The organism is Tahibacter amnicola, from assembly GCF_025398735.1.
Classification (GTDB): Bacteria; Pseudomonadota; Gammaproteobacteria; order Xanthomonadales; family Rhodanobacteraceae; genus Tahibacter; species Tahibacter amnicola.
Map to the genome: position 1 here is coordinate 1,607,368 of NZ_CP104694.1, position 115,343 is coordinate 1,722,710.

At 65.9% G+C, this 115,343-nt stretch carries 89 protein-coding genes and 1 pseudogene (2 of these 90 only partly in view); 52 read left to right on the plus strand and 38 right to left on the minus strand.

The features are described 5' to 3' along the window. Positions 1-84 carry the start of a shikimate kinase AroK gene (gene aroK, locus N4264_RS06710; protein ID WP_261696290.1) on the minus strand. Its footprint begins 462 nt before the window's first position, so only the first 84 of its 546 coding nucleotides appear in the window; it begins with the start codon at positions 82-84; its stop codon lies beyond the left edge, outside the window. A 121-nt stretch (positions 85-205) separates the two neighbouring features. Between aroK and xrtH the strand changes: the two genes are divergently transcribed. The 8 genes from xrtH (at position 206) to N4264_RS06750 (ending at position 6,902) form a co-directional block, all read left to right on the plus strand. Next, positions 206-724, plus strand: a complete 519-nt coding sequence (gene xrtH / locus N4264_RS06715) for an exosortase H (protein ID WP_261696291.1) — start codon at positions 206-208, stop codon at positions 722-724. Then, positions 721-1,575: an SDR family oxidoreductase gene (locus N4264_RS06720; protein WP_261696292.1), complete on the plus strand. Its 855-nt coding sequence runs from the start codon at positions 721-723 to the stop codon at positions 1,573-1,575. Before xrtH ends, N4264_RS06720 begins: the two co-directional genes overlap by 4 nt. Before the next feature lie 322 nt (positions 1,576-1,897). Continuing rightward, positions 1,898-2,596, plus strand: a complete 699-nt coding sequence (locus N4264_RS06725; protein WP_261696293.1) for a response regulator transcription factor — start codon at positions 1,898-1,900, stop codon at positions 2,594-2,596. A 170-nt stretch (positions 2,597-2,766) separates the two neighbouring features. Then, on the plus strand, positions 2,767-3,357 hold the full coding sequence (gene pdxH, locus N4264_RS06730; protein WP_261696294.1) for a pyridoxamine 5'-phosphate oxidase: 591 nt from the start codon (positions 2,767-2,769) through the stop codon (positions 3,355-3,357). A 35-nt stretch (positions 3,358-3,392) separates the two neighbouring features. Next, the gene (locus N4264_RS06735; RefSeq protein WP_261697584.1) at positions 3,393-3,791 is read left to right on the plus strand and encodes a secondary thiamine-phosphate synthase enzyme YjbQ; all 399 of its coding nucleotides are present in this window, start codon (positions 3,393-3,395) and stop codon (positions 3,789-3,791) included. 22 nt (positions 3,792-3,813) lie between these two features. Further along, positions 3,814-4,608 (plus strand): cobalamin-binding protein, encoded by a 795-nt coding sequence (locus N4264_RS06740; RefSeq protein ID WP_261696295.1) that lies wholly within the window; start codon positions 3,814-3,816, stop codon positions 4,606-4,608. Between the two features lie 372 nt (positions 4,609-4,980). Further along, positions 4,981-5,913 carry an esterase/lipase family protein gene (locus N4264_RS06745; protein ID WP_261696296.1) on the plus strand — a complete coding sequence of 311 codons (933 nt, stop codon included), beginning with the start codon at positions 4,981-4,983 and terminating at the stop codon, positions 5,911-5,913. Beyond that, the gene (locus N4264_RS06750) at positions 5,910-6,902 is read left to right on the plus strand and encodes a lipase secretion chaperone (RefSeq protein WP_261696297.1); all 993 of its coding nucleotides are present in this window, start codon (positions 5,910-5,912) and stop codon (positions 6,900-6,902) included. The genes N4264_RS06745 and N4264_RS06750 overlap by 4 nt, the downstream gene beginning before the upstream one ends. Positions 6,903-6,939: 37 nt before the next feature. Here the strand turns inward: N4264_RS06750 and N4264_RS06755 are convergent, their stop codons facing one another. The 8 genes from N4264_RS06755 to N4264_RS06790 form a co-directional block, all read right to left on the minus strand. Continuing rightward, positions 6,940-7,956, minus strand: a complete 1,017-nt coding sequence (locus tag N4264_RS06755) for a phosphotransferase family protein (protein ID WP_261696298.1) — start codon at positions 7,954-7,956, stop codon at positions 6,940-6,942. Next, positions 7,953-9,176 (minus strand): acyl-CoA dehydrogenase family protein, encoded by a 1,224-nt coding sequence (locus N4264_RS06760; protein ID WP_261696299.1) that lies wholly within the window; start codon positions 9,174-9,176, stop codon positions 7,953-7,955. The genes N4264_RS06755 and N4264_RS06760 overlap by 4 nt, the downstream gene beginning before the upstream one ends. Continuing rightward, positions 9,176-9,523 carry a histidine phosphatase family protein gene (locus N4264_RS06765; protein ID WP_261696300.1) on the minus strand — a complete coding sequence of 116 codons (348 nt, stop codon included), beginning with the start codon at positions 9,521-9,523 and terminating at the stop codon, positions 9,176-9,178. Before N4264_RS06765 ends, N4264_RS06760 begins: the two co-directional genes overlap by 1 nt. Before the next feature lie 2 nt (positions 9,524-9,525). Further along, positions 9,526-9,879 carry a histidine phosphatase family protein gene (locus N4264_RS06770; protein ID WP_261696301.1) on the minus strand — a complete coding sequence of 118 codons (354 nt, stop codon included), beginning with the start codon at positions 9,877-9,879 and terminating at the stop codon, positions 9,526-9,528. Positions 9,880-9,928: 49 nt separating this feature from the next. After that, positions 9,929-10,375, minus strand: a complete 447-nt coding sequence (locus N4264_RS06775) for a DUF4426 domain-containing protein (protein WP_261696302.1) — start codon at positions 10,373-10,375, stop codon at positions 9,929-9,931. Between the two features lie 43 nt (positions 10,376-10,418). Continuing rightward, positions 10,419-10,991 carry a YggT family protein gene (locus N4264_RS06780; RefSeq protein ID WP_261696303.1) on the minus strand — a complete coding sequence of 191 codons (573 nt, stop codon included), beginning with the start codon at positions 10,989-10,991 and terminating at the stop codon, positions 10,419-10,421. Between the two features lie 3 nt (positions 10,992-10,994). After that, entirely contained in the window at positions 10,995-11,828 is an 834-nt protein-coding gene (gene proC / locus N4264_RS06785; RefSeq protein ID WP_261696304.1) for a pyrroline-5-carboxylate reductase, read from the minus strand. A gap of 90 nt (positions 11,829-11,918) precedes the next feature. Then, positions 11,919-12,599 carry a YggS family pyridoxal phosphate-dependent enzyme gene (locus N4264_RS06790; protein WP_261696305.1) on the minus strand — a complete coding sequence of 227 codons (681 nt, stop codon included), beginning with the start codon at positions 12,597-12,599 and terminating at the stop codon, positions 11,919-11,921. A 214-nt stretch (positions 12,600-12,813) separates the two neighbouring features. Between N4264_RS06790 and N4264_RS06795 the strand changes: the two genes are divergently transcribed. The 3 genes from N4264_RS06795 to N4264_RS06805 all read left to right on the plus strand — a co-directional run bounded on the left by N4264_RS06795 (position 12,814) and on the right by N4264_RS06805 (position 15,414). Next, the gene (locus tag N4264_RS06795; protein WP_261696306.1) at positions 12,814-13,851 is read left to right on the plus strand and encodes a type IV pilus twitching motility protein PilT; all 1,038 of its coding nucleotides are present in this window, start codon (positions 12,814-12,816) and stop codon (positions 13,849-13,851) included. A gap of 157 nt (positions 13,852-14,008) precedes the next feature. Further along, positions 14,009-15,136, plus strand: a complete 1,128-nt coding sequence (locus N4264_RS06800; protein ID WP_261696307.1) for a PilT/PilU family type 4a pilus ATPase — start codon at positions 14,009-14,011, stop codon at positions 15,134-15,136. A gap of 32 nt (positions 15,137-15,168) precedes the next feature. Then, the gene (locus N4264_RS06805) at positions 15,169-15,414 is read left to right on the plus strand and encodes a hypothetical protein (protein ID WP_261696308.1); all 246 of its coding nucleotides are present in this window, start codon (positions 15,169-15,171) and stop codon (positions 15,412-15,414) included. A 33-nt stretch (positions 15,415-15,447) separates the two neighbouring features. Here N4264_RS06805 and N4264_RS06810 read toward each other — a convergent pair whose 3' ends face one another. The 6 genes from N4264_RS06810 to gshB all read right to left on the minus strand — a co-directional run bounded on the left by N4264_RS06810 (position 15,448) and on the right by gshB (position 21,187). Beyond that, complete coding sequence (locus N4264_RS06810) at positions 15,448-17,118, minus strand: hypothetical protein (RefSeq protein ID WP_261696309.1); 1,671 nt, start codon at positions 17,116-17,118, stop codon at positions 15,448-15,450. Between the two features lie 182 nt (positions 17,119-17,300). Further along, a complete protein-coding gene (locus N4264_RS06815; protein ID WP_261696310.1) occupies positions 17,301-18,251 on the minus strand; it encodes an aspartate carbamoyltransferase catalytic subunit in 951 nt (316 codons plus the stop codon). Beyond that, positions 18,248-18,682, minus strand: coding sequence for a Holliday junction resolvase RuvX (gene ruvX / locus N4264_RS06820; RefSeq protein ID WP_261696311.1), 435 nt, complete (start codon positions 18,680-18,682; stop codon positions 18,248-18,250). The genes N4264_RS06815 and ruvX overlap by 4 nt, the downstream gene beginning before the upstream one ends. 15 nt (positions 18,683-18,697) lie before the next feature. After that, positions 18,698-19,264, minus strand: a complete 567-nt coding sequence (locus N4264_RS06825) for a YqgE/AlgH family protein (protein WP_261696312.1) — start codon at positions 19,262-19,264, stop codon at positions 18,698-18,700. Between the two features lie 112 nt (positions 19,265-19,376). Further along, positions 19,377-20,240 (minus strand): energy transducer TonB, encoded by an 864-nt coding sequence (locus tag N4264_RS06830; RefSeq protein WP_261696313.1) that lies wholly within the window; start codon positions 20,238-20,240, stop codon positions 19,377-19,379. Further along, positions 20,237-21,187, minus strand: a complete 951-nt coding sequence (gene gshB / locus N4264_RS06835) for a glutathione synthase (RefSeq protein ID WP_261696314.1) — start codon at positions 21,185-21,187, stop codon at positions 20,237-20,239. Before gshB ends, N4264_RS06830 begins: the two co-directional genes overlap by 4 nt. A 350-nt stretch (positions 21,188-21,537) precedes the next feature. Here gshB and pilG point away from each other — a divergent pair, with 350 nt between their 5' ends. The 8 genes from pilG to N4264_RS06875 all read left to right on the plus strand — a co-directional run bounded on the left by pilG (position 21,538) and on the right by N4264_RS06875 (position 36,159). Next, positions 21,538-21,906: a twitching motility response regulator PilG gene (gene pilG, locus N4264_RS06840; protein ID WP_261697585.1), complete on the plus strand. Its 369-nt coding sequence runs from the start codon at positions 21,538-21,540 to the stop codon at positions 21,904-21,906. A gap of 43 nt (positions 21,907-21,949) precedes the next feature. Further along, on the plus strand, positions 21,950-22,315 hold the full coding sequence (locus tag N4264_RS06845) for a response regulator (protein ID WP_261696315.1): 366 nt from the start codon (positions 21,950-21,952) through the stop codon (positions 22,313-22,315). A gap of 20 nt (positions 22,316-22,335) precedes the next feature. Next, complete coding sequence (locus N4264_RS06850; protein ID WP_261696316.1) at positions 22,336-22,881, plus strand: chemotaxis protein CheW; 546 nt, start codon at positions 22,336-22,338, stop codon at positions 22,879-22,881. A 61-nt stretch (positions 22,882-22,942) separates the two neighbouring features. Continuing rightward, the gene (locus N4264_RS06855; RefSeq protein ID WP_261696317.1) at positions 22,943-24,976 is read left to right on the plus strand and encodes a methyl-accepting chemotaxis protein; all 2,034 of its coding nucleotides are present in this window, start codon (positions 22,943-22,945) and stop codon (positions 24,974-24,976) included. Positions 24,977-25,154: 178 nt separating this feature from the next. Continuing rightward, a complete protein-coding gene (locus tag N4264_RS06860; RefSeq protein ID WP_261696318.1) occupies positions 25,155-26,027 on the plus strand; it encodes a CheR family methyltransferase in 873 nt (290 codons plus the stop codon). A gap of 11 nt (positions 26,028-26,038) precedes the next feature. Beyond that, positions 26,039-33,340, plus strand: coding sequence for a FimL-related protein (locus N4264_RS06865; protein ID WP_261696319.1), 7,302 nt, complete (start codon positions 26,039-26,041; stop codon positions 33,338-33,340). After that, on the plus strand, positions 33,327-35,687 hold the full coding sequence (locus tag N4264_RS06870) for a chemotaxis protein CheB (protein ID WP_261696320.1): 2,361 nt from the start codon (positions 33,327-33,329) through the stop codon (positions 35,685-35,687). Before N4264_RS06865 ends, N4264_RS06870 begins: the two co-directional genes overlap by 14 nt. 10 nt (positions 35,688-35,697) lie before the next feature. Further along, complete coding sequence (locus tag N4264_RS06875; protein ID WP_261696321.1) at positions 35,698-36,159, plus strand: chemotaxis protein CheW; 462 nt, start codon at positions 35,698-35,700, stop codon at positions 36,157-36,159. A 310-nt stretch (positions 36,160-36,469) separates the two neighbouring features. Here N4264_RS06875 and N4264_RS06880 read toward each other — a convergent pair whose 3' ends face one another. Next, positions 36,470-37,210, minus strand: a complete 741-nt coding sequence (locus tag N4264_RS06880; RefSeq protein ID WP_261696322.1) for a 16S rRNA (uracil(1498)-N(3))-methyltransferase — start codon at positions 37,208-37,210, stop codon at positions 36,470-36,472. A 152-nt stretch (positions 37,211-37,362) separates the two neighbouring features. Between N4264_RS06880 and N4264_RS06885 the strand changes: the two genes are divergently transcribed. The 4 genes from N4264_RS06885 (at position 37,363) to N4264_RS06900 (ending at position 45,791) form a co-directional block, all read left to right on the plus strand. Continuing rightward, positions 37,363-38,712, plus strand: coding sequence for a sensor histidine kinase (locus N4264_RS06885; protein ID WP_261696323.1), 1,350 nt, complete (start codon positions 37,363-37,365; stop codon positions 38,710-38,712). A 154-nt stretch (positions 38,713-38,866) separates the two neighbouring features. Then, positions 38,867-41,935 carry a serine/threonine protein kinase gene (locus N4264_RS06890; RefSeq protein ID WP_261696324.1) on the plus strand — a complete coding sequence of 1,023 codons (3,069 nt, stop codon included), beginning with the start codon at positions 38,867-38,869 and terminating at the stop codon, positions 41,933-41,935. Between the two features lie 19 nt (positions 41,936-41,954). After that, positions 41,955-42,800, plus strand: a complete 846-nt coding sequence (locus tag N4264_RS06895) for a hypothetical protein (RefSeq protein ID WP_261696325.1) — start codon at positions 41,955-41,957, stop codon at positions 42,798-42,800. A 120-nt stretch (positions 42,801-42,920) separates the two neighbouring features. Beyond that, positions 42,921-45,791: a hypothetical protein gene (locus N4264_RS06900; protein WP_261696326.1), complete on the plus strand. Its 2,871-nt coding sequence runs from the start codon at positions 42,921-42,923 to the stop codon at positions 45,789-45,791. Positions 45,792-45,871: 80 nt separating this feature from the next. On the opposite strand, the gene N4264_RS06905 is transcribed toward N4264_RS06900, so the two are convergent. Continuing rightward, positions 45,872-47,167, minus strand: a complete 1,296-nt coding sequence (locus N4264_RS06905; protein WP_261696327.1) for an OmpP1/FadL family transporter — start codon at positions 47,165-47,167, stop codon at positions 45,872-45,874. A gap of 235 nt (positions 47,168-47,402) precedes the next feature. On the opposite strand from N4264_RS06905, the gene N4264_RS06910 reads away from it, so the two are divergent. The 4 genes from N4264_RS06910 (at position 47,403) to gcvH (ending at position 50,660) form a co-directional block, all read left to right on the plus strand. Then, the gene (locus tag N4264_RS06910; protein ID WP_261696328.1) at positions 47,403-48,341 is read left to right on the plus strand and encodes an SPFH domain-containing protein; all 939 of its coding nucleotides are present in this window, start codon (positions 47,403-47,405) and stop codon (positions 48,339-48,341) included. A gap of 11 nt (positions 48,342-48,352) precedes the next feature. Further along, positions 48,353-48,790: an NfeD family protein gene (locus N4264_RS06915; protein WP_261696329.1), complete on the plus strand. Its 438-nt coding sequence runs from the start codon at positions 48,353-48,355 to the stop codon at positions 48,788-48,790. Positions 48,791-49,090: 300 nt separating this feature from the next. After that, complete coding sequence (gene gcvT / locus N4264_RS06920; RefSeq protein WP_261696330.1) at positions 49,091-50,176, plus strand: glycine cleavage system aminomethyltransferase GcvT; 1,086 nt, start codon at positions 49,091-49,093, stop codon at positions 50,174-50,176. Between the two features lie 85 nt (positions 50,177-50,261). Further along, entirely contained in the window at positions 50,262-50,660 is a 399-nt protein-coding gene (gcvH, locus tag N4264_RS06925; protein ID WP_261696331.1) for a glycine cleavage system protein GcvH, read from the plus strand. Positions 50,661-50,886: 226 nt separating this feature from the next. On the opposite strand, the gene N4264_RS06930 is transcribed toward gcvH, so the two are convergent. After that, positions 50,887-51,348 carry a hypothetical protein gene (locus N4264_RS06930; RefSeq protein ID WP_261696332.1) on the minus strand — a complete coding sequence of 154 codons (462 nt, stop codon included), beginning with the start codon at positions 51,346-51,348 and terminating at the stop codon, positions 50,887-50,889. 321 nt (positions 51,349-51,669) lie between these two features. On the opposite strand from N4264_RS06930, the gene metJ reads away from it, so the two are divergent. The 4 genes from metJ (at position 51,670) to N4264_RS06950 (ending at position 57,417) form a co-directional block, all read left to right on the plus strand. After that, positions 51,670-52,143: a met regulon transcriptional regulator MetJ gene (gene metJ, locus N4264_RS06935; RefSeq protein ID WP_261696333.1), complete on the plus strand. Its 474-nt coding sequence runs from the start codon at positions 51,670-51,672 to the stop codon at positions 52,141-52,143. A 362-nt stretch (positions 52,144-52,505) separates the two neighbouring features. Beyond that, positions 52,506-53,543: an SRPBCC family protein gene (locus tag N4264_RS06940; RefSeq protein WP_261696334.1), complete on the plus strand. Its 1,038-nt coding sequence runs from the start codon at positions 52,506-52,508 to the stop codon at positions 53,541-53,543. Positions 53,544-53,797: 254 nt separating this feature from the next. Then, the gene (locus tag N4264_RS06945) at positions 53,798-56,068 is read left to right on the plus strand and encodes a glycoside hydrolase family 44 protein (RefSeq protein WP_261696335.1); all 2,271 of its coding nucleotides are present in this window, start codon (positions 53,798-53,800) and stop codon (positions 56,066-56,068) included. Between the two features lie 284 nt (positions 56,069-56,352). After that, the gene (locus tag N4264_RS06950; RefSeq protein WP_261696336.1) at positions 56,353-57,417 is read left to right on the plus strand and encodes a TonB family protein; all 1,065 of its coding nucleotides are present in this window, start codon (positions 56,353-56,355) and stop codon (positions 57,415-57,417) included. Between the two features lie 234 nt (positions 57,418-57,651). On the opposite strand, the gene N4264_RS06955 is transcribed toward N4264_RS06950, so the two are convergent. Beyond that, positions 57,652-58,272 (minus strand): GPP34 family phosphoprotein, encoded by a 621-nt coding sequence (locus N4264_RS06955; RefSeq protein ID WP_261696337.1) that lies wholly within the window; start codon positions 58,270-58,272, stop codon positions 57,652-57,654. A gap of 211 nt (positions 58,273-58,483) precedes the next feature. Continuing rightward, a complete protein-coding gene (locus tag N4264_RS06960) occupies positions 58,484-59,842 on the minus strand; it encodes a serine hydrolase domain-containing protein (protein WP_261696338.1) in 1,359 nt (452 codons plus the stop codon). A gap of 558 nt (positions 59,843-60,400) precedes the next feature. On the opposite strand from N4264_RS06960, the gene N4264_RS06965 reads away from it, so the two are divergent. The 7 genes from N4264_RS06965 to N4264_RS06995 all read left to right on the plus strand — a co-directional run bounded on the left by N4264_RS06965 (position 60,401) and on the right by N4264_RS06995 (position 70,057). Then, a complete protein-coding gene (locus N4264_RS06965) occupies positions 60,401-61,147 on the plus strand; it encodes a winged helix-turn-helix domain-containing protein (protein ID WP_261696339.1) in 747 nt (248 codons plus the stop codon). After that, entirely contained in the window at positions 61,144-62,508 is a 1,365-nt protein-coding gene (locus tag N4264_RS06970) for a TolB family protein (protein ID WP_261696340.1), read from the plus strand. Before N4264_RS06965 ends, N4264_RS06970 begins: the two co-directional genes overlap by 4 nt. Before the next feature lie 147 nt (positions 62,509-62,655). After that, positions 62,656-63,645 carry a helix-turn-helix domain-containing protein gene (locus tag N4264_RS06975; protein WP_261696341.1) on the plus strand — a complete coding sequence of 330 codons (990 nt, stop codon included), beginning with the start codon at positions 62,656-62,658 and terminating at the stop codon, positions 63,643-63,645. Between the two features lie 124 nt (positions 63,646-63,769). Then, positions 63,770-66,673 (plus strand): TonB-dependent receptor, encoded by a 2,904-nt coding sequence (locus N4264_RS06980; protein WP_261696342.1) that lies wholly within the window; start codon positions 63,770-63,772, stop codon positions 66,671-66,673. A gap of 225 nt (positions 66,674-66,898) precedes the next feature. Beyond that, complete coding sequence (locus N4264_RS06985) at positions 66,899-67,732, plus strand: hypothetical protein (RefSeq protein WP_261696343.1); 834 nt, start codon at positions 66,899-66,901, stop codon at positions 67,730-67,732. A gap of 16 nt (positions 67,733-67,748) precedes the next feature. Continuing rightward, complete coding sequence (locus N4264_RS06990) at positions 67,749-68,687, plus strand: hypothetical protein (protein WP_261696344.1); 939 nt, start codon at positions 67,749-67,751, stop codon at positions 68,685-68,687. 512 nt (positions 68,688-69,199) lie between these two features. Beyond that, positions 69,200-70,057 (plus strand): GNAT family N-acetyltransferase, encoded by an 858-nt coding sequence (locus N4264_RS06995; RefSeq protein WP_261696345.1) that lies wholly within the window; start codon positions 69,200-69,202, stop codon positions 70,055-70,057. A gap of 437 nt (positions 70,058-70,494) precedes the next feature. Here the strand turns inward: N4264_RS06995 and N4264_RS07000 are convergent, their stop codons facing one another. Further along, positions 70,495-73,713, minus strand: coding sequence for an Ig-like domain-containing protein (locus N4264_RS07000; RefSeq protein WP_261696346.1), 3,219 nt, complete (start codon positions 73,711-73,713; stop codon positions 70,495-70,497). Positions 73,714-74,285: 572 nt separating this feature from the next. Between N4264_RS07000 and N4264_RS07005 the strand changes: the two genes are divergently transcribed. Then, positions 74,286-75,260 carry a beta-propeller domain-containing protein gene (locus tag N4264_RS07005; protein ID WP_261696347.1) on the plus strand — a complete coding sequence of 325 codons (975 nt, stop codon included), beginning with the start codon at positions 74,286-74,288 and terminating at the stop codon, positions 75,258-75,260. 323 nt (positions 75,261-75,583) lie between these two features. On the opposite strand, the gene N4264_RS07010 is transcribed toward N4264_RS07005, so the two are convergent. The 3 genes from N4264_RS07010 to N4264_RS07020 form a co-directional block, all read right to left on the minus strand. Next, positions 75,584-76,543: a hypothetical protein gene (locus N4264_RS07010; RefSeq protein ID WP_261696348.1), complete on the minus strand. Its 960-nt coding sequence runs from the start codon at positions 76,541-76,543 to the stop codon at positions 75,584-75,586. Between the two features lie 207 nt (positions 76,544-76,750). Further along, positions 76,751-78,352: a GMC family oxidoreductase gene (locus N4264_RS07015; RefSeq protein WP_261696349.1), complete on the minus strand. Its 1,602-nt coding sequence runs from the start codon at positions 78,350-78,352 to the stop codon at positions 76,751-76,753. A gap of 79 nt (positions 78,353-78,431) precedes the next feature. Further along, on the minus strand, positions 78,432-79,232 hold the full coding sequence (locus tag N4264_RS07020) for an MOSC domain-containing protein (RefSeq protein ID WP_261696350.1): 801 nt from the start codon (positions 79,230-79,232) through the stop codon (positions 78,432-78,434). Between the two features lie 75 nt (positions 79,233-79,307). On the opposite strand from N4264_RS07020, the gene N4264_RS07025 reads away from it, so the two are divergent. The 5 genes from N4264_RS07025 to N4264_RS07045 all read left to right on the plus strand — a co-directional run bounded on the left by N4264_RS07025 (position 79,308) and on the right by N4264_RS07045 (position 88,415). Further along, positions 79,308-80,588, plus strand: a complete 1,281-nt coding sequence (locus tag N4264_RS07025; protein ID WP_261696351.1) for an NTP/NDP exchange transporter — start codon at positions 79,308-79,310, stop codon at positions 80,586-80,588. Between the two features lie 59 nt (positions 80,589-80,647). Continuing rightward, the gene (locus tag N4264_RS07030; RefSeq protein ID WP_261696352.1) at positions 80,648-84,919 is read left to right on the plus strand and encodes a hypothetical protein; all 4,272 of its coding nucleotides are present in this window, start codon (positions 80,648-80,650) and stop codon (positions 84,917-84,919) included. A gap of 28 nt (positions 84,920-84,947) precedes the next feature. Further along, positions 84,948-85,793 carry a peptide chain release factor N(5)-glutamine methyltransferase gene (gene prmC, locus N4264_RS07035; RefSeq protein ID WP_425508314.1) on the plus strand — a complete coding sequence of 282 codons (846 nt, stop codon included), beginning with the start codon at positions 84,948-84,950 and terminating at the stop codon, positions 85,791-85,793. Between the two features lie 502 nt (positions 85,794-86,295). Further along, complete coding sequence (locus N4264_RS07040) at positions 86,296-87,660, plus strand: NHL repeat-containing protein (RefSeq protein WP_261696353.1); 1,365 nt, start codon at positions 86,296-86,298, stop codon at positions 87,658-87,660. A 62-nt stretch (positions 87,661-87,722) separates the two neighbouring features. After that, entirely contained in the window at positions 87,723-88,415 is a 693-nt protein-coding gene (locus N4264_RS07045) for a hypothetical protein (protein ID WP_261696354.1), read from the plus strand. Between the two features lie 6 nt (positions 88,416-88,421). On the opposite strand, the gene N4264_RS07050 is transcribed toward N4264_RS07045, so the two are convergent. The 8 genes from N4264_RS07050 to N4264_RS07085 all read right to left on the minus strand — a co-directional run bounded on the left by N4264_RS07050 (position 88,422) and on the right by N4264_RS07085 (position 98,127). Next, positions 88,422-89,414: a hypothetical protein gene (locus N4264_RS07050; protein WP_261696355.1), complete on the minus strand. Its 993-nt coding sequence runs from the start codon at positions 89,412-89,414 to the stop codon at positions 88,422-88,424. Between the two features lie 55 nt (positions 89,415-89,469). Then, complete coding sequence (gene dxs, locus N4264_RS07055) at positions 89,470-91,368, minus strand: 1-deoxy-D-xylulose-5-phosphate synthase (protein WP_261696356.1); 1,899 nt, start codon at positions 91,366-91,368, stop codon at positions 89,470-89,472. Between the two features lie 146 nt (positions 91,369-91,514). Next, on the minus strand, positions 91,515-92,108 hold the full coding sequence (locus N4264_RS07060; protein WP_261696357.1) for an HNH endonuclease: 594 nt from the start codon (positions 92,106-92,108) through the stop codon (positions 91,515-91,517). A gap of 172 nt (positions 92,109-92,280) precedes the next feature. Continuing rightward, the gene (locus tag N4264_RS07065) at positions 92,281-93,207 is read right to left on the minus strand and encodes a right-handed parallel beta-helix repeat-containing protein (RefSeq protein ID WP_261696358.1); all 927 of its coding nucleotides are present in this window, start codon (positions 93,205-93,207) and stop codon (positions 92,281-92,283) included. 224 nt (positions 93,208-93,431) lie between these two features. Next, positions 93,432-93,911: a GNAT family N-acetyltransferase gene (locus N4264_RS07070; protein ID WP_261696359.1), complete on the minus strand. Its 480-nt coding sequence runs from the start codon at positions 93,909-93,911 to the stop codon at positions 93,432-93,434. A gap of 164 nt (positions 93,912-94,075) precedes the next feature. Further along, the gene (locus N4264_RS07075; RefSeq protein ID WP_261696360.1) at positions 94,076-95,860 is read right to left on the minus strand and encodes an acyl-CoA dehydrogenase C-terminal domain-containing protein; all 1,785 of its coding nucleotides are present in this window, start codon (positions 95,858-95,860) and stop codon (positions 94,076-94,078) included. Between the two features lie 16 nt (positions 95,861-95,876). Further along, positions 95,877-96,341 carry an LEA/WHy family protein gene (locus N4264_RS07080; RefSeq protein WP_261696361.1) on the minus strand — a complete coding sequence of 155 codons (465 nt, stop codon included), beginning with the start codon at positions 96,339-96,341 and terminating at the stop codon, positions 95,877-95,879. An 88-nt stretch (positions 96,342-96,429) separates the two neighbouring features. Next, entirely contained in the window at positions 96,430-98,127 is a 1,698-nt protein-coding gene (locus N4264_RS07085) for a M64 family metallopeptidase (RefSeq protein WP_261696362.1), read from the minus strand. 219 nt (positions 98,128-98,346) lie between these two features. Between N4264_RS07085 and recQ the strand changes: the two genes are divergently transcribed. Then, positions 98,347-100,161: a DNA helicase RecQ gene (gene recQ, locus N4264_RS07090; protein WP_261696363.1), complete on the plus strand. Its 1,815-nt coding sequence runs from the start codon at positions 98,347-98,349 to the stop codon at positions 100,159-100,161. 49 nt (positions 100,162-100,210) lie between these two features. Here recQ and N4264_RS07095 read toward each other — a convergent pair whose 3' ends face one another. From N4264_RS07095 to N4264_RS07105, 3 genes are all read right to left on the minus strand, one after another. Continuing rightward, a complete protein-coding gene (locus tag N4264_RS07095) occupies positions 100,211-100,573 on the minus strand; it encodes a DUF1428 domain-containing protein (RefSeq protein ID WP_261696364.1) in 363 nt (120 codons plus the stop codon). Positions 100,574-101,085: 512 nt separating this feature from the next. Next, a complete protein-coding gene (locus N4264_RS07100; protein ID WP_261696365.1) occupies positions 101,086-101,595 on the minus strand; it encodes a flavodoxin family protein in 510 nt (169 codons plus the stop codon). Positions 101,596-101,825: 230 nt separating this feature from the next. Beyond that, the gene (locus N4264_RS07105; RefSeq protein WP_261696366.1) at positions 101,826-102,479 is read right to left on the minus strand and encodes a hypothetical protein; all 654 of its coding nucleotides are present in this window, start codon (positions 102,477-102,479) and stop codon (positions 101,826-101,828) included. Between the two features lie 240 nt (positions 102,480-102,719). Between N4264_RS07105 and N4264_RS07110 the strand changes: the two are divergent. The 7 genes and pseudogenes from N4264_RS07110 to N4264_RS07140 form a co-directional block, all read left to right on the plus strand. Beyond that, positions 102,720-105,053 (plus strand): annotated as a pseudogene (locus N4264_RS07110) (DEAD/DEAH box helicase); the annotation flags it as partial. Further along, a complete protein-coding gene (locus N4264_RS07115) occupies positions 105,050-105,925 on the plus strand; it encodes a ribonuclease H-like domain-containing protein (RefSeq protein ID WP_261696367.1) in 876 nt (291 codons plus the stop codon). The pseudogene N4264_RS07110 and the gene N4264_RS07115, both read left to right, overlap by 4 nt. A gap of 199 nt (positions 105,926-106,124) precedes the next feature. Beyond that, entirely contained in the window at positions 106,125-106,748 is a 624-nt protein-coding gene (locus tag N4264_RS07120) for an NHL repeat-containing protein (RefSeq protein WP_261696368.1), read from the plus strand. Between the two features lie 141 nt (positions 106,749-106,889). Next, entirely contained in the window at positions 106,890-107,654 is a 765-nt protein-coding gene (locus tag N4264_RS07125) for a sterol desaturase family protein (protein ID WP_261696369.1), read from the plus strand. 4 nt (positions 107,655-107,658) lie between these two features. Continuing rightward, the gene (locus N4264_RS07130; protein WP_261696370.1) at positions 107,659-109,350 is read left to right on the plus strand and encodes a GMC family oxidoreductase N-terminal domain-containing protein; all 1,692 of its coding nucleotides are present in this window, start codon (positions 107,659-107,661) and stop codon (positions 109,348-109,350) included. 23 nt (positions 109,351-109,373) lie between these two features. Next, positions 109,374-110,006: a hypothetical protein gene (locus N4264_RS07135; RefSeq protein ID WP_261696371.1), complete on the plus strand. Its 633-nt coding sequence runs from the start codon at positions 109,374-109,376 to the stop codon at positions 110,004-110,006. A gap of 99 nt (positions 110,007-110,105) precedes the next feature. Then, positions 110,106-111,116 (plus strand): AraC family transcriptional regulator, encoded by a 1,011-nt coding sequence (locus N4264_RS07140; protein WP_261696372.1) that lies wholly within the window; start codon positions 110,106-110,108, stop codon positions 111,114-111,116. A 57-nt stretch (positions 111,117-111,173) separates the two neighbouring features. On the opposite strand, the gene N4264_RS07145 is transcribed toward N4264_RS07140, so the two are convergent. The 3 genes from N4264_RS07145 to N4264_RS07155 all read right to left on the minus strand — a co-directional run. Continuing rightward, positions 111,174-112,160, minus strand: coding sequence for a hypothetical protein (locus tag N4264_RS07145; protein WP_261696373.1), 987 nt, complete (start codon positions 112,158-112,160; stop codon positions 111,174-111,176). A gap of 98 nt (positions 112,161-112,258) precedes the next feature. After that, complete coding sequence (locus N4264_RS07150; protein WP_261696374.1) at positions 112,259-113,416, minus strand: PQQ-dependent sugar dehydrogenase; 1,158 nt, start codon at positions 113,414-113,416, stop codon at positions 112,259-112,261. Between the two features lie 35 nt (positions 113,417-113,451). After that, positions 113,452-115,343: the 3' portion of a choice-of-anchor D domain-containing protein gene (locus N4264_RS07155; RefSeq protein WP_261696375.1), read on the minus strand. 1,102 nt of this gene lie beyond the right edge of the window; only the last 1,892 of its 2,994 coding nucleotides appear in the window; its start codon lies beyond the right edge, outside the window; the stop codon is at positions 113,452-113,454.

A 115,343-nucleotide genomic window follows, 5' to 3' on the forward strand; every position in this document is an offset into this window, starting at 1 on the left:
CAGATGCTCGGCCACGCGCCGTCCGATGGTGGTCTTGCCGGCACCCATGGGGCCGACCAGGAAAAGATTGGGTGCGGGATTCATGCGGAGATGCTAGCACGCGCTATTGCGGCGGCTTTTGTGCCAAGTCGCCATATCCGGCCGACGCCGGCGGGGGCGGCCGGAATGGCGCTAAGCTATGCCCCTGCCCTCAGCCGGTCGCGCCATGTACCGATTTCTGCTGATCTTCGTCCTGTCGCTGTTGGTCTTCTTCACGCTCGATGTGCTGGTGCCGGTGGAGAAGGCGGTCATCGATCCGTTCAACGCCGTACTGGCGTGGATTTCCGCCCATGTCATCAGCCTTTTCGGTGGCGATGCGGTTTCCTATGGAAAGCAGATCCTGTCGGCCGGCACGGGCCTGGCGGTGAGCATCGAGCGTGTCTGCAACGGCATCGAGGCGGTGCTGGTGCTGGTGTCGGCCATGATTGCCTTCCCGACATCCTGGAAGCACAAGGTGATCGGTATTCTGATCGGAACGGTGGCGATCCAGTCGCTCAACGTGGTCCGCATCATCAGCCTTTACTACCTGCACCAGTGGGATAAGACCTGGTTTGAATGGTTCCACCTGTATATCTGGCAGGCGCTGATCGTGCTCGATGCCCTGGTGGTGTTCCTGGTGTGGCTGCGCTACCTGCCGCGCCCGGCACCGCCCTCGCCGCCGCGTGAATTGCAGGCGGCCGTGTGACCGGGCCCGGCGCTGTACTGATTGCCGGTTGTGGGGATGTCGGCGGCCGCCTGGGCGCCGTGCTCGCCGCTTCCGGCGTGCCGGTCTATGGCTTGCGTCGCAGCGAAACACCGTTGCCGGAAGGGGTGCGTCCGCTGCGCGCGGACCTTGCCGACCCGGCCACCCTCGCCGGCTTACCCCGCGACATCCGCCGCGTGGTCTTCCTGCCGACGCCGGGTGCCCGCGACGAGGCGGCGTACCGACGAACCTTCGGGGAAGGACTGCGCAATCTGGTGAGCCACCTGGACGGGGCGGGTGGCGTGGACCGGCTGGTCTTCGTGTCCTCGAGTGCGGTGTACGGTGAACACGGCGGGGCCTGGGTCGATGAAACCGCGGTCTGTCTGCCGCTGGCATTCAACGGTGCCGTATTGCTGGAGTCGGAACGGTGGCTGTTGCGGAACCTGCCGCAGGCGGTCGTCGCGCGCTGTTCAGGGATCTACGGGCCGGGGCGTACGCGCCTGGTTGACCAGGTCGCCAACGGTACTGCCACGCTGCCTGCCGGAGAAGCGGAATTTACCAATCGAATACATGTGGACGATGTCGCCGGCGCCCTGGCGCACCTGCTGACTGTGGCGTCCGTGCAGCCCTGCTACAACCTCAGTGACCACGCGCCGGCCACGCTGGCGGAGGTGTATGGGTTCATCGCCGACCAGCTGCACCTGCCACCGCTGCGCGTCGGGACGACAGCGCCCGATCGGGCCGTGGGCAACAAGCGGTTGTCCAACCGCCGCCTGTGCGACTCGGGCTATGTGTTCCGGCATCCCGACTATCGCAGCGGCTACGGTGCGCTGGTATCGGCGATGCGGCGCTAGGCGCCGGCCTGGCTGGTCGCGCGAGGTATTGCCCGGATACGGGACGGGATCTCGCCGTGGGCGTAGGCGAGGATTAGCAGACGGGAAATTGCGGCACTGCGGATGGCCGATTCCGGCGCGATCGCGTCGACTTCGGCGGCAGGGGAGATGGTGCGTTGCGGCAGTCCGGGCGCCGCGGGACCCGTCGCACGAGTTCTGCTTGCTGTTACACTGCGCCCGGATGCCCTGAACCGGGCTACAACGGACGGCGCGTCGTATGGGCGTAGACTTCGTGGAATAAGGGGACGAGGATGAGCCAGGCGCTTATGCAGGGAAGAGTCGCATGAGCAAACACGAGGTAGTCATCGGCTTTCTCGAGGACGATGCCGACCAGGCGGACTTGGTTTCGCTATGGCTCGAACGCGCAGGCTATACGCCCCGTGTATTCCGTAGCGCCAACGAATTCCGTCGTCGCCTGGGCAATGAGGCCGTCGACCTGCTCCTGCTGGACTGGATGCTGCCCGACGCAACCGGTCTTGATGTGCTCGCCTGGATCCGTTCCTCGGCCAACGCCGAGCTTCCCGTCATCTTCCTGACGGCCCGCTCCCTCGACGAAGACGTCGTGAAGGGACTGGAGAGCGGTGGCGACGACTACGTCATCAAGCCGCCCAAGCAGGCCGAGCTGCTGGCACGCGTCGCCGCGGTCCTGCGCCGACGGGGTGTCGACACGGAAGGCAGCGCCGAGCTGGCACTGCCGCCCTACCATGTGGACCTGCAGCGACGCCGCGTCGCCATCGGCGGCCGCGAAATCGAGCTGACCCAGCGCGAATTCGATCTGGCCACTTATCTGTTCCGGCGCCAGGGGCGCATCGTCAGCCGCGATGCCCTGCTTGAGAACGTGTGGAACATGAGCGCCCAGGTGTCAACGCGGACGGTCGATACCCACGTCAGCCGCTTGCGCAAGAAACTGGAACTCGGCGGCGAGCATGGCTGGCGCCTGACGGCCGTCTACCAGCACGGCTACCGGCTGGAACAGGCCTGACGGTCAGCGTGTGCGCCATCGTCGCTGCGTCGACGGGGCCGCCGGTACTTTCCAAAGGATAGCGCGGACGCCGGCAGCTGCCGTGTGCGTACGAAGGCCCATCGTCATGACGGTGGACGTACGGCCCGTGCTAGGATTTTTCCCCCTCCCAGCCTTCCCAAGACATCGCGATGGTCCTGCTCGACGACGTACTCGCGGAGTTCCGCACCCTGATGGCCGAAGCCGAGCGCAGCGGCGACCCGGAGCCGACGGCGATGAACCTGGCCAGCGTGGATGGCGATGGTCGCATCCATTCGCGCATCGTGCTGCTCAAGGGCGCGGGGACCGACGGATTCCGCTTCTTTACCAACTACCAGAGCGCGAAGGGCACCGAACTGGTCGCGCATCCGCAGGTTGCCTTGTGCCTGCACTGGAAGTCGGTGCGCGAAGGTATTCAGGTGCGGATCGAAGGCGCGGCGCAGAAGTTGCCGGCGGCGGATTCGGACGCCTATTTCGCCACGCGTCCCCGTGGCAGCCAGGTCGGCGCCTGGGCGTCGCTGCAGTCGCAAACCCTGCCGGACCGCGCGGAATTCGAAGCCCGCATTGCACAGTACGAACGGCAGTTTGAAGGCGGCGAAGTGCCGCGCCCGCCACACTGGGGCGGTTATCGGGTAGTACCGGAGATGATCGAGATCTGGTACGGCGCACGTTTCCGCCTGCACGAGCGGCATCGCTACGAACGCGGCGAGGGTGGCTGGACCAGGCGGTTGCTCTATCCGTGAGCACCGCCGGCGGCCTCAAACTCGCGCAATCGGGGATGACGGTGCATACCCGCGGGCGCGGCCTGGTCGACATCACCGCGCAGCTGCGCGATGCGCTGGACAGGTCGGGCCTGCAGGCCGGGCTCGCGACGGTCTTCGTCCAGCACACCAGCTGCTCGCTGATCATCGGTGAGAACGCCGATCCCACCGTCCAGTCCGACCTGGAACGCTTTTTCGCGCGCCTGGTCGTGGATGGCGATCCCCTGTTCGAACACGACGCGGAAGGGCCTGATGACATGCCGGCGCATATCCGTTCCGTACTGACCGGCTGCAGCCTCGGTGTGCCGTTCCACGGCGGCCGGTACAGCCTCGGTACGTGGCAGGGCGTCTACCTGTGGGAACACCGGGCCGAGCCGCACCGCCGGCATGTCAACGTGACCCTGATCGGTCACTGATCGTTTATCGAGGACGCCTGCCGTGTATCCCAGCCGCATCGTGTGTCTGACGGAAGAGCCGACGGAGGTGCTGTATGCGATCGGCGAGGAAGATCGCATCGTGGGCATCAGCGGTTTTACCGTGCGCCCGGCCCGGGCGCGCAAGGAGAAGCCGAAGGTGTCGGCTTTTACCAGTGCGCGCATCAGCGAGATCCTGGCGCTCGAGCCGGATCTGGTCATCGGGTTTTCCGATATCCAGGCAGACATCGCTCGCGACCTGATCAAGGCCGGCGTCGAGGTGTGGATCAGCAATCACCGGTCGGTCGAGGGCATCCTTGGCTACATCCGTCGCCTCGGTGCGATGGTGGGGGCCGCTGACGCGGCGGAAGACCTGGCCTGTCGCGCCGAAGCGCATCTGGATCAGATCCGGGATGCCGCGTCGCGCCTGCCGTTTCGTCCAAAAGTGTATTTCGAGGAGTGGGACGACCCGCTCATCACGGGGATCCGCTGGGTGGGCGAACTGGTCCGTATCGCCGGCGGCGACGATGTTTTTCCCGAGCTGACGGAAAAATCCCTCGCGCGAGACCGCATCCTGGCCGACGCTGGCGAAGTGGTGCGCCGGGCACCGGACCTGATCCTCGGATCCTGGTGCGGAAAGCGCTTCCGTCCCGAGCGCGTGGCAGCGCGTCCGGGCTGGGATGCCATCCCCGCCGTGCAGCGCGGCGAGCTGTTCGAGATCAAGTCGCCGCTGATTCTTCAGCCGGGGCCGGCCGCGTTGTTTGACGGCCTGGACGCCTTGCACGCGCGCATCGCCGCCTGCGCGCACCGCGACCACTGACCCATCCCGGGCTCGTCCAGCGCCGCTACGTTGTTGGCAGCGAGTGGCGCGCTTTGTGCGCCTGTGTACGAATTCCAGAACGCTGCTGCCGGCGCCCGGTCGTCGCAAATGGTTGAGTTCGCTTATAAAACAACCGTTTGAATTGAGCGTTTCATCGGTGTACATTGCGGCGCGTCGCGTACGGCTCGCGTGCGCGGCATTCCATCCACCGTTCGTCATGCTGGGAAACTCGGCCTGGGGTCGTGTTCGGCAGAACGTCGTGGCCGCCGGAATGGCGGCCCGTCGCGAGGTATTGCCTCGTGGCAGGAGCAGGATTTCGAGGATCGAACCGCAGCGCGCGCTGTGCCGTGGCTTCCCTGAGGAGAGGGAAGTATGAAACGCTCCGTTTTCGGGCGTCTGTTCGGTGTTCTACTGTGTTTCCTGGTCGCGTTCCCTGTCGCGGCCCAGTCCGGCTATACGCAAACCCGCCACCCCATCGTGCTCGTGCACGGCATGCTCGGCTTCGACAGCCTGCTGGGCGTCTACGAATACTGGTACGGCATTACGCCGGAGTTGCGCGCTGGTGGGGCGACCGTCTACGTCGCCAGCGTTTCCGGGGTGAATTCGACCGAGGCGCGCGGCGAGCAGTTGATCGACGAACTCGATCACTTGCGTGCGCTGCATGGCCACGCCAAGTTCAACCTGATCGGTCACAGCCACGGTGGGCCTACCATCCGTTACGTGGCGTCGGTGCGGCCCGACCTGGTGGTTTCCGTCACGACCATGGGCGCGCCGAACAAGGGCAGCAAGGTGGCCGACGGTATCGAGGCAACCCTGCCGCCGAATTCGCCCTTGCGTCCCATCGTCGCCGGCTTCATGGACGCGCTCGGCGGTTTCCTCGGCTGGCTCTCGGGCAACGACGACCCGCAGGATGCGCTTGCGGCGCTGGCCTCGCTCAACACGCCGGGCATCACGGCTTTCAACAGCCTGCATGGCCAGGGGCTGCCGTCCTCCAGCTGCGGCAAGGGCGCCCTGGTCGCCGGTGGCATCCGCTACTACTCGTTCAGTGGCACGTCGGTGCTGACCAACCTCTTCGATGCGTCTGACGCCTTCTTTGGTGCCTCCAGCCTGTTCTTCGGCTTTGAAGCCAATGACGGACTGGTTTCGCGCTGCTCCAGCCACCTGGGCGATGTGATCCGGGACGACTACGCGTGGAACCACCTGGATGAGGTCAACCAGATGCTCGGACTGCGTGGCCTGTTCAGTTCCAATCCGGTCAGCGTGTATCGCTCGCACGCCAACCGTCTGAAGAACGCCGGCCTGTGAGTCGGCGGCGAGGCATCCTGGTTGCGCTGGCCATACTGGGCGTGGCGTGGTTGCTGCCGCCGGAAGGATCGCACCGCGTCGCTCTCCGGAGCGACGCGGTTGCCGATCCGCCGCCGCGGGAAGGGGCAGTGCGTCCGCGTGAAGCCGCCCGGATTCCCAGGCCCGCTGAGCCAACGGAAGCAGACGGCATCGTGGCCGATTCGATGCGCGGAACCCAGGTCGATGGCGTGGTGACGCTCGACGCGGCCGGCCGGCTCGTCATTGACCGTGGCCTTCGGCGGCTCTTCGACTATTTCCTGGCGCGTACCGGTGAACGGACGCCCGCGCAGATCCGCGGTGACCTGGTTGCCTGGCTGCAGCAGCAACCGGGTTTGAGCAGCAGCGTTCGCGCCGCCGTGGCGGCACTGTTCGACCGCTATGTCGGCATGCAGCAGGCGGGACTGGCCTTGCCGTCCACCGGCGATGAAGCGGCGAACCTGGCAGCGGTCAAAGCCCTTCGCCGCGCCTGGTTTGACGAACCCACCGTTCGCGCCTGGTTCGGCGAGGAAGAGGCCTACGCCGACGCCACCCTGCTACGTCTGGCGCAGCGACGCCATGGTGTTGCCGGTGACGAACGCACGTTCGCCGGGTGGGATGAAGCGGAGCGCGCCGCGACGGATTTTCACCTGGCGGTTTCGCAAAGCCAGATGCTGAAGTCCCGGAACGTCGATCCCGAGCAGCGTCACAAGGAACGGACCGAGCTGTGGGGGGCGGTGGCAGCCGACCGGCTGGCGGTGCTGGATCGGCAGCAGCTGGCGTGGCAGTCGCGCCTGGCGGCCTACGCGACGGCGCGTGACCATCTGCTGGCGCGTCATGATCTTGCCGACGCGCAGCGGCAGGTCCAGCTGGACAGCCTGCTGGCGAGGTCATTCAGTGAACCGGAACAGCGGCGGGTGCGGTCGCTGGCGGCGGCCGGGATGCTGCCATCGGGCGCGGGCCACGATCGGTAGTTCGTCGCAGGGCGGCACGGCCGCCCTGCCATCGGATTCAGAGGGCGACGTCGGCACCCATCTGCGCGATCAGGCGCGTCATGCGTCCGGCGGCCAGCGCCTGTGGATTGGCCGCGTTGCCCTGCAGTGCGCGCTTCATCACGCCCTGGGCAATGGCAGCGAGACGGAAGAAGTGAAAAGCCAGGTGAAAGCGCCAGCGATTGCCGGGATCATGTCCGGTGGCGCGGGCAAATGCGCTGACCAGGGCCTCTTCCTCGGCAATCCCCAGCTCGCTGCGCGAAAGCCCGGCGAGGCCGGGCAATACGCCGTTGCGCGGAAGGCGCAACGCCATGCAGAAATAGCCCAGGTCCGCCAGCGGGTGTCCGAGTGTCGACAGCTCCCAGTCGACAACGGCCAGCAGCTCGCCCTGCGGGCTCCACAGCAGGTTGTCGAAGCGGAAATCGCCGTGCACCAGTACCGCGCGCGTCGCGTCATCGGGCGCGGCGGTGGGAAGCCACTGGATCAGCGCATCCATGGCCGCAATGGATTCCGTTTCGCTCGCCCGGTACTGCTCGGTCCATCGCGTGATCTGTCGCGCGAAATAGTTGCCGGGCCTGCCGTAGTCCGAAAGACCGCACGCATCCACATCCAGGTTTGCCAGTGCCACCAGGGTCTGCAACGCCTGCGCGTACATACCGTGGCGGACAGTCACGTCGGCATCGGGTACGGCGGGATCCCAGCAGGCCTCGCCCGGCACGTGGGACATCACGTAGAACGCGCTGCCGATGACGGTTTCGTCGTCGCAATAGGCCAGCGGTGTTGCGACCGGAACCGGGCTGCCGACGAGGGCGCCCATGACACGGAACTCGCGATCGATCGCGTGCGCTGACGCCAGCAGGCGGCCGCCTGGCTTGCTTCGCAGAACGTAGCGCCGTTCGCCGGCTTCGAGCAGCCAGGTAGGGTTGGACTGTCCGCCGGCAAGGCGACGCGCCCGATCGATCGCCGGCAGCGTCGGCAGGGCGTGGGCCATCCACGCACGCAGCGCTGGCAGGGGTAGTGATTCGGGCGCGCTCATGCGGGCACCCGTCCGCCGCGCTTGAACAGGGAGCGTGCCAGGGCGGCCACGTGCACCTCGTCCGGACCATCGGCCAGGCGCAGGGCCCGGGCCGCCGCATAGGCATGGGCGAGGAAGGTGTCGTCGGAAAGGCCCGCTGCGCCGTGGACCTGGATCGCACGATCGATCACCTCGCAGGCCATGCGTGGGGCGACGATCTTGATCATGCCGATGGCGTCGCGCGCCGCCTTGTTGCCGAGGCGGTCGAGTGTCTCCGCGGCGGAAAGGGTCAGCAGGCGCGCCTGCTCGATCGCGCAGTGCGACTCGGCCACGGCCTGGGCGACGACGCCCTGGGCGGCCAGCGGCTTGCCAAAGGCGATGCGCGTCTGGGCGCGATCCACCAGCGTTTCCAGTGCGCGCTGGGCAAGGCCGATCAGGCGCATGCAGTGGTGGATGCGGCCGGGACCGAGCCGCCCCTGTGCGATCTCGAAACCGCGGCCTTCGCCGAGAATCAGGTTTGCGGCGGGCACGCGGACGTTGTCGAACAGTACTTCGGCGTGGCCGTGCGGCGCGTCGTCGTAGCCGAAGACCGTCAGGGGGCGCACCAGGGTGACACCCGGCGTGTCGCGTGGCACGAGGATCATGCTGTGCCGCTCGTGCGGTGCCGCCTGCGGCTGCGTCACGCCCATCACGATGAAGAAGGCGCAGCGCGGATCCATCGCCCCGGTGGTCCACCACTTGCGGCCATCCACGCGGTAGTCGTCACCGTCGCGAACGATTCGCGTGGCGATATTGGTGGCGTCGCTCGAGGCCACCGCCGGTTCGGTCATCGCAAAGGCGGAGCGGATACGGCCATCCAGCAGCGGTTCCAGCCAGCGCGCCTGCTGTTCCGCGCTCCCGTACTGCATCAGCACTTCCATGTTGCCGGTGTCGGGCGCGTTGCAGTTGAACACCTCGGGTGCGAGCGGGCTGCGACCCATGCATTCGGCCAGTGGCGCGTAATCCCGGTTGTTCAGGCCGGCGCCATGATCGGGGCCCGGCAGGAAGAGGTTCCACAGCCCATCCGCGCGTGCTTCGGACTTGAGCGATTCAATGACATCGGGGATCGTCCAGCGGCGGGCAGGATCGGCGACGTGCGCGAAATACGCGCCTTCCGCCGGTTGGATGCGGTCACGGACGAAACGCCGGACGCGCTCAAGCAGGTCCTGCGCGTGGGTGGTGCTGGCCAGCGAAAGGGTCATCAGACAAAGCTCCGCAGTTGCGCGAGATCGGAAGGGGCGAAGTGGGGCAGGTCGTTCCAGCGGCGCAGGGTCCACCTGCCGTGCTCGTGCCACAGTTCGACAATGCCAGAATTGGATAATTGCAGGTTCAACTCGACGGTGCGTGGCTCGTCCAGGTCCAGCAGCGCCTGGGCGCAACGGGCGATGGCGCCGCCGGAGCTGACGACCAGTGCCGTGCCGTCGCCGGCCGCGGTACCTGCACGACGCGCGGCGCGTGCGGCACGCTCGCGGAACTGATCCAGGCTTTCGGGCATCACGTCGGCGAGATGTCCGTCGTTCCAGGCGACGAACGCGCGACCGAGCAGCAACTTCAGCCGCGTGCGGTCGGAAGGGGGTGATCGAGGGATTCCAGGTCCGGATCATCCGGCGCGAAGGCGCGGTAGCCGCGCAGCAGGCACTCGTGGTCGAACTCGTTCCAGTCCGCGTCCACCATCATCGCCGGCAGTACGCGCTGCGCGGCGGCCGCAGCCGCGTAGAGCGCTTCCAGCGTCTGCACGTGCCTGCGCTGGTTGCCCGCGTGAATGCTGGTGTAGCGCCACGGTTGCGCGGCCAGCCAGCTGCCAAGCAGGTTTGCCTGGCGATGCCCGTGGTCCGAGAGACGATCGTAGTCATCCGTGCCGAAACTGGCCTGGGCATGCCGCACCAGCAAAAGGTGCGTCATCATCGTGACGGGACGCTGCGCTGGCCCGGCGGACGAGGGCCGGGCCGGCGCGTCAGTCGGCGAAGTTCTGGGTGAAGGTCAGGGTGTGGCGCTTGCTGCTGTCGGCCGGCGCCACGTCGATGGAGAACCGCAGCGTATCGGTGCCGCTGACCGGAAATTCGCCCAGGTAGTAGATCGCACCGTCTTCCTTGATCTCGCGCATCACCAGCACGGTGCGCTGCCCGACGAGGTTGGTGGCGGTGCCGGTGACAGTGGCGGCAACCGGCTCGATTTCGCCGGCGCCTTTTTCCCGCTGCACGGTGATATTCACCAGGCCCTGGCGCCGCGAACGCTGGAATTTGTACGCCGCCGCGACTTCCGCCGCGAGCTGGTCGGCGGTGAACGCGTTGTAGTGCACCACATAGCCATCGAACCGCTGGAGTTGCTCGGCGCGGCTGGTCGCCGGCAGGGCAGCCAGTCCGAGGCCGGCAAGCGCGAACGCCATCAATGCGGATTTCATGCAGCAGCTCCGGAGTGTGAGGGAGGACGACGCCATGATGCTGTTACAGCCGGGCAAACAGGACGACATAGGGGCCGAACAGTTTCGTCAGCAGCAGCATGGCCACGCGAATGGCGAAGCCGGCGTACATGGGGGAAAGATTGAAGCCCACGTTGTGCGGAGGCAGCCGGTCGAAGGGCTTGAGCAGGGGGTCGGTGATGGCATAGAGCACTTCGACGGCGGGGTTGCTGTAGTCCACCGTGAAGAAACTCATGATCGCGCGGATCACGATCGCCCAGAACGCGAAGCCGAGCAGGTAGTACAACAGGCCGCCCAGGCTCAGTGGAATCAACAGCAGGTTCGGCAGTGTGCCGAGCAGCAGCAGGATGACGCAGACCTCGACCAGGATGATGAGCCAGCCGAGGACGACCGCGGCAATGCTCAGTTTCCGGTAGGGCGGAAGGATCTGCGACAGGGGGCCGACCAGCGGGTTTGTCACCTTGTATACGAGCTGGCAGAGCGGATTGCTGAACCGGGCGCGGCTCAGGGGCAGGATGATGCGCAGCCCGGCCACGAAAAGGGCGATGCCGAAGACCAGCTGCACCGCCATGATGGCGACTTCCACGAAGAATGACATGGTCTAGGCTCCCGATGCGGCCGACAGTTCGCGTCCACGCAGCGTCGCGGCGTCGACGGCGGTGGCGACCAGTTCGCGCAGTCCGCCACGTGCAAAGGCGTCCAGTGCAGCCTGGGTCGTCCCGCCGGGCGAGGTGACCCGCTCGCGCAACCGGGACGGTGTCTCGCCATCCTCGCGCAGCATGCGGCCGGCACCCAGGGCCGTCTGCGTTGCCAGCGCGCGGGCCGCGTCGCGCGGCAGCCCCTGGGCCACCGCGGCCTCCTCGAGCGCTTCGACCAGCAGGAAGAAATAAGCGGGGCCGGATCCGGACAGTGCCGTCACCACATCCATCTGGTTTTCGTTGTCGATCCAGACGGTCAGTCCGGTGGCGCCCAGGATAGTGGTGGCAATCGCGCGCTGTTCGGCACTGGTTTCGGCGTTGGCGCACAGGCCGGTAGCGCCGGCGCCGATCAGGGCCGGCGTGTTGGGCATCGAACGGACGACGGCAGCGCCGCCGCCGGCCCATCCGGAGAGTTGATCGATGCGGATGCCCGCTGCGATCGAAAGGAGCAGCGGGCGGTTCTTCTGCACAATGCCGCAAAGCCCCTCGCAGACCGGGCGCATCACCTGTGGCTTGACCGCCAGCACGATCACCTCGGCCTGGGCACAGGCGGCGACGTTGTCGGCAAAGGTGGCGACGCCGAAATCGGCCGCCAGTGCCTGGCGCAAGGCGTCATTGGGCTCGGCAACGGTGATGGTGTCGGTGGGCGCGCCCGTGCGTACCAGGCCGCCGATCAGGCTGCGTGCCATGTTGCCGCCGCCGACAAAGGCGACGCGCGGCGAATTCGATGAACCCATAGGGCCTCCCTGCGTAACGGAACCCGCAGGGTAGCCCGCGGCGCCCGAATGCGAAACCCGGGCGCGGCGAAAAGGCGGATTTGGACCGTATCAGGCGACTGGCCGCGCGCCGAACAGTGCGGAACCGACACGGACCATGGTCGCGCCTTCGGCGATGGCGAGGTCGAAATCCTCGCTCATCCCCATGGACAGGGTATCGATGCCCGGGTGGGCACGGCGCAGCTCCTCGAACAGCCCGGCCATCCGGGCAAAGGCCGCGCGGCGGCGTTCGCGTTCGGGCAAGGGCGCGGGGATCGCCATCAGGCCGCGCAGGCGCAACCGTGGCGCCGCGGCGATCGTTGCGGCCAGGCCGGCGACCGCCGCGGGCGCGCAGCCGGACTTGCTCGTCTCGTCGTCGATATTCACCTGGATCAGGACATTGAGGGGCGGCCTGTCCGCGGGGCGCCAGCGGTCGAGCAGGCCCACGAGCTTTTCCCGGTCCAGGGTCTGCAGCCAGTCGAAATGGGCCGCCACTTCCCGGCACTTGTTTGACTGCAGAGGGCCGATCAGGTGCCACTCCAGGGCAAGGTCCGCCAGCTCCGCCTGCTTGGCCAGGGCTTCCTGGACGTAGTTCTCGCCGAAGGCGCGCTGGCCCAGCGCGGCCAGTGCGCGAACCGCGGCAGCGGGCTGGGTTTTGCTGACCGCCACCAGCCGGACGGCGCCGCCATGGGTGGCCGCTGCAGCTCTGATTCGATCGTTGACAGCAGTAAAGGCTTTTTCCGAGGAGTTCATCGCAATCACGTGCGCCGGCGGAATTTTGCCGAGCTATACTCGGCCGCAACCGCACCGGACGGCTTGGTCGCCACGTTGGGAACCGCGGATTCTGCCCGGTTGAGGAGCCGGATCCTAGCGCCCGGTGCGCCGCGATCCGGCTCCCCATCGGGTAGCGGCCACGGCAGGAAGCACCCCTTCCGGGATTTGCCCACACCTCATCGGGGAGAAGCGCATGGATATCGCCGAGCTGCTGGCGTTTTCGGTCAAGAACAAAGCGTCAGACTTGCACCTGTCGGCGGGCCTGCCGCCGATGATCCGCGTCGACGGCGACGTTCGCCGCATCAATATTCCGGCACTGGATCACAAACAGATCCACTCGCTGATCTACGACATCATGTCGGACAAGCAGCGCCGCGATTATGAAGAATTCCTCGAGTGCGACTTCTCGTTCGAGATCCCGGGGCTGGCGCGCTTCCGTGTCAACGCGTTCAACCAGAACCGGGGCGCGGGCGCGGTGTTCCGTACCATTCCCTCGGAAGTGCTCACCCTGGAAGATCTCGGCTGCCCGAAGATTTTCAAGGAACTGATCCAGCAGCCGCAGGGGCTGATCCTCGTCACCGGTCCGACCGGTTCGGGCAAGTCGACCACCCTCGCGGCGATGGTCGACCACGTCAACAAGAACGAATACGCGCACATCCTCACGGTCGAGGATCCGATCGAATTCGTGCACACCTCGCAGAAGTGCCTGATCAACCAGCGCGAGGTGCACCGCGATACGCATGGCTTCAACGAAGCCCTGCGCGCCGCCTTGCGTGAAGACCCGGACTACATCCTCGTCGGCGAAATGCGCGATATCGAAACCATCCGCCTGGCGCTGACCGCGGCGGAAACCGGACACCTGGTGTTTGCCACGCTGCACACCTCGTCGGCGGCCAAGACCGTGGACCGCATCATCGACGTGTTCCCGGCCGGCGAAAAGCCGATGGTCCGGTCGATGTTGTCCGAGTCGCTGCGCGCGGTGATCTCGCAGTCGCTCATGAAGAAAGTCGGCGGTGGCCGTATTGCGGCGCACGAGATCATGGTCGGCATCCCTGCCATCCGAAACCTGATCCGCGAGGACAAGGTGGCGCAGATGTATTCGTCCATCCAGACCGGTGCCCAGTATGGCATGCAGACCTTGGACCAGTGCCTGCTCGATCTCGTGAAACGCGGACTGGTTACGCGACAGCAGGCCATCGGTTATGCGAAGAACAAGGAAGTCTTCAAGTAACCGGCGGCAGGTTCCGTTCCGGCGGGCCCGGCAGGGCCTGGCCGGCCGGCGTCGGACGGCGGGCTCGGGTATCGCTTAATGGGTCGGCGACGGGAAATCGACGGTACGGGATGTGCATCCCGCTCCACGATGCTCCGCGAAGGCTCGGGAGAAACACATGAGTAGCGTTGATTTCACCTCGTTCCTGAAACTGATGGTCCACAAGAAGGCTTCGGACCTTTTCATCACGGCCGGCGTGCCGCCCTCAATGAAGGTGCACGGCCGGATCAGCCCGATCACGCAGAACCCGCTGACGCCGCAGCAATCGCGCGACATGGTGCTCAACGTCATGACGCCCTCGCAGCGCGAGGAGTTCGAAAAGACGCGCGAGTGCCAGTTCGCGATCAGCGTGACCGGCGTGGGCCGCTTCCGTGTGTCGTGCTTTTACCAGCGCAACTGCGTGGGCATGGTGCTGCGCCGCATCGAGACCAAGATCCCCACGGTCGATGAACTCAGCCTGCCGCCGGTGATCAAGACGCTGGCGATGACCAAGCGCGGCATCATCATCTTCGTCGGCGCGACGGGTACCGGTAAATCGACCTCGCTGGCGGCGATGATCGGCTATCGCAACCAGAACTCGACCGGCCACATCATCACCATCGAAGACCCGATCGAATACGTGCATAAGCACGAGGGCTGCATCATCACGCAGCGCGAGCTGGGCATCGACACCGAAACCTGGGAAAACGCGCTCAAGAACACGCTGCGCCAGGCGCCGGACGTCATCATGATCGGCGAAGTGCGCACGCGTGAAACGATGGAACACGCGATCAACTTCTCGGAAACCGGCCATCTGTGCCTGTGTACCTTGCATGCCAACAATGCCAACCAGGCGCTGGATCGCATCATCCACTTCTTTGCCGAAGACCGCCGCGAACAGCTGTTCATGGACCTGTCCCTGAATCTCAAGGGCATCGTGGCGCAGCAGCTCATCCCGACACCGGACGGCAAGGCTCGCCGCGTCGCGATGGAAGTGCTGCTCGGCACGCCGCTGGTGCAGGACTACGTCCGCAAGGGCGAGGTGCACAAGCTCAAGGACGTCATGAAGGAATCGACGAACCTGGGCATGCGCACGTTCGACCAGAGTCTGTTCGAGCTCTACCAGGCCGGCGAAATCAGTTACGAGGACGCCTTGCGTCACGCCGACTCGGCCAACGAAGTGCGCCTGCGCATCAAGCTCGCCCAGGGTGGCGATGCCCATACCCTGAGCCAGGGTCTGGACGGCGTGGAGCTGATGGAAAGCTGATCGTTGCGAATCAAAGGCAGGGTGCCGGATCCATGGCGACCATTCGATTGTTCGATACGGAGGATGGCCGCGAACTGGGCCGGATCGACGATACGCAGCTTGCCTTCCTGATCGATGCGTTCGAGGAAGAATCCAGTACTGACCAGGATTACTTCCTCGATCGCGATTCGATCGACTATCTTGAAGAACGCGGCGCCGACGCCGGACTCCTGGGCGTGCTGCGTGCGGCGCTGGGGAACCGCGAGGAAATCGATTTCCGCTGGCAGCGCGACGACTGACGTCGCGCTGCCTGTCGTTGCGGTCTGCGGCGATCAGTTCGTGGTGATCGTCTCGACGAACTCGATGCCGTTGGGTCGGGCGGTGAACTGGAAATCCACCGATTTGATCCAGCGGGCATAGAAGTCGAACAGCTTCTTCTGGTCTTCCAGATCCTGCTGCTGCTCGTTGCTCATGACGCCACGCAGCGTATCGAACATCGCGCCGAACTGGCCGTAGAGAGAGCCGTTGAAGCTGCTGCGCAGGAACACCGCGTCGGTACTGGGCGCAGCGCCGAGGTAGGCCGTGAGGTCCGCGTTCTCGCCGGGGCCGACGGAAACGGCGACCGCCTTGTCGTTGGCCACCGCAAATACCGGCTGCAGATTCGGCGGCAGCGTCGCGCCGGGAACTTCGACCGGCTTGCCGTCGGTAGCGAGCTTGACGTCCTTGAGGAAAGGCAGGCTCATCTGCGCCATGGCCAGGGCCGAAGCCGGATTGCTCAGGCTGACCAGGATCTTGCCCGAACCTTCGGGGCTCTTGCCCGGCTCCATCGTGAACTTGCTCATCGTGACACGCGCGCCGAGGAAATCGCTGAGCGGCGGCGGAATCGTCGTGTCGAGCTTCTGCTGCATGTCGGCGAACGAGGTATTGAGCGAGGCCAGGTTTTTGCAGGCGTAGGGCTTGGCGGTGACCGCCTTGGCCTGCTTGAGCCAGAACTCCTTGTGCTTGAGCACCGGCAACGCAATGGACATGTCGAACAGGCCCTGCGACGGTGCAGCGGTGCCCGGCGCCGAGCCGACGGTCTTCACCAGGTCGGCGGCCAGGGTCTGTTCCAGCTCAAGCGTCATGGCCACTGCCATGCGCTTGGGCGCCATTTCCGTGTAGCCGGCGACCAGGCGCGGGAATTTACGGGCGATATCCAGGTATTCCGTGCGGCAGGTGGCATCGATGGCGGCAGTCGGTGCGCCCAGGGCGGTCAGGAACTCCCGGTGTGGACCGGCCGCTTCGCTGGTGGCGAGGTCCACGATGCGCACGACGTCCATGTAGCCCGAGCTGAATGAAGTGTATTTGTTCGCGCTGTTGATTTTTTCCAGTGCGGACGGATCGAGGCTCTTCTCCGGCGGCGTGATGCCGAGCAGGCGCTTGCGCAGATCTTCACTGGCTTCTTTCGGCGCGATGGTGACCACCAGCTGGTTGCCCATGATGGCGGCGATGCCGACCAGCTTGTCGCTGCCGAAGACCCAGTATTCCTGGTCACCGATTTTGGCGGTCGGCAGCTTGGCGCCGGCTTTGCCCTCGACGCGGGCGACCGTGGCGCGCAGGGCCTCGGCGCTGGCCAGTTCGACGCGGGCGACCGGCACCAGACCGACACCGTAGACGGCCGCGCGGACACTGCCCTTGAAGCCCAGCTCATTGAGCGTGCCGGCGGTGGCGTGCGTCTTGATCTCTTCCAGCACGGCCCGGGCGGCCTTGCGTTCGGTTTCCGGCATGGTGTCGGCGCGGTCGAGCATGCGCTCGTACATGCCGAAGGACAGCGGCCAGATCTCTTTCATGGCTTTCTGCCATTCGTCGATCACCGGCTGGGGCATGGGCTCCAGGTTGGCAAAGACGTACGGTGTGTCGGCTGGCACGAAGGCCAGCGGCTGCGACGGATCCGACTTCTTGCCGCAGGCGGAAAGGGCAAGAACCACGGCGAGCGGCAGGATCTTGCGAAACGAAACGGACATGGTGATCCCCGGTTTTGATGGGTGGACGCGCCACGGGCAGAGGGACCCGTCCGCATCCGCATGATTCCGGCCGGTCTGCCCCCAGGCATGCCGGCCGGTCGGAACAAAGATACGTATTCCAGGCGATATTTCATTCACACCAGGCGGCTGGTCGCAAGACGTCCGGCGCCGCTGAGCGGAAGTCAGGTGCCGGACAACAGCTCCGCCAGTACCGCCATACGGATAAACACGCCGTTGCTGACCTGCTGCAGAATGCGCGACTGGGCACCGTCGGCGACGGCGGAAGCGATCTCCACTTCCCGGTTGATCGGGCCCGGATGCATCACGAGGCACTCCGGATGCGCCAGACGCAGGCGCCGGGCGTCCAGCCCATAGCGTGCGAAGTAGGCCTGCTCCGACGGTACATGGGCCGCTGTCATCCGTTCCTTCTGAAGACGTAGCATGATGACCGCGTCCGCACCGGTGACCGCATCGTCGAAGTCGTCCATCAGGCGGCAGCCGGGCAGTTCGTGCGTCGGCGGAAGGAGATTGGCCGGCGCGCAGATGCGTAGCTCCCCGATTCCCAGCGCCCGCAGGACATGAATATCCGAGCGCGCCACGCGGGAATGCAGCACGTCACCGCAGATGGTCACGCACAGATTGGCAAAATCCGGCCGATGCGAACGCAGGGTGTAAGCATCGAGCAGTCCTTGCGTCGGGTGCGCGTTGTTTCCGTCGCCGGCGTTGATCACGACTGCGTGCGTGCGCACGTGCCGGGCCAGGAACTCCGCGGTGCCGTTTTCCTTGTGACGCACCACGAAGCCGTCGCAGTTCATCGCTTCGAGCGTGTGGAGCGTGTCGATGAGGATCTCGCCCTTGACGGTCGACGAGTTGGCGATGTCGAAATTGATGACATCGGCGCCCATTCGCTGGGCCGCCAGGTCGAAGGAGGTGCGGGTGCGCGTCGAGGGCTCGAAAAACAGATTGACGACCGTGTGGCCGTGCAGGGTGTCCCAGCTGCGCTGGCCGGCCCGCCAGCCTTCGCGGAGCGCGTCGGCGCGGGCGAACAGGCGTTGGATGATGTCGACGGGCAACTGGTCGAGCGTGATCAGGTGGCGCAGACGCTGTTGTGCGGTGAGCTGTACGGCGGTCATGGTTGGTTGGCGAGCCAGTTTTCGGTAATCACTTCAGCCGCCACGGCGTCGATCACCGCGGCGTGTTTGCGTTTGGCGGTGCCGCTGGCGCGCCGGTCGGCGAAGCGCCTGGCGGCCTCGACCGAACTCATGCGTTCATCCACCAGATGCAGCGGCAGCCCGTAGCGCTTCTCCAGCTGCTGCGCGAAGGCGCGGGCATTGCGGCTGGCTTTCTGTTCTTCGCCGTCCAGGGTCAGCGGCAGGCCCACGAGCAGTGCATCCGGCTTCCAGTCGGACAGCCAGGCCTCGATTCGCGGCCAGTCCGGACCCTGCGGCCCGTTGTTCACGATGCCCAGGGGGCGGGCGCTGCGGGTTAATCGGTTTCCCAGTGCCACGCCGATCAGGCGTGTCCCGAAATCAAATCCCACCACGTTCACGCCGGCTGCCCCCACGCGCCGACGCCGGACCTATGCATGGCCGGCGTAGTCGGTCATCTGTGCCATGTTGCTCACACCGAGCAGGGCGGCGGCAGCCTCCCAGCGGGAATCGATCGGCGTTTCGAACAGCAGGCGTTCCTGGGCCGGAACGGTCAGCCACGCGTTCTCGCGCAGTTCCTGTTCCAGCTGCCCTGGGCTCCAGCCGGCGTAACCCAGCGCGACGATGGCCTGGTCAGGCCCCTGTCCGGAAGCCATGGCGATGAGGATGTCGCGCGAGGTGGTGACCGAGATGCGGTCGGAAATGCGAAAGGACGATTCCCAGTTGCCGCCCGGCACGTGCAGCACGAAGCCGCGCTCGGGCTGTACCGGACCACCGATCAGGACAGGCGCGTCGTTAATCTCGGCGATGTCCGAGGTCAGGTTCATCTGAGCAAGCACATCGCCGAGGCGGTATTCGGAAAGGCGATTGACCATCAGGCCCATCGCGCCTTCTTCGTTGTGCTGGCAGAGGAAGGTGACGCCGCGCGCGAAATTCGGATCGCGCATCGCCGGCATGGCGATGAGAAGTTGGTTAGAAAGCGTCGCGAGCTGGCGCATGGCGCGATTGTAGCGGGTAAGTGCGCCCGTGAGGGAACTGGCGCGCGCGGAAGGGCCCGTGCGGCCATCCGCCGCCGTCGGTCCGTTGGCGGCGGGGGGTGTGGCGGGTGGCCTAGCGATTGCGCAACACGTCGCCGGGCAGGAACTGCCAGGTGCGCGTGATGTAGAGCTCGTCGATGTCTTCCTTGGTGTTCGGGATCGGCGGAAACGGGGACGCAAGCTGGACGATGCGCTGCACGGCGTCGTCGAGCACCTTGTGGCCGGAGCCCTGGATCACGTCCATCCGATTGACCGTGCCATCCCGGTTGAGCGTGACGGTAAGTACGACATCGCCGTGGAGCTGCTGGCGGCGCGCCTCGTCCGGGTAATTGAGGTTGCCGATGCGCTCGATGCGGGCCACCCAGCCGGCCATGTACGAGGCAAATTCGTACTCTTTGGTATTGGCAGATATGAACTTCTTTTTCGGACGCTTGGCGTACTTCTCCGCCTCGCGCTGGTATTCCCTGGCCAGCTGCGCCGCCTCCATGCTGCGCTCCACCAGTTCGCGTGCAATCGGCTGCGGAACGGCCGGCGTTTCGGGCGATTCCTTTGACGTGGTGACCGCGAACTCGCCTTCCTTCTGGGTCAACAGCTCGCTGGGCGTGGGCGGTGTCGCCTGCGGCGCTCCGGCGTCCAGGGGTTTGGGTGCGACGCCGGGCGTGGGCTTGGGCAGGGCGCTGGAAAGCGGGTCGGCGGGTCTGCGCGCTTCGTCGCGATCGCCGCCGCCGGCATTGTTCTTCTGGGCGAGGAAATCTGCCTTGACGGGTTTCTCGGCATTGGCCGCCTGCAGCAGGATCACATCCAGCGTGGGCAGGCGCGACGCCGGCTCGGCGAAGGAGAAGGTCACCCCCAGGATGATCACCGCATGGGCGATCAGCGAGAACAGGAGCGTGACGCCGAACCGGTCGGCCGAGGAGACATGGCTGGGAGTGCTCACGCGAGTTTGCTTTCGAGACAGTCGAACAGAGACCCGGCGATGTTAAGGCCGAATTGGGCGTCCAGCTCACGCGCACAGGTCGGGGATGTGACGTTGATCTCGGTCAGCCAGTCGCCGATGACGTCCAGCCCGACGAATACCATGCCGCGCCGCTTCAGCTCGGGTCCGACCTGGGCGGCAATCCAGCGGTCGCGATCGGACAGGGGGACGCCTTCGCCGCGCCCGCCCGCGGCCAGGTTGCCGCGGAAATCGTCCCCCTGCGGGATGCGCGCGAGGGCGTAGGGCACGGGTTCGCCGTCCACCATGAGGATGCGCTTGTCGCCGGCGCTGATCTCGGGGATGAACTTCTGCGCCAGCGCGAACTGGCGGCCATTGACCGTGAGGGTTTCCAGGATCGAATTGAGGTTCGGATCACCCCGGTGCGACCGGAAAATGCCCCGGCCGCCCATGCCGTCCAGCGGTTTGAGCACCACTTCGCCGTGCTCGGCGACGAACCGGCGCAGTTCGGCCGAGTCGCGGGCGACCAGGGTCGGCGCGACGCACAGGGGGAATTGCAGGGTGAAGAGCTTCTCGTTGGCGTCGCGCAGGCCGCGCGGGTCGTTGGCGACCAGCACGCCTTCGCGCTGGGCGAGCTCAAGCACCATGGTGTCGTAGAGGAACTGGGCGTCGACCGGCGGATCCTTGCGCGCCAGGACCAGCTGGACGCTTTTCAGATCGAGCCACTCGGCCGGGCCGAGCTCGAACCAGTCGCTGGAGCTGTCCCGGACGACCAGGGGGGCGAGCCGGGCCCAGGCACTGCCGTTGCGGATCGCCAGGTCGCCATGGGTACAGTATCGGAGCTGCCAGCCGCGACGCTGGGCCTCAAGAAGCAAGGCCAAGGTCGTGTCTTTCTTGGGCTTGATCGTGGCGATGGGGTCCATCAACACGGCAAGGGTGCGAGCGGCCATGCCTGGCGTTTCCTGTTGTTCGGTTTGTGGCCGCGTCGCTGCACGGCATGTCTAAAGCCGATCTATACTAGCACCGACCTGCTGCCGGACGGGTACGAAGGGTGTCCCGAATCGAGGGGGTTCCGGAACGTTGGCAGCTACTTACGCCATTAACTTGACAGCTTTGCTGATGACCGGTTAAACAACCATTAAAGCCATGCTCCCGGTGCCTGAAGTGTGCTGCGGCGGGGGCGACAACCGGCGTCGCAGCAGGAAGTGGCAAGACTCGTGCATGGGGATCTCCCCGTGCCACAGACCAGGTGGCTGGAGGGTACGTGGAAGACGCGACGAAACAGGGCAGCCTAAGCGGGATGAAAGTCATGGTCATCGACGATTCGAAGACCATTCGACGCACCGCGGAAACACTGCTGAAGAAAGAAGGCGCCGATGTCGTCACCGCGACCGACGGTTTCGAGGCTTTGGCAAAGATTTCCGACCACCAGCCGCACATCATCTTTGTCGACATCATGATGCCGCGCCTGGACGGTTACCAGACTTGTGCCCTGATCAAGAACAATCAGATGTTCAAGGCGACGCCAGTGATCATGCTGTCGTCGAAAGACGGATTGTTCGACAAGGCGCGTGGGCGCATTGTCGGATCGGAACAGTATTTGACCAAACCATTCACCCGTGAAGAGCTCCTGGGCGCAATCCGGCGACATGTGGATTTGAAAGCGTAGTCCTCGGATAGCTGATGGGGCCATGGCGTGAAAGGGGGAAGCGATGGCACACATTCTGATCATCGATGACTCGCCGACCGACGTACGCGTCTTCACGATGCTGTTGGAAAAGGCGGGGCATCGGGTCACCAGTGCAGTGAATGCCGAGGAAGGAATTGCAGCGGTCCGGCGGGAACGGCCGGACCTGGTCATCATGGATGTCATCATGCCCGGCATGAATGGCTTCCAGGCCACGCGCACGTTGAGCCGCGACGACGCGACGGCGCACATTCCGATACTTATCGTAACGACGAAATCCATGGAAACCGACCGGGTCTGGGGACTGCGCCAGGGGGCCAAGGATTTCGTAACCAAGCCGGTCGGGGAGAAAGAATTGCTCGCCCGCATCCAGAATCTGCTGCCGCGTTGAGCGTTTCCTCTATGTCCGTAATGTCCGATACGCTTCAACTGACTCCGTTCGAAGTGCTGGCCGACTACGAACGGCGCAGTCTCGCGCACATCGCGGGCATGCCCGAGGAAGTCGAGGCGTCCGGCCTGTGGCGCGGCATCGGCTTCCGGATCGGCACCCGCTACCTGGTCAGCAGCATCGCGGAAGTCAACGAAATCCTGACCTTTCCGCAGCTGACCGTGGTACCGGGCACGCGGCCGTGGCTACTGGGCGTGGCCAACGTGCGCGGTAACCTGGTTCCGGTGATTGATCTACGTAATTTCGTGGAAGGCGAACGCAGCCAGCTTGCGGATTCAACACGCGTGCTGATCATTCGCCAGCATGGCGGCAGCGTGGGGCTGCTGGTCGACGAGGTTCTGGGACAGCGCAACTTTTCCGACGAGCAGCGGGCCGAGGCGGAAGAAGAGTCCGATGCGCGTTACGGGCGGTTCGTCCCGGAACGCTATCAATTGGGTGAAGTGCTGTGGGGATTATTCAGCATGGCCGCCCTGGTCCGCACGCCGGAATTCCTTCAGGCAGCGGCATGATCCAGCGCGCTGGCCAGCGGTGGGCGCGGGACGTTCTCAAATTTGCGGGTGAGGTGAAGGCATGAGCACAACATCGGGGGCAGTCAAGGAACGTGCGTCAGGCACGAACACCTTGTTGATTATTCTTCTCCTGCTTGCCATCGGTGTGGCGGCAGTCGACTTCTTCTGGCTCAACAAGAAGAACGAGGACGACCGCCAGGCCGTTGCCCTCACCACCCAGATCCAGGTGTTGTCGCAGTCGATCGCGAAGTACGCGACCGAAGCGGCGGGCGGCAACATCGAGGCCTTCAAGGAGCTGGAGGCCACCCGCAACGTCATCGACCAGTACATCCAGAAGCTCGACAAGGGCGACAAGGATAAGGGGATGCCGGCCTACTCGACGGAACGCAACGTCGAGAAGCAGATCCAGGATCTCTCCAAGGCCTGGGCCCTGCTCAACACCAGTGCGACCAAGATTCTCGGCAACCGCGAACTCGTCCTGAGCTCCGCGGCGACGGCAACCGACTTCTCCGGCCAGATTCCGATCCTCAATTCGCGCATGGACGAGGTGGTCAACATCCTGACCAACCGCGGCGGTTCCACGCAGCAGGTGCTCATTTCGGCCCGCCAGATGCTGCTGGCCGACCGCATGATCCGACGCGTGCAGGAGATCCTCCAGGGTGGCCAGGGCGCGCAGTCTGCCGCCGACGGCTTCTCGCGTGACGCGCGCCTGTACGGCGCGGTGCTCAACGGACTGATCAACGGCAGCCCGGATTTCAACATCAAGGCCCTGGACAACCCCAACGGCAAGGAAATCCTCACCGACGTCTACGCCAAGTGGACCGGCATGGCCGATCCGGTGCAGAAGATCCTCGACGCCGCCTCCGGCCTGCAGGAAGTGAAGGAAGCGTCGGAAAACATCTTCCGCGAGTCGCAGACGCTGCTGCTGCGCGCCAACGACGTGGCCACCAAGATCGGCGAACTGGGCGGCCGCCGCCTGTTCCCGAATGTCTGGTGGGGCATTGGCGCGGCACTCATCGCCGGTATCCTCGCCCTGCTGCTCGTCGTCGCCCAGGTCCGCGACCAGCGCCGCCGCTACCAGATCACCGCCGAACTGAACCAGCGTAACCAGGAAGCCATTCTGCGACTCCTGGACGAAATGGGATCGCTGGCCGAAGGCGACCTCACCGTGAAGGCCACCGTGACCGAGGACATCACCGGCGCTATCGCCGACTCGGTGAACTTCGCGGTCGAAGCGCTGCGCTCCCTGGTGACCACCATTAACGAAACGGCCGTGCAGGTATCGGCCGCTGCCCAGGAAACCCAGGCGACCGCCATGCACCTGGCCGAAGCTGCGGAACACCAGGCGCAACAGATCACCTCCGCCTCGGCGGCCATCAACGAAATCGCCGTCTCGATCGACGAGGTGTCCAAGAACTCCGCCGAATCGGCCGACGTGGCCCAGCGCTCGGTGCAAATCGCGTCCAAGGGCGCGGCCATCGTGCGCCAGACGATTCAGGGCATGGACTCCATTCGCGACCAGATCCAGGAAACCTCGAAGCGAATCAAGCGACTGGGTGAGTCCTCGCAGGAAATCGGATCGATCGTCGAACTGATTAACGACATCGCGGAGCAGACGAACATTCTGGCCTTGAACGCCGCAATTCAGGCGGCCTCGGCCGGTGAAGCGGGCCGCGGCTTCGCGGTCGTTGCGGACGAAGTGCAGCGACTGGCCGAACGCGCGTCGAATGCGACGAAGCGAATTGAAACGCTGGTGCAGACGATTCAGTCCGACACGAACGAAGCGGTCAGCTCGATGGAGCAGACGACCGCGGAAGTGGTGGCCGGTGCCCGCCTGGCCGAGGACGCCGGTCTGGCCCTGGGCGAGATCGAAAAGGTGTCGAACGACCTTGCCGACCTGATTCAGAACATCTCCGAAGCGGCCCGCCAGCAGTCCGCTGCCGCCACCAACATCTCCGCCACCATGAACGTGATTCAGGAAATCACGACGCAGACGTCGCTCGGCGCGAGCCAGACGGCCGAGTCGATCGGAAACCTGGCCCAGCTCGCCGCGGACTTGCGCCGCTCGGTGGCGGACTTCAAGCTGCCGACCTGACAGACGCCGCAACCGAACGGTCCGTCATGGCAACTGTCGCCGGCAGCCCCAATTCCAACGCCCTCCGGCTTGTCAGGGGGCGAGCACTTTCCCGCCGATGCGGGGAAGTTCGATCCGCGATGCCGTACGACGATGGTACGTCGTGCGCTTTGCGCCTGAATGAGGTGAATTCGCGCGCATGGCCCTCGCGATTGGCAACTGGTCGGCGCTCAATGCCATGCAGGGCATGGACGACGCCGAATTCGCGCGCTGGGCAGACCTGCTCGAGCGGCGGACGGGCGTGGTTGTCCCGCCGGCGCGGAAAGCCTTTCTCGTTACGGCCGTGCGTGGGCGCATGCGTGAAACCGGGCAGACGCGCTTCGACGACTACTTCCGGGAGATCCACAAGATGCCCGAGGGGGCGATCGAGTGGATCACGCTGGTCGATCGTCTCACCGTGCACGAAACCCACTTCTTCCGTCATCCACCCTCGTTCGACCTGATTGCCAACGAATGGCTTCCGCGAATGGTGTCCAGTGGCAGCCAGACAGCGCTGCACGCCTGGAGCGTGGGTTGTGCGACGGGCGAGGAGGCGTACACGCTGGCCATGGTGCTGGATCGCCACATCAGTGCCGTGCGCGACGCGCGTGTGTACTTCGGCGTGACAGCCACCGATGTCAGCCAGCCGGCACTCGCCGTGGGACGGGCGGGGCTGTATCCGCGTTCCAAGTTCAATGAAATACCCGGCGATTACCGGTCCAGCTATGTCGACGAGATCGACGAGGACACCTTCGCCATCCGGGAGTCGCTGCGAAAGCGTGTCGGATTCGCGCAGTTCAACCTGCTCGATGTCGCGCGTGCACCGCTCAAGCGGCTCGATCTGATTTATTGCCAGAATGTACTGATTTATTTTGCTCGGGAGCGCCGGCGAGATCTGCTCAATTCGCTGGCGGGGCTGCTCAAACCCGGCGGAATGCTGGTTTTGGGGGCCGGCGAAGTCACCAGCTTCGCGCATCCTGCCCTGAGCCGCGTGCCGCACCGGCAGGCGCTCGCCTTCCTGCGCAACCGCTGAGAGAAACGCGCATGAGACTGCAAGACGACATCGACTTCACCACGCTCAACTGGGTCAAACAGGAACTCGACGAGACCCTCAAGCAGGCGCGCCAGGCGCTGGAGGCGTATGTCGACGACCCCGCCGATTCCAGCCTGATGCGCTTCTGCGCCACCTACCTGCACCAGGTGCAGGGCACGTTGCGCATGGTGGAACTCTACGGGGCCTCGATGGTGGTCGAGGAAATGGAGCGCCTGGCACAGGCCCTCCTGGAAGGCGAAATCCGCCAGAAGGAAGAAGCCTATTCCGTGCTGATGCGCGGCATCGTGCAATTGCCTGACTATCTCGAGCGGCTGCAGAGCGGCCACAAGGACATCCCCATCGTCCTGCTGCCGCTTCTGAACGACCTTCGCGCCGTGCGTGGCGAAGAGCTCTTCTCCGAGAGCGTGCTGTTCTCGCCGGATCTCACCCTGCCGCTGCCCGCCTCGGCCGACGGCGCGCCGCGTGCGCTGCCCGAAACCGAGCTCAAGGCCAATCTGGCCAAGTTGCGCACCGTCTACCAGGTCGCATTGTTGAAATTGCTGCGCGCTGCCGATCCGAAGATCGAAACGCAGAAACTGAACGAGGTGCTGGCACGCATCCACAGCCTCACCTTTGCGGTGGAACCGCGTCGGATGTGGTGGATCGCTGCTGCCGTGCTCGACGGCGTCGGGGCGGCGGCGATCGAGGCCAGCCCGGCGGTGAAGCTGCTGTTCGGCAAGGTCGATCGCGAGATCAAGCGCCTGCTCGACGTGGGTGAGCAGACCTATTCCGCGACCCCGGCACGCGAGCTGCTCAAGAACCTTCTGTACTACGTCGCGCATGCCAGCGGCGAGACCCCGCGCCTTTCCGAGGTCAAGCAGGCGTTCAAGCTGCAGTCGCTGATGCCCAGCGCCAAGGAGCTCGAGCACGCGAAGGGCTCGATTTCCGGTCACAACCGGGCTCTGCTGGACACCGTTTCCGCGGCCATCAAGGACGATCTCCTGCGCGTCAAGGAAGCGCTCGACATCTTCCTGCGCGCCCAGGGCAATGACCCGGCCGAGCTGATGGCCCAGGTCGACGTGCTCGACCGCGTCGGCGATACGCTGGGCATGCTGGGGCTGGGGGTGCCGCGTCGCGTCGTGGTGGAACAGCGCGGCATTGTGGAAGAAATCGCAAACAAGACGCGCCCGACCGACGAAAGCACCTTGCTCGATGTCGCCGGTGCGCTGCTTTATGTCGAAGCCTCGCTGGACGATCACATCGATCGCCTGGGCGCCGATACGCCCGAAGACACCGGCGCCAAGGGCATGGAACTGCCCAAGGCCGAAGTGCGCAAGATCCTCGACGCCCTGATGAAGGAAGCGACGACAAATCTGGCGCAGGCCAAGAACGACATCGTCGCATTCATTGAATCGCCCTGGGACCACGCCAAGGTCGAACAGATCCCGCGCCTGCTGGAGGAAGTCTCCGGTGCGCTGCGCATGCTGGACCTGCAGCAGCCGTCCGAGCTGATGCATGGGCTGGTGCGCTTCATCGAAGTGGAACTGCTGCGCTGGCGCCGTGTTCCCACCGCCGAGCAGATGGACAAGCTGGCCGATGCCATCGCCTCGATCGAGTATTACCTCGAAGCCACGCGCGACCAGCGCGCCGGCCGCGAGAAAATTCTCGACGTCACCCGCGAAAGTCTCGAAGCCCTGGGCTACTGGCCGGTTCCCGAGGACGACGGAACCCATCCGGAACCGCCGCCGGCGGCACCACCGCCGAGCAGTCGCGCTACCGAATCGGTGGCGCCGGCCGCACCGCTGCCCACTGCGATTGATACCTCGGCGGTCGCCGCCGCGTTGTCGGCTGCGCCGGTTGTCGAGCGCAGGCCCGAACCACCCGTCGTTGCCGAGCGCAAGCCGGAACCGCTGGCGGTCGAGCGTCGTCCCGAGCCGGAGCCGCCTGTCGTCGAACGCCGTCCGGAGCCCACGCCCTTCCTGGAGCCGGTGATTGAATCGACGCCGGCACCCTTCGATCCGGCAGACACTGACGCCAACGCGCTGTCGATCGGCGAGTTCGTCAGTTTCGTGGAGACCCTGCCGGGCAGTCGCGGTCCGGCCGTCGAGGCTGCTGTCCGCTCGCCCGACGAGGGGACTGACGCCCAGTTCCTGAGCGTGGAAATGACGCCGGATGCGGACATCGACGAGTACGTCGCGCGTGTGGGTATTCCCGACGCCACGACCGAGCCCGAACCGATCGTCATGGCGTCCGAAGAGCCGGCCGATCTGCACCTCTCCGTCGAGATTGCGCCGGGTGAAGGGCTGGAGTCGCTGATGGTCGGCGAACAGCCGGCGATCCCGGAGCCGGCACAGGATCTCACCGGCCTGCGCTTTACCGAGACCGAGCCGATTGCCACGCCCGCTATCGAACCCGTAGCGCCTGTGGCGCCTCCGGCGCCCACGGTGCGCTACGTCGAGGTGGAAGAAGAAATCGAAGAGGAAGTCGAGGATACGGACGCCGTGCCGGCCATGGCGGATGCGAGCTTCCAGGCCGTCGCCTCCGACGATATCGACGAGGAGATCCGCGAGGTCTTCGTCGAGGAAGTCCAGGAAGAGATCGACAACCTCAATCGGCACATGCCGTTGTGGAAGTCGGACGTCCACGACTTCGAAAAGCTCAAGCCGGTGCGCCGTTCCTTCCACACGCTCAAAGGGTCGGGCCGCCTGGTCGGCGCGCTCGCCCTGGGCGAGTTCGCGTGGAAGGTCGAGAACATGCTCAATCGCGTGCTCGACAAGACCATCCAGCCCGGCGCACCCGTGATCACGCTGGTTGACCAGGCGGTTGCGGCGCTGCCCGAACTGCTGGCCGGCCTGCGCGGAGAAGGTGCACCCAAGTCGGACATCGCCGGCATCATGAACGTCGCCGATCGTCTCGGCGCCGGCGAGGAGGCCTGGCTGGCGCCAGCGCGCCCCAAGACCAAGAAGGTCAAACGGATCGTCAAGCGCATGGTCGCTGTTCCGGTTGAGCCCGAAAGTCGTCCCGCCGGGGAGGCGGCGGGAGTCCCCGGCCGATTTCCCGAGGCCGAGCTGACCCAGACGCTCGATATCACCAAAGAATTCAGCGAGCCGGAAGAACCGGCGGCCGAAGTCTCGTTCGACCTGCCGGTCACGGGGCCGCTGCCCAATATCGATCCGGTGCTGTTTGACATCCTGCGCAGTGAAGTGACGCAGCATCTGACCGTGGTCGATGCCTTCGTCTCCGATTCCTCGCGCTACCCGCAACCGGCGACCGATACCCTGCTGCGTGCGGTGCACACGCTGCACGGTGCCATCGCGATGGTCGACATCCCGGTGATCATCCACGTGCTGGCGCCGTTGGAAGGCTACATCAAGCGCCTGCGCGCCCGTGACGGAGCGCCAGGCCCGAGTGGTCTTGCGGTGCTGCATGACGCCAGCAATCTGGTCCGCACCGTCATGGAATCGCTCGAACGCGGCGAGGTGCTCAGCGCCGTGCCGCATGCGCTGATCGACCGCATCATCGCGCTGCGCGACGACCTGCCCGAACCCGAACTGGCGCACACGCTCTACGTTCCGATGGACGAGGACGACGCCGAATTCCCCGCCGCGGCGGCGGCCACGGTCGCGCCTGCAACGCCCGAGCCGGTCGACGCCGGTTCCTTTGCGGCCGTCACGCCGGAGCTGGGCCTGGCGCCGCTGGAAGAACCCACGGCCGCGGAAGTGGCCGAAGCCCAGGCCGCGTTTGCCGACATGGGCCTGTTGTCCGACGCCGAAGCCGATGCCCTGATCCAGACCTCGCCGGTCGACGAACCGTCGGCGTTTGAAGCGCCGCGGGAGATCGAGCGGGCGATCGCCGAGACCCCGGTCGAGGCGGAGGCTGCCTTTGTCGACGAGGAGCTGGCCTTTGAGCTGGATCGCGATTTCGGCACCGACAGCGTCGCGCTCACCGAGCCCACGCCGGCGGCGGAAGCGCCGGCCGAGGAGCTGGCGTTTGAGGACCTGGCATTCCTGGGCGGTGACGAGGCGATCTCGGGTCTTACCGAGCCTGCTGCGGAACCCGTAGCGGAAGACGTAGCGGCATTTGGCGACAGCGATGCGCTGGCCCAGGCACTGGCTTTCACCGAGCCGCCGGCCGGCGAAACGTCGGTTGTGTTGTCGGACGAATCCGCTTTTGGCGATGCAGACGTCGCCGCCACCGACGGGCTCAGCCTGGTCGAGGAGGGCGCGTTCGGTGATGCGGCAGCGGCGCCGTCGGATGACGCGCTGACACTGGCCTCGGATGACGAAAACCTCTTCTCGTCGCGCGAGCAGGCGGAGTTCGAAGCCTTGCTGGCCGCGGGGCTGGGCGAAGACCTGGCGCTTTCGGATTCGCCGGCGAGTCCGGCCCAGGAAGAACCGGCCTTTGCGCTCTCTGACGACGCCCTTGCACTGATTGGCGACGTGCCGACTGCGGAGTCGGAAGGCGTGACGCCGACGGATGTCGAGCTCGACGCACTCCTGGCGTTCGAGGCGCAGGCCGAAGCGGAAGCGGCCGCACGGCTTGCGGCAGAGGCCGAAGCGGCGCGCGCGGAAGCCGAGACACTGGCGCGGCAGGAAGCGGAACGCGGCCTGGCCGAGGCGGCCGAACGCGCTTCGCGTGAAGCCGAGGCGGCGCGGCGCGAGGCGGAAGACGCCGCGCAGCGCCACGCACAGGAGCTGGCTGCACAAGCTGCGGCGCAAGCGGCCGAGGATGCGCGCATCGCGGCGGAAGCCGAGGCTGCGGCGCAGGCAGAAGCCGCGCGTCTGCAGGCCGAAGCCGAAGCAGCGGCCGCCGCCGAGACGACGCAGATGACGGCAGTGGCAAATCCTGCCGACGTCGTGTTGCCGCCAATCGCCGAAGACACCCAGCCGGACGGCAAGCTCGACCTGCCTGACATGGACGAAGACCTGCTTGAGATCTTCGTGCAGGAAGGCACGGATATCCTCGATCACTCGGACGCGCTGGTCGCCCGGCTGCGCGAAGCGCCGCACGATCGCGAGATCGTCACTGGCATGCAGCGTGACCTGCATACGCTAAAGGGCGGCGCGCGCATGGCGGGCCTTGCGCCCATCGGCGACCTCGCCCACTCCATGGAATCGTTGCTCGAGGCCATCAGCGAAGGCCGTCGCTCGATGGACCGCAGCACGGTGGAATCCTTCGAGCGGGGGTACGACCGCCTGCACGCCCTGGTACAGCGCATTGCCAAGCGACAGGCCATCGCGATGCCCGAACACGCGATCGCCCGCTTCGAGGCGCTCGTCTCCGGTGACCTCGCGGCGGAACTGGCTGCGGCTGCGCCGGTGGATCAGGCCGTTGCCGCGGAACCCGAAGCGCCGGTAGCCGACGAACCGGCCGCCGCAGAAGTGCCGGCCGCCAAGCCGCAGAAGCCGGCGCCGCGTGGCCCGGTGTTCGAGGACGACGAACCGCGCGCGCCGCAGGAAATGATCCGCGTCCGGTCTGACCTCCTCGACTCGCTCGTCAACTACGCCGGCGAGGTGTCGATCTACCGCTCGCGTCTGGAGCAGCAGGTCACCACCTTCCGCTTCAACCTGGTCGAATTCGAACAGACCGTCGCCCGTCTGCGTGAACAGCTGCGCAAGCTGGAAATGGAAACCGAAGCGCAGATCATCGCGCGCTACCAGCGCGAGCACCACGAACCGGGCCAGACTGTATTTGATCCGCTCGAACTGGACCGCTTCTCGCAGCTGCAGCAGCTCTCGCGTGCACTGGGTGAATCGGTATCGGACTTGGTGTCGATTCAGAACCTCCTGGACGACCTGACCCGCCAGTCGGAAACGCTGTTGCTACAGCAGTCGCGTGTGAGTTCGGACCTGCAGGAAGGTCTGATGCGCACGCGAATGGTGCCATTCGATTCGCTGGTGCCGTCGCTGCGTCGCACCGTGCGACAGGCGGCTCAGGAAATCGGCAAGCGCGCCCAGCTGAAGGTGGAAGGTGCGCAGGGCGAAATGGACCGCAACCTGCTCGAGCGCATGAAGGCGCCCTTCGAGCACATGCTGCGCAACGCGCTTGCCCACGGCATCGAGGGGCCGGAAGAGCGCCAGCGCAACAACAAGAATCCGGAAGGCACGGTCACGATCCAGGTGAGCCGCGAAGCGACGGAAGTGGTGCTGCGCGTGCTCGACGACGGCCGTGGCATGGATCGCAATGCCATCCGCAAGAAGGCGATCGAGCGCGGCCTGCTCAACGCCGACGCCCAGCTGTCCGACCGCGATCTTTACGCCTTCATCCTGGAAACCGGCTTCTCCACTGCCGAGCAGGTTACCCAGCTCGCGGGCCGTGGTGTCGGCATGGACGTGGTGCACAACGAGATCAAGCAGCTCGGCGGTACGCTGACCATCGATTCCGAGCGTGGCAAGGGTTCGGTCTTCACCATCCGGTTGCCCTTCACCCTCGCGGTGACGCAGGCCATTCTGGTGCGGCTGGGCGAGGCCACCTACGCCATTCCGATGTCGTCGGTGCAGGGCGTGGTGCGTATCGGCCGCGAAGACCTCGACCGTCGCATGGCGACGATCAACCCGATCTACACCTACGCCGGCGAAGAATTCCACATCTACGAACTGGCACAGCTGCTCAATGTGCCGATGCCGCGCAACACCGACGACACGCAGGTGCCGCTCCTGATGACGCGCACCGGCGACCAGCGTGCCGCGGTGCGTATCGATGGCGTGGTGGGTTCGCGCGAAGTCGTGGTGAAGTCGGTCGGACCGCAGATCAGTTCGGTGCCGGGTATCTTCGGCGCCACCATCATGGGCGATGGCTCGGTGGTGATGATTCTCGATCTGGCACCCCTGGTCCGCCGTTTCGTCGCGCTGCGTGCGGCGAGCGTGGAAGCGGGCGTGGACATCGAGACCCTGGTGCCGGTACCGGTGGCGCCGCCGGTCGAGGAACGCCGCCAGCCGCTGGTGATGGTCGTCGACGATTCGATCACGATGCGCAAGGTCACCACGCGCGTGCTCGAACGCAACGATATGGACGTCATCACGGCAAAGGACGGCCTGGACGCGGTAGAAAAGCTGCAGGACAAGGTTCCGGACCTGATGCTGCTCGATATCGAGATGCCGCGCATGGACGGTTACGAGCTGGCGACGTACATGAAGAACGATCCGCGCCTGAAGCTGGTGCCGATCATCATGATCACGTCGCGTACCGGCGAGAAACACCGCCAGCGCGCCATGGAAATCGGCGTCGAGCGGTACCTTGGCAAGCCGTACCAGGAAGTCGACCTGCTGCGTAATGTGCAAGAAACCTTGAGGTTGAGCCGTGCCCACCCATGACGTCATCGATGAACCCGTAAGCGTTGCGCTGCTCTACCAGACCAGCCAGCTTGAAGGGCATCTGAAAGAAGCGCTCAACGAGCTGGGCGCCAGCGTCGTCTACGAGGCGCTGACCGCCGAGATGGACCGCGACGCGCTGGAGGGTTCCGGCGCGCACGTGGTGATCGTCAACCTCGATCCGGAAATCGAAGCGCACCTGGACGAGGTGTACGACCTGCTCGACGACGACCGCTACAACGTTGTCTTCAACGATGCGCAGGTCTCCTCGGGCCTGTCCGGCTGGGAGCAGGCGCGCTGGTCGCGCCACCTTGCCGCGAAAATCATGGGTCGCCCCGAAGTGGCAGATCCGCCGCGTCCCGCCGGTGCGGAGGCGCCGCCGTCGCCCGCGCAGAAGATCGCGAAGAACATTCCGGATGCACCGGCCAAGGCTGCGCCGACCAACGTCTTCCAGACCGACGTGGCCTCGCTGGCGATGTTCCCCCACGACAGTGCCATGCAGGACGCGCTCGGCGCGCTGTTTGGCGACCAGCCGGCGGCGACGCCCGCGAAACCGGCCGCGTCACACTCCACGGCGGATGCGCTGCGCGACAGCACGACGGCACCCGCGTCGGATTTCGGCTTCGACCTGGATTCCCTTCTCGGCGATATCCCGACGTCCGCCGTCAATTCGCGCACGGATACGACCGCGTCCGACGCATCGTCCATGGCCTTCGACATTGATTTCGGCGACGCGGTAACGCCGGCGGAAACGGTCCCCGTCTCGTCGATGGAAAACCTTCCGCCCGCCGAAGACTTTGAGTTCAACCTCGACACCTCCAGCAGGGGCACGGGCACCGCGGCGCCCGGTCTGGCATTTGAGGAAAACTTCGATTTTGATCTTGGCGCCACGCCGGCCGAACCCGCGCGCAAACCGACGGCGCCGGCAGCCACGCCGGACTTCGGCCTGGACACGGATTTCGGAACTGACGCCTTCGGCGGCCTCGACGTGCCCGCCGCGCCGCCGGCGCGACCCGCAGCGGCGCCACCGGCCGACGAGTTCAATTTTGCAGCTGACCTGGACGCGCTTTTCGGAACGCCCGCCACTCCGGCACCGGAGCCCGCAAAGCCGGCGGCGCAGGCCGCCACGGCGGATCTGGGCGACATCGATTTCGATGCGATGTTCGGCCAGACCGCGGCGCCGTCCCGGGCGTCCGACGAGGTGGCGGAGCTTTCCAGCGGCCTTCCCGGGTCGCGTGACCTGCCGTCGTCCGATGACTTCCCGGATTTCACCGGATTCGGCAGCGATTTTCCGCCGGTCGAGGAAAAGCCCGCTGCGGTGGCGCCGCAGGCGCCCAAGCCCGCGGAATCCAAGCCCGCGGAATCCAAGGCCAAGCCCTCCATGAACTGGTCGCTGGAACCCCTCGCCGAGGTGGACGAAACCGCGGCTGAGGCGGCGCCGGCACCGGCTGCGAAGACAGACGAGAAATTTACGGTCGAAAAAGTATCCGCCGAGGATTTCCTGGCGGGCGGAAACTGGTCGTTGGAAGAACTCCACGAGGAATCCGACTCACCGGCAGCGGCACCCGCCCCGGCGAGCAAGGATTTCGGCATCGAGAAGGTCGCGGCCGAGGAATACCTCGCCCCGGAAGGTGGCGACGAGTCCAAGTTTGATTTCAGTTCGTCGCTGAACCTCGACCTGGTGCCGATCGAAGAAGCGGTTGCCCCGCAGCAGCGTGAAGAAGCGGTGGCCGAACACCGCCTTGACGCTCCCGCGACGCCCTTGCGTCCCAAGGGCGCCGGCGTCAAGCGCGTCATCGTACTGGGCGCGTCCATCGGTGGCCCGGAGGCGGTTCGCGAATACCTTTCCGGCTTCCCGGCCCGGTTCCCGGCGCTGTTCATCCTGGCCCAGCACATGGGCGCGGAGTTCCTGGAGCTGATGGCTGCGCAACTGGCCAAGGCGACGCCGCTGACGGTCCGTAGTCCGAGCCACGGCGAGCGCGTCGGTCACGGCGAGGTCGTCGTGGTGCCGACCACACACCGGTTGCTGGTGGATGCCGAGGGCGTCGTCCAGCTGGCGCACCTGCCCGAAGCGTCACCGTACAGCCCGTCGATCGACCTCGTCCTGCGCGATGTCGCCGACCGCTTCGGCAACGCGGCGACCGCGATTGTCTTCTCCGGAATGGCGCATGACGCCATTGACGGCAGCCGCTACCTCGCCTCGAAAGGCGGCAAGGTCTGGGTGCAGGATCCGGATACCTGTGTCATCAGTTCGATGGTCGATGGCGCCAAAGAGGCCGGCGTCGTCAGCTTTGTCGGTGCGCCGGCCGAGTTGACCAAGCAAACCATTGCCGAAGTCTCCAAGGCCTGACGGAGCATTCATGGAAACTCCCCGCGAAATTCGAGGCGTACTGATCCCGATCACCAACGGGCGCGTGCTGCTGCCCAACGCCACGGTCGCCGAGGTCATCACCTTTGCCAACCTCGAGAAGATTCCGAATGCCCCGGAATGGCTGCTGGGACGCCTGTCCTGGCGTGGCTGGCGCCTGCCGCTGTTCTCGTTCGCCATCCTTTCCGGCATGACCCATGAAGAGGGCTCCACCGGCGCCCGCGTTGCGGTGCTCAAGGCCCTGGGCGGTCACGCGAAGATGCCCTTCATCGCCATGCTGACACAGGGCTTCCCGCGCCTGACCACGGTCAGCCCGGAGCTTCTCATTCCAACGGGCGATGAGCATCACCACCCGACGGGGGTGAGGGCGCAGGTGCTGGTGCGCGATGACCAGGCGGTCATTCCTGACCTCAACCAGATCGAGGCGATGATGGCGCAGGCGCTGGCGGCCTGACGGCGTGCTTTGGCGGTCGCCGTCGATGCCCAACATCGCCAGGCGCACAGGCGCATTGGTGTATCTGAAGCGTCAAAATGCCAAAGCGTTACGACATACCCCCACAACCCCGCCAAACACAGGCTTCGCCAGCGTTTGACCGCCCCCTTGACTCAAGGGGGCTCCAAAGAAGCTGATCGCTACGCTCCCTGTAGCCCGGGTTAACCCGCAGGGTTCACCCGGGGTGAACGCGCGTCGATGCCGGAGATGCGCGGCGTGGCCCGGGCGATGCGCAATTCGCGCTCATCTATCTACTCGATAGATAGCGATATCACCCACCAAGATCGCCTGCAATCGCCTGCAGCGCCGCAAGGGCCGCAATACCTGCCGTCTCCGTGCGCAGGATGCGTGGGCCCAGTCGCAGACCCTTGAATCCAGCATTGCGCAGGATAGCTTCGTCCTGGTCGGAGAAGCCGCCTTCTGGGCCAACGGTGAGGATCGCGCCGTGGGGGAGGGAGGTGATTGATGCGAGGGACTGGTCGCCTTCCGGCAGCAGCGCGTAGCGTGCGGCGGGGTCGGCGCCGAGCTGTCCGGCCCAGGCAGCGAGCTTGATCGGCGGCGTCACCTGGGGCAGGCGGTTGCGGCCGCATTGCTCGCAGGCCGAGGCAATGACCTGGTGCCAGTGTGACAGACGCCGCTCGGCGCGCTCCTCGTCCAGGCGGACCTCGGTTCGCTCCGTGACGACGGGAATGATCCGGCTGACGCCGAGCTCAGTGGCCTTCTGCAGGATCCAGTCCATCTTTTCGCCGCGCGCGACGCCCTGGGCCAGGGTCAACTGCAGCGGGGACTCGCGGTCGGCGGCGCGTGCTTCCAGCACCTGCGCGGTGACCGACCGCTTGGCCAGCGACGCCAGGCGCGCCGTGAACTCGCCACCATCGCCGTTGAACAGGACCAGCGGATGGCCGGCCTCGAGCCGAAGCACACGTGCCAAGTGTTCGCCCGCCTGCTCCGGCAGGTGGACGATGTCGCCGTCCGACAATGGCTGCGGCACGTAGATTCGAGGAATGCGCATAGTGCAGTCGTAGCAGGTTGGCAGGCCATTGTCGTCAATGGAATGCACCGCCCGCAACGCGCCGGACAGTTCCTGCCGGGCCCGGTTTCGCGTTTGCGCCGGCGTTCGTGACAGACTCAGGCTTCCGACTCTCCGGCGGTACCTCGAACGCAATGCGCTTCTTCTCCCTGGAAGGCAAGCTCACCCTCGCACTGTTCGTCGCCATTGGTGTCGCGGCAGCCCTGGCGCTGGTGATCGACAGCCTGATCGGCCGGCCATGGCTGAGTTTCGCGGTGACGCTCGTGGTTGGCACATTGCTCGCGCCGCTGTACGCGCGCGGCCTCACCAGTACGGTCGCCAGCTTGTTCCGCACGCTCGCCGGTAGTGTCACCAGCTTCAAGGACGGCGATTTCAACTTCTCGATTGCGGCGGAACGGCGCGACGAACTGGGTGATCTCGTCCGGGCGCACAACGACCTCGGTCGCGTACTGCGCGAGGAGCGGCAGGGGCTGTTCCAGCGCGAACTGCTGCTCGATACCGTCGTTCAGAACACGCCGACGGCGATCGTGCTGACCGAGCCGCATGGCCATGTCGTCTACGCCAATGTCGCGGCGCGGCAGCTGCTCAACAGCGGGCGCCGCCTGCAGGGGCTGGATTTTGCCAAGGTCGTATCCGAATGCCCGGCGGCGTTCGGGCAGGCCGTCAGGGACGGCGGCGACACCCTGTTTACCGTGCCGATCGATGGCGAGGAAGAAACCTTCCATTTTTCCCAGCGCAGCTTCAACTTGCAGGGGCGCCAGCACTGCATGTACCTGATCAAGCGCATGACGCGCGAGATCAGTCGGCAGGAAGTGGCGACGTGGAAAAAAGTAATTCGTGTAATAAGCCACGAATTGAATAATTCATTGGCGCCGATGTCGTCACTGGCCCATTCCGGCCGTCTGCTGGCGCAGAAGGGCGATCTGGCGCGCCTGGCGCCGGTCTTCGACACGATCGAGGATCGCACCCGTCACCTTCACCTTTTCATCCGCGGCTATGCCGAGTTCGCCAAGCTGCCGCAGCCACGCGCCGCGCGCGTGCCCTGGGCGCCGCTGCTGGAAGCCATCGCCAGCCAGTTTCCCGGCGTGGCGATCGGCGACCCGCCAGCGATCGCGGCCTGGTTTGATCGCGCCCAGGTCGAGCAGGTGCTGATCAACCTGATCAAGAATGCGCACGAATCCGGCAGTGCGGTCGAGGACATCCGACTGGATGTGTCCCAGTCGGAAACCGAGACCCGCATCGACGTGCGGGACCGCGGTACCGGCATGAGCGAGGCGGTCCTGGCCAGCGCCCTGTTGCCGTTCTACTCGACCAAGCGCAGCGGGACCGGCCTTGGATTGGCGCTGGCGCGCGAGATCGCCGAGGCGCATGGCGGTCGGATCATCCTGGCCAATCGCGACCATGGCGGGCTCAAGGTCACTCTGGTGTTGCCGCGCCCCCTCGGTGCCGACGCGACCGTGACACCGGCCACGCCAGGAGCGTGACGTCGCCGACGGCAGGGCAGCGCCGGCCCGTGCAGGATGCGCCCAGCCACGCCGGACGTGGGCCGACTGTCCGGAACTGCCGGGCCGCAGCCCCCCGCGGTGTGTTCGGACGTTCCCTTGCTATGATCGGGCTCGTCGGAGGAAGCGGTTCACCATGCCACAGACGCCGGTGAAGATTCCTGGATATGAATTCCTGCGCCAGCTCGGCGCGGGCGGCATGTCCACGGTCTGGCTCGCCATGCAGGTGTCGTTGCAGCGCAAGATCGCCATCAAGGTGATGCGCCGCGCCCACGAAGCCTCTTCCACCGACGTGCGGCAATTCGAAAAACGCTTCCTCCTGGAAGGCCGTACGATGGCGAAATTGCCGCATCGGAACATCGTTGCGGTCTACGACATCGTCTCCAACGAGGACGTTTCCTACATCGCGATGGAGTTTCTCGAGGGCGGCACGCTCTCGGAGAAGATGCAGAGCGGCCTGTCGCTGTCTGATGCGATCAGCGTGGTCGTGCAGATCGCCGGCGCGCTGGACTTCGCCCATAACCAGGGCATCGTCCATCGTGATCTCAAGCCCGCGAACATCATGTTTCGCGACGCGGCGACGCCGGTGCTCACCGATTTCGGTATCGCCCGCCAGCAGGACCAGTCCGCCACGCGCCTGACCCAGACCGGCATGCTGGTCGGCACGCCCAACTACATGAGCCCCGAGCAGATCAGCGGTGGCGACATTGACGGACGTTCCGACCTGTACAGCCTGGGCGTGATGTTCTTCGAACTCCTTTCCGGCCGGACGCCCTTCACCGGAGACACGCCGATCGCGGTGATGATGGCGCACCTGACCCAGGCGCCGCCGCCCCTGGCCCCGGAGTTTGCGCATTTCCAGCCGATCCTCGACCGCATGCTGGCCAAGAACCGCGACGACCGGTTCGCTTCCATGCACGACTTCGTGGCCGCGCTCAAGCAGCAGGTCATCAATAGCGATACGCTGCTGATGAAACTGCAGCTGGACCCCAACCTCACCTCATCTGAACAACTGCGCCAGCTGGGGTTCTCGCACAGCGACCCCTCGGGCGGATCCTGGCGCAGCCTCGGCGCCATCCCCGGCAGCGGGCAGCTGCCGCGGCCATCCTCCACCTCGCGCGAGGCACCCAGTCCGCTGCCGCGGCCCGGGCAGGCATCGCAGCGCGTGTCGGCGCCGTCCAGGCCGACCGCGCCGCCACCGTCGCGGCAACCCAGGGCCGCGCCTGCGCCACCGGCGGCACCGCCGCGCTGGCCGTGGGTTGCGGTGATTGCCATGGCAGTGGCCATTGCGATCGGCGTGGGCCTCTGGCAGTGGCAATCCGGTGGCAGCCGGCTCAGCGCGGACGAGCAGGAGCTGGTGCGCCTGTGGATGAAAGACGCCGAGCGCCTGGCCGCCGAGCGCAAGTACGTGACGCCGCCCGGAGACAACGCCTACGAGATCATGCAGAAGGTGCTGCAGAAGGATCCACAGAACGAGATGGCGCAGAAGCTCCAGGAGACCATGGTCGTGGGCATGCGCACCGACGCGCTGGCGGCGTTTGCAAAGGGCGAGCTGGCCGCAGCGCAGGAGCGGATCGACCAGGCCCTGCTGGTGCGCAAGGACGACGAAGAATCCGTCGCGTTCAAGGCGAAGGTGGACGCGGCAATCGCCGAGGGCGAGAAGCGCAAACAGCAGGCCCAGCTCTTCGCCGGCGTGGCCGCTGCGGAAAAGGCGGGCCGGTTGTTTGGCCCGGATGGCGCCTACGCGCTGCTGTTGCGTGCGCGTGACCTGATTCCCGGCGATGCGGTGGCCGCCAAGCGTCTGGAGGATTTCATCAGCGCCCAGCTCGTGCCGGCGCGGCAGGCCTTGGCAAACAAGGAAGTGGCACGGGCAAAGCAGCTCCTGGATGCGCTTCGGGAGCACCTGGGCGAGGACATCGCGTTCACGCGTCTGGCCGCTGAAGTGGAAAACCAGGAGAAAGCCGCCGAACGGGAACGCCAGCTGGTCGGGCTGCTCGATCGTGCCGAAACCCAGCTGGCCGGTGAGCATCTGGCCGAGCCGGCGGGAGCCAACGCCTATGAAACGCTGGGTCTTGCGCGCGAGGTCGCTGCCACCGATGCGCGTGTCCTGGCGTTTGCGAAGAAGCTCGCCGCGGCGCTGGTCGCCGACGGGCGCAAGGTGGCCGCCGGCGCGCCGCAGCGCGCGCTCGAACGCGCCGACCTGGCGCTGCGAGTGGAACCGGGCCGCACTGACGCCGCGGCGCTGAAGCAGGAAATCGAACAGCGGCTCGGACAGCGGCTGGCCGATATCGGCAAGGCCCTCTCATCGGCCAAGCAAGCCCTGGTCGAGCAGCGCTATATCGCCCCTGCCGACAACAACGCCCGGCAGTTCCTCGACAAGGTGTTGACGCTGGACCCCGGCAATGCCGAGGCTCATCAGCTGCTGGTGGAATTGCCGCGCCGGCTGGCCGAATCCATCGACGCTAAGGCGGCGGCGCGGGATACCACGGCGGCAATGGCAATGGCACGGGAGGCGCACCTGGCGTTCCCCGACGATGTGGCACTGAAAGCGCTGGTTGCCAAAGTCGAAAAGCAGGCCATGGCCGAACGCGCGGAAGCGGAAGTGGCCGCGGCGCGTGAACGGATCGCCGCCGCGATCCGCGCGACGCCGGTGACCGGCGAAGCGCTGACGCAGGCGGCGCGCAATCTCAGCGCGTTGCTGGCGGCCAACCCGGCGGACCGGGCCGCGCTGGAACTGCGCGCGCAGGTCGCGCAGGTCCTGGCGGCAACGCTGCGATCTGCCAGGACGCTCTCCGCGTTCGACGAATTCGCGGCGGTGGCGAAGAACAACGACAAACTCCTGGCTTCCGAACCGGCCTACCAGGCGCTGATCCAGGAAGCCGCGGCGCTGCGCCAGGGCGTTGCCGACGCCGAGCAGGCACGACTGGCATCGCTGCAGGGTGAACTTGTGCTCAACGCGCAGCCGTGGGCAAAAGTGGAATCAGTGCTGGATGTGGAGCGCAAGCCGGTCACCCTGCCCGAGGATCCGAGTACCCCCTTCATGCTCAAGCTGCCGGCGGGAAACTATGTCATCACCTTCCGCCATCCGCAGTCGGCCAAACCCGTGACCGTCATCGCCAAGGTCGAGGCGCAGCGACGCGCCACCGCCAACGCGGCCTTCCCCACCATTTCGGCAGAGGATTACTTCACGCGTGCGGGCTGGTGACCGACTACTCCTTGGGCTGATGGTCGGGCTGTACGCGACCGTGGCTGGCGCCGACTACAAGGACAGCTATAGCCGGGGGCTCGAGGCCGTCAAGGATGGCGATTGGGCGGAGGTGCGCAACCGCATGCAGGAGGCCCTGGCCGACAATGCCGAACCCGCGCCACGCATCCGCCTGTACGGCCAGCGCTGGGAACCCTACGTACCGCAGTACTTCCTGGGATTGGCAGCGTTCAAGCTGGGCGACTGCAAGACGGCCGTCGCGCAGTGGCGATCGGCCGCAAACCAGGGCGTGATCGGAAAAGTGGCCGCACTCAAGGCAGCCCAGGATCGTGACCTGTCCATCTGCGAAACGCGTCTGGCGGGCACCGACAAGCCGGCACCGGACAAGCCGGTGACGCCGGAGCCGGTACAACCGGTACGCCCCGAGCCCAAACCCGAACCGGCCCAGCCTGAACCGGTCGAGCCGTCCCGGCCCGAGCCGGAAAAGCCCAAGCCCGAACCAGTCCGGCCAGAACCCCGGCCGGATCCTCCCAAGCCCGAGCCGCCCAAGCCGGCGCCGACGACCCCGACCGTCGCGCAGCGGGTGCCCGATGCCTTGCTCGGCGCCATGCGCGCCTTTCTGGCGGGCCGCTACGCCGAGGTGGCGCAACTGGCGCCCGACACGTGGAGCGATCCGAAGGCGAAGGCGCATGGCTTCCTGCTGCGTGCCGCCGCGCGCCATATGCAGGCCCAGCTGGAAGGCAAAGACGCCACTGACGCGGTGCGCAACGACATTCGCGCCGCGCTCGCCATCGACGCCCGCCTGGTTCCTGACGCCACGGTGTTTTCGCCACGGTTCCGCCTGCTGTTCGCCGCCACCCGCTGAGGCGGCAACGGCAGAGCGTGAATTGGGTCACGCCCGGCACGCGCACGCGTACAATGTCCGGCAATCGCCGTTGCGATAGCTTGGCTCGCGCACGATCACGGTTGTTGCCGGAGGGGCGCCATGCGTAGTTTCCTTCTCACTGCCTTCCTGTCGTCGGTGTTGCTGATTCCCGGCGGTGCACGGGCTGGTTCCACCACGCCGCCCAATTTCACCAACACGCTGGAAAACGACGCGCCGCGCGACGTCGCTCCCGGCACCTTGGTGACACTGACCTGGTCCGCCTATGCGGCGTATTGTTCGCCGGCCGGCTCGTCGTTTCCGAACAATGTCCACTTCGACGACTGGAATACCACCGGCAGCTGCGCCACCGGCAATTTCAGTACTTGCAGCGAGCTGCACACAGGGCGGTACACCTTGGTGCAGAAAGGAACATATCGCTTTAATGTAAAGTGCGGCATCCCGGGGCATCCGGAAATCCAGACAACCTCGCTCATCAATGTGGTGGACACGCCCAAGATCGACGGCATCAGCCTGTCTCTGTCGGCGAGCACGCCCGGGCCGGTGCGGGTCGGCGACACCTACGGCTACCTGATCGGCGTGCGCAACCTCGGCACCAACCGCATGACCAGCCTGCGCGTTTCGGTGCCGATCCCGAACACCCTGACGGTCACCGCCAATACCTGCAACGCGTCGGTATCCCAGGGCACGCTGGTGTGGTCCGGCCCGGACATTGCCACCGGCAGCGCCGCCAGTTGCACGTTCAGCGTACGCGCCGGCGCGATACCGGCGAACGAAACCATCCAGGTCGGCGCGACGGCGAACTTCAATCTCGTCAGCCAGCCATTCACCCTGACCACGCGCGAGGTGATCAGCAGTACGCACCGGTCGCGTCCGCAGACGGTGACGCGCAGCGGCACGGCAACAACAGCCAATTCCGGCACGCCGCAGCTCACGGCGAACGGCAAGCTCATGGTGTATTCGACCCTGCAGAAGGGCATCGGCGACAACGACTCAAACACCGGCGGCGCGGACATCCTGCTCAAGGACCACCGCTCGGGCCTGACGCGGGTGGTTAGCCTCAATCCGGGCGGCGCACCGTTGCAGGGCAACAGCATCACGCCGGCGATCTCCGGCAACGGCCAGGCGCTGGCATTCATCTATCGCCCGCCCGGCACGACCTCGGTAAAGCGGCGCATGGCGGCGCAGGGTGCCGAGCCCACGGCCGGCGAAAACGAAGGTCAGATCTGTTCGGCGCCGCCGAACGGTCTGTTCCAGTCGACCTGTACCTCGACCAATTCCTCCGGACAGAATCTGGATGGGGCGGCGGAATCCCCGAGCCTGTCCGCCGACGGAAAACTCATGGCCTTCGCCTCGTCGGCGACCAACTGGGTGGCAGGGGATACCAACAACGCCAAAGACGTCTTCGTGAAAAACCTGGAGACGGGGCAGGTCACCCTCGTCAGTACTGACGCGGCGGGCGTGCAGGGGCAGGGGGCCAGCATCGATCCGATGATTTCCGGTAACGGCCGCTTCGTGCTGTTCCGCACGCAGGCGGCGAATCTGGGCGGAACGGCGGACTGGCAGGTGGTGCGCAAGGACCTCGGAACAGGCGCGCTGCTGCGAATGAGCCAGAACAGCGTGGGCACGCCGGCCAACGGCGAGGTGGGCCGGGGCACGATCTCCTGGGACGGCCAGCGCATCGCCTTCGCCAGTCGCGCCACCAATCTCGCCCTGGGCTTCAATGGCGGATTGCGCCAGGTATATGTCTATAACGAGCGTCCGGCCTCGTCGGCGCGACGCGCACCCGGTGGCGCGGCGGCGCAGGTCGCACCGCAGGAGCTGGCTGTCGGGCTGTTCGGTGTCCGCGACAATGCCGGCGGCGTGCCCGACGGCAATGCGGATGATCCCGCCATCTCGTGCAGCGGACGGACGATCGCCTTCGCTTCCACGGCGACTGACCTGATTTCGGGTGACCTGGCGGGCATGAAAGACGTGTTCGCCGTCGACGCCGATACCGGCGTGGCGCGCCGAGCGGTAGCCGGCGGTGGCAGCGCAGAACCGAATGCGGCATCGAGCGAGCCGGCGATTGATTGCGAGGGCACCACCAGCGCGTTCGCGTCGCAGGCCAACAACCTCGACAACAATGACCCCAATCCGAACAACGACATCTACCTGCAGCAGGATCCGCAGCGCAGCGGCGTCCCGTCGCTGATGATCGACCAGTCCTTCAGCGGCAACTGGTACAACGCCGGCCAGAGCGGTCACGGATTCCTGCTCGAGGCGCTGCCCAGCGGGGAGTTTTATGTCACCTGGTACCTGTACGTCAGCGGCCAGCCCCTGTTCCTGCAGGGCATTGCGCGGCCACAGGGGAACGTGATCGACGTGCAGGTCTACCAGTCGCGCTCGACCGCATTTCCGGTGGGCGCAGGCGGTGCAACCAGCAACAGCTGGGGGCGCATCAAGCTCACCTTCACGGGTTCGACCTCCGCGTCGGCGGAGTGGACGCCGACGGTCTTCGGCTATTCGGCCGGTTCGATGGTCCTGCAGCGCCTGACCACGCCGGCATTGATCCAGTCGGACGTCAGCGGCGGATTGCGCGCCTGCTACAGCGGCGTGTGGTACGAGGCGGCTCGGCCGGGCTACGGATTCGATATCGAGGTGAACGACTTCGATGACGGCAAGCGTTACCTGACCGTGTATTGGTACACCTACAAGCCCAATGGTGATCCGCTCTGGCTGGTCGGCGTGGGCGCGATGGCCAATAACGCAGTAGCGATGGATCTGTACCAGGGATCGGGTCCAGGCGCGCAATTCCCGCCGGATTTCGTCGCCGGCAGCGTCACGGCTTCCAAGTGGGGCACCGCGTCCTTCAGCTTCTTCGGCAGCAATCTGATGAACGTGGCGTACCAGCCCACCACCAGCGGCTACGCCTCGGGCAATGTGACCGTCCAGCGCATCACCACGCTTCGCGGCCGGGAGTGCGGCCAGTAGGAAAGGGGGCGCGATGCCGGCGGCATCGCGGTCCGCTCTGTCCGGCGACGCGGGGCGCCGCCGGACGGAGCGCGTGGTTGTCAGAAGCGATACACGCCCGACACAGAATACGTATCGACGCCTTCGGAGAAGTCCGCGGCGAAGTCGAGCTGGAACTTGGTGAACGCCCAGCCACCGCCGATCGAGTAGTGCGTATCCGAGCCGCGTCCGCCCGCGAACAGCACGGCCAGCGCGCGCTCATTGTCGTTGGCCGGCGTGCCGTCGAACTCGACCGAATGGCGTGGATCGTGCCAGAGACCGCCGCGCAAGCTGAAGGGGCGGGTCATGTTGGCAAATGTGTATTCCGCACCCAGGTGCACTTCCGTACCGTTTTCCAGGCGCAGGCGCGAGGCCGCGTCGGCAATGCCAAACAGCGAGTCGATGCGGTCGGTGAGCTGCGCATATTCCACGCGGTCGATGTCGAAATTCACGACAAGCGCATCCGTCGGCCGCCAGGAGAGGCCGATGCCCCAGATATCGGGGATGTCGAATTCGACGCCGGTCGGCGCGGCGAATACGGCCGGTGCCGGCAGCGGGTTGCCCTGTACGTCGATGAAGACCAGGTTGGCGGCCCTGTAGTCGAAGCTTGGCGCGCGGCGGTACGTCAGGCCCAGGCTCCAGGTGTCGGTGAGACGGAAGCGCGCGCCCAGGTTCCAGCCCCAGCCGCGCTCGTCGCCCAGCTGCGCCTGCGCCGATGCGGCGACGGGATTGGCCGGATTGGCCAGCGATACGCGCCCGGTGGCGGTGAGGAAATTGAAGTCGTAGAGCGATACGCCGAGGCCCAGCGATACGTTGTCCGTGGCCTTGAAGGCCGCGGTGGCGCCGTAATTGAGGATCTTGAGCTCGGCCTGGGAGGTGAAGGGGAACAGCTGGAAGTTGCCAAATCCGGCACCCGCCAGGGTCGTGAACTCGGTTTCGAAACGGGCCAGTTCGTGGCGGTAGAACGCGAATGCCCAGCGATCGCGAGGCACCACGATCGACAGGTAAGAAAGGTTGTTTTCCGAGCTGTCGGCGTAGCTGATATTGAGCCCGGCGGTGCTGAACGGGCTGACGCCCGCCGTTCCGCCGTCGATATAAGGCGTGCTGTAGCTGGTGTGGCGGCCCTCGATGGAGATCTCGGTCTGCGCCAGCTGCGTCAGGCCCGCGGGATTGGCGTAAGCGGCCGTGGCGTCGTCGGCCAGGCCCAGGAAGGCACCGGCCATGCCGAGGCTGCGCGCGCCGGGACTGGAAAAACTGAACGGAATACTGGCGTTGGTTTCGGAGTCGGTAATGGCAAACGCCGTTCCGCAGCTTCCCAACAGCACCACGCCGATCGCGACAGACAAGGTACGCTTCATAGGACTCGTTCTCCCCAATGGTTTGGAACGTCCACTGCGCGGCCACCGCGACACCTTGGCCGGGCAAGCGCCAACGATAGTAACACCGGACGTTGTGGGTGGAGACGGTCCTGCGGGGCCGCGGAACCGTCGCCGGATGACACAGGGGTCACGGCCTGACGGCCCGTTCGGGCCGAGGCGTCACATCGCCCTGCTATACTCGGTAGCAAGACGTAACGCGAAGGGGAGTGCTGTCATGGGTAGCGGGTTCGTCGCTCTGCTGGTCATTGGTCTGGCCGTCTTCACGCTGTTCAAGACGGTGCGGACGGTACCCCAGGGGTATGAATGGACAGTCCAGCAGTTCGGCAAGTATACACGTACCCTATCGCCCGGCTTCCACATCTTGATTCCCGGCATCCAGAGCATCGGCCGCAAGATGAACATGATGGAGCAGGTGCTCGACATTCCCTCGCAGGATGTCATCACCAAGGACAACGCCGTGGTGCGGGTGGACGGCGTGGTGTTCTTCCAGGTGCTTGATGCCGCCAAGGCCGCCTATGAGGTAGCTAACCTGGAACAGGCCTCGATCGCCCTGGTGATGACCAATATCCGCACCGCAATCGGCTCGATGGACCTGGACGAATCCTTGTCCAAGCGCGACGAGATCAATGCCAAGCTGCTGCGCGTGGTCGACGAGGCCACCCATCCCTGGGGCATCAAGGTCAATCGCATTGAGCTCAAGGACATCCAGCCCCCGCGCGACCTGGTGGAATCGATGGCCCGCCAGATGAAGGCCGAGCGCGACAAGCGCGCCGCGGTGCTGGAAGCCGAGGGGGCGCGCCAGTCGGAAATCCTGCGCGCGGATGGCGAGAAACAGGCCGCCATCCTCGAAGCCGAAGGCAAGCGCGAAGCCGCCTTCCGCGAAGCCGAAGCGCGCGAGCGCCTGGCCGAGGCGGAAGCAAAGGCAACGTCGATGGTGTCCGAGGCGATCGCCAAGGGTGATGTGAACGCCCTGAACTACTTCGTGGCGATCAAGTATGTCGAGGCCTTGAAGATGCTCTCCACCTCGCCCAACCAGAAAGTGCTGATGATGCCGGTCGAGACTTCCGGCGTGCTGGGCTCGCTGGCCGGCATCGCCGAGCTGGTCAAGACCGCAGGTGTCACCCCGCCGCCGGCACCGAAGAAGCCGGCGTAAGAGTCTTCGTCATGTCGATACATTACATATGGTGGGTGGTGGGCCTGGTCCTGATCGCGACGGAGCTGGCGCTGCCGGGATTTTTCCTGCTCTGGGTCGGCCTCGCGGCCGTGCTGATGGGGTTCATCGTCTGGGTCGTTCCGGACATGGGGGCCCTGCCGCAGGCACTGCTGTTCTTTGCGCTTTCGCTCGCGACGTGCCTGACATACTGGCGATTCCTGCGCGGCCGCGGGCGCGATGGGGCCGAAGCGCCCAGTTCGCTCAATCGTCGCGGCGAGCAGCTGATCGGCCGGCGCCTGGTGCTGGAGACGGCCATCCAGAACGGTCGCGGAAAGGCACGCGTCGGCGATTCCCAGTGGCTGGCCGAAGGGCCGGACCTGCCCGCCGGATCGTCGGTGGAAGTCGTGGCGGTGGATGGTGCGGTGCTGCGTGTCCGGGCTGCGCCCTAGGCGCCCGGTCGCGGTGTTCCCGATGCCCGTAATCGTTGTGGACTAGGTCGCATCGTATAGAAAAATACGACGCGCGAGTGCCGGCGTAGGCGTGCGGCCCTGCTGGCCGGCGTCGTGGTCAGGCACCCGTTCCATGGTGTTGGCCGGGCCGGCGATGCGCCGGCGCCGGCGTGGTATCGGCACCGGCTCTGACCAGCAGGGTGGGCTTTGTGGATTCCCGCCGCCGGCGCAGGGGTATATGCGCTTGGATTGCGATCGCCGCGCCGCGATAATGCGCGCCTTCTTTCGCCAGGCTCTGCCATGACCAAGAAAACCGTCCTCAACGAGACCCACCGTGCGCTGGGCGCCAAGATGGTGGATTTCGGCGGCTGGGATATGCCGCTCAACTATGGCTCGCAGATCGAGGAGCACCATCTGGTCCGGCGCGATGCCGGCATGTTCGACGTCTCGCACATGACCGTGGTCGATCTGAACGGCGATCGCGTACGTGATTTCCTGCGCCGGCTCGTGGCCAACAGCGTGGACAAGCTCAAGTCCCCGGGCAAGGCGCTCTACACCTGCATGCTGAACCCGGCCGGTGGCGTGATCGACGACCTGATCGTGTATTTCCTGTCCGAATCCTGGTTCCGCGTCGTGGTCAACGCCGCTACGCGCGACAAGGACATCGCGTGGATCACCGACCAGGCCGCGGCATTCGGTGTACAGGTGACCGAACGTCCCGAGCTGGCGATGATTGCCGTGCAGGGGCCGAATGCCCGGGCGAAGGTGCTGGGCGTGCTCTCGCCCGAAACGCGTGCCAAGGCCGAGAAGATCGGCAAGTTCGTGGCCTGCGAAGGTGACGGCCTCTTCATCGCCCGCACCGGTTACACCGGCGAGGACGGTTTCGAGATCATCGTGCCGGAAGGCCAGGCGGTCGCCTTGTGGAATGCGCTCAAGGACGCCGGGGTCGGTCCGGCTGGCCTCGGCGCGCGCGATACGCTACGGCTGGAAGCGGGCATGAACCTCTATGGCCAGGATATGGACGAAACCATCAGTCCGTACGAGGCCGCCCTGGCATGGACGGTCGCGCTGGACGAGGGGCGCGCCTTCACCGGCCGCGATGTGCTGGAAAAGCAGAAGGCCGAAGGCGTCAAGCGCGTCATGGTCGGTCTGGTGATGGATGAGAAGGGCGTGCTGCGCCACGGCCAGCGCGTCGTCACGGCGCACGGCGATGGCGAGGTACTTTCCGGCACCTTCTCGCCAACGCTGGGCAAGGCGATCGCCTTTGCGCGCGTTCCGGCCGGCGAGCCGGGCGAGGTCCAGGTGGACATTCGCGGGAAACTCGTCCCGGTGCGCGTGGTCAAGTTTCCGTTCGTCCGCGACGGCAAGCCCTGCGAAGGCGTCTGAGCCCCATCGCGATCGGACTCATTGCTTCAGGCCGCGGCCGTGTAAAATCCCGCCGCGGCGCCCAACCCTATCAGGATGACACCCCATGAACGAGATTCCCGGCGACCTGAAATTCATGAAGTCCCACGAGTGGGCGCGTGTCGAAGACGACGGCACGGTCACCGTCGGCATCTCCGACCACGCGCAGAGCCTGCTCGGCGATCTCGTGTACGTGGAGCTGCCCAACGTCGGTGACACGCTCGAAGTCGGCGGCGCCTGCGCCGTGGTCGAGTCGGTCAAGGCGGCGTCCGATGTGTACGCGCCGGTGTCCGGCGAGGTGGTCAAGGTGAACTCGGCGCTGGCCGACAAGCCCGAAACCATCAACGAAGATGCCTATGGTGACGGTTGGATCGTGGTGATCAAGCCCACCAGTCTGCAGGACGACATGGACAACCTGCTCGACCCGGACGCCTATGCCGAACAGGTCGACAGCGAAGACCACTGATCAGCGCCACCCGGCGGTGATGTGATTCCAGGCGCGCTTCGGCGCGCCTTGGCTTTTTGGGCAACCCGTCGCGCGCCTCGGCACGCCGGAGCGTCGCATCCCTTCGGCGGATCGGGACGGCAGCGACGCCTCACCCGCGTGGCGAGCAGCCACGCCTCCGGTTGGCGGCAATTCCCGTGGGGCTTCCGCGCAGCCGGTGTCGAGCAAGTCCGGCGATCAACGCGGCTCATTCCTGCCACCCGCAGCTCGACTGAGCGGCGGTGAAGTGCGCGACGCCGCCATCACGGTGAACTCGCACGCAACGCACCACGTTCGACGGTCGATTGATCCGTGGCGACTCCAGCCAGAGCACATTTCGTGACCTGGCGCGCAGTGCGGGCCGCCGGTGAATGCGTGCGACGATGGGTGACGGGCGCCGTGCATCGTCGATGCCGCGCCCTCGTCGGCGCCAAGCGCGCAGGATAGATGGTTGACGAAGTGGATCGCCGACCTGAACCGTTCCGGTATCGATCCGCATGCCGGAATCGGTCATTCGTGCTTCGCACTTTTGCGCAATTCGACCTCCGGCGACCCCTTTGCGGGAAAATTCCGGCGGCTCGGCGATCCGGCGTCGAAGCGCGTCAATTTCTCCGCCGGCGACGCGCGGCACGAACACGATGCCGCGTCGCCGATTGTCGTGTGCGCGCACCTTGGCATTCGTTCTTCCGTACTTAAATGTACGCAAAGGATACTAGTGGAATCGCGAAACCCGCGCCGTTGCTAGGCTTTGGCGGGTGTCGGTGTTCTGCGGCGTAGAGAATCCGCGCGCTGCGGGGCTTATCCGTTTAGACGGCTAAACGGCCAAGGCGGAATGCCGAAGGTGCGTCCGGATCGGCTCGCGTCGGTGTGCCGGGCGTGTCTGATTCGACGTCGCTCACATGCATGTGCTTGTCGCGCATCGAAAACTTGTTGACAGTCCCACACGACAGGAATAATTTTCGCGCCGTTGAAACGCGCGCGTAACGGAGATATGGCGGCAGTCAAGTACATCGTCCCGTATGTCGAACACGGGCACAAATCGGAAGCGGTTCGCAAAATCACCGTGTCCATTCCGATGCACATACTTCGCCTCCTGTCGGACGAGCGCACCCGGCGGCAGGTCGCCAATCTCCGCCACGCCACCAACAGCGATCTGCTGTGCGAAGCGTTTCTGCACGCTTTTACTGGGCAACCACTGCCAACTGACGAGGAGCTAAAACGTATGGCCATGAAGAAAGCAACCGCGAAGAAACCGGCCGCCAAGAAAGCGGCCAAGAAGACCACCGTGAAGAAGGCCGCGACGAAGAAGGTCGCCAAGGCCAAGGCCGCTCCGGCCAAGAAGGTAGCCGCCAAGAAGCCGGCCACCAAGAAGGCTGCGGCGAAGAAGGTCGCCAAGAAGGCCACCGCCAAGAAGGCGGCTCCGGCCAAGGCCACTCGCGCCAAGGCGGCCAAGGCTGCCAAGTAAGCGTTACCCGCAACACGTAGTACCGCAAGAACAACGAAGCAATACCGGTTTCTCTCTCCCTGCGGTGCCCAGCGCAGGGAGAGCACTTCCGGATTCGGACGCCGCGACAGCGGCGTTTTTCGTTTGTGGCATTTGAAAGGGCTGCGCCCGCGTCGTTCGTGCACTGCGACACGTCGCGGCTGTGATACGTCCTTCACATCGCGTCCCGGTCAATCCCGCCATCCTGTGATGTGCCTGGCTGGCGCATCGGCGTGATGAGACTGGCTCTGCTCTGGTCCCGCCGGTAACGTAGCGGTCGTAGTGCCGGCGGATTGCCGGCAGTCCCTCCGGCAACCCGGCTGGTCGATCCACGGAGGTGTGCCATGCGCTCCCTCATGCGTTTTCTGACAGGTGTCCTGCTGCTCGTGCTTGTCGCTGTGGCGGCGGCCTTTCTGCTGCCAGATCGCGCCCGCGTCGAACGAGAGATCACCGTGCGACGGCCGCCATCGCAGCTCTACGTCCTGCTGTCGAGCTTCCGACGCTTCAATGAATGGTCGCCGTGGTACGCGCGGGACCCGTCGGCGTCCTACGTGTTGAGTGGTCCGGATGCCGGTGTGGGGGCGAAGCTGTCCTGGACCAGTGAGCGCCGGGATGTGGGCAGTGGCAGCCAGGTCATACGCGCACTGGAACCGGGACGGGCGATCGACATAGCGCTCGAACTGGGTGATGACATCCGGCCAGCGGTTCGTTTCGTGCTCGAACCTGACGGTCCCGATACGCGCGTGCGCTGGACATTCGACCTCGACCTGCCGCTCACCGTGGACGCACGCTTTCCCCGGCAGGTCGTGGGCCGTTACATGGGCCTGGTGATGGATCGCATGGTCGGTGCCGACTACGAGACAGGCCTCGCGCGGCTCAAGGCACTCGCTGAACAGTTTCCCGCCGTGGACATCGCCGGGGTAGATCCCGTGATCGTGGATCTCGCCGGCAAGAAGGTGATCTACATGTCCGTCACGTCAGCCGCCGAAGAGCCTGCACCGACGCAGGCGCGCGCCGCCGCGTTTGAAACGTTACGACGGTTTGCCGACCAGCACCGGTTGGTCGCCGGCACCCCGCCCATGACGGTGACCTTGTCGTTCGATGGCAGTCGGTGGGAGTTTGAAGCGGCAGTGCCGGCGCAGTGGGACGTGATGCCGTCGGATACGCCTATCCGCGGCAAGACCACGCCGTCGGGGCCGGGGGTGCAATGGCATTATCGCGGCGCGCGCGAGGCGTTGCCGGCGGCTGCGGACAAGCTCCATGCCTGGATCGCGGTGAAGGGACTCACGCCAAGAGACAACACGATGATGGAGTACCTCGATGCCGCCGAGGTGGTCGGCGCCGATGCGCCGACGACGCTGATCACCGTGCCGGTGGAATAGGGCGGAACGCGCGACCGACGCGACGCGTCGAATGCCCGGCGTGGCGCATCAGTGCTCCGGATGACCTCGCACGGCGCCGCGTGCCACCTTCGCATCCAGAAGCTATTCGTCATGGCGGGCGAGGAAGTGCCAGCGTATCGCGTGCGCCGACCGGCGGATGCGTTCGACAGACGGCGTGATCCGCCGTTGTGAGTCGGCGCACGGACCGTGTGCGGCAGATGCCTAAGCTGGCCGAAATTTTACGGGCCACCCTCATGCGCATGCTCACATTGCCGATTCTGTTGTTCACTGCTGCCGCGTCCGCGCAAACCGCGCCGCCACTCGACCTGTACACCGATGCGCTCAGCCCGGCATTCCAGAATTGGAGCTGGGCGGGAGGCAGTGCGGGTACCGGTTCCTACAACCTGGCCAATGCATCGCCCACGCACGCGGGCTCCGCATCGATCCGCTTCCTGCCCCAGGGATGGGGAGGCCTGCTCTTTGCCGACGTGACCAACGTCTACGACGCGGCGCAGTACGAATCATTGACGTTCTGGATCCACGGTGGCAGCGGCAGCAACCAGGTGTTGCAGCTGGCCCTGCAGCATGACGCGAGTACGCTCGCCGCCGTGAACGTCGGTGACTACACGAGCGGCGGTATCGTGGCAGGCACCTGGCATGCCGTGACGATTCCCTTCAACGCCAGCACTGGTCTCACCGCCGGCAGCTTCAACCGCGTCCAGATCATGGATTTCACCGGCGGCACGCAGGCCCAGCTGTACATCGACGACATCCGGTTCAATCCGCGCACCTCCACGCCGCCGGCAGGCAGCCAGTCGGTCAGCATCGATCTTTCGCAGGACCGTCGTCCGGTGAGCCCGCTGATCTTTGGTATCAGCTACGGCTCCCAGCAGACCCTCGCCGCCGTGCGTTATCCCCTCAGGCGCTGGGGCGGCAACTCGACCACCCGCTACAACTGGCAAGCCGATGTGCACAGCACGGCGGGCGACTATTTCTACCAGAACATTCCCGATACCTCCGGCGGTGTCGGCAATCCACCGCCTGGAAACTCGGCCGACGCCTTCATCGACGAGGCGCGCGCCAACGGCGGGGAAGTGCTGATGACGATACCGACCATCGGCTGGGTGCCGATCGATGATCGGAGCAACAAGCGCTGGGGATTCTCGCAGGCCAAGTACGGGCCGCAGCTGATGGACGAATGCCGCTTCTACGCCCCGAATCCGCCGGCATGGTGTACGGCGGACTCGGGTAATGGCGAGTGCGATCCCCGGGTGAACACCAACCGCAACTACTGCATTCCGGATGCGGGATCGACCACGCATGGGCTGATCAAGAACAATGCTCCCACCGACACCTCGTTCGCCGCCGGACCGACCTTCTGGCCGGGCTGGATCGCGCACCTGCAGGCGCGCTACGGGACGGCTGCCAACGGCGGTGTGCGCTTCTATGCGCTGGACAACGAACCGATGCTCTGGAACAGCACGCACCGCGACGTGCACCCGATCGCGCCGACTTATGAGGAGGTCTGGACCAAGGGCCGTGATACGGCGATCCGGATCAAGTCGCAGGACCCAAACGCGAAGATCTTCGGACCGGTCACCTGGGGTTATCCCGATCTTTTCACGTCCGCGGCCGATGCCGAGGATTGCAACTGCATGAACGGACCGGACCGGCAGGCGCATGCCGGCAAGCCCTTCGTCGGCTGGTACCTGGAGCAGGTGTGCGCCTACCAGCAGCAACATGGCGTGCGCCTGGTCGATTACCTGGATCTCCATTACTACCCGCAGGGAAGTGGAATCATTGACTTCAACAGCGAGAATCTGGGTGTCTCCGAGAGCGCCAGCGTGCAGCAGAAGCGCCTGCGTTCGCTCAAGGAGCTGTACGACCCCACCTATGTGTCCGAGTCGTGGATCGCCGACCTGGGGGACACCGACGCCAATCACTACAGCAAGCCGGGCCTGCTGCCCCGCGTGAAGGCGTGGATCGACCAGTATTGCCCCGGCACCAAGATCGCGATCACCGAATACAACTGGGGCCCGGACCGCGGCGCGACGGGTGCACTGGCGCAGGCCGAGGCGCTGGCCATCTTTGCGCGAGAAGGTGTTGACGCGGCCATGCGCTGGGGCGCGCCCGAAGCGGGCAGCTATGCGGAAGATGCGTTCAAGCTCTATCTGAACTACGACGGCGCGTTCAGCCGGGTGGCCGGCGACAGCGTGCGTACGACGGCCAGCGCACCCGATACCCTGTCGGCCTATGCCATCCACCAGAGTGGACAGAAACTGTTCCTGCTGCTCTTCAACAAGTCGACATCGCCGCAGAATGTCACAGTGACACTGTCAGCGCCGGTCAACGGCACCTGGAATGCCTATCGTTTCCATTCCACCAACCACCTGGCGCCAGCGGGCTCGGGCAGCGCCAGCGGCACGACGTTGAGCTTCCCGGGTGTCCCCGCCCGCTCTTCGACTTTGGTCGTACTGCCCAACCCCGCCGGCGGCGACGTGATTTTCGCCAACGGCTTCCAGTAATTACCGGGATCCGCAGCCAGCGCCGATGGAATGCGGCAGAATGCATTCCATCGGCCGGATTACTCCGGGCAAGCGCGTGTTCCTGCCTAGCAGTGCGGCCTCGGCCGTGCTGAGAGACAGTTGGCACGACGCTTGCGACACTCGTCGCAAAATGCGCTACATTCGAAGCCGTCCGCGCAAACGGCTCGATTCCGGGTCATGTTTGACCGGTTTCGACGCTGATCGGAGCTGGCTATCGAGGGAGGCGCGGATTTCCGGTAAACGTTCGTTGCGACGAGATATTCATGGCTGCCCGAATCGAAGCTCCCTCCGCCCGCCGCTCACGCGGCAGTGCACTCCCGAAAATCATCGCTGCCCTGGTCGTGCTTGGCGCCGCCGGCGGAGGCGTCTGGTTCTTCTTCCTCCGCGGCCCATCCTCCGTCACCCCGACCGCGCAGGTCACCGAGGCGATTGAGCAGGCTGCCACGACGCCCGTAGCCACGACGACCGCGCCTGCCGATCCAAACGCCGCCGGCAAGCTCAACACGCTGTCGGTGGACCAGTTGTTCAAGGAGGCCAGCACAGCGCTCAATGAGCAGCGCCTGGTCAACCCGCCCGGCAACAACGCGCTGGAGTTCTACCTCAAGATCCTCGAGCGCGATCCCGGCAACAGTCGAGCCCAGGACGCCCTGCGCGAACTGTTCACCTTCGCTGCCAGCGCCGCCGAGCAGGACATCAACGCACGCAACGTCGACGGTGCCAACCGCGTCATCGAGTTGTTGACCAAGGCTGATCCGAACAATTACACATTGACCATTTTGCGCTCGAAGCTGGACGCCCAGCGCAAGATCGTCGAACGCGAGGCACAGCAGGCGCAGGCGGCTGCAGAAGCAGCTGCACGGCGTGCAGCCGAACCCGCTGCCACTGCGGCGCGCACTCCCGCCACCGCCACCACCGCAGCACCGGATGCCAGCGCTGCCACGACCACGGCCGCCACGTCACCTGCGGCTTCCGGTACGCGTCCAACCACCCCGACCGAGACGGCTACTGCCGCAGCCATTCCACCGCCGCCGGTTGCACCGGCAACGCCCGCGGGCGGTGAATCGCGCGATGCGGAACTTGTACGCCAGGTGCCGCCGCAGTATCCGACCGCGGCGCTGCGCCGTCGTCAGGAAGGTTGGGTGCAGGTCGAGTTCACGGTGACGGCCGACGGCCGTGTAACCAACGCCCACGTACTGGATTCCGATCCGCCACGCACCTTCGACCGCGCTGCGCTCGACGCCGTCCAGCGCTGGACCTTCAAGCCCGCCGTCCGCAACGGCGGCGCGATCGAAGCCACCGTCAAACGCCGCATCGAATTCAAAATGTAAAAATCTGACCATCTGCGGAAAAGGCCGGCACTCGCCGGCCTTTTCTTTCTTTTAGTCAGCGACTGAAGGCCGGCACTCGCCGGCCTTTTCTTTCTTTTAGTCAGCGACTGAAGGCCGGCACTCGCCGGCCTTTTCTTTCTTTTAGTCAGGGGCCCAAGGCTGACAACTCGCCAGGCCCGTCACTCATCGATGCAATGGCATCCGTCGTACCCGGACGGTGCACGTCACAATTCGTCACATCAGCAGGGCGCTGCGGATCAGTGCGGCGGCGCCGCGCGGCGTGTCTTCCTCAATGGCGTAGTTGAGGGTGAGTAACGCCTTGCTGGCGTGATCGTAGTGCAGCGCGTCCAGGTGGTGGGCAAGCACGCCGGCCACATCGGCCAGCACCATCAGGCCCAGTCCACCCAGGTCGCTCGGGGCCGACGTGGCTGCTTCGAGTGAATGCACGGCCTCATTGAGCGCCTGGCGCGAGCGCAGCGGGTAACGCAGGGAGTCGGCCTGCCAGAACTTCCAGTCGCGGTACCGGTGCAAAAGGTCGCGGCGGCACAGGCTGTCGAGCAACGTGCGCGGCAGGTGGGCCACGCGTCGGGCCACCTGGGCGATGGCTGTCGCCGCGTCCGGCCGGACCAGGCTGCCCAGTACAGCGCCCGCCTGACCCAGCAACGGGTGGTTTGGCGGCAGCGAATCATCCAGGACCAGTCGCTGGTGCGAAGCCACCAGCCGGCGTTGCGCCACCAGCTCCAGCAGCAGCCCGGCGGCGCACAGGCTGGCGGTGTCCTCGTCATGGCGGGCGAGCGCCAGGGTGCCGCGCGTCGGATCCAGCACCAACATCAGGAAGCGCTCGGCAATCAGCACGACGAACCCCGCTCACCCCGGCTTGAGCGAGGAAAGTATATGACGGCGGGACCGTCGGGCGCCTGTGCACCGGTGGCTGGCGGCGTGACGGCGGCGTCCGCCGGACAGGCGGTGATCCGTCCAGGCCGCTGGAGCGGGGTTTGGACCTCTATACGGCCACGAACCGCCCGGCGCGTCCGCTATGCGATCGATAGTCGACCGTGCCGCGGCTTCAGCGCGCGGCGCCGCCGTTGGCAACGCGGGTGCGTTCCAGGATCTCGATTCCCGCCCAGTCCACCTGGGGCAGGCCCAGGTAGCGGTCCAGCAGCATCGGCAGGAGGCCCGTCGGCAGCGAGGTTTCGCAGTTCCACAGCATGACCGTGCCGAAGCGGTACTCCGGGAAGAACGCGATGATGCCGCGGTAGCCCTGCACGGCGCCGGCGTGGAAAACCAGGTTGACGCCGGCGTAGTCGTACACACGCCAGCCGAGGGCGTACTGGGCATTGCGCAGGCGCCCGCGTCGCCAGGGCGAAGAGCGCATTTCCGTGGGGGTGGTCACCACGGGTGTGTGCAGGGTGTTGAGCAACTGAGGCGGGATCACGTCCGGCCGGCCGCCCATGTGGGCGATCAGGTAGTTGGACATGTCCTTGATGCTGGCATTGACGCCGGCCGCCGGAGCGACGTGGTAGTAGCTCTCGCGCGGCTGGAACGGCACCCAGCTGCGTCCGCGGCGCGTGTGAGGGCGTGCCCACTCCGGGCTGGACTCCAGGGCGTCGCGCCCGTACGTCGCCGTGGTCATCCCCAGCGGATGGAAGATGCGTTTCTCGACCTGGTGGTAGAAGAAGTCACCGGTGACGGCGTAGGTGACATCGCCGAGCAGGCTGAAGGCAATGTTCTGGTAGCTGTAGCAGTCGCCGACGCCGCAGATCGGATCCACTTCCTTCAGACGATCGACCAGCACGGGGTAGGGTTGGTCCTGCTCGAGCAGATGGTCGTAGGTGTTGTGCGGCAGGCCGACGCGATGGCTGAGGATGTCGCGGATGCTGAGCTTCTCCGCGGCACTGGTGTCCTTGAGGGCGAACGTCGGCAGGATGCTGCCCACGCGCGTCTGCCAGTCGAGGTAGCCCTTGTCGACCAGCATGCCGGCCAGCGTGGCGGCGAAGGACTTCGACAGCGAGGCCAGACGGAATACGGTCGACGGCGTCACGGGCGTGCGGTTGGCCGCGTCGGCAAATCCCACGCCGCGCTGGAGCAGGACCTGATCGCCCTGGACCACTGCCACGGCCAGGCCGGCGACCTGGCCCGATGCTTCCACGGCATCCAGCCAGGCGTTGAGTTCGGTGGCGGCGGTCAGCCCGGCGTTGGGCGCGGGCGCGGCAAGCACCACCGCGGCGGCTGGTACGGCTGCGGCCTTGGCCTTGGTCGCGCGCGCCTTGGTGGCTTTGGTGGCCTTCGCCTTGGCCCGCTGCGTCGCCGCTGCCTGCGCCCTGGCGGCTTCGCGTTTGGTCGGCGTACGCGCCGATACCGTTCCGATAGACACTGTGCCCAGGATCAGGCACGCGGCGATGACCAGGAATCGCTTCAGACGCATGTCCGGCCCGGCCCAACGGTGTAGTGACGGTTCGGACGGAAGGCGATGGCGCGCAAACGCGGCTTACCGGTTGGAAGATAAGGCATTGTGGTCAACGGCTGGTCGTGCTGGCGCCGATTGTGGTGCAGTTCGAAGGCATCTACAACGGACTGCCCCCTGCAAAGTGCGAGCCGGGCCACTTCCCCTGGCGCGGCACGGTGCAGAAATCCGCAGGCGGGTGCGGGGTGGTCCACTCGCGCAATTGCGGCAAACCCTGCCTGGCCGGAAAACGCGACACTGGTCCCGCCACATCCCCCCGTTTCAGATGTGGCTATCCCATTGGTGACGTGTAGCCATCGCAAGTGGATTGCGATGGCTTTTTTTTGCTCTGACGGCACTCATCCGCGTGTATGGAGTGCGATCGCGGAGCGAAATCCGGTCAGGGCCAACCGGTCGGTAATGGTCCATGTTGCGACCCTTGCTCGCAGGCTTCGCACTGCGCGCAATTTGTGGCACCCTGCTATCTACGAAAACCTTCGTGATATCGGAATGCTCCCTGTCGCGCTCACCGATGACTGCGTGAACCGCACACTCCGCGTCGCCGGCAAGCGGATCGACGTGGGTGCGCTGCGTCTGATCGACGGAGACGACACGCGGCGGATCACGCCCAAGGCACTGGCGGTGCTGCTGGAGCTGGCGCGTGAACCGGGCCATACCCGCACACGCGATGAGTTGCTGCTGCGGGTCTGGCATGGCCGGGCCGGCGACGGGGACGTGCTCACCCAGGTGGTCAAGGAATTGCGCCGTCTGTTTGATGACGATCCGACGGCGCCGCGGGTCATCGAGACCGTACCGCGCGTGGGTTATCGCCTGCTCGCGGAGCCGTGCTGGGACCTGCCGGCGAAAGTCGATCCGGTGCCATCCGCGCCGCCGCTGCGGCGGCGTAGCACCGCCGGGTGGGTGCGTCTGGCCGGGGCAATCGCCACGGGCCTGATACTGATCATGGCGGCGGCCTACCTGCTGTTGCGGCGGATGCCGGCGCCCGCTGCAATGCCGTTGCCTTTGCCCGTGCCTGCGACGCCGCAGATCCTCACCGCCGAGCCGGGCGCGGAGTTCGCACCGCATCTGTCGCCGGACGGCTCGCGCGTGGCCTATGTGGCACAGGATGCGGAAACCGGCCTGACCCGCATCTACGTACGAGGTACCTCCGCCGCGGCCACCTTTACGCCCACGCGGGGCTCGGCCACGAGCGCTCGCCCGTATGGTCGGCAGATGGTGCCCAGATTGCCTTCCTGCGCCACCAGAACGGTGCCTGCGAGCTTGTGACGGTCGATGCGCTGGGTGGGCCCGAGCGTACGCGCGGGACGTGCGACGAGGCGTGGCATGCCGGATTTGACTGGTCACCCGACGGCAGCATTTTCATTGCCGCCGGCGGCGACGGCCGCCATCCGGCGCGCCTGCGTGCGCTGCGCGCTGAAGGCGGGTTCGTTGATTTCCACTACCAGTTCGATCCGGCCGCGCACGACGACGCGCCGCGCTTCTCGCCCGATGGCCGTACCGTCGCGTTCCGGCGCGGATTGCTTCCCTACAGCGACATCTACCTGGCCGACTGGCAGACCGGGCAGGTTCGCCGGCTGACCGACGTCGCCGCGCGTATCCGCGGCTTCGACTGGCTTCCCGACGGACGTGGCCTGGTGTTCGCGTCCGATCACGCCGGCATCACGGCGCTTTACAGTGTCCCGCTCGACGGTGGCCCGGTCACACCACTGGGTGTGGCGCCCGCGCAGGCACCGGACCTGGCGCACGACCGCACGGCCGGTGCACCCGCATTGACCTACGAGATTCCGAAAACCCGTTCGCGCATGGACGGTGTCGTGGTCGGCAGCGATACCGCTGCCCTGCGCGAAATCGCGCCATCCACCGGCAGTGATAGCGATCCGGCACTGTCGCCGGAAGGCACGCGCCTGGCTTTCATCTCGGACCGCAGCGGCAGCCAGCAGTTGTGGCTCTACGACGCGGCCGCACGCCAGAGCCTGCCGCTGACCACGCGACCGAATTCGCTCTACTTTCAGCCGCAGTGGCGCACGGACGGCGCCAAGCTGCTTGTCACGCATCGTGTAGCAGGGCGGGGCGAGCTGGTCGAGGTGGACCTGGCCAGCCAGGCGCACCGCACGGTTTCGCCGCCGGAAGTGAATGTGCGCTTCGGTGCCTACGCCCCGGGCAGCGGCTATCTGGTGGTGGCCGACACCGCCGCTGACAGCCAGCTGTTGCTGATCGAACCGGCCGACGGGCCTGGCGCGCACCTGCTGCGTACGAATGTCGCGGCCGCCGGTATCGATGCGAGCAGCGGCGACATCTACTACGCCCGTCGCGACAGCCCCGACATCCTGCGGCTCTCGCCGGCAGCAGGAACCGACTCCCTGGTCGCAAGCCTCGACGGGCGACGCCAATGGCGGGTGGCCAATGGTGCCGCCTGGTATTTCGAAAGCGATGGCGCCGATGGCGTGAACCTGGTCCGGCGCGACTTTCGCGACGGCGCGTCCTCGGTCGCGTGGACCACCACTGCGGCGATCGACCCGGACAATTTCGCACTGAGCGCCGAAGCACGCCGTCTGGTCGTCACGCGCTGGACGCAGAACGACACCGACATCGGCATTGTGCGATTCGTGCGCGACCGCCCTCCCTAGTCCGGCTCCTGCTCACGGATGCAACGATCTCGGCGAAATTTCGCCGCAACCTAAGTACAACTTCAGCCGGAAATCACATCGCCTCGGGATTCGCGCACACCACGCCGGTACTTCTTGCAGCCCAGTCCATCGGAGTGGGAGGCAGCAATGAAGATCTTCAGCGAGACCCTGCGTGTGGGAGCACGGATCGAATGGCCGGGTGAAACCTTTGCCCAGCGCTTCGGCGACGGACTGGCGGTGGCCGTCGGTGCCGGTCGCGGTGCGACGATCGCCTGCCAGGGCGTCGGCGGAATCTGGATTCCGTTGCGGGGTCGCCTCAAGGTCGCCAGCGGCGAAACCAGCTTCGCGCTGGAACCGGGCCAGCTGATGGTGTCCGAGCCCGAGCAGCGGATCCAGGCCGGCGGCCGGTCGGGCGTGTTGTGGCTGGCGCTGCTGGCCCAGCGCAACGGCTGGCGTCGTGCACTGTCGCGTGCGGGTGCGGTGAGCCTGTCGGAGACGGCCCTGGTTCCCGCGTGGCACGGGGCGCCACCGGCTTTGCGGCGGCTCGCCGTCGGCGTCGTGCGGCAGGCCCTGTCGCGCACCAGCGACTACCCGCTGCAGAGCGCCTGCGACCGTTTTCTGGCGGAGATCCTCGAGCTGCAGTCCGGCTTCGACGCCATGGTCGAGCGTTGCCCGGGCCGCACGCTGGCGCAACGACGCAACGTGTTCCTGCGCTTGCAGCGCGTGCGCAATCACATGGCTGCCAACTGCGAGCAGGAGCTGGACGTGCCGGAACTGGCGCGCATGGCGAGCTACTCGCCCTGGCATTTCATCCGTGCGTTCCACGCCGTTTACGGCGAGACGCCGCACGCCTGCCTGGTTGATCGTCGCCTGGAACGGGCCCGACGCCTGGTGCGCGCCAGCGCGCTGGCCATCAGCGAGATCGCGGTTGCCAGCGGATTTGAGAACCGCTGTGCGTTCTCGCGGCTGTTCAAGCAGCGATTCGGCATCAGCGCCGCCGCGCTGCGCCGTTCGCACGGCATCAGTGCCCGCAAACAGCGCCTGCAACGTTGCGATGCCGGCGAATTGACGCTGCACGCAGTTTCCGCAACGCGGTCGGCCAATTGGCGGCAACTCGCAGGCGCTACAGATTTTTAACGTCACGGTGCCGGGCGGATGCGATTCGTCGGCGTAGCAGCGGCCGGCCGGCAGGGTGGCCGTCCTCTTCGACCACGGGCGCGATGCGGCGTTGTCGACTTATTCAAAGATACAGGAGAGATTCATGTACAGACCCACGCTGACTCGCGCGGTGCGCGCGGCGCTAGGTGGCTCGCTCACCGGCACCGGTGCGGCCGCCACCGCTATCCTGGGCTGCACGGCGCTGCCGGCGATGGCGCAGAGCCCGGCTCCGTCGGACAGTTCGGACAAGCTCGAAACGATCGTGGTGACCGGCACGCATATCCGCCGCGTTGACATGGAGACATCGAGCCCGGTGTTCGTGATTGACAAATCGCAGATCGAAAAGACCGGAAAGCTCACGGTCGGCGACCTGCTGCAACAGACGCCCGCGATCGCCGGCGGCGCCACCGCGTCCAATCCGCAGGTGAACAACGGTGGTGGCAACGGTGCTTCGACGATCGACCTGCGTGGCCTTGGCCCCGCGCGTACGCTGATCCTGGTGAACGGCCGTCGCCTCACCGGTCCGTCGCCGGACGTCAATGCCATTCCCATCAACCTCGTCGAACGCGTGGAAGTGCTCAAAGACGGTGCCTCGGCCGTCTATGGATCCGATGCGATCGGCGGCGTGGTCAACTTCATCCTGCGTCGCGACTACCAGGGCGCCGAGGTGGCGGTCGACTACGGTGTTTCCGGCAAGGACGACGCAGCGCGTCACGGCGTCAGCATGACGCTCGGGCATACCAGCGATCGCGGCAGCATTCTCGTGGGTGCCAACTACAACAAGCAGGAAGAGGCGCTGGCGGTCGATCGCGACTTCGCCAAGGACGCGCTGTACCTGTCGTCCGGCGTGGCATCGCCGGCCGGATCCAGCCGCACGCCACGCGGCCGCATCGTGCTGCCGGACGCCATGCTGGCGACCTTCGGCTGCACCAACGCCTCCAATGGCGGCTCGGTCACGCGCATCCCGGGTGCGGCGGGTGACTCGCTGGACGACTATCGCTGCTTCCGCGGCGCGGACGATGCCTACAACTTCCAGGCCGTCGCCAATCGCGTGATGACCCCGCAGGAGCGCGCCAGCCTTTTCATTGTCGGCAACTACCGCCTGACGGACAGCGTCGAGGCCTATCTCGAAGCCTTCCACAACAAGACCAGTTCGTCGTCGGCCATCGCGCCATTGCCGTTCGACGCCCGCACCGACAACGTGCTCATATCGGCCGACAACGTGTACAACCCGTTCGACATCGATTTCGGACGTAACGGCGACAACGACACGGGCCGCAATCTGCTGCTGCGCCTTGAGTCGCTCGGCAATCGCCGTACCGGGTTCGGCGTGAGCACCGACCAGCTCAACATGGGTCTCAGGGGCGGCTTCGGCGATAGCTCATGGCAGTGGGACGCAAGCTTCACCTACGGTCATTTCTCCCAGGTCTCCTCCAACTCGGGCTTCCTGTATCGGCCCGGCCTGCAGGCGGCGCTGGGCCCCTCGTACATCGATTCCGCTGGCGTAGCCCACTGCGGTACGCCCGATGCCACGATCGCAGGCTGCATTCCGATCAATCCCTTCAACCCCTCGCTGACGCCCGAGGGGTTCCAGTCGCTGAGCGCACAGTTCAAGAACACGACGACGTTGATCCAGCGCGAAGCGGAATTCAACGCCAATGGCGAGCTGTTCGAGCTGCCGGCGGGCGTGGCAAGCCTTGCCGTCGGCGCTTCCTATCGCAAGGAATACCAGAACTTCGCGCCGAGCTTCCTCAATACCGCGATCGGCCCGGACTACACCAGCTGCTACCTCGCCAACGAAACCTGCACCTCGCCCATCGTCGGCGACTTCGACGTGAAGGAGGCCTACGCGGAAGTGTTCCTGCCGGTGTTGCGCGACGTGGCGTTTGCCCAGTCGCTCAATGTCACGATCGGCACGCGCTTCTCCAGGTACTCGACCTTCGGCAACGCGACCAACTCGAAGATCGGCTTCGAATGGCGACCGGTCGAGGACGTACTGGTGCGCGGAACGATTGCGGAAGTCTTCCGTGCCCCGACGATCTCGAACCTGTTTGCGGCACCGGCGTCCAACTCGCCGACGTTCCAGGATCCCTGCATCGGGCTGGACGTGCCTGTCGGCGTCAACGCCAACATCGACCGTGCCTGCCAGTTCGTGCCGCGCGACGGCTCGTTCGGCGGACCGCTCAACGGCCAGACGACCGGCCTGGTCACCGGCAACGCCCACCTGCAGCCCGAAAGCGGCAAGGCCTTCACCTGGGGCGTGGTCTACGACCCGAACTGGCTCGATGGCCTGTCCACGAGCATGGATGTCTGGCGTTTCGCGCTCAACGACAACATCACCGCGCTGGATGTGAACACGATTGCGCAGCAGTGCTATACCTCGGGCAATCTGTGCGAGTTCATTCATCGGTTCGCCGCCGACGGGCAGGTGTTCTACATCGACCAGCCGACCCTCAATCTCGGCCGCATTGATACCAAGGGTGTCGACCTGGGCGTCAAGTATCGTCTGCCGGAAACGGCCTTCGGCAACTTCCGCTTCGGCGTCGATGCGACGTACACCGCACAATACAACCAGACGATTTTCGACCAGAGCGGCCGTCCGACCGGTGTGATCTACGGTGCGGGCCACTTCAACCGGCAGATCGGCAACTTCGCGCGCTGGCGCGGGCTGGGCTCCGTGAGCTGGGACAAGGGCAACTGGGATGCCAGCTGGACCATGCGCTATGTCGGGGGATTCCGCCTCGGCAGCCTGCGTCCGGATGGCGACAGCGCGGACGGCACGTTCAAGAATGTCGTGGTCGACTACGGCGCGCGCACCTACCACAACCTGCAGGCGGGCTACACCATTGAACCGATCAACACGCGCATCGACGTTGGCGTGGATAACGTCTTCGACAAAAAGCCGCCGATCCTCTACCAGAACAACGTCGTCAACGCGAACACCGATCCGGTGACGTTCGACACCGTCGGCCGGTACTTCTTTGCCCGCGTCAGCGTGAAGTTCTGAGCTTGCGCGGCGGCCCCGGCGCCGGGGCCGTCGTGACCCACTGCTGCTTGCTCTGCGCGCCGCGTTTCCGTCGCATGACGGCGCGGCGCGCACTCTTTCCGTTTCCTACGCGATCGCAGCGAATTCCTACTGCTTTCCAAAAACATTTGTGAATTGGATCACGCCTTTCCTAGGATCGCCGCCGGCCGTATGGAGCGGCCGGAATTCGAGTGAAAGGAGAGCGAAATGTTTCGACGACAGGATTGTCGCGTGTTGCTGGGCGTTGTGGCGCTCGCAGCACCGGTGACGATGGTGTCGGCCGCCAACGAGGCGCGCACCTACGCCGTCACGGAATGGAATGCCACGTGTCCGGCAACCACCCGCACCTACTGGGATGACATGTGCGATGCATGGCGCAATGGAATGATGCGCAAAGGCTGGGCCGGCAAGACCTATAACGAATCGCAGGTCCGCGCTTCGCTGTTTGCCGACCCGGCTGCCGTGGCGTGGGGTGTCGACAACAGCGCCGACGGCGTCGATGCGGCAGAAGCCAGCCTGTTCTGCGGACATGGCGGATTCAACTCGCGCGGCTGGTTCGGCTACCTGCACACGGCTGAAGAGGGCAACTGCCGCATCTACCCGGACCAGATGCGCCTGGGTCCGGCCTCCGGCGGCAAGTCACGTTTCTTCCAGACGTCCTCCTGCAACAGCATCCGCTGGGAACAGCGCCATGAATGGCTGCAGGCGGCGACGGGCGAAGTGCACGTGGTCACCGGCTTCAACGGACTGATGTACATCGGCTCGATGTTCGTCAACGAGTACGGTGCGCTGGCCGAAGACGCCTACTCCAGCCAGGGTGTCGGCCGTGCGTGGGTGGAGAACATGTACCACAACGAACCGTGGTACACCGGCGGCCATGACGTCTGCCCGGTATCGCTGGCCTTCGGCAATACCGACTGGTCCGCGCAATACACGCTGGACGAAAGCTACTGGTCGGACTGGCCGGACATGCAGCCGGTCGTGATGACCTCGTACTTCGTCAGTGGCTGCCAGTCCAATGGCGGCCAGGTCTTGCCGTGATCGCCGGAGGAAGCCCATGAATAGCCCGAAAATGTTCCGTCGTCCGGCGGTGGCGATGTTCTTTGCCGTGGCAGGCGTTTGCCTGGCCGGCTCCGCGCAGGCGCTGGCGCCGCAATCCCTGCAATCGGCCAGCGATGTCCGCCTTGGTCCCGCCGCTTCGCGCGTGGCGACGGTGCTGGCCGCACTGCCGCGTTACGACGAAAAAGCGTTGCGCACCAGCCTGCTGGCGCTCGCTTCCCCGCGGATCTTCGAAGCGACGCCGGTCCTGACCGTCACGGCGTTGCGCGAAGCGGTCAACGCCGAGGGTGTGAAAGCCCAGGTCTCGGTGGACCCGACCATCGGCCGCGCCCGCTACCGTCTGGGCGGCGAACCTACCACCTCGACCCTCGCCATGCCCGCAGCGCGCGAAGCACTGGCGTCCGTGTCCGGCGCGCACGCATCGGTCCTGGCGCGGTTGGGCATTCCGTCCGCCGAGCTGAGCCAGCTACGCACCTCGGTGCTGGCCCAGCAGGACTCGCGCTTCAACACCAAGGGCGTATTCGTCAACGGCCCCAGCGTGGCGCATGGCTACATCACCACCGTGTCGCGCAGCGTCGGCGGCATCCTGGTCGACGGCAGCAACGCCCGCCTGGTCTCGCGCCATGACGGCGAGCTGGAATCGGCCGCCGTCAGCTGGCCGCGACTGGCATTGCATCCGCAGCTGCGCAAGTTCGCGCTGCGCAGTCGCGAGGAACTGGCGCAGGCAGTCGCTGCCAAGGTGGCCGCCAACGAATCGCCCGACGCCACGGTGCGCGCCGCCGTCGTGCTGCGGCCCGTGCTCGATGGCAAATCGCTCGTGCATGTGCCCGCCCTGCGCGTGGCGGTGACGCCGAACAACGGCGAAGCCGGCGAAATGTTCTACGTGGACATGGGAAAAGAAAAAGCGGCCTACACGGAAGTCAGCGCTGACCGTTGATTCGGCGCACACGGAAGTGAAGCGGCGGGATCCGCAAGGATCCCGCCGTTTCTTTGCGCTGTGCGCGAGGCGCCACCAGCCGGTGACTCAGATCGCCTTGAGTGAGTCTGGCGACAGGCGCAGGCGACGGCACAGGTGCATTCCGGTACGCCTGCGGGGCAGGCCTACACCCCGGCGGCTTGGCTATCGCTCCAACACCTTCCTTCCGGTTCGTGCCTGGCGTGGTCGCAGCGTGCATTCGTACCGGCGTGTTACTCGTCGTCCTGGCGCCGCTGGGTGCCTGCAATAGCGCGCCGTCCGGATTTGATGCGGTACCCGCCGCTGATCTGGAACCCCAGGCGTGCGGGTCGCCCAGCACTTTCGAAATCGCCTCGACTGAGGCGGGCACGCCGAAAGGGTAACTGCCGGAAGCGCGAGGGCTGATACAGTGAGCGAGCGCTTCAGTACGGCGATACTTGCACCGCGTTGCGTCGAGCGCCTGTATTCGAATTTCCCACCTCGCGAGCGACGCCATGCCTTTGGTCAGGATCACCCACCGCGATGTCTCACACCGGCACGCGTTCAGCGCCTACGTCGCGCGTGTATTTCCCCGAATCTCGTTCGATGCATGGATGGATCGCGGCAACTGGGATGACAGCTATTGCGCCTATGCCCTGTACGAGGACGACGTCATCGTGGCAAATGCCTCCGTCACGCAGATGCGGATCCTGGTAGACGGAGAGATGCTCGCCGCCTGCCAGTTCGGCGCCGTCGGCTGCATTCCGGAAGCGCGAGGCAAGGGGTTCGCGCGCAGGGTGGTGGAATCCGCATTGGAAGACTGCGGAACGCGTCCGGTCCTGCTGTTTGCCAACCCAACGGTCAGCCGGTTTTACCCGCTATTCGGTTTTGTACCCGCTGCGCAATACCAGTTCACGGCGCAGTGCACGGCGCGCCCCTCGGCCAGACCCGCCGAGCGCGTGAACGCCATGGACCACCCGATAGCGGCGATGCTGTCAGAACGCGTCGATGCCATACCCGTCACCACGCGCTTTGGCGCCCATGGCTACCATCGGACCGTCTCCGACTGGTACGTCACCAATGGTCTGGCACGTCCGCTGCGACGCCTGCCCAATGGCGCCATGGTTTTCTGCGCCGTCGAGGACGGCGTCCTGCGCATCGACGACATTGTGGCGCCCCGGCGTTTTGACCTGCGATCGCATATCGAAGACCTGATTGACGAGCCGATCCACCGCATCGCCTTCGGGTTCACCCCCGAACACTGCTGGCCGGACGCGCAGGCTCACCTCGACGCGGGCGCACATCTGTTCCTGCGGAATTTCCCGGAACTGCCTCCTGGCCCCAGCCAGTTTCCCGTGCTGGCTCGCACGTAACCGCAGCAGCGGACCGGGTAGCGGACCGGGCCACAGCGGACCGGGCCACAGCGGACCGGGCCACAGCGGACCGGGCCATCCAAGATTCGGAACTTTCCGCAGCGGACCGGGCCATCCAAGATTCGGAACTTTCCGAGCTTAAACGCTGCGAACCGGGTCATCCGAGAGAACCGGGCCACCCACGATTCGGAATTTTCCGAGCTAGGGAGAACAGGGAGAACCGGGCCATCCACGATTCGGAATTTTCCTAGCTCAAAGCGAACCGGGTCATCCTGATCCGAACGGCCAGCGACAGACATGGACAACCGTGATTTGAAATTTTCCGATTGGAGCGAGCACGGGTAGTGCGCGGGAAGAATAGGTGTCGTTGCCTTCGCAAGCCGTGGTGACGATGCCTGCCGAATAGGCAGACATCGTCGACAAGCGGTGGTTGCGGCTTACGGTATCGGTGAGCAGACTGGCGCAGTTACTGCGTCAAAGCCATTGCGGAACAGGAGGTCGCTACGCGCCAGCACCGTGAATCGTACGACCTGGGTAGCAAACGCACCCGATGGGTCGATGGCCCAGAAGCGGATGTCGTAGGGCGAGGTGGTGGCGGCACCAGTGCCTACGGTGCCGGTAATCTTTCCGTCCGATGCGCCAAGACGGAGCCCTGCCGGCAATCCGCTGTCGGCGTAGCGCAATGGTTGGCCTTCGTCCACATCGCGGAAAAATGGCGCCAGGTTGATTGTCACGGTGTCCTGCTCGGTCAGCCACTGGGGCGGTATGAGGCAGGCGTTGGTGGGGGCGTGATTCATGCGGACGCTCACGTCGGCTTCCGCGCACAGGTTGCTGCTGTCGCATACGCGGTAGCGGAAACTGTCGTCACCGCTTTGCGTGAAGCGGTAGGTGAACTTGCCGTCGGATTCGAGTGTGAGGATGCCACGGGACGGAGGGATGACCGGCGTGGTGTCTAGTCTCAGGTTGTCACCGAGGTCAAGGTCGGTGTCGTTGGCGAGCAGGCTGTTCTCGCCGTTGGCCAGCGTGTTGGTCACCAGGCCCGGATGCGCCCACATCAGGTCGGTATTGGCGACCGGTGGGTCGCTGACACACGCGATCGCGAGGCTGACCTGCCCGACACCGAATCCGGCTGGACCGATACCGCGGTAGCGGAAATGATCCGCGCCGCAGAAGTGCGTTCCCGGTGTGTAGACGAAGCTGCCATTGCTGTGCAGGCTGATGCTTCCGTGCAGCGGAGGTGCTTCGAGGAGGGCCTGCAGACCGCTGCCGTCGTCGTTGGCCAGCACGCCCTGTTCGGCCGACACGGTCAGTACCGCGTCCTCGCTGCCCGCGTAGGCGTCTGCGGTGACGCCAACGGCTGGCACGACCAGCGGTGCGCGCCAGGCGCCCTGGCTGTACGTGCCGGCATAGACGAAGTAGGGCGGGCCACTGATTTCCAGGTCCTGCACAACCATTCCCAACGGCATGCCCAGCATGAATGGCGCGAAGCTGGTGCCGCCGTCGATGCTGTCGTACACACCGATGTCCGTTCCGACGAGGATGTGCTGCAGGTTGGTCGGATCGATCGCCACAGCGTTGGCCGGTACGTTCGGCAAGCCCGCTCCCACCGCTTGCCAGTTGGCGCCACCATCGACCGAGCGGTAGAGCCGGTTCAAGCCAAACCCGCCGCGTGTCGCAAATACGCGTTGCGCATCGATCGGATCGACCGCGATATCCGACACCTGGCCACCCGGGTAGTTGTTAGTGACTTCCACCCATTCCGGCGCCGCCGCCAGCACATCCGGCGACATCCAGATGCGCCCCGTTTCAGTACCGACGTACATGGGCAGCGGCGACACCTGATCATTGCGCGCCGGGGTCATGACACGGATGGCCTGCCGCGTACTGGTCGAGCCACTGAGATTGCCGGAGATCTTGCTCCACCGGAATTGCGAGGAACTGGTCTGTGTCGCATCGGCGCGATATACCCCGTTGGCAGCGATAAACAGCGTGCGCGGGACAATGGCCAGCGGCGTCATCCAGGGGAACGGATCGCTCTGGATACCGATATTGGCCAAGCGCGTGAACGAACCGACACCACCGCTGCTACTGGAACGGTAGATCGACGGACCGCCCCAGGGGTAGCTGGTTTGGAACACGCGTGATGTGTCAGCGGGATCGATCGCATTTTGAAACCCGTCCCCGGTCACTACCGTGACGTCCCAGACCTGGCTGGCGGTGCGGCTTGACGAGGAGTTGTCTTGCGCACCACCGAACATCCGCTCGCCGTTCGTGGGATCGACCGCGATATCGTAGTACTGGGTGATATTCAGATTACCGTTTCGATTGAGGAAGCTGCCGCCGCCATTGTCGCTGCGCCAAAGCCCGCCATCGCTGCCAACCCAGAACCGGTTGCCGTCGGTACGGGAAAATCGCACGACGTGCGTGTCCTGGTGGACCTCCTGGGCGTTGCCCCAGTCCTGGGTGAGAATCGCGAAGGATGTGCCGCCATTGGTGCTCAAGGCCGGCCGGATCGTGCCAATCAGAACGATGTCCGGATTGGTGGGGTGGATATCGAGGGTGAGGTTGTAGCTGCATTGCCCTTCGCAGGTATCCGGATTGGCAAGCAGCCAGGTTTCGCCGGAATCGTTGCTGCGATACAGGCCCACCAGGTTGGAGTTGGTCTTGTGGACCAGGGCGTAGAACGTCGAGGGGTGGGAGCGTGAAATCGCCAGCCGAACGGTGCTGCTGTCGGCTTCAGCAGGCAATCCCTGGGTCAGGCGCGTCCAGGTCTGGCCACCGTCGACGGACTTGTGCAATCCACTGCGTTGCACCGCGGCGAGCACGATCTGTCCGTTGCGCGGATCGAATAGAAGGTCGCGTACTTTTCCGGGAACGTCGGCGACCTTGCTCCACTGCGCGCCCTCATCGGTGGATCGGTAGATGGCCGCGCCCGACAGGGTGCCGGTTTCATTGCATTGGCCGTCGCCACCGGCCAGTACGATGCGATTGTCGCCGGGCGACACCGCCACGGCGTTGATGAAGGAACTGCCGAGCGCATGGGCCCCATCGCCGTTGCGGGCGGAAAAATGCAGTCCGCCATTGCTGGAGAAGTACAGACCCTGGCCGAAGTAGCCCGAGCAGCTGGAATAGTGTTCGCCGGTGCCGACCCAGATTCGGTTGGGGTCGGTCGGATCGACCACGACGGCGCCGATTGTCAGGGTGCCGACCTGGTCGAAGATCGACTGCCAGCTCGAGCCGCCGTCGAGCGTTTTCCAGACGCCGCCGGCCGCCGTGCCCAGATACAGCGTGTTCTCGTCGACGGGATGTACGCCCAGGGCGCTGACGCGCCCAGCCACCCGGCCCATCGGCCAGCCCAGCATCGTCATGGTCTCCGGGCCCATCGGTTGCCAGCGTGGCTCGTCGGCGAGCAGTGCCGGTGGCCGCAAGCGGAGCGTGTGCTGCAACTGCTCGACTGACTGGCGTCGCAGCGCATTGGCGTTTGGCGCCTCGTCCAGCCCGCGCGAACGGATAAACCATTCGCGGCGCTCCTCGATCGCCAATTCCTCCTCCGCTCCCTTGTCAGTTTCCACGAGCAACTGCGCCTGCGCTTGTCCCAGGACCAGCAAGCCAAGACCCGCGAGCGCGAACGCCGCACGGCATGTACGTCGGTGCATCGAATCACCCTCCACATTCAATGAGCGCAACCGACGAGGGCCGGCTGCGGGACGAAGAAGCGCGCGCACAGGCGCCGTCCCGACTGCTTGCGGACCATGCTGATGCGCTGCGCGTGACTGGGGGGCGGCCCGGTGCGACCACAGTCGGACGCTTGAGTAATCCGCGTGGCCGGTAGGGTCAAGCGCGAAGGTGGATTTATGTCACATAGCCATAACCCATGCGAAAGATCGCATGCGTCAGTACTTTCGAATGCGAGCGTGCGTTTGCAATTTGGCGAAAAAGGACATCTTGATAGGTTTCGCATTCTTGCGGAGCTGGCACAGTGCGTCGCCTAATCGCCTGTTCCGTGGCGTGGTGCCGCAATCAGTTCCGCGGCAGCGGAGGCGCCCGTGGTCGCCGGACTGTCGCTGGGCGCTGCGCCGTCCAGGGGGAGATCCGGATTGGCCCTGGCTGCGGAAGACCATTTCAGTCGGTCTGGCGCAGGATGCACTCACCTCGCCCTGGACAAACGGTGCGGGCCTGCTTGCTTTTGCATAATCGGGCGACTTCTGCAGCCAGGCGGAGATCGTCGATGCGATTCGCGCTGACTATGACGGTGGCAGTTGCCTGCGCGGTGTGCAGGGCGGAGGCCGCGACGCCGGCGCCGGCCGAGGCACAGTGGGCGACGGCGCACTCGGACCGCAATCCGGCCATCTCCCCAGACGGTACGCGATTGCTGTTCAGCTCAGATCGCAGTGGTCGGCAGGTGTTGTATCTGCGCCGTTTGCCCGACGGCGATGTAGCCGTGTTCGTTGACGGCAACGACGAGCCGGGTTATCCGGCCTGGTCGCCGGATGGCAGGCAGGTTGTGTTCACGGCCAGGGTCGATGGCGAAGATGATCTCTTCGTGGTCGACGCCGCAGGCGGCAATCGCCGACACCTGGTCGTCCATCCGTCGCGGGAAGGACATCCGCGCTGGAGTCCGGATGGGCAGCGCATCTACTTCAACTCCGAGCGACCGTCCACGGAACCACGCACCGACGCGGTCAGCGCGCCGGAGGGCGAAGACCGTGTCGACATTTACAGCGTTCGAAGCGATGGGAGCGATCTTCAGCGTCACACGCGTTGCGGCAGCGAATGTTCCTACCCTTCGGTGTCGCCTGACGGCAAGCAGCTTCTGATCCGTCGCGTATTCTGGGAGCCGGCTGCCGCACCCGGCGGCAAGCCCGTGCGCAATTCCGAGATCGTCGCGATCGACCTCGCTGACGGCCGTGAACGCAACTTGACGCAAAGCAAGGACTACGACGTCTATCCGATCTGGTCCGCCGACGGACGCTGGGTCTACTTCAGTTCAAATCGCCAGGCGACCGCCGGTCAGCTGCATCTATGGCGCATTGCCACGAACGGTGGCTTGCCGCAACGCCTCTCCCACGGAGCCTGGTCCCATCGACAGGCTAGCCCGAGCGCCGACGGAAAGCAGATATACGTCTTCTCCTACCAGCGTGTTGGCGGGCAGGACGTGGGCTACATCGGGAGTATCGCGGTGTACGGAGATGGCTCGAAATGACGGGGCCATCCATGATTCGGAACTTTCCGAAACGAAGTGACGGGGCCGTCCATGATTCGGAACTTTCCGAGCGAAATGACGGGGCCATCCATGATTCGGAACTTTCCGAAACGAAGTGACAGGGCCATCCATGATTCGGAATTTTCCGAGCAGAGATGAAAAGGCCATCCATGATTCGGGATTTTCGTAGTGCATAAGGGGTGTCACAGCAGCCGCGAGTGCTGCGAAGTGGTGATTGCGGCATCCGATAGCGTCAGTCTCGGTAGGCGAGCACGCGCGCGATGCCGCTTTTGCGGCCGTAAACCGGTGCAGTGTTCGCGGACCTAGCTACAGCGTACGCATGAACGCTTCAACCCCACCCCTTTGAGCCAGCGCTGTCCCATCGACCGAGCCTTGTCGAGCAGGGCCTGCAGTGACCCCACCGCTCGCCAATAACGTGTCTCGATCGTGAGCACTTCTGCGCGCCATGCTTCGGGCGTCAGACCGATTGTTTGAAGTGCCTTGGGAGAGTTGCCGGGGATGGACCCCCGCTTGTCGGGACGAGGCTGCCGCCCTGTCCAATCCACCAGGTCGACGTACTGGATGGCGGAGATCCCCAGTGTGTGCGCCGCGCAGCCGGCAACGGGGCTCAGCAGGGTAGAGGCTCCGACGTGCTGAAGGCGGCGTCGGATCGACGTGTGTTCGGAGGAGCGCAGGTCCTGCGCGATGCCGGCGCGGATCGGATTGAGATCGACGTACGCCATGCAGGCGATCACCGCGGTTTCGTCCAGCAATGCCTGGCAACGATAACGTCCCTCCCAGAACCGCCCTGTGCAGGCATCTTCGCGATTGGCGCGTCGCGCAATAGGTTCGTTGAGGCAGCGCATGAACCAGGGGAGGGAGGCGAGACGTTCCCGGTAGCGTGCCACCTGGACGGGATCGCCCGCGATATGGCTGGCCTTGATCGCCGTCGCATCCTGATCGACGACCTTGCCGCAGCGCACCGGGCACAGGCGAAGCCATCGTTCGGCGACTTCCTCCGCTGACCATGTCGCAGCGATCTGTGGCGCCACGTATGCCACTACATGGACGTGATTGCGCATCACGGCGTAGGCGTAAACGCCAACGGCGAAGATAGTGGCCAGCTCGTGCAGTCTATCCTCCACCCACTGCTTGCGGTGCTCGAATGACTGCCCGGAATAGGGGTCATCACCGCACAGGAATGCACGTCGGACACAGCGAGAGATGCAGTGAAAGTAGCCAGATTCCCCGGCTGGGACGATGTGGTGTCGTGGGTAGCTCATGAATTGGACTATTCCACGTGAGCTGGTCATGCGATATCAGCGAAGTGCCCGGCGTCTGCTGGGAAAATTCCGAATCGTGGTTGTCCTGATCAGCTCAGCCGGCGGATTTGCGGCACAGATGATGCACCCGTGGCAACTGCTGGCGTGAAGGGGCGTTCGGAGTGACTGAGTGGGCTGCGGTGCCGCCCACTGGTTGCCGCGTTCGCGCTACGCGGCCGCGGCGGCCGCGTCCTTGTGCAGGATGAAGTCGCACGCGCGTTCGGCGATCATCGCCGTCGGCGCGTTGGTGTTGCCGCCGGGCAGGTTAGGCATGACGGAGGCATCGATCACGCGCAGCCCCTCCAGGCCGTGGACACGCAGTTCCGGATCGACCACGGCCATCGGATCGCGGCCCATGCGGCAGGTTCCGATGGGGTGGTAGATCGATTCGGCCTTGCGCCGGATGAATGCTTCCAGGTCTGCCTGCGTCGCTGCGCCGGTGCCGGGAAAAATCTCGTCACCGCGGTATTTGTCGAACGGCTTCTGCGCCAGGATCTCGCGCGAGATGCGCGCGGCTTCCACCATGCGCCGCAAATCATCGCCTTCGGGATCGCTCAGGTAGAGTGGCTGCAGCAGCGGTTTATCTGCCGGATTGGCCGATCGCAGGCGTAGATGGCCGCGGCTCCTGGGGCGCAGTACGCAGGCGTGCAGGGTGTAGCCGAAACCGGGCAGGCGGTTGCGACCGTGGTCGTCGAGCAATGCCGGCACGAAGTGGAACTGAACGTCGCAGCGCTCGTCCGTCGCCAGCCGTGAACGCAGGAACCCGCCGGCTTCGGCGATATTGGATGTGCCGATGCCACTGCGGCGCAGCAGGAATTGCAGGGCTATGGCGATATCGTTGGTCCGGTCGTAGGTGATCGACTGCGTGCAGCGCACCAGCGTGCACACGTCGAGGTGGTCCTGCAGGTTTTCGCCGACACCGGCCAGATCGTGGCTGACGGCGATGCCGTGGCTACGCAGCGCGTCGGCCGGGCCCACGCCCGAGAGCATCAGCAGTTGCGGTGAATTGATAGCGCCACCGGCCAGGATGACCTCACCGCCTTCGGCTGTCCGCGAGACGCCGCGATGCAGAAACTTCACACCGGTGGCGCGGGTTCCGCTCAACAGCACGCGTTCGGTCGTGGCGCGTGTCAGCACCGTGAGATTGCGGCGACCGCGGATACTGCGCAGGTAGCCGGCAGCCATCGAGCAGCGTGCGCCGTCTTTCTGGGTGACCTGGTAGTAGCCGAAACCCGCCTGGCTGGGGCCGTTGAAATCCGGATTGGGTGTATGGCCGAGGCTGGTCGCCGCATCAATCACCGCCTGCGACAGGGGATTGGTGTGGCGCAGGTCCGATACGCAGAGCGGACCATCGCCACCGTGCAGTTCGCTGGCCCCGCGTGTGTTGCATTCGCTGCGGCGGAAGCTTGGCAATACCGCGTCCCAGCGCCAGCGCGGATCGCCGGCAAGTTCGGCCCACTCGTCATAGTCGCGCGCATCGCCGCGGATATAGCACATGGCGTTGATCGAGCTGGAACCACCCAGCACCTTGCCGCGCGGCCACCACAAACGGCGATTCTGCAGCTGTGGCTCCGGCTCGGTGTAATAGTCCCAATTGACGCTTTTGTTGCTGACCAGCTTGGCCAGCCCCGCCGGCATGTGGATGAAGGGATGCCAGTCGCGTCCGCCGGCCTCCAGCAGCAGGACCCGCGTGCGCGGGTTTTCGCTGAGTCGGTGCGCGAGCACGCAGCCGGCGGATCCGGCGCCGACGATGATGTAGTCGTAGGTCATGTAACAGCCCTGGGGAGGACGCACCCGAGGCTAGGCCCGGTGCATAGAGCAGATGCTCCATCGCACTGCAGCATCGCGCTCAATCCAGCACGTGGACCGCGTCACCGCGGTGGATGACGCCGCTGCCGCGCGGGATGAGGTTCTGCCCGAAGGTGACGCCGGACGGGGAACGGCGATACGTGGTCAGCGTCCGCAGTGGCTCGCCGGACGGGTCGCGTTCGCCGCGGGCCGGATCGACCGTCGTGAACACGCAGCGCGTGCAGGGCTTGACCACATCGAACTCGACCTCGCCGATGCGGACCCGGCGCCACTGGTCTTCCGCGTGGGGCGCAGTGCCGTCAACCACCAGGTTGGGCCGGAAGCGCAGGATCGAAATGGGTGTGGCAAGGCGCGCGTTGAGGTGGTCAAGCGCCGCCTGGGAGATGAGCAGCACCGGAAACCCGTCGGCGAAGCTCACTTCGTCTTCGGCCTGCGCGTACGTTGGATCGACCGGACGTCGCGCTGCCGCATCCATGAATACCAGACGGGCGGGCTGGCCAAGAAAGCGGCTGACCCATTCGGACGCGGTACTGTCGGCGGCAACGGCGTCGATGGAGTCGCGCCAGACGTTGACTGCGCAACGCGCACCATCGGCGGGCTCGGCGACCGTCACCGGCGGCATGCCGGGCGCGCTCATGCGCAACCCGCCGGCGACCGGTTCGGCCTGCAGCAGCGGCAGGCGCGCGTGCTGGCGGCCGGTGACGAACTTGCCGTCGGCATCCACGATCATCCAGCGGCGATCGTGGATGAGCCCGCGCTTTTCGACGGTGGCTGACGCGGATGGCAGTGGCGCGCAGGATTTGACCGGATAGAGGTGCAGTTCGGAGAGCGTCGGTTTCATCCGCCGATTATGCGCGATCCGGTCGATTCGGTTAGGCTTGCGCCGCCACAACCAGGGCCATTCAGCGGATCACGCGTGACGAAACGGATTGCGGTCGAACGGCACGAGTGGACTGCGTTGGGCGTCTCGTTCGCCTATTTTTTCTGCGTGCTGGCGGCGTACTACATCGTGCGCCCGGTGCGTGAGCAGCTCTCGGCGGCGGTCGGGTCCACGCAGCTGCCGATCTTCTTCCTGGCCACGTTTCTCGCCACGCTGTTGCTGACGCCGGTGTTCGGCATGTTGGCCGCGCGCTGGCGACGCAGCCGTTTCGTGCCGGCGGTATACCTGTTCTTCCTGGGCTGCGTCCTGCTGTTCATTCCGCTGTTCCAGATGCAGGACGTGATCGGTGCGAAGGTGCTCGGATCGGTATTTTTTGTCTGGGTCAGTGTGTTCAACCTGTTCGTTGTCGCCGTGTTCTGGAGCTTCATGGCCGACATCTTCGATACCGGTCAGGCACGCCGGCTGTTTCCGATCATCGCCGTTGGCGGTGCGCTGGGTGCCATCGTCGGACCCTACATGACCGGCGCCCTGGTCCATCGGATCGGGGTCTCGGGGCTGCTGGTGATGTCCGCGCTGTTCCTTGCGGTGTGTATCGGCTGCATCCTGTTTCTGTCGGAATGGTCGCGACGCCATCCCGTGGACGGTGACACGACGCGGGGAGAACGGGTGATCGGCGGCAGCATCCTGGCCGGCATCATCGGGACGCTGCGCGATCCGCTGTTGCGGCGCATGGCCGTGCTGACCCTCCTGGCGGAATTGGTCGGCACGGTGATCTATGCCTTCCAGGTCGATTTCATCGGCGCGCAATTTCCGACCCGGGAACTGCGCATCGAATTCGCGTCCAAGCTGGACCTGTGCACCAATCTCTTGCAGATCCTGCTGCAGACGACGCTCACCCGCGCCATCCTGGTGCGCTCCGGTCCGGCCGCCGCGCTGCTCCTGGACGGGGTGATCAAGACCGTGATGCTGGCGGGTCTGGCGCTCATCGGCGGCGAGTGGATCATCCTGGTGGCCCTGGTCACCCGGGCAGCGGGCTACGGTGTGTTCAAGCCGGCCGCCGATACGATCTACACGCAGATCGGTGCGGAAGGCCGCTACAAGGGCAAGGGCTTTATCGACACGGCCGTCTGGCGCCTGAGTGATCTGGCCACCACGTCGGGCATCACTCTGCTGCGCGGCCTCGGCATGGGGGTTGGCCACATCGCCCTGCTGACCGCCGGTATCGCAGGTGCCATGGCCTGGCTGGGCTGGCGTGTGGCGCGGGCGGGTGAATTCAAGGGTGCGAATCCGCAACCGGACGTTAACCGCCCCGCCTGACCCCTTACACTCCCGCCGTCCGTTGCAGTGATCCCTTTGCCATGACCAGGGAGTTCGTCATGCGTCGTCTCGCATTGCTGCTATCCGCCGTTTTGCTGAGTGTGTCGGTCCAGGCGCAAGCACCGCCGAGGGAACTTCCTCCGGAGTCGATACCGCCGGTGCTGCGCGACTGGCGCGGCTGGGTGATGAAGGGGTGGGAGCACTACGCCTGCCCGATGATCACCATCCCGGGCGAAGCGATGAGTGCCACGCACTGCGCCTGGCCCGGCAAACTCACCCTGGATGCCCGGGCTGATGGCGTTGATTTCGCCCAGCAGTGGCGCGTGGAGGCGCCGGCCTGGGTGGCCATGCCCGGGTCCGAGGACTACTGGCCGCAGGATGTGCAGGCCAATGGCCAGCCCGTCCCGGTCCTCAATCACGATGACCAGCCGATGGTGCACCTCGCCGCCGGCACCTATGCGATCAAGGGCCGTATTCACTGGGTGCAGCGCCCGCAGCAGCTGGAAGTGCCGGAAACGGTCGCGCTGGTCGAGTTGCGCGTCGACGGCAAGGTAGTCACGCCACTGGAACGCCAGGGCGAATCGCTCACTCTGGGCCGCGGTGAAGTGGCCGAACCCGAGGCGGACGCCATGTCGGTCGAGGTTTTCCGCAAGCTGACCGATTCCCTGCCGGCGCAATTGGAAACGCGGCTGGTGCTGAAGGTTTCCGGCCAGGCTCGCGAGGAGACCGTGGGGCCCGCCTTGCCGGCTGGTTTCGTCGCGACGTCCCTTACCGGCGATATTCCGGCGCGCCTGGACAGCGAAGGGCAGTTGCACCTGCAGGTGCAGCCGGGCACGCGCCAGGTGGTGCTGCAATCGCGCGCCACCGCACCGCTGACGCAGGTGACGCGCCCTGCGACCCAGGACCCCTGGCCGGCCCAGGAGGTATGGAGTTTCCAGGCCGAAAACTGGCGCCGTGTCGTGGGCGCCAGCAGCGACCAGCCGATTGATCCGGCGCAGTCGGGGGTGCCCGGCGAGTGGCGCGGCTTGCCGGCCTTCGCCATGAATGCGGACACGGCCTTGACGCTGGAAGAGCGTTCCCGCGGCCTGTCCGAGGACAATGCCAACCGGCTGACCCTGTCGCGGCAGGTGTGGATGCAGTTCGATGGTGCCGCGATGTATGCCAAGGACACGGTCCAGGGCACCCTGCGGCGTGACTGGCGCATGGATGTGGCTGCCCCCTATTTGCTGGAACGTGCCGAATCCGGTGGCGCAGGCTTGCTGGTCACGCGTCCGGCAAAGGGCGGTGAACGCACCGGCGTGGAGCTGCGCCAGGTCAATGTGGACATGCAGGCGGGCGTGCGCATCGCCAAGGGTGGCGGCGAGTTGCCGGTTGCCGGATGGGAGCAGTCGTTCGATGCCATCTCCTGGAGCCTGCGCCTGCCGAACGGGTACCGCCTGCTGGCTGCGCCCGGTGCTGACCAGGCCCGCGGCAGCTGGATCTCGCGGTGGACGTTGCTTGACGTCTTCCTGGTGGCGATCGTAGCCCTGCTGATCGGCCGGCTGCTCGGCTGGGTCGGGGCGGCCATCGGGCTGGGCTATCTTGTTTTCGGGTATCACGAATACGGTTCGCCGATCTGGACACTGCTCGGCGCCGCCATGTTGACCTTGCTCGCACGGGCGCTGCCGGTGGGACGACTGCAGAACACCGCCACGCTCCTGGGCCGCCTCTGCCTGGTGATGCTGGCGCTGATCAGCCTGCCGTTCGCGGCGGCGCAGCTGCGTTATGCGCTTTATCCACAACTGGAACGGGGCTATGTAGCCGCCGTGCCGGTGGCCGATCAACTGATGGGCATGCTGGCCAACCAGGCTGAAGCGCCGATGGCCGCTGGCATACCGATGGATGCGCCTGTCCAGCAGTACGCCGAGGAAGAGGCCACGCCGATGTCCGTTCCGGCTCCGCCGCCTGCTCCGGCCGCTCCACCAGCGCCGGTCGCCGAAGGCGTGCCGCAAGCCAAGGGAGACCAGTCCCTGGACAAGGTCGAGGTGACCGGCAGCCGCATTCGGCGTGCTGCCGAGGCGGTAGGTTCATCCGTGCAGACGCGGATGGCCAAGCCGAAGGCCATGCCCGTCCAGCGCTATGCCAAGAACACCGTCATCCAGGCCGGCCGCGGCGAGCCGTCATGGAACTATGGACAAGTGTACAGCCTGACCTGGAGCGGCCCGGTGTTGCCGGAACAGAAGGTGCGCCTGGTGATTGCACCGCCCTGGGTGGTGCGGCCGCTGCGCGTGATCATGGTGCTGCTGCTGGCCTGGACCATCGCCACGCTGGCACGGCGACTGTTCGCGGGTATCCGTCGGACGGGAACGCCAGTGGCGGCAGCGTCGGCGTCCCTGGCCATGGCGCTGGCGCTGGGTGCCAGCCTGTTCGCGCCGGTGCCGGCGCGGGCGCAGGAGATTCCCAACGATGCGCTGCTTCAACAACTGCGCGAACGTCTGACCGAAGCACCCCGATGCGCGCCCGGCTGCGGATTCGCGGCGCGCGCCGACGTCAAGGCCAGCGACGACTCCCTGGAACTGGCACTTGAGATTCACGCGGGCGAGCGGATTGCGGTGCCGTTCCCGGGCGGCGACCGCAGCCTGGCGCTGGCCGAGCTGCGCATCGACGGCCAGCCGCTGGAACACGTTGCCAATCACGAGGGGCACGCGCTCATTGCGGTGCCGCGCGGCGTGCACCGGGTGTGGGCGCGCTATGCCGTCGTCGAGTCGGACCAGATCTCGCTGAGCTTTCCGCTGCCTCCGGCACACGTCCGGCTGGACCTGGGAGGGTGGCAGGCCGACGGCGTGAGCGAGAACCGCCTGCTGGGCGACACCCTGACCCTCAACCGCGAGCGCACGGCCGCCGCGGGACCTGCGCGCGGCGTCGCGCAGCAGTTTCCGCCCTACGTGCGGATTGAACGTACCCTGGTGATTGACCTGGAATGGCGTGTTTCCACCCGCGTGTGGCGCCTGGCGCCCAGCGAGGGCGGCTTCTCGGTGTCGGTGCCGCTGGTGGAAGGCGAACAGGTCACCACGCCGGACACCAAGGTGGAAAACGGCAAGGTCATTGCGTCGTTTGATGCCGACAGCAGCAGCGTGGCGTGGGAGAGTACGCTGTCCCGTCGCGATGCGGTCACGTTGGCGGCACCGACGCTGGGCGACCGGGCGGAGGTCTGGAAGGTTGTGCTCAGCCCCACCTGGCACGGCGAATTTGCCGGCCTGCCCCAGTCGCCGGTGGCGCACAGCACTGACCAATGGGTGCACGAGTTCCATCCGCTACCCGAAGAGAAGCTGACCGTCACGTTGACGCGTCCCGAGGCGGTTGCCGGCAAGAGCGTGGCGATCGACGAAGTGACGTTACAGACAGCCGCCGGCCGACGGGCCGTGGATTCGACGCTGGAACTGGTTCTGCGTGGCACCCAGGGCGGCGAGCACGGCATTGGCCTTCCTGCCGGTTCCGAGCTGCTGTCGGTGACGATGGACGGAGCGGTGGTCAATCTGCAGCCGCGTGACAACCGCCTGAGTCTGCCACTGTCCCCGGGCGTGAAACGCTATCGCATCACCGTGCGGCAGGCCCAGGAAATGGGTCTGCGCTCGCGCACGCCGACCTTCGACCTGGGCCTGCCTTCGGCCAATGTCCGGCTGGCGCTGACTCTGCCGGACGACCGCTGGGTGCTGTTTACCTGGGGCCCGAAGATGGGGCCGGCTGTGTTGTACTGGGGCGAGCTGGTCGTGATGGCCCTGCTGGCCTTCGGCCTGGCGCGCACGCGGCGTACGCCGCTGACGCTGTGGCATTGGCTGCTGCTGGGATGGGGTTTTTCCACGGCGTCCTGGTTTGCACTCGCGCTCGTGGCCGCCTGGCTGTTCGCGATGGATTGGCGTTCGCGCAATCAGCCGGTATCCGGCGCACTGTTCAACCTGGCCCAGGTGGGCCTGGCCTTCCTCACCGTGATCGCGCTGGTCTGTGCGGTGGGCGGCGTGTGGACGGGACTGCTCGGCGATCCGGACATGAGCGTCACGGGCAATGGATCGTGGGCGCGCAGCCTGCGCTGGTTTGCCGACCAGAGCGAGGGGATTTTGCCGGGAGCAGGGGCATTGACCCTGCCGATCTGGCTGTTCCGCGTGGCCATGCTCGCCTGGGCGCTGTGGATGGCCTATGCGCTCACGCGCTGGCTGCGCTGGGCCTTCAACGCCTGGTCGAACGGTGGCTACTGGCGCAGTCGTCCGGCACCGTTGCCCAAGCCGCCGCGGCATGTCGAAGAGACGCCAGTCGCACCTGAATCACCGGCGCCGTCGGGTGATGCGACGCCATGATGGCGCACCGGTGCGTGCGGAATCCGCAGTGACCGACGTTCGTTCGGCGCTGCGCCGCGGCGCTGCCACCCTTGCCGGTGACAGCGCCGCCCGCGAGGCGGAACTGTTGTTGCTGCACGCGCTGGGCAAGCCGCGCGTGTGGCTCTATGCGCACGGCGATGACGCGCTCGACGAGGACGTGCTGTGCCACTTCGAAAACCTGCTGGCCCGCCGTGCGGCGGGCGAGCCGGTGGCCTACATCCTGGGGCGGCGCGAGTTCTGGACCCTGTCGCTGGAAGTCACGCCGGCGACCCTGATCCCGCGACCGGAAACCGAATTGCTGGTCGAATTGGCCTTGTCCCGGATTCCACTTCACACACACGTGGATATTGCGGACCTTGGCACCGGCACGGGCGCCATTGCGCTTGCGATTGCCAGCGAGCGGCCGCAGGCGCGGGTATTGGCGACGGACCAGAGCAGGGACGCCTTGTCGGTCGCGCGACGCAATGCGTCGACGAACGGCATTCGCAATGTCGACTTTGCCCAGGGCAACTGGGGCCTGGCCCTGGGCGATGCGCGTTTCCACGGCATCGTCTCCAATCCGCCGTACATCGCCGCGGCAGATCCGCACCTGTCCCAGGGAGACCTGCGGCACGAACCGATCACCGCGTTGGCGTCGGGTCCGGATGGACTGGACGATATCCGCCAGATCTGCGCTGACGCCGGCAGGCACCTGCATCCCAACGGGTGGGTGCTGCTCGAACATGGGTACGACCAGGGTGACGCCGTGCGCGAAGTGCTACGCCGTTCCGGCTTTTGCGACGTCGCGACATGGAAGGATATCGAGCAGCGCGACCGCGTCAGCGGTGGATCCTGGCCGGCGGACGCCGGCTAGACGGAAGTCGGGCTGGCCCGTGCTGCCCGATCGGTTATCGTCCGCGGTGATCGACCGCTTTGCGCCCGTTTTCATCCTGCCGTCGCCCGGAAGCCGGGCAACCGCGCGGAGTGGGGTGCCAAAGTGTGACCGGGTTCGCACATCCCCTGTGCGATGGATCGCCTGGCAACTGGCCAGCACCTCTCGGACATCCCTCCTTCGAATCCGGAACATACGCTCCAGGCCACATGGCTGGTGTGGCCCTCCGCCACGGAGCTGTTTTCGCGCTCCATTGCACAGCGACAGCCGGGAGGCAGGCGCGGCGGAAACCTAACGGGCTGGCGGCTACGGTCGCTGCCCACGGATGTGCCAGTAGCCCCCGCCCGAGTGCGGGGGCTTTTTTTGTGCGCCCGCCAGGACGGAAGCGCACCAGGAAATGATCTCAGAGGACCGAAAGATTCTTCCCTGTTCCTCGCATGGGCCACCAGACACGGCGTGCGCCTATACCCGAGGATTTTCTACGATGCACCGGCTCTTCCTGTTGGCTGTCCTGTTTCTGTCGGCTACTGCGCTTGCGCAGAACGCCGGCCTCGATCGCCGTTTCGGCGAACGCGGTATTGCCAGCCTGCGTGATCCATCTGTTCCGACCAACTACAAGCACATCGGCCTGGCCGCCTGTGCCGCACCGGACGGAAACCTCAACGTGGTCGTGCAGCAAGGCAATACCAGCCTGGCCCTGTTTCGCGTACTTCCCGACGGCAACCTGGACACCCACTTTTCCGGGGACGGTTTCACCACCGTGACGGTGCCGCTGAGCAATGACGAAGGGGCGCAGGGGGCCTGCATGGCCGACGGACGTATCCTCGTGCTGCGCCAGGTACCCGGTGTCGGCAACGACAGGAACTTCCAGCTCACCCGCCTGATGCCCGACGGGACGCTCGATGCGGGATTTGGGGCCGGAAGCGGCTACGTCACGGTGGACATGGATACGCATACGGCCGGGCTGGGCGACCTGGAATTTCCGCTTGGACTCAATATTGAACCCGGTGGCTCGATCCTGGTGTCGCTGCGCGTCTTTCTGGCGGACGGCGGTTCCCGGCCGGGGCTGGCCCGGTTCACCGCGGACGGCACGCTGATTTTCGCCCGTACCTATCTCACCCTTGCGGGTACCACGCCCAACTACGCGACGGCCGCGGGCATGGCACTCGACGGAAAACTCTGGCTTTTCGGCGGCGGGAACCCGACGGGCCTGCCGGTCTCGTCATGGTTCCGCGCGGTCGTGGATGCGCTGACGGGGGATGTTCTGCAGACCTTCGTCGCCAGCGACGGCAACTACGTCGTCGATGGTGGCCGTATCCTGCCCAGCGGCATCATGATCATCGCCGCCAAGTACGTTCCCCAGAGCGAACCCGGCGGCGCGTATCGCCCCCGGCTGTTGGTGGTGCGCGATACGGGAACGACGTTTGTTGCGCTGCCGTCAGTCAGCCCGATGACCACCGGCACGCCGACCCTGTCACCCTTCCCCGGCGCGGGCGTGGCGATTCCGATCGGCGGCGACCGTGTTCTGCAAGGTTCGCCGATTGGCGATCTTGCCGGTGAATTCAATCTGGCGACCTATGCGGCCGTCGTCCAGCTGGGCGCGACGGCGGCGGAGGACAGGGTCGACGTACAGTTCGGCAACAACGGCCGGGTTCAGTTTGCCTATCGGACCGAAACGCCCTGCGCCAATGGAGCGCCGACGCTGCAAAATCCGGTGCGCTTCAGCAACTGGCGTGGGCGGCCGGTGCTTGCCGGCGTGCATTCGACCGACTGCACGAATGCCCAGCGTAACGCCTTCGCATCGCGCCTGCTGGCGCCGGAGGACATCTTCGGCGACTCCTTCGACTAGCTGCTGGGGGCGGGTCGACGGCTGCGCTGCGTGCTGCAGGCAGCCGTCGTACCATGCGGCGCATGGCCACGATCAAGCTGTGGACGTTCGACGCCTTCCCGACGCTGCTGGCGCTGGTGGCCTCCGACGGTCCGGTCGTGTGCGAGGTGTATTCGTGCACCGGAATTTCGACGGTAGAAACCCCCGCCGATGCGGTTTCCCAGGCGCGCCGGCCGGAGGTGTTCCTGATTCACGGAAAGCTCGGCCAGGTGCGATTCTGTGCGCGCCGCAGTCCCCTGGATTTTCGCGACGGGCTGAAGGCCCGCGGACCGGGCCGAAGGACCTGGCTCACCGCGCGACGCACGTTTGAATCTGCCATTGCGCACGCGCTGGCGTTTGACGTCGAGTGCATGCCGTCGGCAATGAATATCCTGCTCGACGGTGACGCGGATACGGCCCGGGACTGGGCAGCGGCCCATCTTCGCCAGGGCAGCGGGCGGGTGCTCGGCGGTATTCTCGCTGCCATGGACCTGCACGACATCGTCGACACGCTGGCGTGCAATCCGTGGCTGTATCCGGCGTTGAAAGATCGATGGCCGCAGCAGCGATTTGACGGGTATCTGGTGCCGCGGGACCCGGATGCGGAACACCAGGAAGGGGGGCGCTTCGACTACGTCACGACGCTGGCATCCGAGCACCTGGTCGATGTCGTTGCGTATCCCGATATCGTCGCTGCGAACCGGCACTTCCGCTGGCGCCAGGCCCGCGGCGGATAGGACAGGTCAGCCGGCTTCCGGTGCGAGCATGGCAACGGGCTCCCAGTCGCCCGGCCCCAGAATGGCCGCAGCCAGCGCGCCGAGGCGGATATCGAACACGGTCAGGGCGGCATCCGCGCCGGCGTCCTCGCACGTTGCGGCTTCGACGAATGCCGTGAATCGCTGCGCGTCCTGCACGAGGACGCCGGTCATGCGTTCGCACAGGTCGTAGGCCAGCGCGCTGCCCTCATCCGGGTGCAGGAAGGCATCGCCCGACCAGAACGCCTGGATCGTCCGGGCGTTCCAGTAGGCGGCATGACGTGCGTCCATTTCGGCCCGACTGTAGAGCTGCGCAGACGGTGTATCCAGGGTGGGATAAAAAGTTTTTTCCATCTTTACCGCAAGGCCTTCGTCAACCCAGCGGGGCAGGCCCTGGTGCGCGAGCAGGCAATGGGTGAGCTCGTGGACGATGGTGTGTTCCATGTCGTCGAACCGGCGCCCGAAGAATACGAAGTGTCCGTAGCCGTGCTGGATGAACATGCCGGCCGACATCGCGAACTCGCCTTCGTCGGGATAGTAGTTGCCGACGTAGTCGTAGTACTCATCGATGGTGTCGAAGATCATCACGATGACGGGCCGGGATTCGTCCCTGCGGGCAAGACCGTCCAGCACGCGCAGCAGGCGACGCTGCGAGCGCTCGCAGCAGGCCAGGATGTGTTGCGCGCTGCGTGCATCGAGAGTGGACAGCAGCCGGAAGCCCTCGGATCGACGGATCTGGTAGGCCGGACCGAGCCGTGCCCCCAGGACCTGCAGCCAGGCAGTGGCCGCGGCATCCCAGAAACCGGCCGGGAGTTCCCCGGTGTCGATTCCCGGAACGGCACGCCAGTCGGGAATGGGCAGGCTCGCCTCGGGCCGCCAGGCGAGCGACGGCAAGGTGTCCGGGGCACGGACGACCAGGGGGTAGGGATCCGGCCGGTCCGCGCCAGACCGGCCGAAGAGACGCGCGAGGAACTGTTTCATGGGCCTCCGCAGCCGTGGGCCGGTCACCGCGCCCGCTGCGCGGCGACCCGTCGCGTTACACGGCGCTGCGTAGCGCAGCACCCGCCGCCGGCGCGGCGCCCGGGAAGCGCGCCAGCACGGCCTTGCGGATACCGGGCGTGTCCAGGCCGCACAGGCTGAGCAATTGTTCCCGGCTGTCGTGATCGAGGAACACGTCGGGAAGACCCAGGTGCAGGATCGGACGGACAATCCCCTCCCGGGCGAGGCACTCGGCCACCGCGGCGCCGGCGCCACCCATGACGGCGTTGTCTTCGAGCGTGACGAAACCATCGTGGGTGCGCGCGAGCTGGCGCAGCAGTTCCTCGTCCAGCGGCTTGACGAATCGCATGTTCACCAGCGTCGCACCCAGCTCGCGCGCGACGGGTTCTGCAGCGGCGAGGGTGCTGCCGAAGGACAGCAGAGCGAGGCCGCGCCCCTCGAGGCGGACCTGTGCCTTGCCGATTGGCAGCGTGACGAGGTTTTCATCGATGGCCGCACCCGGACCGGTACCGCGCGGGTAGCGGATCGCCGCCGGCCCCTCGTAGCGGAAGCCCGTGGTCAGCATGGCGCGGCACTCGTTTTCATCGGCCGGCGCCATGACGACCATGTTCGGGATGCAGCGCAGGAACGACAGGTCGAAGCTTCCCGCGTGGGTGGCGCCGTCCGGGCCGACCACGCCGGCGCGGTCGATGGCGAAGGTCACGTCGAGATTCTGGATCGCCACATCGTGGATCAGCTGGTCGTAGGCGCGCTGCAGGAAGGTCGAATAGATCGCGACCACGGGCTTTGCGCCCTCGCAGGCCATGCCGGCGGCCAGGGTCACCGCGTGTTGCTCGGCGATGGCGACGTCGAAATAGCGCTGCGGATATTCCTGGGAGAAGCGCACCAACCCCGATCCTTCGCGCATCGCCGGCGTGATGCCGTACAGCCGCTCGTCGGCCGCCGCCATGTCGCACAGCCACTGGCCGAAGACGTCGGTATAGGTCGGCTTGCCGGGCGCCTTCTTGATCAGGCCCTTGACCGGGTCGAACGGGCCGACCGCGTGGTACTCGATCTGCTCGCGTTCGGCGGGGGCGTAGCCCTTGCCCTTGGTGGTCACCACATGCAGCAGCTGCGGGCCACGCAGCTCCTTCACGGTACGCAGTGCATGCAGCAGGGCAGGCATGTCGTGGCCGTCGATCGGGCCGGTGTAGTGGAAGCCGAGTTCCTCGAACAGGGTAGAGGGGACGAACATGCCCTTGGCGTGCTCCTCCCAGCGCTTGAAGAAGCGCCAGATGAACGAGCCGCGAGGCATGGCGCGCTTGGCGCGGTCACGCAGCTGGTTCAGGCGGCGGCTGGACATCAGCCGCGCCAGCATCTTGCTCATCGCGCCGACGTTCTCACTGATCGACATGCCATTGTCGTTGAGCACGACCAGCATGTCCGGTTCGACATCGCCGCCGTGGTTCATGGCCTCGAAGACCATGCCCGCCGTGGCAGCGCCGTCGCCGATCACCGCGACGACCTTGCGTGGATCCCCCTTGCGCTGGGCCGCGATGGCCATGCCGAGCGCGGCCGATACCGAGGTGGAGGAATGACCGACGCCGAAGGTGTCGAATTCACTTTCCTCGCGCCGCGGAAACGGCGCCAGGCCGTCCTTTTTCTTGACCGTGGTGATGCGGTCGCGGCGACCGGTGAGGATCTTGTGGGGGTAGCACTGGTGCCCCACGTCCCACACCAGCCGGTCTTCCGGTGTCTGGAAGAGATAGTGCAGGGCGACGGTCAGCTCGATCACGCCAAGACCGGCGCCGAAATGGCCGCCGGAGGTGGCGACGGATTCGACCAGGTATTCGCGCAGTTCCCGGGCGACCTCGGGGAGGTCCGCATCGGTGAAACGGCGCAGGTCGGAGGGCGAGTCGATTCGGGCGAGGCGCGGGTAGCGCTCAGGGTCGATCATTGCGTGGGATCCAGACGTCAGGACGCTATTTTCGGCCACCGATCCTGTCTGGGCAAGGAAGCGGGCCGGGCTTGACGCGGGCAAAGCCGGCCGGCGGGCGGGCAAAACGTCGCAGCGACCGCGTTTCCGGGCGCCCGGGGGGCGGCTCAGCTGGGGCGCCGGTGCTTGGGCAGGTGCCCGACCAGGAACTCCATCTGGTCGGCCAGGATGTTGCGGTTGGACAGGATCAGGTGCTCGACCCAGCTTGGACGGTACGGCACGGCCAGCAGCGGCATTCCCGCCTGCTGGGGGGTCCGGCTGCCCTTGCGCACGTTGCAGTGCAGGCAGGCGCAGACGACGTTTTCCCATTCATCCCGGCCACGTTTGGACAGGGGCAGGACGTGGTCGCGGGTCAGGTGCGATTTGTGGAAGTGCTGCCCGCAGTACATGCACAGGTAGCGGTCGCGGGCGAACAGCGCGGCGTTGGTCAGGGCGGGCGCTGGCTCGTAGGCACCTGGACGGGCGTGGCCGCGACTGGCGACGATCGGGTGAAGCTGCAGAAGGCTCTGCAGGCCGGTGTCGCGGCTCGTGCCGCCGTGGATGGTCAGACAGGGGTCGCCCAGGGTCCAGGCGACGGCGCCGCGGACATAGAGGCAGACTGCGTCCTGCCAACTCATCCAGTCGAGAATGCGACCGGTCGAGTCGAGCGACAGGACCCGCGTCGAATGAATATCGCCATCAGTTCGGATAGCGCCGAGCATTCCGTCCTCCGTTCACGCCTTGGCGATGAAACGGGCGTCCTAGCCGCCGTAACTCCCTGATTGAAGGGCAGCATAGCGGAAAACAGGTAGGCAATGTGCGATTGGCGCCGCGCCCGGGCCTGCGCCCGGAAAAGGGGCCGCGACGCGGCCCCCTGGGGGAAGCAAGTGGCGATTACTGTTGTGGCGTGACGGCACCCGTCGGAGCGCCCGGCGTGGTGTTGTTGAAGTTGCGGTTGTCGCCGAAGGTCTGGATCTGGCCGCCGAGATTGGTCAGGCCGATCGCGTTGTTGACGAACAGCGAGCGCGAAATCATCGCGATGCCCGAGCTCAGGGTCGACACCGCGGCGCCGTTGTTGCCACTGGCGGTGACGTTGTCCAGCACCATCACGGCGCCGTTACCGGTGGCCTGGAAGCCGAAGATGTCGTGATTGGACGAGACGGAGTTGCGCACCGTGACCTTGCTGGGCGCGGCGGCCTTCAGTCCGAACTGGCTGCGGGTCATCTGCACGTTGTCGAGCAGCACCACGGCGCTGCCGCCGCCGGTCGGCGCGATATTGATGGCGCCGCCATTGACCACGTCGCGGGCATTGTGGATCTGGCTGTCGGTGACCACCAGGCTGGCGTTGGCCGTGGACGGTGCGAAATCGATACCCTTCTGGATGCCGCCGTTGATCACGCAGCGCTCCACGGTCAGGCTGCTGCCGGCGAGGAAACGGATACCGTTGAGACCGCTGGTATGGCCGTCGATGCTCAGTCCCCGCAGCACCACGCGGTCGGTCGACGCGGCATTGATGATCACGCCGTTGGAGCCGGCGTTGAGGATGCCGCCGATCGAGCCATCATTCTCGATGGTGATGGACTTGGTGATGGTGACCGCGCCGAATCCGGCCGAATCGAGCACGCTGATGATGCCCGAGGCGGCGGTCTTGGAAATCGCACCTGCGAATGTCTTGCAGGGTGCGGTGCGGCTGCACGGGTTGGCGTCGTCGCCGACACCGGATACCCAGGTTCGGGTGGCCTGGGCGTAGGCATTCGATGCGAACAGGCAGGTCAGCGCGAGGGCTGCGATGCTACGGCCGATGCGGTTGAAAGATGTCATGGATGTCCCCGATTGATTGATAAGACCGCGCGGACGGCGACGTCGACTCAGCGGGGAGGCGGCTGGGAGTGCCGCACAGTGCAGGCGAGTCGGTGCGGCGACGCCCGGGGCCCGGGCATTGTATACCCGAGTGTGACGCGCAGCACAGTTGGGGCAGATCCGCCCCAGTCTGCTACGCCCGATGATCGCCACCGACCGCGTTGTCGCAAATGACCGCCGTACGGTTACTTCACCGGCTTGGCCATGCGCAGGATTTCGGTGCCGAAGCCGCGGCGCTCGTACAGCTCACGAGCCCGCTTGTTGCCTTCGAACACGGCCAGCGTGACGAAACGGCAGTGGTGATCACGGGCGAATCGCTCGGCATACGCGATCAGCGCGCTGCCGACCCCTTTGCCGTCGTGACTGGGCGCGGTCACCAGGTCCGAAATGTGGCAGTTGGAGCCGCCGGTGAAGAAGTCGGTGGTGATCTGCAAGTGCAGGAATCCCACGCGATCGCCGTCATCGTCTTCGGCCACGAACAAGTGAGATCCGCCGGGCTGTTCACGCAGGTGGCGCGCAATGTCGCGCCGTATCCCCTCCGCTGTTTCGCCGCGACGGCGCCAGCGCGGAAGATCAAAGTCGACGAAGCGGTCGACCAGGCTGAGAATGAAATCGTCATCGCCGGCGTCGGCGAGACGGATATGGATACCCGACTCAGTGTCCATATTTACCTTTGTACGCATTGGGCGGCTGGCCGCCGGCCGGACGGGCCGGGCTGGCGGCGGCGTCCAAGTTAGCGGAAGCGACGGCTGCTTCGCCAGCCCCCCGTCAGCAATTGGTCGTTGCCCGAAGACGGCTCCGGGCCGGCCTGGCCGGCCCGGTGTCCTGGTCAGCCGAACAGGGCGTCCGGCATGGCCATGAGGCTGTCGGCGCCGGCCCGGATCGCGGTCAGGTGGGCGCGCGTCCGCGGCAGGATGCGCGAGTAATAGAAGCGCGCCGTATGCCGCTTGGCCTGCTTGAAATCATCCGGATGGCTGGAAGCGTCGGCGGCGGCCACGCTGCGGGCCCAGAAGTAGGCCAGGGTGATGTAGCCGGCGTAGAACAGGTAGTCGACGGCCGCCGCACCCATTTCCTCCGGCTCGGTCATCGCCTTCTTGCCGATCTCCTGGGTCAGGCCGATCCATTCCTGTGTCAGCTCGGCCAGCGGCTTGATGAATTCCACCACCTCGCCGTTGGCCTGTTGCGCGTGGCAGAACGCACTGATTTCCTCGACGAAGTGGCGCAGGCCGGCGCCCTGCAGCTGCAGGATCTTGCGGCCGAGCAGGTCCAGCGCCTGGATCTGCGTGGTGCCCTCGTAGATCGTCGTGATGCGCGCATCGCGGGCCAGCTGTTCCATGCCCCACTCGGCGATATAGCCGTGGCCGCCGAACACCTGCAGCGCGTTGTAGGTGCACTCCTGCGCGGCCTCGGTCAGCATGGCCTTGACGATCGGCGTGATGAAACCCAGCAGTTCGTCCGCGCGCTGGCGCTCGGCCGGATCCGCGCTGCGTTCGATCACATCGACGAGGGTGGCGGCGTAGTAACCCAGCACGCGGCCACCTTCGGCGAAGGCCTTCTGGGTGAGCAGCATGCGGCGGATATCCGGATGCACGATGAGGGGGTCGGCCGGTTTCTGCGGCGCCTTCGGTCCGGACAGGGCGCGCATCTGCAGGCGATCGCGCGCATAGGCCAGGGCGTTCTGGTAGGCCCGCTCGATGAGGCCCAGGCCCTGGTAGCCCACGGCGATGCGCGCGGTGTTCATCATCGTGAACATCGCCGTCAGGCCCTTGTTCGGCTGGCCGATCAGGTAACCCTCGGCGCCGTCGAAATTCATCACGCAGGTGGCGGAAGCCTTGATGCCCATCTTGTGCTCGATCGAACCGCAGGCAAGCGAATTGCGCTCGCCCTGGGTGCCGTCCCGGGCGACCTTGAACTTGGGCACGATAAACAGCGAAATGCCCTTGGTGCCCGGAGGCGCGTCCGGCAGGCGCGCCAGCACCAAGTGGACGATGTTGTCGGTGAAGTCGTGCTCGCCGGCCGTAATGAAGATCTTGGTGCCAGTCACCCGGAACGTGCCGTCCGCAGCGGGTTCTGCCTTGGTCTTGAGCAGTCCCAGGTCGGTACCGCAGTGTGGCTCGGTGAGGCACATCGTGCCGGTCCAGCGGCCGGCGATGATCGGCGCAAGGAACACCTCGCGCTGCCATTCCTCGCCGTGCTGCTTGAGGGCTTCCGTGGCACCGTGCGACAGCAGCGGGTAGTTGCCCCAGGACAGGTTCGCCGAGTCGATCATCTCCTTGACCACGGCGCCGACGGTTTCCGGCATATGCTGGCCGCCGTAGGCCTCCGGCGCCGTCAGGGCATTCCAGCCGCCCTCGGCGAATTGCGCGTAGGCTTCCTTGAAGCCCTTGGGCGTGCGCACCTGGCCGGCTTCGAAGTGGCAGCCTTCCTGGTCGCCGGTCTGGTTGAGCGGAGCAAGCACCTGTCCCGTGAATCGCGCTGCCTCGTCCAGCACGGCGTCGACGAGATCGCGCGTTGCCGAATCGCCGCCGGGCAGCCGGGCAAACAGTGCCTCGACGCCGAGTACGTCGTAGAGCGCAAAACGCATGTCTTTCAGGGGTGCGGCGTACTTGCTCATTGAAAACCCTTTGCGGTTATCGGTACGTGTCGGGTCGACCCGGCACCGGCGACAGCTGGCTGGCCTGGTCGAGATCAAATCGCTTGTCGGGTTCCCGGGTGGTGATGCCGCCGCGCAGCGTGTAGCCGACGTTGCCGTCGCGCGCTGCTACCGCCAGGATTTTCTCGGCGCCGGCCGGTGGGCTGTGCAGGACCGTGACGACGTCCGCCGACTCACCCGGCACCTCCACGCCCGGCGACACCGACAATTTGCCGGCCTTGTGCCCTTCGATCGCCAGGTCCAGGTCGACGGCCGTAAAGGTCATCGGCACCGTGCTGTAGTTCTGCAGGCGCAGCTCAAGCTGCCAGCGGCCGTCCGCCTGCACGGACAACTGCTGGATGCTGGCCGAAGGCGGGTTGATCCGGCGGACCGGGCCGCCGCCGCAGGCACTGACGAGAAGGCTGAGAACGACGGGACTGGCAAAGCGGATGGCGCGTTTCATCGGTTCCCTCAAACGATCGTTTGAATAGTAGACGGTCCGGCTTCGAATCAACAAGGACGGCGCCGCCGCGGCGCCGTCCCCGGAAGGCTCACTGGAAGCCGTTGCGGAAGATCAGATCATTGCCGACCTGAATGGTCCAGGTGCGCGAATGGACCGTCAGCCCCTGGCTCATGACCGGGCTCACCAGGCTGGTGGTGTCGGTCACCCGCAATTCCAGGCTGCGCGAGGCGGGAGTACTGCCGGCCTGGGTGAAGGAATAGGTCGGCTGGTTGGGGGCGCCGACCGCCATGCCGTCCAGGAACCACTGCGCCGTCAGGCCGCCGATCGTGGGACTGAGCAGGGTGGCCTGGAACACGACCGTGCTGCCGGGCACGTAACTCACTGGTGCGGCTGGCGACGGTGTTTCCGTGCCCGGCTCGATCAGGTCTATGCCGTTGGCAGGTACACCGAACTGGCCGCGGTAGAGCTGCAGGATGTACTCCTGCCGGCAGACCGGACAGAACGTGGTGCCCAGCGAGCGCATCAGGCACTGGGTATCGGTGGGGCGGTACATGCCGCTGGTCTGGTAGCGGGCCCCCTGGAACAGGCCAGTGCCGGCGGTGCCGGCCGGGGTAGGGATCGGGTTGCCCGAGGTGAACCAGGTGGCCCATTTCACCTGCCCGGCCGTGGTCTGGTCAGTGACGTTGGCCTCGCACGGGGAGCCGCCGCCCAGGTCGCTGCACGCGGGGAAGCCGGGATAGGGCGTGGAATATTCGTCGGCCAGGTAGTGGAACGAATGCCCGTACTCGTGCAGGAAGATCAGGTTTGCCGATGCGTGCGCGGAACTCACCGGATATTGGCCGCCCGAGCCGCCGTACACCGGGTCGTTGACCGTGACGGCAATCTTGTCCCAGTTCGGATAGGCCGCGGCGGCGGCGAGAAGCTTGGAGGCATTCACCACCAGCAGGCGATGGATCTGGTAGTAGCAGAACTGGGCATCGAATGCCGTGTTGACCATCATTCCGTTGCGCGGATCCGTTGCCGCCGCGCTGTCGCCGCAACAGCTGGCAGTGGTGCAACCAGCCTGGTACTGCGGATGGTCCGCGCCGGATTCGGCCGAGGCCACGAAACCCGTCGTCCAGTTCACGAAGCTTTCGTATTCCTTGTACGGCGACACGTCGAAGAACTTGGTGCGGAATGTGGCGGTATGCGCATCGAAGGTGCTCTGTTCGGCGGCCGTGTAGCCATCGCCCAGAACCAGGATGTCGACGCGATTGGCCGGGTTGCCGGTCAGTCCCACCTGGCGCAGCGTCACGGCCGGTGCCCTGGTCGCCAGCGGCAGACGCGAGGCTTCGCCGCGCAGGGCATCCAGGTCGAAGGTGCTGTGCTTGCCCGCGTAATCCAGTTCGATCGCGCGCGCGCCCTCGATCGGCACGCGCACGACGAACGCGGCCTTCTCGTTCGGCACGGCGAATGCGTCAATGTGATGGTCGCCGCGCTCAGGATCGCGCGCGAACTCGCCGCGTACCGTGCGGATCAACGGAATCTGCTGCAGCGGTCCCCGGCCCTTGTCGCCGACCGTACGCAGCGCAATGGTGTCGTCGAGACGGCCGGCCCTGGCGGGACTCATCGCGTCCGCGTCCGTCGCCTCCATCGCCAGGTCCACTTCCGTGTAATAGACCGGCCTGGGAGCACCCGCCCCATCCAGGCTGAAAACCACATAGTGGCCGGGTACGGCCAGCGCCGTTCCGCTGCCGCCCAGCAATGCGACGGCAGCCCACACTCCACGCTTCGCAACACCAAACATCGCCCTATCTCCCGATAGCCAAGATTGAGTGCCCGAATCCCAAGCATGCGGGGCGGTGGGAGGACACACAAGCGTCCAGCGGTGGACATTCGTGCCGGCGGCGCACCATCGCGGAGCGGATCCAGCTGCGTTGCCGCGTGACAGGAATCGGGGAATTCCGAGGCGTCGTCCGGACGAATCCCGAAGCGGCCGGGCGCGTAGTCCGCTAGCATTCGCCGGATGACTTCCGAATGCCTACAGCAACTCAACCGCGTTTTCGGCTACGCCCAGTTCCGCGGCTCCCAGCAAGCGATTGTGGAATATGCCAGCCAGGGCGGTGACTGCCTGGTCCTGATGCCAACCGGCGGCGGCAAGTCCCTGTGCTACCAGATTCCGGCGCTGGTGCGGCCGGGCACGGCAATCGTGGTGTCGCCGCTGATTGCCCTGATGCAGGACCAGGTCGACGCGCTGACACAGCTGGGCGTCAGTGCGGCTTACCTCAATTCGTCGCAATCGGCCGCGCACCAGCGCGAGGTCGAGCGGCGCTTCCTGGCCGGTGAATTGAAACTGCTCTACGTGGCGCCCGAGCGCCTGTTGGGCGAACGCATGCTGGACCTGCTCGGGCGCGTGCCGCTGTCGCTGTTTGCCATCGACGAAGCGCACTGCGTTTCGCAATGGGGGCACGATTTCCGGCCCGAATACCGCGGGCTGAATCTGCTGCACGAACGGTTCCCCGACGTGCCGCGCATGGCCCTGACTGCGACGGCCGATGCGCCGACGCGGCGCGAAATCATCGAGCGGCTCGGGCTGGAACAGGCGCGTCAGTTCATCGCCAGCTTCGACCGGCCGAATATCCGCTACGTGGTCGTGCAGAAAGACAATGCGCGCCGCCAGCTCGCTGACTTCCTCGCCCGGCACCGGGGTGAATCGGGCATCGTGTATTGCCTGTCGCGCAAGAAGGTGGACGAGACGGCCGCGTGGCTGGCAGGTGAGGGCATCGACGCCTTGTCCTACCACGCCGGCATGGACGTGACGGACCGCACTGCCAACCAGCAGCGCTTCCTGCGCGAGGATGGCATCGTGATGGTGGCGACCATCGCCTTCGGCATGGGTATCGACAAGCCCGACGTCCGCTTCGTCGCGCACCTGGATCTGCCCAAGAGCATGGAAGGCTATTACCAGGAGACCGGTCGTGCCGGGCGTGACGGATTGCCGGCCGAGGCCTGGATGTGCTTCGGGCTTGGCGATGTCGTCACGATGAGTCAGATGATCGCGCAATCCGAGTCGGGCGAAGACCGCAAGCGCGTCGAGCGTGCGAAGCTCGAATCCCTGCTGGGCTTCGCCGAGGCGATCCGCTGCCGCCGGCAGGTGCTGCTCAACTATTTCGACGAGCAACGCGAGCAGCCCTGTGGAAATTGCGACAATTGCCAGTCGCCGCCGAAAACCTGGGACGCGACGGATGCCGCCCGCAAAGCCCTGTCAGCGGTCTACCGCACCGGCCAGCGCTTCGGCGTGGCGCATGTGAGTGCGGTACTGCGGGGTGAATCCACCTCGCGGGTGGAAGATCTGGGGCACCATCGCTTGAGCGTCTTCGGCATTGGTCGCGAACTGGATGATCATCAGTGGCGTGGCGTTTTCCGCCAGCTCGTCGCCGCGGGTTTCCTGGAAGCCGACAACGAAGGCTTCGGCACACTTCGCCTGACCGAGGCGAGCCGTCCCGTGCTCAAGGGAGAACGTCGCGTCCTCATGCGCCACGAGGCCGACCGCAGCGAGCGCCGTGCTGCCCGTCGTGGGGCAAAGCCGGAGCGCGCCCGCAACAGCCTGGCGATCACGGCCGAGGAACAGCCGCTGTGGGATGCGCTGCGTGCCGTGCGCTCGCGCCTGGCAAAAGAGCAGAACGTGCCTGCCTACATCATTTTTCCGGATGCCACCTTGCTCGACATGCTGCGTGAACACCCGATGTCGATGCGCGAACTGGCGGGAATCAGTGGCGTGGGCACGACCAAGCTCGAACGCTACGGCGAAGCCTTTCTGGCGGTGCTGACCGCCGATTGAAGGCGCTGCACGGAAACGCCGCCGGAGCGGCGCTTCCGCGGGTCATGCGTCAGGACAGGTCGATCACCGGCTTGAAGCCGCCGAAGAACATGCGCTTGCCGTCGAACGGCAGCTTCTTCGGATCCATCATGTCCTTCAGGCGCGGATCCGCCATCACGAGTTTCATGACGCGGTCCCGGTCCTTTCGAGATTTGTACACAATCCACGAAAAGAACACGATCTCGCCTTCCTTGAGTTTCACCGACTGGGGGAATGAGGTCCACTTGCCGGGCTTGACGTCGTCCGCGGCGCACTCGACGTAGTGCAGCGCGCCGTGCTCACGCCAGATTTTCCCGGCCTTGCGCGCCATCTTCTTGTATTCGGCCAGGTTGGCCTTGGGTACCGGCAGAACAAATCCATCGACGTAGCTCATGCGTTCTCCTCAAACCGCGCGGCGACAGGCGGCCGCGTCGCCATGGCTTGTCCGATGGAAGTGCACAGTGCGAAAACGCCACATCGGCAAGCGTCCAGCCGCCATGGTGGAACAGACGTGCCCTGTTGGCAAACCGGTGCCAGCCGGGGCTGTCGGTTCGCAGAAGGCATGCAAGCGAAAGATTGTCGTGGTCCATACACTTTCCAGCAGTCCGAACACGGGTGATGGAGGCGTTAACGCCAGGGGGACTTCACAACCGCGCCGCATGTCGGCGACACGTCACGGAATTGACCAGCGTCAATGCACACCACAGTGTGTGCGCGTAGCCTTTCTCCCACGACGGAGTCCGCGCAGGCCCGTCGTCTCCCCCGTGGTGGATGTTGATGCGGTGTGCGAGAGCAGGGGTGCCAGGGAAGGTGCCGACACGGTTTACAACGCGCGGATAGCAGGACCGGTGGCCTCTCCCCACCCCGATGATCCGGTCCTGGTATCCGCGCGTCTTCCGTGCAGGCTCACTGCGGCGTTGTGCTGGCTGGCCACTGGTGCTGCTGCTGGTGGATAGTGGTGACGAACTGTCCAGCGGAAACCAGGTGCAGGTCGCTGTGCAGGGTGCTGGCATTGATGGCAAGCGTCGCCAGCGGTGGTGCCGGAATCAGCGCGCGCATATCAGCGAAGGCTTGGGCAGCGCCGGAACCGATCAGCGTGCAGAAGATGGCCGTGCGCTGGCAGCGATGGCCGTGATCGCGCAGGAATTGCCGTACCGGTGGCGAAACATGGCCTGCCCACACGGGGGTGCCGATGACGACGAGCTGGTAATCAGGCAGTGGTGCGGTCACTTCCGCAATGGGCGCCGCCATCTGGCGCACGGCGTGGTACAGCGCGCGGACGAGCCCGAAGAATCCGCGGTAAGGCACGAGCGGCTCGATCGGCACGCAGTCGGCCTCGAGCCGGCGCGCAAGGTCTTCGGCGACATGCCGGGTCGCGCCGGAACGGCTGAAGTACACGACGAGGATATCGGCCATGCGCATGCTCCCGGGTGCGTCGGTGCCCGCGCGTCGCCCCGGGTCCGTTCAGGATGATACGTCGCCCGGCGTGACCGGAGTGCGCACGGGCTGTCCGCGCTGGTGCAATCCTGCGCCCTCTTTACGCGCGTGTCGTTGATGGCGGTCAATTCATCGCCGTTGATCGCTGTCGAGCCCGCTTTTCAGGCGGAGCCGCAACGGCACGGCGGCCGCTGCGGCATGCGGCGGGCTCAGGCGAAGGCCGGCACCGGCGCCCGCGTGCCGCGCCACCGATTCAGTAGCAGGTGCGTGGGCAGGAAGACCAGCAGCGGCAAACCGACATACAACACGGTCAGCCAGGCCCAGTCGGGCATGAAGTTCTGCGCGGCCTGGTCGCTGAATCCGTAGACGTAGTTCACGTTCACCGGCGCGTTCGGATTGGCCGGGTCTGGCGGCGGTGCCGGCAGGAGCAGGCGGGCAATCGCCATCAGTACCCAGGCGATGGCGGTCCAGCCGAACAGGGCGCGGCGGTCGTAGCCCAGGCGTGCCACCAGAAACAGCAGCACGAATGGCAACCAGGCGTGGAACGAGGACAGCCCCCGCGCAAACAGGGGGATGGACGGGTTGAACATGTAGGCCGTCATGCCGAGCAGCGGCGCGCCGACCAGGGTCGCCAGGAAATCGACGCACCATACGATCTGCGGAATGATCAGGCCCACGGCCGGCAGCGAGGCCAGCAGCGGCGATTCGGTCCATACGGCGGCCAGTGTCAGGAACATGGCCACGTCGCAGAAATACAGGAAATTGGTCGGCCCGTAGGCCTTCCAGTAGAACGGCACCATCACCATCATGAAGGCCGTGAACGCCAGCTTCAGTGGCAACGGCACACGCGCAGCTTTCTGCACGACTCTTCCCCCCGGCATGTTGGTCGTGCGGCGCACGGTAGCACAGCGACCCGCATGCGGATTGGCCGATTCCGCGGCGGATTTGTCGCAAAAGGATTCATGGCGGGCCCGAAGGGCACGTCTCAGCCCGTGAGACGCGGCGCCGCTACATACGCGCCGTCTGCCGGGAGTACTGCCGTGTCCACCGACCTTGCCGCGCTGGTTGCCGAGAAAACCCTGCCCCGCCCCGATCCCGGCCGCCTGCTGGCGCGCCTGGCGCAACGGTATGCGGACCGCATCACCGGCCAGTTCACGGTGCCGGGCCGGCCGGGGCGGTATGCACCATTGCCGCAGGCGCTGCCGGCGCGGCTGCGCCAGGCGCTCGAACGACGGGGCATCAGCCGGCTCTACAGCCACCAGGCCGAGGCGTGGGAATCCGTGCGCGCCGGGCAGCACACGGTCGTGGTCACGCCGACGGCGTCGGGCAAGACGCTCTGCTACACCCTGCCGGTGGTCAGCGCGGCGATCAGCGAAGGCGCCAAGGCGCTGTATCTGTTTCCGACCAAGGCGCTCGCGCAGGACCAGGTCGCCGAACTGCTGGAACTCAACCGTGCGGGCGAGCTGGGCGTTCGCGCATTCACCTTCGACGGCGATACGCCGGGCGATGCCCGCCAGGCGATCCGCCTGCATGGCGATATCGTGGTCAGCAATCCGGACATGCTGCACCAGGCGATCCTGCCACATCACACCAAATGGGCGCAGTTCTTCGAGAACCTGCGCTACGTGGTGATCGACGAAATCCACACCTACCGCGGCGTATTTGGCTCGCACGTGGCCAACGTGCTGCGCCGCCTGATGCGCGTCTGCGCGTTCTACGGCGTGCGACCGACCTTCATTCTCTGCTCGGCCACCATCGGTAATCCGAAGGAACATGCCGAGGCGCTGATCGGCGACAGCGTGCACGCCATCACCGAAAGCGGTGCGCCCTGCGGCGACAAGCACGTGCTGCTGTGGAACCCGCCGGTGATCAATCCGGACCTCGGCCTCCGCGCGTCAGCCCGTTCGCAGGTGACGCGCATTGCACGCGCGGCTATTCGCGGCAAGCTCAAGACCCTGGTGTTCGCGCCCTCCCGCCTGATGGTGGAGGTGCTGACGAAATACCTGAAGGACGTGTTTGACCATGATCCGCGCAAGCCGGCGCGCATTCATGCGTACCGCGGCGGCTACCTGCCGACCGAGCGCCGCCGCACCGAGCAACAGATGCGTGCCGGTTCGATCGACGGCATCGTCAGCACGTCCGCACTGGAACTGGGCGTGGATATCGGTGCGCTCGACGTGGTGCTGCTGCAGGGCTACCCCGGTTCGGTCGCCGGCACCTGGCAGCGGTTCGGCCGGGCCGGGCGACGCCAGCAGCCATCGATCGGCGTGCTGGTGGCGTCGAGCCAGCCGCTGGACCAGTACATCGTGCGGCACCCGGAATACTTCCGCGATGCACCGGCCGAACAGGCGCGCATCGCGCCGGACCAGGCCCTGATCCTGCTCGATCACGTGCGGTGCGCTGCCTTTGAGCTGCCCTTCGTCGACGGCGACCGTTTCGGCGGACTCGACCCGGGCGCCTATCTGGAAGTGCTGGGAGATTCCCAGGTCGTCCACCGGGAAGGCGAGCGCTGGGAGTGGATTGCCGATGCCTATCCGGCCAACGCGGTGAACCTGCGTTCGGTGGCCGACGGCAACTTCGTCGTCGTCGACCGTACCGATGGCCGCCAGACGATCATCGCCGAGGTGGACTATTCCAGCGCGGCGCTGACCTTGTATGAAGGCGCGATCCACATGGTGCAGTCGGTGCCCTACCAGGTGGAAAAACTCGACTGGGACGGTCGCAAGGCCTTTGTCACGCGCACGCATGTCGACTACTACACGGATGCGATCGACTACACGCGGCTGAAAGTGCTGGAACGGTTCGAGGGCGCGCGTGCCGGGCAGGGCACCTGTCACCAGGGCGAGGTCCATGTGGTGCGGCGCGTGGCGGGCTACAAGAAGATCCGCTACTACACGCACGAGAACATCGGCTACGGCCCGGTCACCCTGCCGGACCAGGAACTCCATACCACCGCGCTGTGGTGGCAGCTGTCGCAGGAGTGTCTCGACGAACATTTCGCGTCGCGGCAGGCGGCGCTGGACGGATTCCTGGGAGCTGCCAGCGTCTTGCATACCGTGGCGAGCGTCCACGTGATGGCCGAGGCGCGTGACCTGATGAAATCCGTCGGCACCGGGGATGGCGCCTGGTTCGCCACGCGGGATGCACAAGGGCGCGGCCAATGGCGCGCAACCGACGGAACGCTCGCGCGTGCCGGCGAGCGCTTCACGCCGACGGTGTATCTCTACGACAACTACCCCGGTGGTGTTGGCCTGAGCGATCCGCTGTACCGCGTGCAGCGCGAACTGGTGCGTGACGCCCGCGCGCTGATCGAGGCCTGTCCCTGCCGCGCCGGCTGCCCGGCCTGCGTCGGGCCCATTCTCGCGGCCGACGAATCCACCGATGCCACGCCACGCCATCACGCGGCGACGGTACTAGCCCTGCTGGCAGCAGCATGACCGCGTTGGCAGAACGGATCCGGCGGCTCCGGTTGCAGGCGGGCGCTACCGCTGGCGTAGCGGGCGGTGCGGTGGCTCCTGTTGTTCCCGCGCCACCGCCGCCGCAGGCAGGTGTTGATCGCAGTGCGGAAGTGCAGCGCCTGCGCCGTCTGCTGGGGATGCGGACCGCGGCCGCAGCCCCGGCGCCCCGGCGGCCGGACGCCGAAACCGCCCTGTGTGGCGACGCGGTCGCGCCGGGCGTGCGCGAAGTGACCCGGGAGATACCGTTGCCGGCCGCCTCGCACCTCCTGCCGCCGCGCTGGGCAGACGGCGTGCCGTTGGCGCGCGAACGCTTTCTCTGCTTCGATACGGAAACAACCGGGCTTGCCGGCGGCAGCGGCACGCGCGCCTTCATGATCGGTGCGGCGGACTGGCGCGGCGAGCGCCTGCGCATCCGCCAGCTGTACCTGACGGCGATGGCGGGCGAGGCAGCGATGCTGGATCGCTTCGCCCAGTGGCTGACCTGCGACACCGTGCTGGTCAGTTACAACGGGCGCTGCTATGACGCACCGCTCCTGGCGACGCGCTATCGGCTGAATCGCCGCGCCAATCCGCTCGCTGGCCTGCCGCATGTCGACCTGCTGCATCCGGTGCGGCGTGCCTACCGGGGTATCTGGGAAAACTGTCGGCTCGCGACGCTGGAACGCCGCCTGCTGCACATCGTTCGCGAGGACGACCTGCCCGGTGCCGCGGCGCCGGCTGCCTGGCTGAGCTTCCTGCGTCATGGCAAGGGCGACGATCTCCTGCGGGTGGTCGAACACAATCGCCAGGATCTGGTCACGCTGGCGCGTCTGCTGCAGCGCCTCGACACCCGGCACTTCGCGCTCGACTAAAGTCGCAGTCGCTTCGCCGCGCGGGTGTCTGTCGGTGACAGATTGTGGGCAATGACCGAAATCCGCGCCACGGTGCGCCTTTGCCCTTTCGTTCGCTTGGATTGCTAGCGCATCAATAGCAACGAACGCGCAATCCTGGACAAATGGCGATGCGGAAAACTGCGACCGTTTCATCCCGACCGCCGGCGCGCCGGACAACATGGATTTCTCACTCGCACGCCTGCTGCCGGACGGAACAGCGGACGCCGGCTTCGCGGGCGACGGCTGGTCGGTGTTTCGCATCGATGCCTTGCCAGTGCCTGAGGGGCACGACGGCATCGATCGCCTGGTCGTGCAGCGGGACGGTTCGATCGTGATCGCGGGGCATTACGACGCCGGTGAGTCCACCGTGCGGCTGCTGGCCGGCAGGATCCGCGCCGACGGAACGCCCGATCCGGCCTACGGTGATGCGGCCCTGCCGGGCTTCCGCACGCTGGTCACGCGGGCCGATGCCGGCAGCGAATACGCCACGGGGCTGCGTCTGCAAAGTGACGGCAAGCTGTTCCTGAGCATCGTGACGGGCGTGTATCCGGAACGCTCGGGGTTCGCGGCTGCGCGGCTGGATGCCGCCGGCGACCTGGATCCAGGCTTCGCTGACGGGGGCATCTTCGCGCTGGACCTGGTGCCGCAGGGCGCGTTTGCCGACGCGATGGCCGTGACGCTGCAAGGCGGCCGGCCGGTGCTGGCCGGCCACGCCCGACGTGATTCGGGTGCGCAGATCACCGAGCTGGGGCTGGTACGGCTGGAGAACGACCTGATCTTTACGGACCGGCTGGGCGACTGATCCTCACCGACGCGTTCCATCGGGGCCGGCCGCAGGCAGGCCCCGATCCGTCGATCGCGCTATGCTGACGCGAGCCGACAATACCGTCTGCGACGTGCTGTCGGATGCTGCCGTCATCGAATCCGGCAGCAAGGAGGCCCGATGGAAACGCAGACCGTCGCCTATCGCGAGGAATACCGCAGCCGCTTCTGCCCGCCGCGCTATCGCGGCGTGGCGCACGGCGTGTTTGTCGCGGTCGTGGGCTTCTGCATGCTGGTCGCCGGCGCCCTGCTGTTGCGGCCGGCAGATCTGCTGAGCTACTGGTGGATGGTGCCTGCGACGTTTCTGCTGGCCAACCTGGTGGAATACCTGACGCATCGCCACGTGATGCACAAGCGTGTTCCCGTGCTCGGGGCGATGTTTGAGCGACACACGCGGCGTCACCATCGGTACTTCACCCTCGCGGATATCGAGATCACCGGCGCGCACGACATGCACGCGGTGCTGTTCCCGCCGGTGTTGCTGGGATTCTTCTCGGCCGTCGCACTGCTGCTCTCCCTGGCTGTGGGGGCGGTGCTGGGGCGTGCCCCGGGCGTGCTGTTCTTCCTGGTGGCCTTGTCCTATTACCTGGCCTACGAGGTGTTGCATCTCCTGGCGCACTGGCCGTTGCACGGGCGCATGGCCCGTTCACGGGTGATCCGGCGGCTGGTGTCGCATCATCGCGCCCACCACGCGCCGCACGTGATGCAGCGCGGCAATTTCAATATTGTGGTACCCCTGTGTGACTGGCTGTTCCGCACGCTGCACGATGAGTCGGACGTGCTGGCGCAAACGGTCAAGTCCTCGCGTGTCGAACGGGCGTATGAAGACGCCCGGGCCACGACGCGGGAGGGCGAACATGGCAAGCGGGGAAGTATCCAGACGTGAATTCATGGCGACCGTGTGCGCGGTCGCCGCGGGACTGTGCCTGCCGCGGGGAGCGAATGCCGCGGCACCCAATCGCAGCGTGCTAAGCCGGTCGCTGTCGCTGCTCAAACCCCAGTACGACACCGTCGTCGTCGGTTCGGGCTACGGCGGCAGTGTCATGGCGGCGCGGCTGTCCGGCGCGCGATCGGTGTGCCTGTTTGAGCGCGGGCGCGAATGGCAGCCACAGGAATTTCCCGATAGCGCCAGCGGCGTGGTGACGCAACTGCGCAGCGAAGCAACACCCCTGGGTCTGTTCGACTACCGTACCAGTAGCGATCTGGATGCCCTGGTCGGCAATGGGTTGGGTGGCACCTCGCTGATCAATGCCAATGTCGTGGTGGCGCCGGACCGGGATGTCTTCACCGCGTGGCCTGCGGCGATCCGCAACGCCTACGCCAGCGGGGCGATGGACGTGTTCGAACAGCGCGTGCGCCAGATGCTGGCAGTCGAGGCGATGACCGAGGCGAATGCGCTGCGCAAGACGGTCTTCCATGCGTCCACGACGGCACGCCGCAAACGCGCCGGCGTGGCAGTGGACTTCCAGCGCATGGATCTGGCGGTGAATCTCACGCGCCATCACAACGCCGCCAATGCGCAAGGTGTCGTGCAATCGCGTTGCCGCCTCTGTGGCGATTGCGTCACGGGCTGCCGCGGCGGCTCGAAAAATTCCCTGGATGTGAACTACCTGCGCGTGGCCGCGCAGCGTGGCGCGGAAATCTACACCCGCATGGAAGTGGAGTATGTCGAACGCGCCGGCGAACTATGGCGCGTGCATTACCTGGCGCGTCCTGCGGACCGCGCGCCCTACCGCGGCAGTGTCCTGGCCTCGCGCGTCGTGCTGGCGGCCGGATCGCTGGGTTCCACGCAGGTTCTGCTGCGTTCGGCAGCGATGGGATTGCCCGTGTCGCCGCGCGTGGGAACGCGCGTCTCGGCCAATGGCGACTACCTGGGACTGGGCTACAACGCTGCAGTGCAGACCGATACCTTCGGTTTCGGCGACGGCGCGGCGCTGGCCGACACGCGAGGGGTAGGACCTACCATCACCAGTGCGGCGCGCTACGCATCGAGTAACGCGCGAGAGCGGTTCCTGATCGAGGAAGGTGCCTGGCCGCGCGCGCTGACTGACGCGCTCCGGCTGGCCCTGCCGGCGCTTGCCAATGCCCCGGACACGCCGGCCGCCCAGCGCGAGCTGCGCGATATCGCCGGACGGCGCGGCAATGGCGCGCTCAATCACAGCATGGTGTACCTGGGTATCGGTCATGACAGCGCGTCCGGTCGCATCGTGCTCGATGGCAGCGGCACGGCGCGCATTGTCTGGCCGGGCGTGAGTGCGGAGCCCTTCGTGGCCCGGATGCGCGCCGAGATGCGCCAGCATACCGGCGCTTTCGGCGGCACCCTGGTCGACAGCCCGCGGACCCATCCCGTATTCGGCGGTGCGTTGACGACGGTGCACCCGCTGGGCGGTTGTCCCATGGCCGACGACGCCGGCGCCGGGGCCGTCGATGCGGATGGCCGTGTTTACGATCCGCGCGGCAGCCACGCGGTGCACGCCGGGCTCTACGTCGCCGATGGTTCCATCCTGCCGGGCTCGGTGGGGGTGAACCCGCTCTTGACCATTGCTGCCCTGGCCGAACGTGCGGCCGGGTCGATGAGCTGACTGATCCGACATCGGGAGGAAACATGAGAATCCGTCTGGCGGCTGCCGCCGTGTTCCTGCTGTCCCTGTTCGCGCTGCCCGCCCTGGCGCGCGGACTGTACTTTGCGGAAGAAATGCGTGGATTCGGCGAATGGAATCGGGAAATCCGCGCGATCCACTTCGACCTGGACATCACCATCCGCGATATCGATGCCTGGCGTGCGAATCCGAACCACGCCGCAACGGTGAGTGGCCGCCTGCAGCTCGACCAGTCCACGCCGGTCGCCATCACTGGCCAGCTCAATATTCTGGCACCGGCGCCGGGTGCGGACGGTCGCGTGCTGGTGTATCGCGTCGCCGGCAACGGCCTGCGGTTCGTCGGCGCAAAATTGGTGCGCAATGATGGCGGGTTTGACCTCATTGACGACGTAACCACACTGCATGGCGTATTGCTGGCGCCGGGGGCACCGGAGCCGACCATCGCCGACCTGGTATATGGCGCAAAATGGACAGCCGAAGTACAGTTCGAATGGTGGCGACCCAGCATCGTGCTGGCCTTCATCGATTCGTTCGCCACCATCGACACCCCCTGGTATGAGCGCTGGTGGGTAAAAGTGCTGTTTGTAGAAACCACGTTCGGAGCAGTGGCGTCGGAATTTTTCCTGGGGCTGCTGTAGGAGAGCCGACGTGCGGCGTGAGGGATAACGCGCAAGGGGGTACTGCCGGTGGGGGCCGGCGGTACCGATACCTCTGGCTCATCGCGGATTCCCCACGGCATGACGTTCACGCCCGATGTCTCGCAGCTTTACGCGGATGCATTCCGCGAATTCACCCGCCTTCGTGGTCTTGGTCCGGCGCCTGGCAGCGCCATGTCCGCCAGCGGCTTCGTCCAGCGCGTCGGCGGCGAAGAATTCTGCAACCTGGTAGAAAGTGCAGTTCTGCAGTCCGGTGACCCGGATCTGGGTTTTCGCTTCGGCGCGGCCATCGGCGGCCGGGGCTTCGGGCTCCTGGGCATCGCCACTGCGGCGGCGCCTACGCTGGCGCATTCCTTGAACAGCCTGGCGCGCTGGGAATCGCTCACGTGCACCCTGGGTGCGATTGACGTGGTACGTGAACGTGCCAGCGTGCGTGTGCGCTGGCTGCCACGCGTGCCCGTGCCGCCCGCGCTGATCGAAGGCGTGCTGGCCGGATGGGTCGCCTTCGGACGTTTCCTCGTGGGTGAGTCGGTTCCGGTATCGGCGCTGGAACTCACACGGCAGCGCCGCAGCGGTATCAGCGAGGTGGAATCGCTGCTCGGCTGCACCGTGCGGTACGGCGCCCCGGAAAACGCCGTCGTCGTGCCCGCAGCGATTCTCGACGCCCAGCCGCGCTACGCCGACGCGCAGCTGCACGCTTCGCTCGCGAACTGGCTCGACGACTGCGTGCGCGTCGTCGTTGGACAGCGCGATGCGACGTCGGTGCAGGCCAGCGAAGTGATCCTCCACGGACTGGCCTGGGGTGATGCGGACGAAGACGGCGTGGCGCGCCGCCTGGGTCTTGCGCGCCGGACGCTGCAGCGGCGCCTGGCCGCCGACGGCTTGAGTTTCCGGCGCCTGCGCGACCTGCTTCGCGCCAGTATCGCCGTCTGCCGTCTTTCCGGCGGGCGCGACCGGCTCATCGACGTGGCGCAGCACATCGGGTTCGCCGAACAGGCCACGTTCTGTCGTGCCGTGCGCCAGTGGACCGGGCGTTCGCCGCGCGAGGTCAGCCGCCTGTTCAGTACCGAGTATGCGGATTTACGCGGATAGCCGTGTTCGCGCAGCCTGGAACCCCATGTGTCGAGGCTCCAGGCTGCCGCGGTGGTGCTACTGGAATCCGTTCGCGAAGATCACGTCATCGGCAACGACGGTTCGCTCGCAGTCGTAGGTTTCGGCGATGCGTGGCCCGGTGTTGATAACCTGAAAGTCCGCTGGTACGACGACGCGTGCTCCCGGCGTCTGGTCGAACACGCGCGAGCCGATCCCCAGTTCCGCCCAGGTGTGCGTGGTGTAGCGGTCGCTCTCGGCAGAGATCGCGATATTGCCGCCATCAGCCAGCACCATGCCGTAGCGTTGCAGCGTACGGAGGATCACCTGCGCGGCGGGTGAGTAACCTGCCATCGGAAAGTCACTGCGAAGGCGCAGGCGCACGCCGTAGGGCACGCTGCCGCTCGGCCCCGACGGACTGCCGGCGTGTGTCGCGGGGCGCACATACAGGCGTCCGTTGACGCCGCCGAGACTGGCGTCGCTGGCCATTCGGGGATTGGGCAGGATGAAACGGATGGCGTGGCCCACCGTACCCTGCGGGACCGACAGCGCGGCGTGCACTTCGTCGGCATTGAGCAGCAGCGGTGCGATGGGAAAGCCCGCGGCGTCGGCGCTGGTGCAGTGATCGCCGCGGCCTTGCTCCGGGTAGTTCGCCGTCAGATTCCAGCGGGCCAGGCATTGCGCCTCCAGTCCGCTCGCACCGCTGGCGGTGACGTGATACGCCTCGAACAGTGTGGTGCCCTGCACGACGAGCAGGTGGCAATCGTCGGATTCGTTGTCGCAACTCAGTCCGTCCGAATGCTCGATGGCGGCGTTGGCCGGCACCGGCATCGTCGCGCCGATGGCATCGCAGTCGGGAAAGTAATACTCGTCGTAGGGATACCCGACGATCGTGCGCCGCGGCGCGTCCAGCGGGGCGTGCACGACGTTCATGCCGAAGTCGATCTGCATGCGGCCGTTGCCGAATCCGCCGAGGCCGGCCCAGGTGGCGATCATGTTGGCCGACTGCGGATGCAGCGGGGCGGCGGTGATGTCCTGGTTCCACACGGACCCGGCAGGAAAGCGGGGAAGGGGGCGGCATCGGCGGCAGCCGCGGCCGCGGCAAGGCCGAACAGTACGAGGTGGCGCATGGAGGTGTCTCCCGATCAGGGGCCGAAGTGGTCGTTGAAGATCTGGTCCGAGGCGATGCGCAGCACGCGGGCATTCGGCGCGTGCTCGGCCACGTAGAGCCATCCCGCCTCGTCCTCGCCGAAGGTGGTCACGGGTGCGGTGTTGGCGAACAGGAACTGCGGCGTAGCGGGGTTGGCAGCGTTCGCTGCCCAGACCGCGCCGGTGCAGAAATCGCCGTAGAAATAGGTGTTCTTGAGCGCGGCGACCGGGCCCTGGAAAACGAACCCGCCGACGATGGCGCAACCCAGGGTCGCGGTCTGCACGGCAATGACCGGTGGCGTGTGATTGGCGATGGAACAGCTCATCGGTTGCGGACCGGAAAAGCAGTTCCAGCCGAAATTCAGCCCGCCGACACCCGCTCCGGCGCGGCTGATCTCTTCATAGGCACCACCATTGCCGCCGACGTCGGCCACCCAGAACGCGCCGCTGGCGCGATCGAAACTCATGCGCCAGGGATTGCGCAGGCCGTAGTGCCAGATTTCGTCGCGCGTGTTCGCCGACGGTGCATCCGCTGCGAAGGGATTGCCCGCCGGAATGGTGTACGGCAGCGTGCGCACGTCGATGCGCAGGATCTTCCCTCGCAGCGACGACAACTGCTGCGCGGGTGCGCCACCGCCGGCAGCATCGCCCACGCTGATATACAGCATGCCGTCCGGACCGAACTTCAGGTCGCCGCCGTTGTGCTGGCCGCTGCCATTGCCGATGGTCATCACGGCCGTGCGCGAATCCGGATCGGCTACATCGCTGCCTGCGGGCACGCGATGGCGGAGAATCACGTTGTTGCGTTGTGGATCATTGTGCAAGGTGAATACGTGCCGGCTTGTGGCGAAGTCGGGTGCGAATGCCAGGCCCAGCAACCCGCATTCGCCGCCACAACTGGACGTGCTCACCAGCGCAGACAGATCCAGCAAGGGCGCAGGCAGCACCACGCCGTTGCGAATGACGCGTACGCGTCCGCCGATCTCGGCTGCAAACAGGCGGCCCGAGCCGTCGCCTGCATTTGCCAGGGCGACGGGGGTATTCAGGCCGCTCGCATAGGGAACGAGGGCCAGATCATTGGGAATGGCGGCTGTCGCGGACGCAGCCGACACCAAGGCAGCCGCGAGGCTGCCGTAACGGCAAAGCGATGACATGGAAACTCCGTGGCTGGAATGCGCGTCGAGCGCGATCAAATCGTGGGATCGAATCCGTTCCGGAAGAGGACATCACCGCCGGGCTCGCCGATACCGCGGAGGGTGACGGCCGCGGTCGAGGCTCCGCTGGTGATATGCAGCGTCGCGCTGCGATAGCCCGGCGTGGTGGGCTGGAAACGCACGGTCTGGTTGCACTGCGCTCCCGGCGCCAGTGTGCCGGTGCAGGTGCCGGCGCCCAGTTGCAGCGCCGTATCGCCCTGCATCGAAGCGACGAGGGGCGCGGCGGCAGTGCCCCGGTTGGTGATCGTCACCGTCCTGTCGACGGCGGAGCCGATGGCGGCTGTGCCAAAATCCATCTCCGTCGCGCTGGCGACGAGCCATGCGGTTGCTGCCGGCGTGCTACCGACCTCATAGCGAAGGACGCCGCCAGCGTCAGCCATCCAGGGGCCGCCTGGCAGAATCACCAGGCGCTGTTCCGCGCCGATCAGCTCGCGTGTGACCTGGAAATGGGCATAGGGCGCGAGACCGGTGACGGTGTGCACGGTCACGGCGGCGGGCATGCGCAGCGCCAGGCAGCCGCGCACCGGCGTCAGGTCGCGCGCAAACCAGGCGCTCTGGCTTGCGACGGCGGCGCCGTCGAATGCGCCGGCGGGTGTTGCGCAACCGGCCAGTGCCTCGGAGGCGAGCAACGTCGTCCCGTCTGCTGGCGTCGCCGCATCGGCGCCTTGCAGCACATGGAGGAAGCGCACGTCCTGCGGCGCGTTGTCGGCTTCCACGCGCAGCCGCGTGGCGTATTTCTCCGTCTGGCCGTTCACGGACCTGGTCTGGATGAAACTGTCTTCGTTACCCAGCGCATAGCCGTTGACGTCGGGCGCCATGATCGGGTCCGTGGTGACGATCGCCGTGCTGTGCGCTGTCGGCAGCAGCGTGGTGACGAAAAGACGCTGGCCGCCCGGCGTCGTCGCGGTGACGCGGGATCCGGACACCTGCGGTAAGGACGGCAATCGGTCGGGCAGGTTCAGCCAGAATCGCTTGGCGCGACCTGCACTGTGCGAGCGCGCGCGGTCGTACACGACAATATGGTCGGGCTTGAGCCACAGCACGCTGCGGCTGGCGTGCGCCACGTCGAGGGCACGTTGCGCCAGCGGCGTCGCATCGCCGTTCTCGTACCAGGCGTTGTAGAGGCGCGTGGCATCGCCCGTGACTGCGCTGTACCGCGGATCTTCACTGCGCGCGAGCACGACCGGGTCGCCTTCGCTGCGGTTCTGCGGCATCTGGGCACCACGTCGCAGTCGGGTTCCGAGAAAGCCGTTCGGGTCGACCGACGCACCCAGCGTGTTCTGGATCGTCACGCCATTCTTGTAGTCAGTTGCGCCGCCGTCGTTGCCGTAGCCGAGCGTGCCCTTGGTCAGCCATTCCCCGGCGCGGTAGAACTCGAACAGGTTGCCGTCGCCATGCTGGTGATCCACGGCGTTATAGCTGAGGCGGTAGTCGAACCAGCGTGCGTTCGTATCCCAACCTGTGCGTGTGAGCAAGCGGCCCATGCCTTCGGACCAGAACGCCAGGTCCAGCGCCGGGCGCGGATCCGGCGCAGTCGGCAGGCTGGCCGGCGAGTTCGGGTCGAACAGCAGGAAATACATCAGGCTGGAGAGCACATCGCCGCTGCTGCCATTGGCGCGCGTGCGTCCGGCGAAGCCGCTGTTGCCGTCCGGAGGAATAAAGCGCTGCACCCAGCGCACCGCGTCGACCACCTGCGTGTCGCCCACGCGCATCGCGTGCAGGGCGAGCGGGCCGAGGATATCGATCGGATCATTCTGGTAGTACTGCTCGCCGTCGCCATACCAGGCCGGACGATAAACCAGACCAAAACCCGAGGGTGTGGCGCGCGGGCTCTGCGAATGAATCAATCCGAACAGCGTCGCCCGGT

What these genes read in the sequence shown, in the direction of transcription:
- N4264_RS06895 (WP_261696325.1), top strand. Translation starts at nt 41,955, where the DNA reads ATGGTCGGGCTGTACGCGACCGTGGCTGGCGCCGACTACAAGGACAGC.
- N4264_RS07070 (WP_261696359.1), bottom strand. Translation starts at nt 93,911, where the DNA reads ATGGACACTGAGTCGGGTATCCATATCCGTCTCGCCGACGCCGGCGAT.
- N4264_RS06885 (WP_261696323.1), top strand. Translation starts at nt 37,363, where the DNA reads ATGCGCTTCTTCTCCCTGGAAGGCAAGCTCACCCTCGCACTGTTCGTC.
- N4264_RS06850 (WP_261696316.1), top strand. Translation starts at nt 22,336, where the DNA reads ATGTCCGATACGCTTCAACTGACTCCGTTCGAAGTGCTGGCCGACTAC.
- N4264_RS07005 (WP_261696347.1), top strand. Translation starts at nt 74,286, where the DNA reads ATGCGATTCGCGCTGACTATGACGGTGGCAGTTGCCTGCGCGGTGTGC.
- N4264_RS07065 (WP_261696358.1), bottom strand. Translation starts at nt 93,207, where the DNA reads ATGACATCTTTCAACCGCATCGGCCGTAGCATCGCAGCCCTCGCGCTG.
- N4264_RS06990 (WP_261696344.1), top strand. Translation starts at nt 67,749, where the DNA reads ATGAATAGCCCGAAAATGTTCCGTCGTCCGGCGGTGGCGATGTTCTTT.
- metJ (WP_261696333.1), top strand. Translation starts at nt 51,670, where the DNA reads ATGGCGGCAGTCAAGTACATCGTCCCGTATGTCGAACACGGGCACAAA.
- N4264_RS06995 (WP_261696345.1), top strand. Translation starts at nt 69,200, where the DNA reads ATGCCTTTGGTCAGGATCACCCACCGCGATGTCTCACACCGGCACGCG.
- N4264_RS07010 (WP_261696348.1), bottom strand. Translation starts at nt 76,543, where the DNA reads ATGAGCTACCCACGACACCACATCGTCCCAGCCGGGGAATCTGGCTAC.
- N4264_RS07075 (WP_261696360.1), bottom strand. Translation starts at nt 95,860, where the DNA reads ATGAGCAAGTACGCCGCACCCCTGAAAGACATGCGTTTTGCGCTCTAC.
- N4264_RS06980 (WP_261696342.1), top strand. Translation starts at nt 63,770, where the DNA reads ATGTACAGACCCACGCTGACTCGCGCGGTGCGCGCGGCGCTAGGTGGC.
- N4264_RS07150 (WP_261696374.1), bottom strand. Translation starts at nt 113,416, where the DNA reads ATGTCATCGCTTTGCCGTTACGGCAGCCTCGCGGCTGCCTTGGTGTCG.
- N4264_RS06855 (WP_261696317.1), top strand. Translation starts at nt 22,943, where the DNA reads ATGAGCACAACATCGGGGGCAGTCAAGGAACGTGCGTCAGGCACGAAC.
- N4264_RS07130 (WP_261696370.1), top strand. Translation starts at nt 107,659, where the DNA reads ATGGCGACCGTGTGCGCGGTCGCCGCGGGACTGTGCCTGCCGCGGGGA.
- N4264_RS06745 (WP_261696296.1), top strand. Translation starts at nt 4,981, where the DNA reads ATGAAACGCTCCGTTTTCGGGCGTCTGTTCGGTGTTCTACTGTGTTTC.
- N4264_RS06800 (WP_261696307.1), top strand. Translation starts at nt 14,009, where the DNA reads ATGAGTAGCGTTGATTTCACCTCGTTCCTGAAACTGATGGTCCACAAG.
- N4264_RS06940 (WP_261696334.1), top strand. Translation starts at nt 52,506, where the DNA reads ATGCGCTCCCTCATGCGTTTTCTGACAGGTGTCCTGCTGCTCGTGCTT.
- xrtH (WP_261696291.1), top strand. Translation starts at nt 206, where the DNA reads ATGTACCGATTTCTGCTGATCTTCGTCCTGTCGCTGTTGGTCTTCTTC.
- N4264_RS07060 (WP_261696357.1), bottom strand. Translation starts at nt 92,108, where the DNA reads ATGCTCGGCGCTATCCGAACTGATGGCGATATTCATTCGACGCGGGTC.
- N4264_RS07085 (WP_261696362.1), bottom strand. Translation starts at nt 98,127, where the DNA reads ATGTTTGGTGTTGCGAAGCGTGGAGTGTGGGCTGCCGTCGCATTGCTG.
- N4264_RS07080 (WP_261696361.1), bottom strand. Translation starts at nt 96,341, where the DNA reads ATGAAACGCGCCATCCGCTTTGCCAGTCCCGTCGTTCTCAGCCTTCTC.
- N4264_RS06790 (WP_261696305.1), bottom strand. Translation starts at nt 12,599, where the DNA reads ATGAACTCCTCGGAAAAAGCCTTTACTGCTGTCAACGATCGAATCAGA.
- N4264_RS07045 (WP_261696354.1), top strand. Translation starts at nt 87,723, where the DNA reads ATGGCCACGATCAAGCTGTGGACGTTCGACGCCTTCCCGACGCTGCTG.
- N4264_RS06755 (WP_261696298.1), bottom strand. Translation starts at nt 7,956, where the DNA reads ATGAGCGCGCCCGAATCACTACCCCTGCCAGCGCTGCGTGCGTGGATG.
- N4264_RS07135 (WP_261696371.1), top strand. Translation starts at nt 109,374, where the DNA reads ATGAGAATCCGTCTGGCGGCTGCCGCCGTGTTCCTGCTGTCCCTGTTC.
- pdxH (WP_261696294.1), top strand. Translation starts at nt 2,767, where the DNA reads ATGGTCCTGCTCGACGACGTACTCGCGGAGTTCCGCACCCTGATGGCC.
- N4264_RS06875 (WP_261696321.1), top strand. Translation starts at nt 35,698, where the DNA reads ATGGAAACTCCCCGCGAAATTCGAGGCGTACTGATCCCGATCACCAAC.
- N4264_RS07040 (WP_261696353.1), top strand. Translation starts at nt 86,296, where the DNA reads ATGCACCGGCTCTTCCTGTTGGCTGTCCTGTTTCTGTCGGCTACTGCG.
- N4264_RS07020 (WP_261696350.1), bottom strand. Translation starts at nt 79,232, where the DNA reads ATGAAACCGACGCTCTCCGAACTGCACCTCTATCCGGTCAAATCCTGC.
- N4264_RS07050 (WP_261696355.1), bottom strand. Translation starts at nt 89,414, where the DNA reads ATGAAACAGTTCCTCGCGCGTCTCTTCGGCCGGTCTGGCGCGGACCGG.
- N4264_RS06770 (WP_261696301.1), bottom strand. Translation starts at nt 9,879, where the DNA reads ATGATGACGCACCTTTTGCTGGTGCGGCATGCCCAGGCCAGTTTCGGC.
- N4264_RS06780 (WP_261696303.1), bottom strand. Translation starts at nt 10,991, where the DNA reads ATGTCATTCTTCGTGGAAGTCGCCATCATGGCGGTGCAGCTGGTCTTC.
- N4264_RS06865 (WP_261696319.1), top strand. Translation starts at nt 26,039, where the DNA reads ATGAGACTGCAAGACGACATCGACTTCACCACGCTCAACTGGGTCAAA.
- N4264_RS06975 (WP_261696341.1), top strand. Translation starts at nt 62,656, where the DNA reads ATGAAGATCTTCAGCGAGACCCTGCGTGTGGGAGCACGGATCGAATGG.
- N4264_RS06845 (WP_261696315.1), top strand. Translation starts at nt 21,950, where the DNA reads ATGGCACACATTCTGATCATCGATGACTCGCCGACCGACGTACGCGTC.
- N4264_RS06825 (WP_261696312.1), bottom strand. Translation starts at nt 19,264, where the DNA reads ATGCGCCAGCTCGCGACGCTTTCTAACCAACTTCTCATCGCCATGCCG.
- N4264_RS06795 (WP_261696306.1), top strand. Translation starts at nt 12,814, where the DNA reads ATGGATATCGCCGAGCTGCTGGCGTTTTCGGTCAAGAACAAAGCGTCA.
- N4264_RS06960 (WP_261696338.1), bottom strand. Translation starts at nt 59,842, where the DNA reads ATGCGTCTGAAGCGATTCCTGGTCATCGCCGCGTGCCTGATCCTGGGC.
- N4264_RS07115 (WP_261696367.1), top strand. Translation starts at nt 105,050, where the DNA reads ATGACCGCGTTGGCAGAACGGATCCGGCGGCTCCGGTTGCAGGCGGGC.
- N4264_RS07095 (WP_261696364.1), bottom strand. Translation starts at nt 100,573, where the DNA reads ATGAGCTACGTCGATGGATTTGTTCTGCCGGTACCCAAGGCCAACCTG.
- N4264_RS06735 (WP_261697584.1), top strand. Translation starts at nt 3,393, where the DNA reads ATGACGGTGCATACCCGCGGGCGCGGCCTGGTCGACATCACCGCGCAG.
- pilG (WP_261697585.1), top strand. Translation starts at nt 21,538, where the DNA reads ATGAAAGTCATGGTCATCGACGATTCGAAGACCATTCGACGCACCGCG.
- N4264_RS06910 (WP_261696328.1), top strand. Translation starts at nt 47,403, where the DNA reads ATGGGTAGCGGGTTCGTCGCTCTGCTGGTCATTGGTCTGGCCGTCTTC.
- gcvH (WP_261696331.1), top strand. Translation starts at nt 50,262, where the DNA reads ATGAACGAGATTCCCGGCGACCTGAAATTCATGAAGTCCCACGAGTGG.
- gcvT (WP_261696330.1), top strand. Translation starts at nt 49,091, where the DNA reads ATGACCAAGAAAACCGTCCTCAACGAGACCCACCGTGCGCTGGGCGCC.
- N4264_RS06725 (WP_261696293.1), top strand. Translation starts at nt 1,898, where the DNA reads ATGAGCAAACACGAGGTAGTCATCGGCTTTCTCGAGGACGATGCCGAC.
- N4264_RS07100 (WP_261696365.1), bottom strand. Translation starts at nt 101,595, where the DNA reads ATGGCCGATATCCTCGTCGTGTACTTCAGCCGTTCCGGCGCGACCCGG.
- N4264_RS07000 (WP_261696346.1), bottom strand. Translation starts at nt 73,713, where the DNA reads ATGCACCGACGTACATGCCGTGCGGCGTTCGCGCTCGCGGGTCTTGGC.
- N4264_RS07120 (WP_261696368.1), top strand. Translation starts at nt 106,125, where the DNA reads ATGGATTTCTCACTCGCACGCCTGCTGCCGGACGGAACAGCGGACGCC.
- N4264_RS06880 (WP_261696322.1), bottom strand. Translation starts at nt 37,210, where the DNA reads ATGCGCATTCCTCGAATCTACGTGCCGCAGCCATTGTCGGACGGCGAC.
- N4264_RS06905 (WP_261696327.1), bottom strand. Translation starts at nt 47,167, where the DNA reads ATGAAGCGTACCTTGTCTGTCGCGATCGGCGTGGTGCTGTTGGGAAGC.
- N4264_RS06900 (WP_261696326.1), top strand. Translation starts at nt 42,921, where the DNA reads ATGCGTAGTTTCCTTCTCACTGCCTTCCTGTCGTCGGTGTTGCTGATT.
- N4264_RS06860 (WP_261696318.1), top strand. Translation starts at nt 25,155, where the DNA reads ATGGCCCTCGCGATTGGCAACTGGTCGGCGCTCAATGCCATGCAGGGC.
- N4264_RS06760 (WP_261696299.1), bottom strand. Translation starts at nt 9,176, where the DNA reads ATGACCCTTTCGCTGGCCAGCACCACCCACGCGCAGGACCTGCTTGAG.
- N4264_RS06945 (WP_261696335.1), top strand. Translation starts at nt 53,798, where the DNA reads ATGCGCATGCTCACATTGCCGATTCTGTTGTTCACTGCTGCCGCGTCC.
- N4264_RS06815 (WP_261696310.1), bottom strand. Translation starts at nt 18,251, where the DNA reads ATGACCGCCGTACAGCTCACCGCACAACAGCGTCTGCGCCACCTGATC.
- N4264_RS07125 (WP_261696369.1), top strand. Translation starts at nt 106,890, where the DNA reads ATGGAAACGCAGACCGTCGCCTATCGCGAGGAATACCGCAGCCGCTTC.
- N4264_RS06985 (WP_261696343.1), top strand. Translation starts at nt 66,899, where the DNA reads ATGTTTCGACGACAGGATTGTCGCGTGTTGCTGGGCGTTGTGGCGCTC.
- N4264_RS07030 (WP_261696352.1), top strand. Translation starts at nt 80,648, where the DNA reads ATGCGTCGTCTCGCATTGCTGCTATCCGCCGTTTTGCTGAGTGTGTCG.
- N4264_RS06915 (WP_261696329.1), top strand. Translation starts at nt 48,353, where the DNA reads ATGTCGATACATTACATATGGTGGGTGGTGGGCCTGGTCCTGATCGCG.
- gshB (WP_261696314.1), bottom strand. Translation starts at nt 21,187, where the DNA reads ATGGCCGCTCGCACCCTTGCCGTGTTGATGGACCCCATCGCCACGATC.
- proC (WP_261696304.1), bottom strand. Translation starts at nt 11,828, where the DNA reads ATGGGTTCATCGAATTCGCCGCGCGTCGCCTTTGTCGGCGGCGGCAAC.
- N4264_RS06775 (WP_261696302.1), bottom strand. Translation starts at nt 10,375, where the DNA reads ATGAAATCCGCATTGATGGCGTTCGCGCTTGCCGGCCTCGGACTGGCT.
- N4264_RS06890 (WP_261696324.1), top strand. Translation starts at nt 38,867, where the DNA reads ATGCCACAGACGCCGGTGAAGATTCCTGGATATGAATTCCTGCGCCAG.
- N4264_RS07140 (WP_261696372.1), top strand. Translation starts at nt 110,106, where the DNA reads ATGACGTTCACGCCCGATGTCTCGCAGCTTTACGCGGATGCATTCCGC.
- N4264_RS06805 (WP_261696308.1), top strand. Translation starts at nt 15,169, where the DNA reads ATGGCGACCATTCGATTGTTCGATACGGAGGATGGCCGCGAACTGGGC.
- dxs (WP_261696356.1), bottom strand. Translation starts at nt 91,368, where the DNA reads ATGATCGACCCTGAGCGCTACCCGCGCCTCGCCCGAATCGACTCGCCC.
- N4264_RS06810 (WP_261696309.1), bottom strand. Translation starts at nt 17,118, where the DNA reads ATGTCCGTTTCGTTTCGCAAGATCCTGCCGCTCGCCGTGGTTCTTGCC.
- recQ (WP_261696363.1), top strand. Translation starts at nt 98,347, where the DNA reads ATGACTTCCGAATGCCTACAGCAACTCAACCGCGTTTTCGGCTACGCC.
- N4264_RS07015 (WP_261696349.1), bottom strand. Translation starts at nt 78,352, where the DNA reads ATGACCTACGACTACATCATCGTCGGCGCCGGATCCGCCGGCTGCGTG.
- N4264_RS06950 (WP_261696336.1), top strand. Translation starts at nt 56,353, where the DNA reads ATGGCTGCCCGAATCGAAGCTCCCTCCGCCCGCCGCTCACGCGGCAGT.